Annotated in this window: 111 protein-coding genes (1 of these 111 running past the window's edge); 43 read left to right on the top strand and 68 right to left on the bottom strand. The window is 33.0% G+C overall.

Annotated features, from left to right (window positions below):
• From ACQY44_RS02160 to ACQY44_RS02150, 3 genes are all read right to left on the bottom strand, one after another.
• Positions 1-308 (bottom strand): maltose acetyltransferase domain-containing protein (locus ACQY44_RS02160; RefSeq protein WP_428228782.1); only part of this gene is annotated, 308 nt, incomplete at its 3' end.
• Positions 309-424: 116 nt separating this feature from the next.
• Positions 425-1039, bottom strand: coding sequence for a hypothetical protein (locus ACQY44_RS02155; protein ID WP_428228781.1), 615 nt, complete (start codon positions 1037-1039; stop codon positions 425-427).
• A gap of 35 nt (positions 1040-1074) precedes the next feature.
• A complete protein-coding gene (locus tag ACQY44_RS02150) occupies positions 1075-1533 on the bottom strand; it encodes a DinB family protein (RefSeq protein ID WP_428228780.1) in 459 nt (152 codons plus the stop codon).
• Positions 1534-1687: 154 nt separating this feature from the next.
• On the opposite strand from ACQY44_RS02150, the gene ACQY44_RS02145 reads away from it, so the two are divergent.
• The 9 genes from ACQY44_RS02145 to ACQY44_RS02105 all read left to right on the top strand — a co-directional run bounded on the left by ACQY44_RS02145 (position 1688) and on the right by ACQY44_RS02105 (position 8894).
• Complete coding sequence (locus ACQY44_RS02145) at positions 1688-3853, top strand: TonB-dependent receptor (protein ID WP_428228779.1); 2166 nt, start codon at positions 1688-1690, stop codon at positions 3851-3853.
• A 447-nt stretch (positions 3854-4300) separates the two neighbouring features.
• The gene (locus tag ACQY44_RS02140) at positions 4301-4708 is read left to right on the top strand and encodes a DUF2141 domain-containing protein (protein ID WP_428228778.1); all 408 of its coding nucleotides are present in this window, start codon (positions 4301-4303) and stop codon (positions 4706-4708) included.
• 47 nt (positions 4709-4755) lie between these two features.
• Positions 4756-5379, top strand: coding sequence for a hypothetical protein (locus ACQY44_RS02135; protein WP_428228777.1), 624 nt, complete (start codon positions 4756-4758; stop codon positions 5377-5379).
• A 21-nt stretch (positions 5380-5400) separates the two neighbouring features.
• Positions 5401-6759 (top strand): 2TM domain-containing protein, encoded by a 1359-nt coding sequence (locus tag ACQY44_RS02130; protein WP_428228776.1) that lies wholly within the window; start codon positions 5401-5403, stop codon positions 6757-6759.
• A gap of 2 nt (positions 6760-6761) precedes the next feature.
• Entirely contained in the window at positions 6762-7061 is a 300-nt protein-coding gene (locus ACQY44_RS02125) for a 2TM domain-containing protein (RefSeq protein WP_428228775.1), read from the top strand.
• Between the two features lie 2 nt (positions 7062-7063).
• Positions 7064-7393, top strand: a complete 330-nt coding sequence (locus tag ACQY44_RS02120) for a 2TM domain-containing protein (protein ID WP_428228774.1) — start codon at positions 7064-7066, stop codon at positions 7391-7393.
• Positions 7384-7701: a 2TM domain-containing protein gene (locus ACQY44_RS02115; protein ID WP_428228773.1), complete on the top strand. Its 318-nt coding sequence runs from the start codon at positions 7384-7386 to the stop codon at positions 7699-7701. The genes ACQY44_RS02120 and ACQY44_RS02115 overlap by 10 nt, the downstream gene beginning before the upstream one ends.
• A 17-nt stretch (positions 7702-7718) precedes the next feature.
• Positions 7719-8087, top strand: coding sequence for a 2TM domain-containing protein (locus ACQY44_RS02110; RefSeq protein WP_428228772.1), 369 nt, complete (start codon positions 7719-7721; stop codon positions 8085-8087).
• Positions 8088-8126: 39 nt separating this feature from the next.
• Positions 8127-8894 carry a LytR/AlgR family response regulator transcription factor gene (locus ACQY44_RS02105; RefSeq protein ID WP_428228771.1) on the top strand — a complete coding sequence of 256 codons (768 nt, stop codon included), beginning with the start codon at positions 8127-8129 and terminating at the stop codon, positions 8892-8894.
• 179 nt (positions 8895-9073) lie between these two features.
• On the opposite strand, the gene ACQY44_RS02100 is transcribed toward ACQY44_RS02105, so the two are convergent.
• Genes ACQY44_RS02100 through ACQY44_RS02090 form a run of 3 tightly spaced genes read right to left on the bottom strand, consistent with a single transcriptional unit; the run spans position 9074 to position 11937 of the window.
• Positions 9074-10099 (bottom strand): COX15/CtaA family protein, encoded by a 1026-nt coding sequence (locus tag ACQY44_RS02100; protein ID WP_428228770.1) that lies wholly within the window; start codon positions 10097-10099, stop codon positions 9074-9076.
• Positions 10100-10120: 21 nt separating this feature from the next.
• Positions 10121-11548 (bottom strand): CCA tRNA nucleotidyltransferase, encoded by a 1428-nt coding sequence (locus ACQY44_RS02095; protein ID WP_428228769.1) that lies wholly within the window; start codon positions 11546-11548, stop codon positions 10121-10123.
• Positions 11549-11562: 14 nt separating this feature from the next.
• Positions 11563-11937: a GxxExxY protein gene (locus ACQY44_RS02090; RefSeq protein WP_428228768.1), complete on the bottom strand. Its 375-nt coding sequence runs from the start codon at positions 11935-11937 to the stop codon at positions 11563-11565.
• Between the two features lie 397 nt (positions 11938-12334).
• Between ACQY44_RS02090 and yaaA the strand changes: the two genes are divergently transcribed.
• Positions 12335-13093 carry a peroxide stress protein YaaA gene (gene yaaA / locus ACQY44_RS02085; protein WP_428228767.1) on the top strand — a complete coding sequence of 253 codons (759 nt, stop codon included), beginning with the start codon at positions 12335-12337 and terminating at the stop codon, positions 13091-13093.
• 734 nt (positions 13094-13827) lie between these two features.
• On the opposite strand, the gene ACQY44_RS02080 is transcribed toward yaaA, so the two are convergent.
• From ACQY44_RS02080 to ACQY44_RS01950, 27 genes are all read right to left on the bottom strand, one after another.
• Positions 13828-15414 (bottom strand): MDR family MFS transporter, encoded by a 1587-nt coding sequence (locus tag ACQY44_RS02080; protein WP_428228766.1) that lies wholly within the window; start codon positions 15412-15414, stop codon positions 13828-13830.
• A 4-nt stretch (positions 15415-15418) separates the two neighbouring features.
• Complete coding sequence (locus ACQY44_RS02075) at positions 15419-16498, bottom strand: HlyD family secretion protein (protein ID WP_428228765.1); 1080 nt, start codon at positions 16496-16498, stop codon at positions 15419-15421.
• A 12-nt stretch (positions 16499-16510) separates the two neighbouring features.
• A complete protein-coding gene (locus ACQY44_RS02070; RefSeq protein WP_428228764.1) occupies positions 16511-17839 on the bottom strand; it encodes a TolC family protein in 1329 nt (442 codons plus the stop codon).
• Positions 17829-18458, bottom strand: a complete 630-nt coding sequence (locus tag ACQY44_RS02065) for a TetR/AcrR family transcriptional regulator (protein ID WP_428228763.1) — start codon at positions 18456-18458, stop codon at positions 17829-17831. Before ACQY44_RS02065 ends, ACQY44_RS02070 begins: the two co-directional genes overlap by 11 nt.
• A 224-nt stretch (positions 18459-18682) precedes the next feature.
• Positions 18683-19570 (bottom strand): hypothetical protein, encoded by an 888-nt coding sequence (locus ACQY44_RS02060; protein ID WP_428228762.1) that lies wholly within the window; start codon positions 19568-19570, stop codon positions 18683-18685.
• A gap of 26 nt (positions 19571-19596) precedes the next feature.
• Positions 19597-20358 (bottom strand): tryptophan synthase subunit alpha, encoded by a 762-nt coding sequence (trpA, locus tag ACQY44_RS02055; protein ID WP_428228761.1) that lies wholly within the window; start codon positions 20356-20358, stop codon positions 19597-19599.
• Between the two features lie 114 nt (positions 20359-20472).
• Entirely contained in the window at positions 20473-21210 is a 738-nt protein-coding gene (locus ACQY44_RS02050; protein ID WP_428228760.1) for a carbon-nitrogen hydrolase family protein, read from the bottom strand.
• A gap of 12 nt (positions 21211-21222) precedes the next feature.
• A complete protein-coding gene (locus ACQY44_RS02045) occupies positions 21223-21540 on the bottom strand; it encodes a gamma-glutamylcyclotransferase family protein (RefSeq protein WP_428228759.1) in 318 nt (105 codons plus the stop codon).
• Between the two features lie 206 nt (positions 21541-21746).
• Positions 21747-22928, bottom strand: a complete 1182-nt coding sequence (trpB, locus tag ACQY44_RS02040) for a tryptophan synthase subunit beta (RefSeq protein WP_428228758.1) — start codon at positions 22926-22928, stop codon at positions 21747-21749.
• 12 nt (positions 22929-22940) lie between these two features.
• On the bottom strand, positions 22941-23573 hold the full coding sequence (locus tag ACQY44_RS02035; protein ID WP_428228757.1) for a phosphoribosylanthranilate isomerase: 633 nt from the start codon (positions 23571-23573) through the stop codon (positions 22941-22943).
• 139 nt (positions 23574-23712) lie between these two features.
• Positions 23713-24498 (bottom strand): indole-3-glycerol phosphate synthase TrpC, encoded by a 786-nt coding sequence (gene trpC / locus ACQY44_RS02030; protein WP_428228756.1) that lies wholly within the window; start codon positions 24496-24498, stop codon positions 23713-23715.
• A 5-nt stretch (positions 24499-24503) separates the two neighbouring features.
• Positions 24504-25193 (bottom strand): hypothetical protein, encoded by a 690-nt coding sequence (locus tag ACQY44_RS02025; RefSeq protein ID WP_428228755.1) that lies wholly within the window; start codon positions 25191-25193, stop codon positions 24504-24506.
• Between the two features lie 4 nt (positions 25194-25197).
• Positions 25198-26193 (bottom strand): anthranilate phosphoribosyltransferase, encoded by a 996-nt coding sequence (gene trpD / locus ACQY44_RS02020; RefSeq protein ID WP_428228754.1) that lies wholly within the window; start codon positions 26191-26193, stop codon positions 25198-25200.
• Between the two features lie 85 nt (positions 26194-26278).
• Positions 26279-26845 (bottom strand): anthranilate synthase component II, encoded by a 567-nt coding sequence (locus ACQY44_RS02015; RefSeq protein ID WP_428228753.1) that lies wholly within the window; start codon positions 26843-26845, stop codon positions 26279-26281.
• Between the two features lie 87 nt (positions 26846-26932).
• Positions 26933-27376: a lipoprotein gene (locus ACQY44_RS02010; RefSeq protein ID WP_428228752.1), complete on the bottom strand. Its 444-nt coding sequence runs from the start codon at positions 27374-27376 to the stop codon at positions 26933-26935.
• Positions 27377-27472: 96 nt separating this feature from the next.
• On the bottom strand, positions 27473-28873 hold the full coding sequence (locus ACQY44_RS02005) for an anthranilate synthase component I family protein (protein ID WP_428228751.1): 1401 nt from the start codon (positions 28871-28873) through the stop codon (positions 27473-27475).
• A 298-nt stretch (positions 28874-29171) separates the two neighbouring features.
• Entirely contained in the window at positions 29172-30452 is a 1281-nt protein-coding gene (locus ACQY44_RS02000) for a hypothetical protein (RefSeq protein WP_428228750.1), read from the bottom strand.
• A gap of 209 nt (positions 30453-30661) precedes the next feature.
• Positions 30662-31228 carry a YceI family protein gene (locus ACQY44_RS01995; protein ID WP_428228749.1) on the bottom strand — a complete coding sequence of 189 codons (567 nt, stop codon included), beginning with the start codon at positions 31226-31228 and terminating at the stop codon, positions 30662-30664.
• A gap of 31 nt (positions 31229-31259) precedes the next feature.
• Positions 31260-31892: an NAD(P)H-dependent oxidoreductase gene (locus tag ACQY44_RS01990; protein WP_428228748.1), complete on the bottom strand. Its 633-nt coding sequence runs from the start codon at positions 31890-31892 to the stop codon at positions 31260-31262.
• 4 nt (positions 31893-31896) lie between these two features.
• The gene (locus ACQY44_RS01985) at positions 31897-32358 is read right to left on the bottom strand and encodes a MarR family winged helix-turn-helix transcriptional regulator (protein WP_428228787.1); all 462 of its coding nucleotides are present in this window, start codon (positions 32356-32358) and stop codon (positions 31897-31899) included.
• A 282-nt stretch (positions 32359-32640) separates the two neighbouring features.
• Positions 32641-34218 (bottom strand): FAD-dependent oxidoreductase, encoded by a 1578-nt coding sequence (locus ACQY44_RS01980; RefSeq protein WP_428228747.1) that lies wholly within the window; start codon positions 34216-34218, stop codon positions 32641-32643.
• A gap of 205 nt (positions 34219-34423) precedes the next feature.
• Entirely contained in the window at positions 34424-34945 is a 522-nt protein-coding gene (locus tag ACQY44_RS01975) for a GNAT family N-acetyltransferase (protein WP_428228746.1), read from the bottom strand.
• 42 nt (positions 34946-34987) lie between these two features.
• Positions 34988-35362, bottom strand: a complete 375-nt coding sequence (locus tag ACQY44_RS01970) for a hypothetical protein (protein WP_428228745.1) — start codon at positions 35360-35362, stop codon at positions 34988-34990.
• 75 nt (positions 35363-35437) lie between these two features.
• Complete coding sequence (locus ACQY44_RS01965) at positions 35438-36028, bottom strand: Crp/Fnr family transcriptional regulator (RefSeq protein WP_428228744.1); 591 nt, start codon at positions 36026-36028, stop codon at positions 35438-35440.
• 50 nt (positions 36029-36078) lie between these two features.
• Entirely contained in the window at positions 36079-36558 is a 480-nt protein-coding gene (locus ACQY44_RS01960; RefSeq protein ID WP_428228743.1) for a DUF6691 family protein, read from the bottom strand.
• Positions 36559-36568: 10 nt separating this feature from the next.
• Positions 36569-37132, bottom strand: coding sequence for a YeeE/YedE family protein (locus ACQY44_RS01955; RefSeq protein ID WP_428228742.1), 564 nt, complete (start codon positions 37130-37132; stop codon positions 36569-36571).
• A 102-nt stretch (positions 37133-37234) separates the two neighbouring features.
• On the bottom strand, positions 37235-38650 hold the full coding sequence (locus ACQY44_RS01950; protein ID WP_428228741.1) for an MBL fold metallo-hydrolase: 1416 nt from the start codon (positions 38648-38650) through the stop codon (positions 37235-37237).
• A 226-nt stretch (positions 38651-38876) separates the two neighbouring features.
• Between ACQY44_RS01950 and ACQY44_RS01945 the strand changes: the two genes are divergently transcribed.
• The 6 genes from ACQY44_RS01945 (at position 38877) to ACQY44_RS01920 (ending at position 44577) form a co-directional block, all read left to right on the top strand.
• Entirely contained in the window at positions 38877-39470 is a 594-nt protein-coding gene (locus ACQY44_RS01945) for an HD domain-containing protein (protein ID WP_428228740.1), read from the top strand.
• Positions 39471-39737: 267 nt separating this feature from the next.
• On the top strand, positions 39738-41084 hold the full coding sequence (locus ACQY44_RS01940; RefSeq protein ID WP_428228739.1) for a cytochrome ubiquinol oxidase subunit I: 1347 nt from the start codon (positions 39738-39740) through the stop codon (positions 41082-41084).
• Positions 41085-41086: 2 nt separating this feature from the next.
• Positions 41087-42163: a cytochrome d ubiquinol oxidase subunit II gene (gene cydB / locus ACQY44_RS01935; protein WP_428228738.1), complete on the top strand. Its 1077-nt coding sequence runs from the start codon at positions 41087-41089 to the stop codon at positions 42161-42163.
• A gap of 199 nt (positions 42164-42362) precedes the next feature.
• A complete protein-coding gene (locus ACQY44_RS01930; protein ID WP_428228737.1) occupies positions 42363-43070 on the top strand; it encodes a hypothetical protein in 708 nt (235 codons plus the stop codon).
• 71 nt (positions 43071-43141) lie between these two features.
• Positions 43142-44011, top strand: coding sequence for a hypothetical protein (locus ACQY44_RS01925; RefSeq protein ID WP_428228736.1), 870 nt, complete (start codon positions 43142-43144; stop codon positions 44009-44011).
• Between the two features lie 152 nt (positions 44012-44163).
• Positions 44164-44577, top strand: a complete 414-nt coding sequence (locus ACQY44_RS01920) for a helix-turn-helix domain-containing protein (RefSeq protein ID WP_428228735.1) — start codon at positions 44164-44166, stop codon at positions 44575-44577.
• 291 nt (positions 44578-44868) lie between these two features.
• Here the strand turns inward: ACQY44_RS01920 and ACQY44_RS01915 are convergent, their stop codons facing one another.
• Both ACQY44_RS01915 and ACQY44_RS01910 read right to left on the bottom strand, forming a co-directional pair.
• Positions 44869-45654, bottom strand: coding sequence for a sulfite exporter TauE/SafE family protein (locus ACQY44_RS01915; protein WP_428228734.1), 786 nt, complete (start codon positions 45652-45654; stop codon positions 44869-44871).
• 309 nt (positions 45655-45963) lie between these two features.
• Positions 45964-46605 (bottom strand): Crp/Fnr family transcriptional regulator, encoded by a 642-nt coding sequence (locus tag ACQY44_RS01910; RefSeq protein WP_428228733.1) that lies wholly within the window; start codon positions 46603-46605, stop codon positions 45964-45966.
• 443 nt (positions 46606-47048) lie between these two features.
• Between ACQY44_RS01910 and ACQY44_RS01905 the strand changes: the two genes are divergently transcribed.
• The 5 genes from ACQY44_RS01905 (at position 47049) to ACQY44_RS01885 (ending at position 52311) form a co-directional block, all read left to right on the top strand.
• Positions 47049-47360 (top strand): rhodanese-like domain-containing protein, encoded by a 312-nt coding sequence (locus tag ACQY44_RS01905; protein ID WP_428228732.1) that lies wholly within the window; start codon positions 47049-47051, stop codon positions 47358-47360.
• Between the two features lie 74 nt (positions 47361-47434).
• On the top strand, positions 47435-49015 hold the full coding sequence (locus ACQY44_RS01900; RefSeq protein ID WP_428228731.1) for an NADP-dependent glyceraldehyde-3-phosphate dehydrogenase: 1581 nt from the start codon (positions 47435-47437) through the stop codon (positions 49013-49015).
• A 213-nt stretch (positions 49016-49228) separates the two neighbouring features.
• Positions 49229-51100, top strand: a complete 1872-nt coding sequence (locus tag ACQY44_RS01895) for a M1 family metallopeptidase (protein ID WP_428228730.1) — start codon at positions 49229-49231, stop codon at positions 51098-51100.
• A gap of 21 nt (positions 51101-51121) precedes the next feature.
• Positions 51122-51514: an ACT domain-containing protein gene (locus ACQY44_RS01890; protein ID WP_428228729.1), complete on the top strand. Its 393-nt coding sequence runs from the start codon at positions 51122-51124 to the stop codon at positions 51512-51514.
• 182 nt (positions 51515-51696) lie between these two features.
• Positions 51697-52311, top strand: coding sequence for a tetratricopeptide repeat protein (locus ACQY44_RS01885; RefSeq protein ID WP_428228728.1), 615 nt, complete (start codon positions 51697-51699; stop codon positions 52309-52311).
• Positions 52312-52366: 55 nt separating this feature from the next.
• Here ACQY44_RS01885 and ACQY44_RS01880 read toward each other — a convergent pair whose 3' ends face one another.
• Positions 52367-52930: a hypothetical protein gene (locus ACQY44_RS01880; RefSeq protein WP_428228727.1), complete on the bottom strand. Its 564-nt coding sequence runs from the start codon at positions 52928-52930 to the stop codon at positions 52367-52369.
• Between the two features lie 179 nt (positions 52931-53109).
• On the opposite strand from ACQY44_RS01880, the gene ACQY44_RS01875 reads away from it, so the two are divergent.
• The 5 genes from ACQY44_RS01875 (at position 53110) to ACQY44_RS01855 (ending at position 60196) form a co-directional block, all read left to right on the top strand.
• The gene (locus ACQY44_RS01875; protein WP_428228726.1) at positions 53110-53514 is read left to right on the top strand and encodes a GNAT family N-acetyltransferase; all 405 of its coding nucleotides are present in this window, start codon (positions 53110-53112) and stop codon (positions 53512-53514) included.
• Positions 53515-53774: 260 nt separating this feature from the next.
• The gene (locus ACQY44_RS01870) at positions 53775-54158 is read left to right on the top strand and encodes a hypothetical protein (RefSeq protein WP_428228725.1); all 384 of its coding nucleotides are present in this window, start codon (positions 53775-53777) and stop codon (positions 54156-54158) included.
• Positions 54159-54334: 176 nt separating this feature from the next.
• Positions 54335-55417, top strand: coding sequence for an efflux RND transporter periplasmic adaptor subunit (locus tag ACQY44_RS01865; protein ID WP_428228724.1), 1083 nt, complete (start codon positions 54335-54337; stop codon positions 55415-55417).
• Between the two features lie 170 nt (positions 55418-55587).
• The gene (locus ACQY44_RS01860) at positions 55588-58755 is read left to right on the top strand and encodes an efflux RND transporter permease subunit (RefSeq protein WP_428228723.1); all 3168 of its coding nucleotides are present in this window, start codon (positions 55588-55590) and stop codon (positions 58753-58755) included.
• Entirely contained in the window at positions 58748-60196 is a 1449-nt protein-coding gene (locus tag ACQY44_RS01855; protein WP_428228722.1) for a TolC family protein, read from the top strand. Before ACQY44_RS01860 ends, ACQY44_RS01855 begins: the two co-directional genes overlap by 8 nt.
• Positions 60197-60292: 96 nt before the next feature.
• Here ACQY44_RS01855 and ACQY44_RS01850 read toward each other — a convergent pair whose 3' ends face one another.
• Together ACQY44_RS01850 and ACQY44_RS01845 are read right to left on the bottom strand one after the other, a co-directional pair.
• Positions 60293-61999, bottom strand: coding sequence for a tetratricopeptide repeat-containing sensor histidine kinase (locus ACQY44_RS01850; protein WP_428228721.1), 1707 nt, complete (start codon positions 61997-61999; stop codon positions 60293-60295).
• A gap of 53 nt (positions 62000-62052) precedes the next feature.
• On the bottom strand, positions 62053-62241 hold the full coding sequence (locus tag ACQY44_RS01845) for a hypothetical protein (protein ID WP_428228720.1): 189 nt from the start codon (positions 62239-62241) through the stop codon (positions 62053-62055).
• 517 nt (positions 62242-62758) lie between these two features.
• Here ACQY44_RS01845 and ACQY44_RS01840 point away from each other — a divergent pair.
• Together ACQY44_RS01840 and ACQY44_RS01835 are read left to right on the top strand one after the other, a co-directional pair.
• On the top strand, positions 62759-63439 hold the full coding sequence (locus ACQY44_RS01840; protein WP_428228719.1) for a hypothetical protein: 681 nt from the start codon (positions 62759-62761) through the stop codon (positions 63437-63439).
• A 369-nt stretch (positions 63440-63808) separates the two neighbouring features.
• Positions 63809-64177, top strand: a complete 369-nt coding sequence (locus ACQY44_RS01835; RefSeq protein WP_428228718.1) for a hypothetical protein — start codon at positions 63809-63811, stop codon at positions 64175-64177.
• 74 nt (positions 64178-64251) lie between these two features.
• Here ACQY44_RS01835 and ACQY44_RS01830 read toward each other — a convergent pair whose 3' ends face one another.
• From ACQY44_RS01830 to ACQY44_RS01770, 13 genes are all read right to left on the bottom strand, one after another.
• Positions 64252-65604 carry a GH1 family beta-glucosidase gene (locus tag ACQY44_RS01830; protein ID WP_428228717.1) on the bottom strand — a complete coding sequence of 451 codons (1353 nt, stop codon included), beginning with the start codon at positions 65602-65604 and terminating at the stop codon, positions 64252-64254.
• Between the two features lie 209 nt (positions 65605-65813).
• Positions 65814-66029 carry a hypothetical protein gene (locus tag ACQY44_RS01825; protein WP_428228716.1) on the bottom strand — a complete coding sequence of 72 codons (216 nt, stop codon included), beginning with the start codon at positions 66027-66029 and terminating at the stop codon, positions 65814-65816.
• A gap of 7 nt (positions 66030-66036) precedes the next feature.
• A complete protein-coding gene (locus ACQY44_RS01820; protein ID WP_428228715.1) occupies positions 66037-66447 on the bottom strand; it encodes a hypothetical protein in 411 nt (136 codons plus the stop codon).
• A 107-nt stretch (positions 66448-66554) separates the two neighbouring features.
• Entirely contained in the window at positions 66555-67622 is a 1068-nt protein-coding gene (locus tag ACQY44_RS01815; protein WP_428228714.1) for a type I restriction endonuclease, read from the bottom strand.
• Positions 67623-67775: 153 nt separating this feature from the next.
• Positions 67776-68684: a hypothetical protein gene (locus ACQY44_RS01810; protein ID WP_428228713.1), complete on the bottom strand. Its 909-nt coding sequence runs from the start codon at positions 68682-68684 to the stop codon at positions 67776-67778.
• Between the two features lie 4 nt (positions 68685-68688).
• The gene (locus ACQY44_RS01805; protein WP_428228712.1) at positions 68689-69957 is read right to left on the bottom strand and encodes an ABC transporter permease; all 1269 of its coding nucleotides are present in this window, start codon (positions 69955-69957) and stop codon (positions 68689-68691) included.
• 3 nt (positions 69958-69960) lie between these two features.
• Positions 69961-70356, bottom strand: coding sequence for a hypothetical protein (locus ACQY44_RS01800; protein ID WP_428228711.1), 396 nt, complete (start codon positions 70354-70356; stop codon positions 69961-69963).
• A 58-nt stretch (positions 70357-70414) separates the two neighbouring features.
• Complete coding sequence (locus ACQY44_RS01795; protein WP_428228710.1) at positions 70415-70648, bottom strand: hypothetical protein; 234 nt, start codon at positions 70646-70648, stop codon at positions 70415-70417.
• A 2-nt stretch (positions 70649-70650) separates the two neighbouring features.
• Positions 70651-70881: a DUF4236 domain-containing protein gene (locus ACQY44_RS01790; protein WP_428228709.1), complete on the bottom strand. Its 231-nt coding sequence runs from the start codon at positions 70879-70881 to the stop codon at positions 70651-70653.
• 6 nt (positions 70882-70887) lie between these two features.
• Positions 70888-71094 (bottom strand): hypothetical protein, encoded by a 207-nt coding sequence (locus ACQY44_RS01785; protein WP_428228708.1) that lies wholly within the window; start codon positions 71092-71094, stop codon positions 70888-70890.
• Positions 71095-71255: 161 nt separating this feature from the next.
• Positions 71256-71924 carry a response regulator gene (locus ACQY44_RS01780; protein ID WP_428228707.1) on the bottom strand — a complete coding sequence of 223 codons (669 nt, stop codon included), beginning with the start codon at positions 71922-71924 and terminating at the stop codon, positions 71256-71258.
• Positions 71925-71930: 6 nt separating this feature from the next.
• On the bottom strand, positions 71931-73640 hold the full coding sequence (locus ACQY44_RS01775) for an ATP-binding protein (RefSeq protein ID WP_428228706.1): 1710 nt from the start codon (positions 73638-73640) through the stop codon (positions 71931-71933).
• A 59-nt stretch (positions 73641-73699) separates the two neighbouring features.
• Positions 73700-73867, bottom strand: a complete 168-nt coding sequence (locus tag ACQY44_RS01770; protein ID WP_428228705.1) for a hypothetical protein — start codon at positions 73865-73867, stop codon at positions 73700-73702.
• Between the two features lie 337 nt (positions 73868-74204).
• On the opposite strand from ACQY44_RS01770, the gene ACQY44_RS01765 reads away from it, so the two are divergent.
• Positions 74205-75176, top strand: a complete 972-nt coding sequence (locus ACQY44_RS01765) for a hypothetical protein (protein ID WP_428228704.1) — start codon at positions 74205-74207, stop codon at positions 75174-75176.
• A 103-nt stretch (positions 75177-75279) separates the two neighbouring features.
• Here ACQY44_RS01765 and ACQY44_RS01760 read toward each other — a convergent pair whose 3' ends face one another.
• A complete protein-coding gene (locus ACQY44_RS01760; RefSeq protein WP_428228703.1) occupies positions 75280-75696 on the bottom strand; it encodes a helix-turn-helix domain-containing protein in 417 nt (138 codons plus the stop codon).
• A gap of 435 nt (positions 75697-76131) precedes the next feature.
• On the opposite strand from ACQY44_RS01760, the gene ACQY44_RS01755 reads away from it, so the two are divergent.
• On the top strand, positions 76132-76548 hold the full coding sequence (locus tag ACQY44_RS01755; RefSeq protein ID WP_428228702.1) for a lipocalin family protein: 417 nt from the start codon (positions 76132-76134) through the stop codon (positions 76546-76548).
• Positions 76549-76687: 139 nt separating this feature from the next.
• On the opposite strand, the gene ACQY44_RS01750 is transcribed toward ACQY44_RS01755, so the two are convergent.
• The 3 genes from ACQY44_RS01750 to ACQY44_RS01740 form a co-directional block, all read right to left on the bottom strand.
• Positions 76688-80671: a PAS domain-containing sensor histidine kinase gene (locus ACQY44_RS01750; RefSeq protein ID WP_428228701.1), complete on the bottom strand. Its 3984-nt coding sequence runs from the start codon at positions 80669-80671 to the stop codon at positions 76688-76690.
• Between the two features lie 12 nt (positions 80672-80683).
• The gene (locus ACQY44_RS01745) at positions 80684-81133 is read right to left on the bottom strand and encodes a response regulator (RefSeq protein WP_428228700.1); all 450 of its coding nucleotides are present in this window, start codon (positions 81131-81133) and stop codon (positions 80684-80686) included.
• A gap of 400 nt (positions 81134-81533) precedes the next feature.
• Complete coding sequence (locus tag ACQY44_RS01740) at positions 81534-83924, bottom strand: mechanosensitive ion channel family protein (protein WP_428228699.1); 2391 nt, start codon at positions 83922-83924, stop codon at positions 81534-81536.
• A gap of 775 nt (positions 83925-84699) precedes the next feature.
• Here ACQY44_RS01740 and ACQY44_RS01735 point away from each other — a divergent pair.
• On the top strand, positions 84700-86301 hold the full coding sequence (locus tag ACQY44_RS01735; protein ID WP_428228698.1) for a Na+/H+ antiporter: 1602 nt from the start codon (positions 84700-84702) through the stop codon (positions 86299-86301).
• A gap of 638 nt (positions 86302-86939) precedes the next feature.
• Here the strand turns inward: ACQY44_RS01735 and ACQY44_RS01730 are convergent.
• The 5 genes from ACQY44_RS01730 to ACQY44_RS01710 form a co-directional block, all read right to left on the bottom strand.
• Complete coding sequence (locus ACQY44_RS01730; protein WP_428228697.1) at positions 86940-87788, bottom strand: thiopeptide-type bacteriocin biosynthesis protein; 849 nt, start codon at positions 87786-87788, stop codon at positions 86940-86942.
• A gap of 4 nt (positions 87789-87792) precedes the next feature.
• The gene (locus ACQY44_RS01725) at positions 87793-89991 is read right to left on the bottom strand and encodes a lantibiotic dehydratase family protein (RefSeq protein WP_428228696.1); all 2199 of its coding nucleotides are present in this window, start codon (positions 89989-89991) and stop codon (positions 87793-87795) included.
• Positions 89988-91664, bottom strand: a complete 1677-nt coding sequence (locus tag ACQY44_RS01720; protein WP_428228695.1) for a S8 family serine peptidase — start codon at positions 91662-91664, stop codon at positions 89988-89990. Before ACQY44_RS01720 ends, ACQY44_RS01725 begins: the two co-directional genes overlap by 4 nt.
• Positions 91665-91673: 9 nt before the next feature.
• The gene (locus tag ACQY44_RS01715; RefSeq protein ID WP_428228694.1) at positions 91674-91853 is read right to left on the bottom strand and encodes a hypothetical protein; all 180 of its coding nucleotides are present in this window, start codon (positions 91851-91853) and stop codon (positions 91674-91676) included.
• A gap of 153 nt (positions 91854-92006) precedes the next feature.
• Entirely contained in the window at positions 92007-93725 is a 1719-nt protein-coding gene (locus ACQY44_RS01710) for a helix-turn-helix domain-containing protein (RefSeq protein WP_428228693.1), read from the bottom strand.
• Positions 93726-94097: 372 nt separating this feature from the next.
• Here ACQY44_RS01710 and ACQY44_RS01705 point away from each other — a divergent pair, with 372 nt between their 5' ends.
• From ACQY44_RS01705 to ACQY44_RS01685, 5 genes are all read left to right on the top strand, one after another.
• A complete protein-coding gene (locus tag ACQY44_RS01705) occupies positions 94098-94259 on the top strand; it encodes a hypothetical protein (RefSeq protein WP_428228692.1) in 162 nt (53 codons plus the stop codon).
• A 27-nt stretch (positions 94260-94286) separates the two neighbouring features.
• A complete protein-coding gene (locus tag ACQY44_RS01700; RefSeq protein ID WP_428228691.1) occupies positions 94287-94445 on the top strand; it encodes a hypothetical protein in 159 nt (52 codons plus the stop codon).
• Between the two features lie 73 nt (positions 94446-94518).
• Positions 94519-95313 carry a CPBP family glutamic-type intramembrane protease gene (locus ACQY44_RS01695; protein ID WP_428228690.1) on the top strand — a complete coding sequence of 265 codons (795 nt, stop codon included), beginning with the start codon at positions 94519-94521 and terminating at the stop codon, positions 95311-95313.
• A complete protein-coding gene (locus ACQY44_RS01690) occupies positions 95310-96461 on the top strand; it encodes an HlyD family secretion protein (protein ID WP_428228689.1) in 1152 nt (383 codons plus the stop codon). Before ACQY44_RS01695 ends, ACQY44_RS01690 begins: the two co-directional genes overlap by 4 nt.
• A gap of 2 nt (positions 96462-96463) precedes the next feature.
• On the top strand, positions 96464-98614 hold the full coding sequence (locus ACQY44_RS01685; protein WP_428228688.1) for a peptidase domain-containing ABC transporter: 2151 nt from the start codon (positions 96464-96466) through the stop codon (positions 98612-98614).
• Between the two features lie 570 nt (positions 98615-99184).
• Here the strand turns inward: ACQY44_RS01685 and ACQY44_RS01680 are convergent.
• The 6 genes from ACQY44_RS01680 to ACQY44_RS01655 form a co-directional block, all read right to left on the bottom strand.
• Positions 99185-99646 carry a GNAT family N-acetyltransferase gene (locus ACQY44_RS01680; RefSeq protein WP_428228687.1) on the bottom strand — a complete coding sequence of 154 codons (462 nt, stop codon included), beginning with the start codon at positions 99644-99646 and terminating at the stop codon, positions 99185-99187.
• Positions 99647-99766: 120 nt separating this feature from the next.
• Positions 99767-100192, bottom strand: coding sequence for a hypothetical protein (locus ACQY44_RS01675; RefSeq protein WP_428228686.1), 426 nt, complete (start codon positions 100190-100192; stop codon positions 99767-99769).
• A 2-nt stretch (positions 100193-100194) separates the two neighbouring features.
• Positions 100195-101358, bottom strand: a complete 1164-nt coding sequence (locus tag ACQY44_RS01670) for a TolC family protein (RefSeq protein WP_428228685.1) — start codon at positions 101356-101358, stop codon at positions 100195-100197.
• Positions 101339-101620, bottom strand: a complete 282-nt coding sequence (locus tag ACQY44_RS01665; protein WP_428228684.1) for a hypothetical protein — start codon at positions 101618-101620, stop codon at positions 101339-101341. The genes ACQY44_RS01670 and ACQY44_RS01665 overlap by 20 nt, the downstream gene beginning before the upstream one ends.
• A gap of 82 nt (positions 101621-101702) precedes the next feature.
• On the bottom strand, positions 101703-102113 hold the full coding sequence (locus ACQY44_RS01660; RefSeq protein ID WP_428228683.1) for a hypothetical protein: 411 nt from the start codon (positions 102111-102113) through the stop codon (positions 101703-101705).
• Positions 102114-102179: 66 nt separating this feature from the next.
• Positions 102180-102923 (bottom strand): hypothetical protein, encoded by a 744-nt coding sequence (locus ACQY44_RS01655; RefSeq protein ID WP_428228682.1) that lies wholly within the window; start codon positions 102921-102923, stop codon positions 102180-102182.
• A gap of 268 nt (positions 102924-103191) precedes the next feature.
• Between ACQY44_RS01655 and ACQY44_RS01650 the strand changes: the two genes are divergently transcribed.
• From ACQY44_RS01650 to ACQY44_RS01640, 3 genes are all read left to right on the top strand, one after another.
• Positions 103192-104784 (top strand): nucleotidyltransferase domain-containing protein, encoded by a 1593-nt coding sequence (locus ACQY44_RS01650; protein ID WP_428228681.1) that lies wholly within the window; start codon positions 103192-103194, stop codon positions 104782-104784.
• Between the two features lie 151 nt (positions 104785-104935).
• A complete protein-coding gene (locus ACQY44_RS01645) occupies positions 104936-106957 on the top strand; it encodes a peptidase domain-containing ABC transporter (protein ID WP_428228786.1) in 2022 nt (673 codons plus the stop codon).
• Positions 106950-108233, top strand: coding sequence for an HlyD family efflux transporter periplasmic adaptor subunit (locus ACQY44_RS01640; RefSeq protein WP_428228680.1), 1284 nt, complete (start codon positions 106950-106952; stop codon positions 108231-108233). Before ACQY44_RS01645 ends, ACQY44_RS01640 begins: the two co-directional genes overlap by 8 nt.
• Positions 108234-108535: 302 nt before the next feature.
• Here the strand turns inward: ACQY44_RS01640 and ACQY44_RS01635 are convergent, their stop codons facing one another.
• The gene (locus ACQY44_RS01635; protein ID WP_428228679.1) at positions 108536-108769 is read right to left on the bottom strand and encodes a hypothetical protein; all 234 of its coding nucleotides are present in this window, start codon (positions 108767-108769) and stop codon (positions 108536-108538) included.
• A gap of 788 nt (positions 108770-109557) precedes the next feature.
• Here ACQY44_RS01635 and ACQY44_RS01630 point away from each other — a divergent pair.
• The 4 genes from ACQY44_RS01630 (at position 109558) to ACQY44_RS01615 (ending at position 113921) form a co-directional block, all read left to right on the top strand.
• On the top strand, positions 109558-111012 hold the full coding sequence (locus ACQY44_RS01630; protein ID WP_428228678.1) for a glycosyltransferase family 2 protein: 1455 nt from the start codon (positions 109558-109560) through the stop codon (positions 111010-111012).
• Between the two features lie 803 nt (positions 111013-111815).
• Positions 111816-112412, top strand: coding sequence for a TetR/AcrR family transcriptional regulator (locus ACQY44_RS01625; protein WP_428228677.1), 597 nt, complete (start codon positions 111816-111818; stop codon positions 112410-112412).
• Between the two features lie 6 nt (positions 112413-112418).
• Positions 112419-112646, top strand: a complete 228-nt coding sequence (locus tag ACQY44_RS01620) for a hypothetical protein (protein WP_428228676.1) — start codon at positions 112419-112421, stop codon at positions 112644-112646.
• Between the two features lie 18 nt (positions 112647-112664).
• On the top strand, positions 112665-113921 hold the full coding sequence (locus tag ACQY44_RS01615) for an MFS transporter (protein ID WP_428228675.1): 1257 nt from the start codon (positions 112665-112667) through the stop codon (positions 113919-113921).
• 481 nt (positions 113922-114402) lie between these two features.
• Here the strand turns inward: ACQY44_RS01615 and ACQY44_RS01610 are convergent, their stop codons facing one another.
• A protein-coding gene (locus ACQY44_RS01610; protein WP_428228674.1) for an SDR family oxidoreductase crosses the window boundary here: on the bottom strand, positions 114403-114444 show its end. The gene runs 786 nt beyond the window's last position; 42 of the gene's 828 nt are visible here — the last part of the coding sequence; its start codon lies beyond the right edge, outside the window; the stop codon is at positions 114403-114405.

Genomic DNA, 114444 nt, shown 5'->3' with positions numbered 1-114444 from the left:
AAAAATACATTTGATCCAATATTTACCGGAGCACAATCCAGAACAACACAGTTTACATTAAAATAAACGTTATCACCGCAAAAGATATTGTAACCGTAATCACAATGAAAGGGAGGTTCGATATAAAAACTCTTTCCTGTATTCGGAATTAATTCTTCCAGAATCAGTTTGGCTTTTTTCGTTACTCTATATTCAGTTACGTTTAAGCGATGTAGCAAATTTTTAGCTTTTCGGCGTTCTTTTACTAAAACAGGGTCTCCTGCAAGGTAATATTCTCCCGAAATCATTTTTTCTTTTTCTGTTTTCATAAAATAGGAATATATTTTTTTCCTGGTATTTTTTTAGCTATTTTTCAGGCTTCCTGTAAAGTGAAGCCGGAATACCAGGATGTTAATTTGGATTTGAGTAAATAGCTTTTATATTATTATTTATCCAACATCCTGTTTTTTACTAATTCCAAGTTCTTAATCGAACTTACAGGGGCAATTTTTATAATTTGGTCTCCTTTTGATAAATAGAAATAATACGCCGTATTGGATCCTATTATGTAAACGCTTTCAGATTTTTCATCATTAAAGTTCAACTTGTAATCATAATGCAATTGGTTGTTTTTTATTTTTTTAGAAACAAATCTACCATCTGCAAATCCATATCCCAGAAAAAAAGAGATTAAAAAAATACCAAGAAATTTTAGAGAAAGCGTATCGCAATATTCTTTTTTTTCCTCTTGGGATAATGTAAACAGATTATTGTCGCTCTCTATACCAACCATTTTGTATAGCCATTTTCTCTTTTCGTTTTTAAGCAATATTTGCGGCAGATTATAAAAGAAAACAAACAATACCGATATTGTTATAAAAAAGACAGGATGCGAAGTCATTGCTGCTATTGGACTAATTAAAATGTCCATGATAGAAGAATATCTAATAATGTTTATTCCAATCTGATAATAAAATATAGCTTCTTTTGCTATTCCTAAAAGTATAAGAAAAAGATATCCTAAAGGAAGTAAATTTTGTAATTTCTCAAAGTTTTTCATTTTATATTCCGGGTTGTTGCAGCTGTTGTTTAGTTTTACAAAAGTTTCTTTAAAATAACAATTTGTCCTAAATGATAAACATCATGCTGAATAATTCCATGAATATGTTCGTAATACGTATGATCATTATTAACGTAAATTTTTTCTAAATCGGCATCATCAAAATCATCAAAAAAAGTATTCCATAACTCTTGTGATTTTCCCAGGTTTTGAAGAGATTGTTCCCAGGCAGCCTCAGATGAATCTAAAACGGGAACAAAATAATTGTGGTCGGGTGCCGTAAGTATTTCGCCCTGAACACGTCTTAAAATGTTTCTTCTCCATTGTATCAAATGATTGACAATTTCCCAAATCGTGTTTAAATTGGGATTTATTTTTCTGTAAGCCTGTTCCGCAGTTACATTTTCTAAAGTATTTGCCAAATTAACCTCCAGCCATGGATTTCCATTATAAATGGATTGATATAGATTCGAAATTCTTTTGCTTTCTGACATGATAGATCGTTTTTAAAACTTAAAAGCTAAGATACAAATAAGTATTTTACAACTCATCCTCGAAATTCTACAATTGGGTTATTTAATATTTTTTAACAAAAACTGTTAAAATATATTTGCATCACCAAAAACCATAATACATAAATCAACAGGTATGAAAACCAAATTACTTTTTACCACTACCTTTTTACTTTTTACAGCTTTGCTTTTTGCTCAAAATACCATTTCGGGTAAAGTAACAGATCAAAAAGGGAAACCGGTTCCGGGTGCCAATATTTATTTAGACGGAACTTATGACGGAGCTACCAGTTCTGAGACAGGAGATTTTTCTTTTGAAACAACTGCAACAGGAAATCAGAATATAATAATAAGTTTTTTACTTTTCGAAACTTTCAAAAAAGAAATTGATGTTACCAATTTTAAAGATCAAACTGTAAAATTAAGAGAAAATGTAAATGCCCTTGATGCTGTTGTAATTACCGCCGGAACATTAGAATCTGGTGATAAAGCGAGGGTTTCAGTTCTAAAACCTTTAGATATTGTGACCACGGCGGGATCCGCTGGAAATATTATAGCGGCTTTGCAAACCTTGCCAGGAACTCAAACTGTTGGCGAGGACGGACGTTTGTTTGTTCGTGGAGGTGAAGCCAGCGAAACACAAACTTTTGTAGACGGACTTCGTGTCGCACAACCCTACGGCGCAACAACGAATAATTTGCCAACCAGAAGCAGATTTTCGCCTTTTTTATTTAGCGGAATTGCTTTTTCTACCGGAGGATATTCTGCTGAATATGGCGAAGCTTTGTCAAGTGTTTTGCTATTGAATACGCAAGATGAACCAGACCAGAATAAAACGGATATTTCTTTAATGACCGTGGGTTTAGGAATTGGAAACACGCAAAAATGGAAAAAAAGCTCGTTTAGTATCAATACCAGTTATATAAATTTGGCGCCTTACCAGGCGGTAATTCCTCAAAATGTAGACTGGAACAATCCGTATCAGTCTTTGGGTGGTGAAGCGGTTTACAGGTATCATTTTGAAAGAGGAATTTTGAAATTGTACGCTGCTTTTGATGCTGAAAAATTCGATTTAAACCAAAAAAACGTAAATTTTGTAAATCCGGTCAGAACAGATTTAAACAATAATAATCTTTATTTTAATGCTTCCTATAAAGGAGATTTTGGAACCGGATGGCAAATTACTACAGGAGTTAGTTACGGTTATAGCAACAACAAAATCAAATATGATATCAATGATGTCGATAGCAACGAAAATGCTGCACAATTGAAATTGAAGTTGAGAAAAAATATCTCGAACTATTTTAAACTGTCTTTTGGAGCTGATTATTTTATAACCAAATACAATGAAAATTTTAATGATAATATTTCGATAAAGGCGACAAACGGTTACGACTCCAATATTGCAGCTTTTTATACCGAAGGCGATATTTTGTTCTCGAAAAAGCTGGCAATGAAAGTAGGTTTTCGTCTTTCGAATAATAGTTTACTGGATGAAACTAATATTGCACCAAGAGCTTCAATGGCTTATAAAGTGTCTAAAAGTAGTCAGTTTTCATTTGCTTACGGTGATTTTTCTCAGACTCCGGTGGTTGATTATATTAAATATTCTAAATACCATCAGTTCGAAAGTGAGAAAGCAAGACATTATATTTTAAATTATCAATTTACCAGACCTGGTCAGACTTTTAGAGCCGAAGCTTATTATAAAGATTATAGTAACTTGGTTCAATATGATACAAAAGATATTCAGTACAATTCGGTTTTCAATAATAAGGGATCAGGATATGCAAAAGGACTGGATTTGTTTTGGAGAGACAGCAATTTATATAAAAACCTTGAATATTGGATTTCTTATTCTTACATAGATTCAGAAAGACAATACAAAAATTTCCCAACAATGGCCACTCCTAATTTTATTGCCAATCACAGTTTGTCCATTGTAACCAAATATTTTATTACTGATTGGAAATCGCAAATAGGGTTCACCAACAGTTATAGTTCAGGACGCCCATATAATGATCCAAACCAAACGCAATTCATGAACGGAAAAACAAAATCCTACAATAGTTTGAGTTTCAACTGGGCATATTTGTTAACCACACAAAAAATTCTATACTTTTCTGTTTCGAATGTATTGGGAACTCAAAATGTATATGGATACGATTATGCTAAATTACCGGACGCAAACGGAGTTTACAACAGACAACCTGTTGTGCCAACCGCAGATCGATTTTTCTTCGTAGGTTTCTTCTGGACAATCAGTGACAATAAGAATGAGAATCAATTGAAAAACTTATAGGAGGAAGGTTCAAAGTTACAAAAGTTCAGAGGAACAAAGGCTTTCCAATATTGTGTTTAAAAAAATCTAACTAAATAAGTACTTAACAAAGCTTTAGAATTAAATAACTTGTTTGTATACTTTGAACTTTTGTCGCTTTGAGCCTTTGAAGTTAAAGAATAAAACCTTTAAACCTTTGTAACTCTGAACCTCTGTTCCTCAAAAAAAACAATTCAGTCATCAAAATCAACAACTCAGTATTATTTAATTTTAAAAGAATAAAAAGGAACCTACTTTTGAAGTATAAATAATAAGAAAATAAGTTACTAATACACTAAGAAAAAAACTTAGATAATTAGCTCCTTAAAAACTTAGAGACTCAAAATTATAATCAGAGTTTTAATCATCAAAAAAAAAAACTTAGACACTCAGAACCTTAGTAACTCAGAACCTTAAAAAAAAGAACTCATGACCAAAATTATTACAATAATCACATTATTTATCTGCAGTTTAATCTCTGCTCAAAATGTAAATCTTACTGTTTCAGTTTCAGGCGTAAAAAACAATACAGGAGTCGTTAAAGTAGGTTTGTACAATTCAGATGAAACATTTCTTAAAACGACTTATAAAAGCATGGTTTCAGAAATTAAAAATAATCAGGCTACCGTAACATTTATTGGTATTCCTGCCGGAGAATATGCCATTTCAACGTATCACGATGAAAACAAAAACGGAAAACTGGATAAAAACGCAATGGGAATACCTTCTGAAGATTATGCGGCTTCAAACAATGCAAAAGGATTTATGGGACCTCCTGCTTATAAAGATGCTAAATTTGTTGTTAATAAAGATTCAAAAATTGAAATTGCATTATAAATAATAACTAAACACTTTAAAAATAACCATTTAAATTACTTAAAATAATGAAAAAAATTATCACTTTGGCGACATTACTTGTAGTAGTAATAAGTTCTGCACAAACTCAATTTGAACAAGGAATGGGAAAAGCTTTTGGGCTTTGGAAAGAAGGAAAAAACACAGAAGCTTCGGCCTTGTTCGAAAGAATTGCCGCAGCAGAAAAAACAAGTTATTTGCCTAACTATTATGTAGCTTTAATCAATACTACGTCGGCTTTTAGTGAAAAAGACAAAACAAAAATTGATTTGTTATTGACCAAAGCACAAGACGCATTGGATGTTGAACTAATAAAAGATCAAAACAATGCTGAGTTGTATGCCTTGCAGGCTTTGATTTATACGGCCTGGGTAGTAGCAGATCCAATGACCAACGGAATGAAATATTCGGCTAAAGTAATGGAAGCTTACGCAAAAGGAAAAGCAATAGACCCAAATAATCCAAGAATTGTTTTTGGTGAAGCTGATTATCAGATTGGTGGGGCAAAATGGTCCGGTGTTGACACAAAACCACTTTGTGCTCAAGTTGATAAAGCTGTTGAACTTTTCGCTACTTTTAAACCGGCAACGCCTTTTTCTCCAAAATGGGGTTTAGACAGAGCTTTGGAAACTCAAAAAAATTGTAAAAAATAAAATTAATATAAGCTGATTGTAATGAAGGATCATAAAAGTACATATTCAGATTTGAAAAGTGGAACAATTGTCTCATTCAAAATTTCTGTGATCTTTACCATCATATTTTCAGCTTGTTTAGGAAAAGATTTAAATATTCAAAATGTTCTTATCACTTTTTTTATCAGCAGTTTGTATTCTTTTCTGGTAGGTTTTGGAAATGGATATATCAATGTTTTGCTGGATAAAAAATGGGATTGGTTAGAGCAGACCAACTTAAGGGTATATTACGGAATTTTGGTGACAGTTTTCTACACGGTTCCGGTAGTTTTAGGAATCAATTATTACATTTTTGTTTATCTCCAGAACCTGCCTTTAGATAAATTCTTTAGCGAAAGAATGATCTGGATACATTTGTTTTATATCATGCTGGCTCTGGGAGTTTCGACTTTCATGCAAGCCAGAAGTTTTATGGTGCAATGGAAAAGGGCTTCAAAATTTGAGATCACACAACAAAAGATAATTGCAGGAACAGCAAATGCTAAATTCGAAAGTTTAAAAAATCAAATCGATCCGCATTTTCTTTTTAACAGCTTAAATGTTTTAAGTTCTCTGATCGAAGAAAATCCGGATAATGCGCAGCGCTTCACTACTTCATTGTCTAAGATTTACCGCTATGTTCTGGAACAAAAAGACAAAGAACTGGTTTCGGTAGAAGATGAATTATCATTTGCAAAAACGTATATGAATTTGTTGAAGATGCGTTTCGAAAATAGTTTGTTTTACGAACTGCCAACAGCAAATATAAATCCGGATGCAAAAGTAGTTCCGTTATCATTGCAGCTTTTGTTGGAAAATACGGTTAAACACAATGTAGTAAGCGAACAAAAACCATTGCATATCAGGATTTTTGTTGATGGAGATTATTTAGCTATACAAAACGATTTTCAAAAGAAAGAAGTTTTGCAGGACAGGCAAGGAGTAGGATTGCAAAATATTGTAAATCGATACGGAATTATTACGAATAGAAAAGTATTGATAGAGCAGAATGAGCAAAATTTCACAGTTAAAATCCCAATCTTAACCAAACAAATTGCAGTTATGGAAGCAAGTGCAGAATATAGCGATGAAAATAAAGCGTATTTCAGAGCTAAAAAAAGAGTAGAAGAATTAAAAGGTTTTTACGGTAATGTTATTTCATATTGTTGTGTAATTCCATTTTTAGTTTTTATAAATTTGAGATATTCTCCTGGATTTCAGTGGTTTTGGTTTTCGGCTTTAGGTTGGGGATTCGGAGTTGTAATGCATGCTTTTAAAGTTTTTGGTTACAGCTCAGACTGGGAAGAACGAAAAATAAGAGAGATTTTACAGAAAGAAAATAATAAGCAAACCTGGAAGTAGTTATGGAAACAAATTATACTGATGCGGAACGTTATTATCAGGCCCAAAAAAAAGTAGAAGAAATTAAGAAGTTTTACCAGCATTTGACGGTTTATCTTCTTTGTAATCCTATTGTAATAGTGGTAAATATTATGACTTCACCTGGTTATTTGTGGTTTATATGGTCGCTGATGGGTTGGGGGATAGCAATCGTTTTACACGGATTTAAAGCTTTTGAGTACTCACCGTTTTTTAATAAAGAATGGGAAGAACGAAAGATTAGAGAAATTTTAGAAAAGGAAAACAAACCAACGTGGAAATAGGTATGAAGACCAATTTTAATAACGATCCGGAAGAATTCGAACTTCAGAAAATGGCAAGTAAAAAAGTGGTAAAACTGAAAGCTTTTTATTCGCACATGTTTGTTTATGCTATAGGAGTGATATTTTTTATTCTGAAGGAATATTTCGGAGTTCCGTTTAATTTCTTCCCTTTAAAACATATCAATCTGTTTGTAATGGGAGTCTGGACTGTTTTCTTCTTAGTTTCTGCAATTGACATATTGGTATCATTCAGGATTTTTGGAGAAGAATGGGAAGAACGTAAGATGAAAAGTATTTTAGAGAAAAAAACAAAAAAACAAAAATGGGAGTAATCATGGAAGTAAATTATAATGAAGAGGATAAATACTACCTGGCTAAAAAGAAAGTGGAAAGAATTAAAGGATTTTATGGAAATCTTACTTCTTTTTTAATGGTAAACACGGTTTTGATTTTTATCAATTTATATACTTCGCCAGAACATTTATGGTTTTACTGGCCGCTAATGTGGTGGGGATTTGGAGTTGTTTTTCACGGATTGAAGGTTTTTGAAGTATTTCCGGTTCTTGGAAAAGATTGGGAAGAACGAAAAATTAAAGAACTGATGGAAAAAGAAAGAGAAGGTAAAAATAAATGGCAATAATTTAAACGAAAATAAAAATGGGACGATTTAGACAACGAATGTATGAGGATTACAGACATGAATTTAGTACAGACGAAAGTTATAATATAGCGTATAGAAAAGTAAAAAGAATTAAAGGCTTTTATTCACATTTGAAAGTATATATTATAGTAAATGCTTTTATTATTATTTCTAGTTTGAATAAAGGTTATGTAGGAAACCATTTTGAAATAAGAGGTTTTAGAGATTGGGAAATTTATTCGACAGCATTTTATTGGGGAATAGCGTTGCTGATGCATGCGTTCAGTGTATTTGGATCTGATATTTTCTTTAGTAAAGACTGGGAGCAAAAAAAAATCCAGAAATACATGGAGAAAGAAGCTCAGAATAAGAATAAATGGGAGTAATTTTAAATTAAATTTTTTCAATTTTTTGCATCGAATTAAATGACCACATTAATTATAGAAGACGAAAAACCGGCAGCGAGATTACTGCAACGTAAACTCGAAAAGCTTGATATTGCTGTAGAAACCATGTTGCACTCTGTCGAAGAATCAGTTCACTGGTTCAGTAATAACGAACATCCGGATTTAATTTTTCTTGATATTCAGTTATCAGATGGTTTGTCGTTTGAAATTTTCGAAAAGATAAACATTCAAAGTGCTATTATTTTTACAACAGCTTATGATGAATATGCTCTAAAAGCGTTTAAATTAAATAGTATCGATTATCTTCTAAAACCTATTGACCAAGATGATCTGGAAGTAGCGGTTACTAAATTTAAAACCCGAATTCCGAAAGTAAATCCAGGTAATCAAAATCTTCAGCTTGATTTTGAGCAAATTCGGCAAATGTTATCAAATCCTTTTGAAAAGATTTACAAGAAACGATTTACCGTTAAAATTGGGCAACATCTAAAAGTAATCAATACAGATGAAATCGAATGTTTCTTTAGTGAAAACAAGGGAACCTATATTCATACTTTCGATAATAGAAATTATTTAATTGATTCTACTTTAGAAATTCTGGAACAGGAGTTAGATAAGAAAGATTTCTTTCGCGTAAGCAGAAAATTTATTGTTCCGCTTACGGCGATAAAAGAAATTCAGGTCTATACCAACTCTCGTCTCAAAGTTATTCTGCCAACTTATAAAGAAGATGAGGTTGTTGTAAGTCGCGAAAAGGTACAGGATTTTAAAAATTGGTTGGGATAGATTTATTCATCCAGAATTCATCAAAAGATTAAAGAGCCACCGGCTCGATTCATATTGTAGGGCTGTCCCGATAGCCATCGGGATTAATGAGGTTTAAGAAACGAATATCAAAATTTTGAAAATATATTAAAAACAAAAATATCCTTCGAATGAAGGATATTTTTGTTTTTAATGTTTATCTATTTGCTCAATCTGTGCAAAGTAAAAGTCATGGCACTCAAAAGGAAAAAAGCCATAATCTGGTGAATTAATCCTAAAGCCAATGGAACACTATATAAAAGGGTAAAAACGCCTAATGCAAATTGAATAAATACAAAAACGACTAAAGTTTTTACTCCATTTGATTGTGTTCTTGTAAGCGAAAATTTAGCGCTTTTATAATATAAAAACAAAATAAAAGCGACAACAACATAGGCAAAAGTTCTATGAACAAACTGAACACCACTTTTTCCTTCGATTAAGTTTTTTACTAAAGTAGGCTGTTCAATAAAAACAGAGTCATGAATAAATTGCCCGTCACTCATCAAAGGCCAGTGATTATGAATTAATCCGGCATTTAAACCCGCTACAAAACCACCATAAATAATTTGAATTAATAGTGCTACTAAGGCAAATCGTGCGATATTACGAAGCGGAATCACTTTGGTAATCGTTCTTTCCGGATAGATTAAATCTAATGCAACCCATAACGTATAAGCGAAAGTGATAAACGCAAAAGTAAGGTGTAATGATAGTCTAAAATGGCTGACATCCGGATTGTCAATTAATCCGCTTCGAACCATAAACCAACCTAAAAATCCCTGAAATCCTCCCATTGCCAGAAGAACGATGCATTTTTTGATGGTAGATTTATCTAATTTCTTTCTGATTAAGAAATAAACAAAAGGAACAAAGAAAACCAAACCAATGATACGACCAATAAAACGGTGGAACCATTCCCAGAAGTAAATAAATTTATAATCTGCTAACTGAAAATCATTGTGAATATTAATTTTTTGATACTCAGGAAACTTCTTGTATTGTTCAAAAGCTTCATTCCATTTTGCATCCGTCAAAGGAGGGAAGGTATCCGTTACCAAATGCCAATCCGTCATTGATAATCCTGAATTTGTCAAACGGGTAATTCCGCCAACAACGACCATTAAAAACAATAAAACACAACCGGATAGTAACCAAATGATTACTGATTTATTCTCTTTTTTCATTTTATTAAATACTTCTTATTCTTACACTTTTTTTAATCCAAGTTTTTCTGCTCTTTTAATTATAAAATCATAAGCAGCCTGATATTCATTAGGGATATCACCTTCTAAAATAGCTTCTTTAACCGCTTCTTTCAAAACACCAATTTCACGCGAAGGTTTTAAATCAAAGATTTCCATAATTTCTTCACCGGAAATTGGCGGTTGAAAATTACGAACATGATCTCGTTCTTCTACTTCAACAATTTTCTTGCGAACGATGTCAAAATTCTTATGGTATTTTTTAAATTTTGCAGGGTTCTTAGTTGTAATATCTGCTTCGCACAACGTCATTAAATCTTCGACATCTTCACCTGCATCAAAAACCAAACGACGCACCGCGCTATCCGTTACAATATCCTGAGCCAAAACAATTGGGCGCGAACTCATGATCACCATTTTTTGTACAAATTTCATTTTATGATTTAATGGCATGTGCAAGCGTTCGAATATTTTCTTTGCCATTTTACCACCTAAAAACTCATGTCCGTGAAAAGTCCAGCCTTGCTTTTTGTTGAAACGTTTTGTTGGTGCTTTTCCAATATCATGTAACAATGCCGACCAACGCAACCAGACATCATCTGTATTGGGGCAAATATTATCAACTACCTCAAGTGTATGGTAAAAATTGTTTTTATGAGTATGACCTTCAATTTCCTCCACCTGATTTAAAGCTGTTAATTCAGGAAGAATAATATCTAAAAGTCCGGTTTGATATAAAAGTAAAAATCCAACAGAAGGTTTATCTGTAGAAAGAATTTTATTCAATTCGTCAACAATGCGCTCTCCAGAAATAATATTGATTCTCTCTGCATTTTTTGTAATCGCATCAAGAGAGTTTTTTTCGATTTCAAAACCCAGCTGATTAGCAAAGCGAATCGCACGAAGCATTCGCAAAGGATCATCAGAATATGTAATACTTGGATCTAAAGGTGTTTTGATCGTTTTATTTTCTAAATCGGCCAATCCATTAAAAGGATCGGAAAGATCACCAAATGTTTTTTCATTTAAGGATAAAGCCAAAGCATTGATGGTGAAATCACGACGATTTTGATCGTCTTCGAGAGTTCCGTTTTCAACAATAGGATTTCTGCTGTCAAAATTATAAGATTCTTTTCTTGCACCAACAAACTCAATGTCCGTATCTTCAAAACGCAACATTGCTGTTCCGTAAGTTTTAAATACCTGCACTTTTGGTTTTTTAGGAAGAAGTTCAGAAACTTTCAAAGCCAATTCGATCCCGCTACCAACAGCAACAACATCAATGTCTTTTTTAGAACCCCGGTTTAAAAGCAAATCCCGAACAAAACCGCCAATAACGTAAGTGTCGACATTAAGTTCCTGAGATGCTTTCGAAATAACTCCGAAGATTTTATGTTGTAAAGCTGTTTTATAGTTTGTTTGTATAGCCACGAATTCACTAATTTTTATAAAATAATACGTTTATATTCAAGTGAAACAGAATTAAAGTTTGCTAAAATTGCCAAATTGGTTTTAGAAACTTTTAGATAATTTAGACATTGTGAAATGTGTTTGGGATGCAGAAAATCACTTGATTTTATTTCAAGTATAATTTTATCAAACAAAACAAAATCAGCATAAAATCTTTGATTCAATATAATGTCTTTATAATTTACTAAATATTCTTTTTCTCTTTCAAATGGAATATTTGCTTTTCTAAATTCATATTCTAAAGCGTCTTTATAAACGATTTCAGAAAAACATCCATCTAAATTTCTATGAACATCAAATAAAATTCCCATTATTTGATAACTTTCCAGTTGATATAATATTTTTGTCATGATCTAAATTTTTCGCCACGAATTCACGAATTTTTATAATTAATTTAAAAAAAGTTAATTCGTGAATTCGTGGCTAATATTTAGAATACAACTTTCAATTTTATATTGAAATGTTATTTGGAATTTTATAGCTGCAAATTTACAACATAGAAAATGCCTATTATAATCTATCGTTCACTTTTTTGAATAAATTCACAGTTTCAGGTATCAAATTTTATTAAAACAAAATAAGATTGCGTCGAATTTCACGAATCATAGTCAATTTAAAAAAGAAATTCGTGAATTCGTGGCAAAAAAAAGTAGCAAAAAACATTTATAGCATCATAAAACAAATCAATTACGATCTCTTATTTTTAGCAATTCAATTTGTATTTTTGAATTCTATAAAAACGCACACATGAAAATTGTTATATCGCCGGCGAAGTCCTTAAATTTCGAAAAAGAATTACCAACACCCCAATATACAGAACCTGCTTTTTTGAAAGAAGCACGTCAGGTTCATAAAGTTTTAAAAGAAAAAAAGCCCGCTGAGTTATCTGAACTAATGTCAATTTCAGATAAATTATCAGATTTAAACTGGAAACGCAACCAGGATTGGAAAACACCTTTTACTCCGGAAAATGCCCGGCCGGCAATTTATACTTTTGACGGAGATGTATATACCGGTTTAGATGCCTATACAATTCCGCTTGAGAAATTAGAAGTTTTACAAAGTAAACTTAGAATTTTATCCGGACTTTACGGAATTTTAAAACCGCTTGATTTAATGCAGGCTTATCGTCTCGAAATGGGAACAAAATTGCCAATTGGTGAATACAAAAATCTACATGAATTTTGGAAACCAACCGTTACTAAAGCCCTAAATAAAGAACTTGAAAAAGGGGAGTTGTTTGTGAATTTAGCGAGTAATGAATATTTTTCGGCTGTAGACGTAAAAGCTTTAAAAGTCCCTGTGATCACTCCTGATTTTAAAGATTACAAAGACGGAAAACTTAAGATCATAAGTTTCTTTGCGAAAAAGGCAAGAGGTATGATGGTTCGTTATATTATCGATACCAATGCAGAAACTATTGATGACTTAAAAGGTTTCAATTATGAAGGATATCAGTTTGATGCTAATCTTTCAAAAGATAATCATTTGGTGTTTACAAGATAATTTTTTAGGGAGGGACAAAGGTTCAAAGTGACAAAGGTGCAGAGTTTTTTTTTGAAGCTGCTAAGAGTCTGAGTTGCTAAGTTTCTAAGTTTCCACTAGAGAGTTGTTTTTCATCAGAGAGTCGGAGACTCAGTCCATATTGTAGGGAGGGATTTTAATCCCTTCTTTTGATGTACAAAGGTTCAAAGTGACAAAGGTGCAGAGTTTTTTTTGAAGCTGCTAAGAGTCTGAGTTGCTAAGTTTCTAAGTTTCCACTAGAGAGTTGTTTTTCAGTAGAGAGTCGGAGACTCAGTCCATAATGTAGGGAGGGATTTTAATCCCTTCTTTTTGAGGGACAAAGGTTCAAAGTGACAAAGGTGCAGAGTTTTTTTTGAAGTTGCTAAGAGTCTGAGTTGCTAAGTTTCTAAGTTTCTACTAGAGAGTTGTTTTTGTAGAGAGTCGGAGACTCGGGCCATATTGTAGGGAGGGATTTCAATCCCTTCTTTTGATGTACAAAGGTGCGGGTTTTTTTTTGAAGCTGCTAAGAGTCTGAGTTTCTAAGTTTCCACTAGAGAGTTGTTTTTGTAGAGAGTCGGAGACTCGGGCCATATTGTAGGAAGGGATTTCAATCCCTTCAGATTTAGAACATATCGTACGTAGACATTTTAATCCTTTCAAATTATGTTCCATATCATATAAAATAAAAAAGCCGGGCTATTTTTAGCCCGGCTTTTTCGTATTATAAACAATTATTATTAATGCATTGCATCAGCAGGATTAATTTTGTTTTTTCCTTTTTTAATGAAAAATATAATCGGAATGCAACATAAGAACATGATTCCCAGGTACATGAAAATATCAATGTATGACATTACGGTACTTTGTTTCATTACTGAATATTCTATTGCCTGATAGGCTTTTTTAAGGGCAACATCAGCACTATATCCTTTAGCTTCAAATGCTTTTTGCATTCCCAATATGCGTTGTTGAACCTGATAATTTGCAGGGTCTAAATTTGTTAATAAATTAACTCTGTGTTCCTGGCTTAGACGAGTGATAAATGTCGTAATAATTGCAATACCAAATGAACCTCCTAATTGTCTCATCATACCTGTAAAAGCAGCACCTTCACCAATATGTTTTCCTTTTAAGGTAGAAAGAGAAAGTGTAGTAATAGGTACGAAAAGCAATCCTAACCCAATTCCTCTTAGAATTAAAGGCCAGTACATGTGTTCAACACCTGTATCCGGTGTCATGCGCGTCTGCATCATAAAGGTAAAAAAGAAGAATACTAAAAATCCAACTCCAACCATATAACCTTGCGGAACTCCTTTTTGAATCATATTACCAACAAATGGCATCATGATCGCCGTTGTAATGGAACCCGGAATCAGTAATAATCCGGCATCAGTTGCTGTCCATCCTAAAACAGATTGCGTATAAATTGGGATAATTAAAGTTGAGCCATATAAACCGAAACCAAGAATAAAACACATTACGGTTCCAATTCTTAAATTTCCATCTTTTAAAACACTAAGATTTACAATTGGAAATTCATAGGTTAGCTCTCTCCAGATGAACAATACCAATCCCAGAACAGTAACAACACTTAAGGTTACGATTGTAGAATCGTTAAACCAATCGTCTTGTTGACCATGTTCTAAAACGAATTGTAGTGATCCGATAAAAGCGGCTAATAATATAATTCCCCACCAGTCAACCTGATTGGCTTTTAATTTTTCTCCGTATTTAGGGCTTCTTACGAAAGTAAGTGCCAAAATAGTCGCAATAATTCCTAACGGGATATTGATATAGAATATATAAGGCCAGGAATAATTATCTACTAAATACCCTCCTAAAGGCGGACCTAAAGTTGGACCAACAATTACACCCATCCCGTAAATAGCCTGTGCCATTCCACGTTTTGCTATAGGATAACTTTCGGTTATAATAGTCTGGGCTGTTACAAGCAAGGCACCACCACCCATACCTTGTACAAACCTAAAAGCTACTAATTCCCAAATATTAGTGGCGTTACCGCATAAAAAGGAACAGACTGTAAATAGTATGATAGAGGCCACAAAATAATTACGTCTTCCAAATTGTTGGGATAGCCAACTCGTCATCGGAATTACAATAACATTCGCAATTGCGTATGCTGTAATTACCCAAGCCACATCAGTCAAAGTAGCACCAAGGCTACCGCGCATGTCTGTTAGAGCTACGTTTACGATCGTGGTATCTACAATTTCCAACAGTGCACAAAGTACTGCGGTAATCGTAATAATCACACGTCTGTAACCGTATTCTACTAAATCGTCATCTCCTTGTACTGCTGTCATTATATTATTTTAAATGTACATCTACGTCAACATTCATTCCCGGTCTTAGTAATTTTATTTTTTCAGGATCATTTGATTGATCTAAACTAATTTTTACCGGTAGTCTCTGAATTGTTTTTACGAAGTTACCTGTTGCATTATCAGGTGGTAATAATGAAAAACGAGATCCTGTGGCAGGAGAGAATGAAGTTACAGTTCCTTTGAATTCATAGTTAGGGTAAGCATCAACTTTTAAACTTACTTTTTGTCCTATAATCATTTTGTTTAATTGCGTTTCCTTAAAGTTCGCTACAACCCACGCTTCATTGTTGTTGATGATGTAAAATAAAGATTGTCCAGGTTGAACCAATTGTCCAGGCTGAATATCAACTTTAGATACCTGACCATCAATTGCAGCTGTTACAACTGTGTAACTAAGATTTAAATGTGCCACATCAAGCATTGTTTTTGCTTTTTTGATGTTAGCAGCAGCAACTTCAGTCTGTTTGTCAGAAACTTTAGATTTCGACTGAATTACTGATTTTTGATAAGAACTTGCTCTTTGTTGTTGCTCTAAAACGCGAACTTGATTCTCAGCCTCTTCTTTTGCAGATAAAGCCTGCTCATATTGTTGTTTTGTAATCGTATGTGTTTTGTACAAATTATTGTAACGGTTGTAATCGTTTGTAATTTGTCTTAATCTAATTTTTGCACTTTCAATAGATCCGCTTGCAGATCTCATGTTAGCATCAGAAACTGAGATGTTTGCATTTGCACTTCCAATGTCAGCTCTTGCGGCTTCGTATTGCGCTTCAGCAGCTAGTAAAGCAGCGTTCGCTTCGTCAATTTTTAACTGATAATCTCTTTTATCGATAGTAAATAAAGTATCTCCTTTTTTTACAAAGTCATTATCTTTTACATACACTTTACTAATATATCCGGATACTCGAGGAATAATTGGATTCATTTTTTTCTCGATCTGAGCATCATCTGTTTCTTCGTGAGCCTGGGAGTGTAAGTACTTTGTTATTCCGTATGTTCCGCCCACTAAAACCAACACGGTTAGTATAATGATGAATTTAGTATTTGTTTTTTTCTTTTCCATGAGAGCTATCGATTATATTTTAGAAAGATTGAATGATTGTGATAATTGTCCTGATACTGAAAGTAATTCGTAATATTTTTGAATAATAGTTGCTTTAGACACAGCTGTATTTATTTTAGCGCTTAAGTGTTCAACGTCAGCTTCAACTAAGTCATTAGTGTCTGATAAGCCATTATCAAATTTATCTTTTACAAGTCTGTAATTTTCAGAAGCTTGCTGAAGCGCTTCGTCATAAACCACACTTTGATTGATGGCTAAGTCATAATCTTCAATAGATTTTTGAACTTCAACTTTAATACGGTCCGTCATTACCGCTTCTGAGTTTTTAACTTCTAATGCTCTGCTTTCAGCAGCTTTTACATTAGCACTATTTTTAAGGATTCCTGATAAATCATAAGATAAACCAACCCCAAAATTCATCGCATATTTTACAGTAATAAAATCTTTAAGATCTAAAGCAGTATAACCGCCTAATAGTGAAAGCGAAGGATAATAAGCTGCTTTTGCTATTTTAACATTGGCTTCACTTGCTTTTTGTTGAAAACGCAGCGCCTCTAAATCTTTTCTGTTCTCTAATGCCAATACATCCGATGTTGGTGCATTGCTTGTTTTGAGATTGAAAAAATCAGCTTCATTAACCTCAAGTTTTACACTAGGCTCTAATTTTAGTAAAGTCGTTAGATAAAAGTTAATGTTATTGATGTTGTTATTAGCTTCATCAATAGATAGTTGTGTTTTGGAAACAAGCAATTGAGCTTTCAATAAATCATTTCTCGGGATGATTCCGTTTTTTTCTAATTCTGTAAAATCAGTAACACGTTGTTTGGCTTGTTTCTGATTTTCGTTTAGAAGATCTAAAGTTTTTTGCGCTTTGTATAAAGCCGTATAATAAGTGATTACACGTAATGTAACATCTTCTTTTGTTTTAGCTGCATAAGCAGTTTCTGCTTCGTATAAATTATCAGATGCTTTAATGCTGTTCTGAATTTTAAATCCTGCAAATATTGGCAAACTAAGATTAGCCATACCAAGCATTGCCTGATCTGGAGATGGCATTGGGTCAGAACTGGCCTGATCACCACTATTATGCATATCGATTGAGGCTTTTGTCAATCGCTGGTATTGTCCGGAAATTTTTAAATCCGGGTATTGGTTATTCCTAACCTCTTTTAATTCATATTTTTTTGTGTTTACCTTAGTATTGGCAAGCGTAACTTCGTTACTTTTTTCCCAGGCCATTTTTACGGCTTCGTCTAAGGTTAAACTTGTTTTTTCTTGTGCTTCTATTGATGAAATTCCGATGAAGAAAATACCAAAGAGCATTAATTGATTAATTTTCATAAACAAGTAGAGCTTTTATAGTTTGTTGAATGTGCTTTGTAAGACTGGTTTTAATATAATCATTGTATAATGCTTCTGTATTTAATTGAAGCAAATCCTGAAAGAATAATTTATTCATATGAAAATGAAAAAAAGTACCCATTATGGTCGGTGTGATAAGCGGAATGATAACATCCTTTCTAAAAACACCTTTTGTCTGGCCTTCCTGAATAATTTTTTCAAGTGATTTTAGATTTCCTTTTTTGAGTTCTGTAAATGCCATGAGGTTCTGTTCTTTCTTTCTGGAAGTAAATTCAAAATGTAAGATTCTGAAAATCCCCCTGTTACAGTTAATTCTGTTAATGTAAATTTCGATTAATTTATTTACTTTATCAAGAGGTTCGAGATTTTCTTGAAATAAATTTTCGAGTTGTAATTTTAAATCAGAAGTTTTGTAAAGAATTAGAGCCTCGAGCAAGCGTTCTTTAGAACCAAAATAATAGGAAACCATGGCAATGTTAATTTTTGCCTCTTTTGAGATATCCCGTATCGATGTTCCTTCAAATCCTTTTTCAGAAAATAGCTTTTCAGCAACTTCCAGAATCTGAATTTTTTTATCGTTTAATTCAACGTTTGACATGCTGTTTTTTCTAATCGGGTACAAAATTAAACAAGCGTTTAAATTAAACAGCTGTTTAATTTTATTTTAACAAAATATTAACAGAAAACCATGTAGTAAATTGGCTGTAGTATTTATCGTTTAAAAGAAGTTTTTCAATGATGAAAAAAGCTGAAAAAGCCCTTTGATAGTGACTTTTTCAGCTCTGTTATTTTTTGAATAAGATTGTGTATTAGTAAAAACTCCTATTCTTGATCTATAAATTTCTTTTCATATAAAGTGAGGATTTTATCCATAGAAGTCAAAAATTTGGGTTTGTTAAAGTCTTTTGGTTTTTTATCTAATAGGTCAACATCATTAATTGCTTCTATAATAGCATCTTTTAAAATTTTAAATTGTTGCCCGGCTACTAAATCTTTCAGTTGATTGTAGTCAAATTTCTTTGCCATTAATAGGTAATTTAACTTTTTTCCAAATCTTTTTAAATTCATTATTGCGGCCATAAAATTGGCATGATCACGAGTAAAATCAAAAATTTCATAACCCAGGTAAAAGTATTTTATAGAGGTTCCAAACGTCTGTCCGGATAATTTACTATTGATAAAGCGTTGAATTTCATTCAAATTATAATAAATATTGTCTTCTCGGACTCCTAAACTACTAGTTATTAAAAATTTAAATTCTGTAGGATCAAATTGTTTGAGAATAGTTTTGTCATCCTGTTTAAGGAAGAAATTGTTTTGTGCTAAATAGTTTCTGTAATCATTGAATAAATCTTTAGACTGAAAGGTTTTGGGCAAAGTCATCTTTTTGGCTAAATATTTTATCATTAACGATGATGCATTCAGCAGTAACTTGATTTTTCCGGTTTCATCTGCTTCCTCAAAGATTTTTTTATCAATATGAGCAGATAAATGTGCCAAACCCATAAATAGTGAATCCCTCTGTAATTCATAATTTACTTTGTTCTCGATGGTAATATCAAATCGAAAAGAATTAATTTCTATGCCATAGTTCTTGTCTTCAATAAAATTAAGAAAGATATCCGAGGCTTGTTTTTCAAGCTCTTCAACTTTGCTTTTTCCTTTATGCGGGTTAATTAAAAACCAACATTTATACTTTTGATTGTTCATTTATATGCTTTACAAATCGGATTTAATTATCTAATGGCTCCAACAAATTCATTAATTTTTCCTGAGCCGTTTTCGCTTAAATGTTTAATAAAAGCACTTCCGATAATTGCACCTTTTGCAAATTTAATTGCCTGATTAAAAGTTTCTTTATTCGAAATTCCAAAACCTATTATCTGTGGGTTTTTAAGATTCATGTTTGAAATTCTCTCAAAATAACTTTCCTGTGTATTTCCAAAACCGGATTGAGAACCCGTAACACTCGCGGAACTTACCATATAAATAAATCCGTTTGAGACACTGTCTATAAAACGAATACGATCGTCAGAAGTTTGTGGCGTAATCAGGAATACATTGATCAAACCGTATTTTTCGAAAATAGCTTTGTATTCATCTGCGTAAACGTCAACAGGTAAATCCGGAATAATAAGTCCGTCGATGCCAATTTCTGCACATGTTGCACAAAAAGCTTCAACTCCATATTGCAACATAGGATTAAAATATCCCATAATAATCAGCGGAATTTTTACGCTTTCCCGAATGTTTTTCAGCTGATCAAAAAGAATTTGAGTTGTCATTCCGTTATGAAGTGCCTGAGTCGAACTTGCCTGAATTGTAGGTCCATCAGCCAAAGGATCACTAAATGGCAAACCAATTTCGATTAAGTCGACGCCATTCTTTTCTAAATCCTGAATAATTTGTACGGTATCATTTAAATTAGGATATCCCGCTGAAAAATAGATAGAAAGTATCTTTTTATCTTCTTGTAATTTTTGAGTTATTCTGTTCATTGTTTTTATTTTTTTCTCCTGACAGGTTTCCAAAACCTGTTAGGTATTATTAAGTTTTTTTGCCACAGATTAGAGGATTAAAAGTGATTTTTTTAAATTAATCTGTTTAATTTTTTAATCGGTAATAATGGTACTTATCCAATTATTATTTTGATTTTCTACAATTAACAATCCGGAATCTGAATCATTCATTTGTACAATCAATTCACCTTTATTATTCCAAAATGCACTTTGTCCTGCTGAAGGAGATCTCCAGGATTCTTCGGCAAAATTAGACATCAATACACTCATTTGATGTTTTTGAGCATAGTTTTGCAAATCCCTGTAAGCATTCGGAATGCCGTTTGGCGAAAAGAAAATACTGGCAACATAAATATCAGTTTCTTTCTTACGGGCATTTTCCGGATGAAGCGGATTGTCAATATCAGCACAAATGGCAAACGAAATCTGTTTATTTTCAATCGTAATCATAGGATTATAATCGAAAGAAGACTGGAAAAATTCATCTTCTCCTTCATGCAAAAATTGCTTCGTATATATAGCTACCGAATTATCCGGAGCAATAATAAATTCTCCAATAAACAATTCCGATTCAATTTGAATTGGTGCTCCGGCAATAATTATGATATTATTTTCGACAGCCAATTTTTTCAAATGATTCAGTCTTGAATCGTCTTTTTTGAAAGCTAATTGTTGGGCATTTTCTCTTTCGTAACCTGTAATCGACATTTCTGGAAAAGCAATTAACCGGGCTCCATTTTGCACCGCCAGTTCAATAAGACGATAGTGATCTAATAAATTAGCCTCAATATCTCCACGAGTTGGTTTTGTTTGTCCGGCTGCTAAAATCATATCGACTTTTTATTAGTTTTCTATATAAACCCAGGCAACTGCTCCGGAATTCAACGTGACCTTAACTCTTTTATAGGCATTCGATTCGAATATATCCACTTTAGCTAAATCTGAAGCCGAAATATTAAAAGCAACTCCATGTATGGGATCTGAAGAATCTGCGCTGGGTACAGCTACAACATAGTCTGCCATTCCAAATTCTTCTTCAATTTGCAGGCTTTTTAGTTTATAACCTAGCAGCTGGTCACGAGTTCCGGTCAGCACTTTATTAAAAAGCTGCATTTGAATTTGTTTCGAGCGTAATGTTCCGTAAGAGAATAACTTTTCCATAATTACTATTTTTCTCGTTAGTTGTTTTTTAGCGTTAGGGATTACTTCACTTTGTATTATTTTTAGTTGAGTTCAGTGAACTTCCTTTGAGGCGGTATCTGCCGATTTAGAAAAACAAGGCTTTTTAGCCGTAGTTTGTGTTAATCGGGAATATAGCCGAAAGCCTCCCAATAGCTATCGGCATTGGGAACACCAAATTACTCTTTTTATAATTTAAAATATTCGATATAATTATCTAAGTCTTTATCGCCACGACCTGAAAGACTGATCACCACAATATCTGTTGGTTTAAATTTCTTTTGATCTAAAACCGCAAAAGCATGTGCGCTTTCGATTGCCGGAATAATTCCTTCTAGTTTTGTCAATTGTAAACCGGCATTCATAGCATCATCATCAGTCACCGAGAAAAATTCGCCACGACCTGTTTGTGCCAAATGCGCGTGCATAGGGCCAACTCCTGGATAATCCAAACCTGCAGAAATAGAATAAGGCTCTGTAATTTGTCCGTCAGGAGTTTGCATCAAAAGGGTTTTGCAACCGTGAATAACGCCTACTTTTCCTAACTTACTAGTCGCCGCGCTATGACCGCTATCAACACCTTTTCCGGCTGCTTCAACGGCAATAATCCCAACTTCGGGCTCGTGTAAAAAATGATAGTAAGTTCCTGCCGCATTACTTCCGCCACCAATACAAGCGACTACATAGTCAGGATTTTCACGTCCTTCTTTTTCTTTTAACTGCCATTTGATTTCTTCTGAAATTACACTCTGAAAACGTGTCACCATATCCGGATAAGGATGTGGTCCAATCGCAGATCCAATGATGTAATGCGTGTCAACCGGATTATTAATCCAGTCACGAATAGCTTCATTAGTAGCATCTTTTAAGGTTCTTGAGCCTGAAAGTGCAGGACGGACCTCAGCACCTAACATTTTCATTCGTGCCACGTTTGGTGCCTGACGCGCAATGTCGATTTCGCCCATGTAAACGATACATTGCAATCCCATAAGAGCACAAACCGTTGCAGTTGCAACCCCATGCTGACCAGCTCCGGTTTCTGCAATAATTCGTTTTTTACCCAAACGTTTTGCAACTAATATTTGTCCAATCGTATTGTTTACTTTATGGGCACCGGTGTGGTTTAAGTCTTCTCTTTTGAGATAAACTTTGGTATTGTATTTTTCAGATAAACGCTTGGCAAAATAAAGCGGACTTGGGCGCCCAACATAATCTTTTAGCAGTTGATCAAACTCGGCTTTAAAATCTGGTTCGCTTGTTATTTTTAAATAATTTTGGCGTAATTCTTCTACATTTGGATACAACATTTCAGGAATGTAAGCTCCTCCAAATTCTCCGTAACATCCTTTTTCGTTGACGTTAAAATTCATTTTATTCCAATTTTAAAAGTTGGCAACATCAAATTTTCGTTTGAAATTGCTAAATAGATTTTTGTTTTTTAGCCCGGGTTCGATTTCAAATTTACTATTTATATCAACAGCATAAATAGGAAGATTTGTTTTTGAAATTTCTTCTATGGCTTTTAATTCATTGATTCCGATTCCGCCACTCAAAAAGAATGGTTTTTCAGACTTGTATTTTTTTAATATCTTCCAGTCGAAAGAGGTTCCGTTTCCGCCGGGTAATTTTCCTTTGGTGTCAAACATAAAATAATCACAAACGGGTTCGAATGGTTTTATAATTTCAAAATCAAAATTTTCATCGGCCGAAAAAACTTTAATAATTTCGATTTTTTTTGGCAATTGTTTTTTTAATTCCGATAAAAATTCAACAGATTCATTTCCGTGTAATTGAATGGCTTGTAAATTGTATTTGGCTACTTTTTCCAGAATTTCTTCCTGACTCTGATTGACAAAAACACCGACTTTTTTTATTGTTCCTATCAGTTCCGGAATGGTTCCGTTAAAATATCGAGCGGATTTTTCATAGAAAATAAATCCCATATAATCGGGTAGGAGTGAACCTATTTCGATTATGTTTTCGGGATATTTCATGCCGCATATTTTGAGTTTCATTGTATTGTGTTTTTTTACCGCAAAAGCGCTAAGTTTTTTATTTTGATTGTGCTTAAAAACGCTAAGTTCGCAAAGCTTTGTGTTTTTTCGCCACGAATTCACGAATGATAATAAATAAATTCGTGAATTCGTGGCTATTTTAAACGCTCAAATTTTTAATAAATTCTGTTGCTGCTTTTCCGGCATTATCGGTTTTCATGAAGTTTTCTCCAATTAAAAATCCTTTATAACCGTAAGGTTTAAGTTCAGAAATGGCTTCGATTGAAGAAATACCACTTTCAGAGACTTTTACAAAATCATTTGGAATTTGTGATGCTAGTTCTTTACTGAAATCAAGGCTAACCTCGAAGGTTTTTAGATTTCTGTTATTTACGCCAATCATGTCTAAACTTGGCATAATCGATTTTTCTAATTCTTCCTGATTGTGAACTTCAAGTAAAACTTCTAAACCGAGTTTCTTGGCAAATTGGGATAATGATTTGATTTCTTCGCGAGTTAAAACAGCAGCGATTAATAAAATCAAATCGGCTCCATAGGCTTTTGCTTCTAAAATCTGATATTCATCAACAATAAATTCTTTTCGCAAAAGCGGAATGTTCACACTCGCTCTGGCCAAAAGCAAATCGTCAAGAGAACCTCCAAAATACTTTCCATCTGTTAAAACAGAAATTCCGCAAGCGCCTGCATTTTCATAACCTTTAACCACTTCTTCAACCGTAAAACTATGATTGATAACTGATTTTGAAGGAGAACGACGTTTGTGTTCTGCGATAATTCCGGTTGAACTTGCTTTTAGTTTTTGACTTAAAGAAATGGTTGTTCTTTCAAAAAAGACAGAACTTTCCAATTGCGACACCGGAATGATTGATTTTTTGAGAACAACTTCTCTTTTTTTGTCAACTATAATTTTATCTAAAATATTCATATTCTTTAATTGATCTTTTTTCGTTTAATTACCAATGTTTCGTTTCCGTTTTTCTGAAATTCATAATCTGAGGATTCAATAGTTACGATGAAATCAGAATTAAAATGGTTAATGATGTCTTCTAAAATTTCAGATTTTACTGCATTTAAATTTAATAACGGAAATATTCTTATTTCTTTACATATTCGTAACATCTCACTAATTGATTGAATGTGAAAATCCAATCCTAGTTGCGAATATAGAATCAAAAAATGGGAGCTTAAGCCCAAATCGAATTCCAATGCTTCGTATTTTGTTGGCGTTGGCAACTGATGATAAATATATCTTTGTTGTTCTTTTCCTATTTCAAAATCGACAATAAAATTGGCCATTGCGCTCATGCGAATTTGCTCCAATTCATCTACGTTTTTAATGTTTTTCCAAACGAAATTGTCCTGATTAGCTCTCGTTTGTTTTATAACGGTTTCTTTGGTTTCGTCGATTCTTTGTTCTAATTGAGCTTTTGTAAATTGATAAATAGGGTCTAATGAAACCACCTTTTTATCAAGTTTTGTCATTTCTGAATTGAAACTTGCAGGTCCATCTCCAAAACTGATAATACTACTATTCAAATCGGAATCAGTTAATTTAAAAATTTTGATATATTCCTCTAAACTTCGACCCCATGGAACTACACTTTTTAATTCAAAAGCCATGACTTTAATTTTTACTTAATTTTTGTAATGTCTTCAAAGCTATTAACCCTTTTCCGGAGAATAAACTTTCTTTTGCTAGTTCAAATCCTTCAAGCGGAGAACATTTTGTAACCGTTGCAATGGCCATTGCGGCATTGGCTAAAACTACATTATTCTGTGCTTCAGTTCCTTTTCCGGAGAGGATGTTGATAAACATATCAGCCGATTCTTCGATAGTTTTTCCGCCTTCGATTTCGCTTTGTAATAGAAGTCTAACGCCAAAATCTTCCGGTTTCAGCATTCCTTCCATGTGCGATGTTATTGTTTTGGTTGGACCAGTTAAAGATATTTCGTCATATCCGTCAAGCGAATGTAAAATCGTGAAATTGATATCGGTATTTTGGTATAAATAGGCATACATTCTAGCCAATTCAAGATTGAAAACTCCAACCAATTGATTTTTTGGGAATGACGGATTTACCATGGGCCCCAGCATATTAAAGAACGTTTTTACCGCTAATTCTTTACGAATAGGCCCAACGTTTTTCATCGCCGGATGAAATAGGGGAGCGTGTAAAACACAAATTCCCGCTTTATCAATACATTTTTCTAAAAACGAAGGATCATTGCTAAATTTGATTCCCATTTTTTCCATTACGTTGCTTGAGCCTGAAATCGATGAAACTCCGTAATTTCCGTGTTTGGCGACTTTTATTCCGGCTCCCGCTGATATAAAGGAAGCCAAAGTCGAGATGTTGAAAGTGTCTTTTCCGTCACCGCCCGTTCCACATAAATCGATCGTATTGTACGCTGATAAATCAGCGCGAACGCATAATTCTAATAAGGCTTCACGAAACCCCGAAAGTTCATCGATCGTAATGCTTCGCATCATAAATACGGTCAGGAATGCTGAAATCTGACTTGGATTATAGCTTCCGCTAGAGATATTAATCAATACGTTTTTGGCTTCTTCTTTTGAAAGCACTTCGTGATTGATTAGTTTATTTAATATTGTTTTCATTTTTTTTGAGGTTCTAAGTTGCTAAGGTTCTAAGCGACTAAGTTTTTAAACTGTGACTGAATACTAAAATTCTAAATACTGAACACTAACTTTTTATCCAGTTCTCTAAAATCCTTTTTCCTTTTGGTGTAAGCACACTTTCCGGGTGAAACTGAACGCCTCTTACGTCAAAAGTTTTGTGTCTTAATGACATAATTTGTCCGTTTTCGTCGATTGAAGTTGCTTCTAAAACATCAGGTAAATTTGCGTCAACAACCCACGAATGATAGCGTCCTACTTCAAATTCATTTCCTAAACCTTCGAACAAAATTTCGTCTGAAACTACTGTTTTTACATTTGTGGCAACACCATGATATACTTTATCAAGGTTTGAAAGTGTTCCGCCAAAAACTTCTCCAATCGCTTGCTGACCCAAACAAACGCCTAAGATACTTTTTGTTGGAGCATATTTCTGAATTACTGCTTTTAATAAACCTGCTTCATCCGGAATTCCAGGGCCCGGAGAAAGTAAAATTTTATCAAAAGAAGCGATTTCATCAATATCAAATTCATCATTTCTGTAAACGGTTACTTCGCAGTTCAAATCTTCTAAATAGTGCACTAAATTGTAAGTGAAACTATCGTAATTGTCTATAACTAATATTTTTTTCATTTTCATTTTTTGTTTCAGGTTTCAAGTTTCAAGTTTCACGTTCCAATAACTTGAAACTTGAAACAATGAAAACTTGAAACTAAATTTTTACTTTTCTCGAACGTATTTTTCAGTGATAATTCGGTCGATTCCTAATTTTTCTACTTTTTCGATTCCTTTTTGAATCAGTGTATCATTTTTAATTTTTACTGTGAATTCAAATTTGCCATTTTCCCATTGACGGTTATTAAAATATTCAAGGTTTTCGGTATAAATACTATCTTTCAAAGTATATTTTCCACCTCCGCCAAAGAATACTGCTGCTGTACTGTCTTTTCCATTGTTTAAATCGTGATTGAAAAAAGCAAAATGAGTATCATTTATAATTTTAATCATTTTTGTTTTTGGATTGAAAGTCGAGAACGTTGAATCTTTTTCAGTGGTTTCTGCTGATATAAGACGCCAGGTTCCTTGAATTTGATTCTCTTTTTTTTCCGAATTACAAGAGGTTAGGGTAATGATTAAAACTAGAATTGATAATGTTCTTTTCATAATTTATAGTTTTTTTGTGGTTTGTTTTTTAATTGTTTCAGGTTTTAAGTTCCACGTTTCAACAACTTGAAACCTGAAACAAAGAAAACGTGAAACTTATATTTTCTCCGCCATTTCCAGCGCTGTATTCAATGCTCTTAATTTGTTGTACACTTCCTGCATTTCGCTTTCTTCATCAGAACTGGCTACGATTCCGGCACCGGCCTGACAATGCAATTGATGGTTTTTACTCAGGAAAGTTCGAATCATAATCGCATGATTAAAGTTTCCATTAAAGTCCATAAAACCAATTGCACCTCCATAAAAATTACGATTTGTTTTTTCGTAATCTTCAATCAATTGCATGGCTCTGTGTTTTGGCGCGCCGCTTAGAGTTCCTGCCGGAAAAGTATCAGCAACGACTTGCATTGTTGTCGCTTTTTCGTGTAAATGTCCTGTAACTTTAGAAACCAGGTGAATCACGTGTGAGAAAAACTGAACTTCTCTATATTTCTCCACATTTACATCATGTCCGTTTCTGCTTAAATCATTTCTGGCTAAATCGACTAACATAACGTGTTCGCTATTTTCTTTTTTATCTTCAGAAAGTTCTTTGGCTAAAAGTGCATCACGTTCATCATTTCCGGTTCTTTTGAAAGTTCCTGCGATTGGATGAATTTCGGCTTTTCTGTTTTTTACGATAATTTGCGCTTCGGGCGAAGACCCAAATATTTTGAAATCTCCATAATCAAAAAAGAACAAATAAGGAGATGGATTAATACTTCTTAAAGCTCTGTAAACATTGAATTCGTCACCTTTAAATCCTTGTGTAAAACGGCGTGATAAAACCAATTGAAAGACGTCTCCGCGGAAACAATGTTTTTTGGCTAAAGCCACATTGTGTTTGAATTCTTCATCGGTTAAGTTTGAGAAACCTTCACCTTCTTTGGAGAATTTATAAGATGCAATATTTCTGGATTGAAGTAATTGTTCGATTTCTGAAATGTTGTTTCTTCCATCAACACTATGACAAAAAATATATGCTTCGTTTTTGAAGTGATTAATGGCAATGATGTTTTGATATACTGCGTAAAACACATCCGGAATTAAAGTAGCAGTATCTTTTTTTGCAATTGAAACTTTCTCGAAATACCGAACGGCATCATAAGAAATGTATCCGAATAAGCCATTATTGATGAATTTAAAATCATTTTTTTCAGATTTGAACTGACCTGAAAATTCCTGGATTATCTGAGGAATATTAGTCGAAGCATCAATTGTAATTTGCTCTGTTGTTCCGTCAGGAAAAGTTTTAGAAATAATTTCGTTTTCGATTTTAATCGTTGCAATCGGGTTGCAGCAGATGTACGAGAAACTATTGTCATTTCCGTGATAATCACTACTTTCCAATAATAAACTATTTGGAAATTTATCCCTGATTTTAAAATAAATACTTACCGGCGTAATTGTATCTGCCAGAATTTGTTTGTAATGTGTGTTGAGTATAAAAGGTTTCAAAGTATGTTGTTTTTTAGTTTTTAATATATTTTTTACTTAATTTTTGACCAAAAAAAAAGGCTTGTCGTGATGACAAGCCTTTTATATTTATAGTTTTTCAATACCATAGGAAGCTTAGTTCACGACGTTTGACGTAAATTCTTCCACCACCAAGTATTGTTCATTATTGTTCTCATATCTTATTTTGATGTCACAAATATATAAATGTAATTTGAATTACGGTACATAAATTTTCAAAAAAATCTTTTGTAAATATTAAAATTTGTTAAATTTCGCTGTTGTTGATTGTTTTAATTGCTTAATTTCCAATCGCAATGGTGTTGTTTTGGTTCAGTCTAAAGTCTGGATTTCCTTTGATATTTGGCATTGTAAACAATTCATTGTTTTTGATTTTTGTAAATCCAATTTGGAAATCAGGATTACTGTAAAATCTTTCAATTGATTCGTTAGCGCCTCCTGCTTCACTTGTAATTCCGCCATTACAATTATTAACAATTAGGTTTTTGAATGTAATCTTCGCCAGATTAACGTCGCCATTTCCAATATTTCCTTCAAGTAAGGCAAAAGGAGTAAAGCCGGAAATGATGCTGTTAGTCAAATTAAAAAAAGTATTTTCCCTTACATAAACGGATTCTCTAACAAGTCCTTGGTTGTTCTCTTCTAAATTGACGAGGGTGATGTTATTGGCATTTATTTTAGTTAATTTTTTACTCATATCTGTATTGGCTATCTTGTCATAAGAATCTACCTCAAAACATCTTGATCCCGAAACGTCTGACGAAAACGGATGACGAATCGCGATACTGTTGCTGATGTTGATTTGAGCTCCCTGTGTAAAATCAAAATCATCATCAGTAGTTCTGTATGAAACAAGATTGTTCATGTTTAAATCTCCTCCGTAACATTCAAAAGAATCATCATTTGAAAAACTAATCTGAATATTGCTTAAAACTGTTTTTCTGCCCACTCCGGCTAATGAAAGACCATTAAGTTCTTTGGCAGCGCTTAATTTTCTGCCGGAATATTCGATTCGCACGTATTTTAAAATTCCTGAATTGTCTTCAGCATCCTGCCCCCCGTAATGGTTTAACATAGGTTCAAGGTCAAATGGTAATACATGAATACCGCCAATGGTATTTATAGGAGCTTTTCCAAGAATAATAATTCCGCCCCAATCGCCGGGTTTTCTTTCTGTAATTTCTTTATTTGAAGTAAATACAATGGGATCTGTTTCTAAACCTTCGGCTATAATTTTTGACCCATTGGTAACAACCAGAGTTCCACAGGTCTTGTCATCTCCACGAATTACTGTGCCTGGCTCTATGGTCAAAACTGCATTTTTGGTTACATATACAACCCCAACTAATTGATAAGTATTGCGTTTGAATAGTTTTGTGTCTTTGTCAATAGTCCCCGCAATAATATTGGTAGCTTCGTTATATTCTGTATTGGCAGGTTTAAAATTGGTCCAGTTGCTCATCCAGTTTGTACTGCCAATAATTCCTTTAGGTTGTTGTTGAGCTTGTATAAAAAAAGTGCTTAGAAGTGTTATAATGGCAATGCCTACTTTTGTTTTCATAGCTATGATTTTGATTTCTAAATTTTGTTTTTTTGATAAGCCAAAATTAAAAGCCAAATGTTAATCAAAGTCCTGTATGTTGTTACGAAAGTGTTAGGGGGGTGTTAAGGAGGTTATCTTTTTGAAAATACATATAAAAAGAAACCCCAATAGTTACCTGACTATTGGGGTTTTACTTATAATATAAGAATTAAATAAGTTTTAAAATATTAGAATTTTAAAGCTACAGTTAATTCGAAATCATCATTGATAGTTTTGTCTCCTAAGTTTTCGAAGAAGTTACCAGAGTTGTATTTGATGTCGTATTTAGTTCTGTCAACTTTGAAAGCAGTTGTAGCAGTGTTTCCAGCTACAGTAATATCAAAAGTCACCGGTTTAGTGATTCCTTTGATAGTTAAATCAGCAGTAACAGTATAAACGTCAGTTGCTTTAGCTCCGATAGTTTTGAAAACTAATTTTGCAGTTGGAAATTTTTCAGTACCAAAGAAATCTGCTGATTTCAGGTGACCGTTTAATTTTCCTTGGTATTCTCCTGTTAAATCTGTAGAAGTTAATGAAGTCATATCAACAGTGAAAGTACCACCAGTTAATTTTTTTCCTTTAAAAACTAAAGATCCGTCTTTAAAGTTTACAGTTCCAGAGTGTTCTCCTGTTACTTTTTTTCCTACCCATTTGATAGTACTTGCTTTTACGTCGATTTTTTTAGTTTGAGCATTTACTGAAATACTAGCCGCTGCTACGAATAATGCTATTGCAATTGTTTTTAAATTTTTCATGTTGTTTAAATTGATTTTGGATTAATAATAATTATATAGTGATAAATAATTCTTCGTTTGATTTTCTAACTTTTTTGTAGTGTTGTGTGTCATCTTCACCATGTCTGTAACCTACAGTAGCAATAACTGACGCGTTTAAACCTAACTTGTCTAAACCTAAAATTTCATTGAATGCAGCAGCATTAAATCCTTCCATTGGCGTTGCATCGATTTTTAATTCAGACGCTGCACTTAATAAAGTTCCTAAAGCGATATAAGTTTGTTTTGCTGTCCAGATATTTTTAGCCTCTTGTGATAAATTGGCAATTGTACCCTTCATCATATCAGCAAATCCAGATAAGGCATCAGCAGGAACACCTCTTGTTTCGCTAATATTTTTGATATAAGCATCTACAGATTCTGCTCCGGCATTTAAGTCGTTTGCAAAGATAAATAATTGAGAAGCATCTGTAATTTGAGTTTGTCCGTAAGCAGCAGCTTTTAGTTTTTCTCTAATTTCCGGATTTTCTACGATAACAACTTTATAAGGTTGTAATCCGTATGAAGAAGCGCTTAGTCTCACAGCTTCTTTTAAAGTATTTAAATCTTCTGAAGATATTTTTTTTGTTGCATCAAACTTTTTTGTTGCATATCTCCAGTTCAGATTGTCTAATAATGTGCTCATAAAATTAATTTTGTTGGGTTCTGTATTTTTCTAATAATTTGTTTAATAATTCTAATTCTTCAGGACTTATATTCTCAGCAAACACACGTTCGTGTTCGTCTACCTTTGGATCTAATTCTTTTAATACATCTAATCCCTTTTGAGTGATTAAAACTTCAATTTTACGTCGATTGCCGGGGCAAACATTTCGTGTAACAAAATCCTTCAGTAATAATTTGTCTACCAATCGGGTTGTATTACTTGTTTTGGCCAGCATACGTTCCTGTATTACACACATATTAGCAGTATTTCCTTTTTGTCCTCTTAATATACGTAACACATTGTATTGCTCTCCGGATAAATCATACGGTTTTATCAACTCGTTGAAATGATCCTGAATTACGTTTTGCGTGTACATGATATTCAGAATAACTTTTTTCGCATTATCCATCTTAACTGTACTTTTTATAACCTCTTCAATTGTCATAGTCGTAAGTGTATAATTTGTATATACAAATGTATATCTTTTAATATTTGTATATACAAATGTCATGTTAATTTTTTGTTAATTCAGATAAGGCGAAATTACTATCTAGATAAACTCTATATAATTAGTATAAAAATACTATAATTTTATTTTTAAAATAAGTGGTTGATTGATATTTAACGATTGTTTAAAGTTGAAGCTGTCTTTTTTGAATTTTAAACTAAACCCGGGAAGTTTCAGGAATCTGTTAGATTTGACTCTTTAATAATTGTTCAAACAAGATTATTGAAATTCAGGCAACAAAAATCCCTTAGCTATTTTTCTGAAATTTAAAATTTCTTTATTGACCCATGCTTCATTATGTCCGAGTTCTTTAGCAAGTAGTCTGGCTACTTTTTCTGAAGACTGAATAGCGGCTCTGGCATCCAGGAATAACAAACGAACGCGTCTGGCTAAAATATCGTCTACCGTTCTGGCCATTTCATATCGAATGGCCCAAATTACTTCTGCCATGGTAAACTCGTGGTCCGGATGTACTTTTTCTTTTAATTCAGCATTGTTTTCTTGTAGTTCTGTTATATTATGAATATCTGAACCATAGATATACAAGTGGTTTTCTCTGTCTAAAGTAGTAGTAGCTTTATTTCCATGTATAGCGAGATGTTCTGTAACACATGGTTTTTTAGGTAATTTTCCTGTATGGATAGCTTTATTGATAATGTCTTCGGCAATTTTTCTGTAAGTGGTCCATTTTCCTCCGGTAATGGTAATTAAACCGGTTTCTGAAACAATAATTTTATGACTTCTTGAGACTTCTTTGGTGCTTTTTCCTTCTTCTTTAGGTGCTGCCAAAGGTCGTAAACCGGCGAAAACAGATAAAACATCGGCTCTTGTTGGTTTTTTTGCCAAGAAACGTTGCGCAGTTTCGAGTACAAATGCAATTTCGCTTTCTAAAGCAACAGGTTCTAAACTTTGTTTTTTGATTAAAGTGTCTGTTGTGCCTACAACGATTCGGTTATGCCAGGGTACGGCAAACAAAACCCGTCCGTCACTTGTTTTGGGAATCATTAAGGCGTGATCTCCGGGTAAAAATGATCTATCAAATACCAGATGAATTCCCTGGCTTGGGACAATATATTTTTTATAAACAGTATCATTGAGTTTCATGATGGCATTTGTAAAAACACCTGTAGCATTAATTATCGCTGCACCTTTTAAAATATATTTGTCTCCTTTTTCGTGATCTTGTACCTCAACGCCAATAATCTGATTGTTGTCGTCTTTCAACAAGTGAACAACTTTCATGTAATTTAAAAGACAAGCTCCTTTTTCTACCGCTGTCTGAGCAATATTAATAGCCAAACGCGAATCATCAAATTGCCCGTCATGATATATAACACCACTTACCAAACCATTTTCTTCGACGTTAGGAAGCATTTCGATTGTTTTTTTCTTCGAAATATATTTTGAAGCTCCCAAACTTAATCTACCGGCCAGTATATCATAGATTTTTAATCCGATGGTGTAAAAAGAACCTCCCCACCAAGTGTAATTAGGGATTACAAAAGATTGATTTTTGATTAAATGACCTGCATTTTTTGACATTAATCCTCTTTCTTTCAGTGCTTCTCTTACCAGATGTATGTCGCCTTGTTCTAAATAGCGTACACCACCATGAACTAGTTTTGTACTTCTGCTAGAAGTCCCTTTTGCAAAGTCTACAGCTTCAACCAGGATTGTTTTGTAGCCTCGGCTTGCCGCATCGAGGGCAGTTCCCAAGCCGCTTGCTCCGCCACCTATTATGATAACATCCCACTTTTCAGTGCTTTTTAATTTTAATAATTGTTCTGAATGTTTCATATCGTATTGCTTAGGTTTCTTTTTACAGGCGTTTATTTTAATAACAAACTTAATGAAACAAAACGTAATTGTGTGAAATAGAAGCGAAGGTTATACTTGTATTTTAAAAAGAAATATAACATTTTACTGGAATGTCTCATGTAAGCAAATGAAATGAAAAACCCGACATATTTTTTAAATGTCGGGTTTGATTATGAACTCCTAATTACGCTAGCTTTTTTTCGAACGCTTTTCGGGCTGATCCTCTAAAATAAACTTCGCCACAATAAGTATAATCTAATTTGTCTAAAATTTTCAACATCGGAATATTGTCAAAGTTAGTATCTACTTTTATACTGTATATATTGTTTGTGAGGCAGATCTCTTCTATGTTTTTGAAAAGTTTAGTAGCAATACCTTTGCCTTTTGCTAATTTTGATGCCGCTACACGATGCACAACAGCATAATTACCATCAGTGAGCCATTTACCCTCTATATCTTCATAGGCAGGTTCTTTATCAAAAATAATGGCGGCATAACATAAAATAGTTCCGTTTTCTGTAAGTACGTATCCGTAACCCTTATTTATGTCGTTGATAATACTAAGTTCATTAGGATAACCATCTTGCCATTGTGAACTTCCGTCCAGACGTCTTTGCTCAATTGCATCTTGCAGGATATTCCATATTTGAGATACTTCAGAAATATCAGCTTTTCTCAATTGAAATTGTTCTACTGTGTTGTTCATTTTTTTGTCTGTTTTAGATTTCATGGAAGTTAAAAAGGTTTTTTAAGATATGAATATATAATCTCTAAAAATTTTACCTGAGTTTTCAAGTTGTAAAAAATTCATTCCCTTAATGACAATATCACCATTTGATGTTTTCATTTGCCAAGCTACTTTAAGAGTATCGTGGTTTTCTGAATAACTAGAACATTCGGTTACTAGTTTGTTTTCAATAACCAAACGTTCATTTACCTGCGTGATATTTTTTAAGATTGCTTCTTGCCCAAAGTGCTTTACAGCATTATCTCCAGGTTCATTTGCATAAAACTCAGCCGAAGTTGAATATACTTTTTCAATTAATTCTTTTCTTAAGTCTGGGTTTGTTGTATTCCAAGTTTCAATGTAATCATTAACGAATTGATCTAAACTTTTTTTCATCATCATTTGTATTTTTATTTCTTGCAAGATTCAAAAAATGATGCTCTTTTTCTTTGACACATTTGTGTCAATTTTTTAAGATTGAGATATTTTTTTTCTAATTCTAGTTAGTGTCTGTCTTTCGACACCTAAATAACTACAAAGTTCTGATACAGTTATTCGATTAAAGAGTTGAGGAAATTCATTAATAAAATCAATATAACGTTGTTCAGCATTTTTATAAAGCAAACTTTCAAGTCTTTGCTGTTGATTTCTAAGTTTAACTTCAAGAATCAATCTTCCATATTTTTCAAATTTTGGAAGCGTTTCATAAGCGTTGGATAACTGATCAAGAGAAAAGTTAACAATTGTAGAATTTTCTAAACATTGAAAAGTAAGAGGACATGGCTCTTGGCTAATAATTGAAGCATAATGAAAAGTATACTCATTTTCGGGTATAAAATATATGTTTTTTTCATTCCCAAAATTGTCTGTATGAAAAGCCCTTATAAGTCCTTTTACTAAAAAGCCACCTTGTTTTTGCATTTGGCCTTCATCAATGTACAAATCATTTTTCTTAAGTTCAGTTATTGTTAGTCCTTCACCAAATTTCAAAAGCTCTTTTTCTGATAACTCTGCACAAGTCTCCTTTATGTGATTTAAATATTTTTTAATTTCTTCTCTCATTTTCTTAAACGAAATTTTGTTTTCGATTAAAATAAAGTAGTTACTAAAAGTTAATGAGGTAATTTATCTTTAATTAAACCATAAACCCAGGTTCCGAAAATGGCACTTACCAAAGTCACAACAATGACCGTAACTCCGGTTCCAATCTGAGCGAAAAGAGGCCCGGGACAAGCTCCGGTAATTGCCCATCCAAAACCAAATAATAATCCGCCGTAAATTTGCCCTTTGCTAAAAGTTTTGGGCTGAATTTCTATTTTTTCTCCCTGAATGGTTTTGATGTTGAATTTTTTAATGATTTGAACCGATATAAGTCCAACCACAACCGCGCTTCCAATTACGCCATACATAAAGAACGATTGTAAGTGAAACATTTCCTGAATACGAAACCAACTGATGATTTCGGCTTTTACGAATACAATCCCAAAAAAGATCCCAACGATAAGATATTTTAAGTTTGAGAATCCGGAATCTTTGATTTGGATTCCGTTGATTCCTTCAGTGTCTGTATTTTTATTTTCTACATTACTCATTTTTGAAATTTTAAAGTGAAAGAATATAAGGTAAAATCAAAAGAGACATTACAAAACCGCCAATCATAAAACAGATTGTGGCTACCAATGAAGGCCATTGCAAATTTGAAATTCCCATAATCGCATGTCCGCTTGTACATCCTCCTGCATAACGCGTCCCGAAACCTACTAAAAATCCACCCACTACAATCATAATAAAACCACGAACTGTGAAAAGGCTTTCCCAAGAGAAAAGTTCTTTTGGCAATAATCCGGAATGATCCGTGATTCCGTAAGTAGCTAATTGTTCTGAAAGTTGTGGCGTAATTTCAACCGGATTTGGATTGGCTAAAAAATAAGCGGCGATAGCTCCGCCAAGGAAAATTCCGAAAACGAAGAATAAATTCCAACTTTCTTTTTTCCAATCATATTTAAAAAACGAAATATTTGCCGGAATACAAGCCGCACAAATATGACGAAGCGACGAACTAATCCCGAAAGATTTGTTTCCGATAATTAATAAAATAGGAACTGTTAATCCAATTAACGGACCTGCAACATACCAAGGCCAAGGTTCTTTTAAAATTTCTAGCATATTTTTTAGGTTCAAAGGTTCAAAGGTGCATAGGTTCAAAGGCTAAGATTCAAAAGGGAAAAACTTTGTTCCTTTGCACCTTTGCCTCTCTGTACCTTAAATTTATTTTAATACTTTACTTTGACAAACAAAATCTGATTTTGGGATATTCGTTTTTGCGATTGCTCCAAAACCACCTTCGATTTCGGTAAAATTTCTAAAACCGCGGGCTTGCAGGATAGAAGCGGCGATCATACTGCGATATCCACCGGCACAATGCAAATAAAAATGTTCATTTGGGTTAATATCTTTTACCCAGTCATTAATATAAGCTAAAGGCTTACTGTAAGCATCCTGGATATGTTCTGCTTCGTATTCCGTTTCTTTGCGAATGTCGATTATTTTATCTTTTTCAATTTTAAATTCATTTGCAAATTGTTCTGCCGAAATTCTATTTACCGTATCGATTTCAAAACCGGCTTTTTCCCAGGCTTCAAAACCACCGTCTAAATGTCCGATGATCGAATCGAAACCTACACGGCTTAAACGTGTTACCGTTTCTTCTTCAAGACCAACTTCGGTAACCAATATAATAGGTTGTTTTACATCGGCAACTAAAGTTCCTACCCACGGCGCAAAATCACCGTTGATTCCGATATTGATAGATTGCGGAATAAATCCTTTATAGAAATCAGTACTTTTTCGGGTATCCAAAATCAATGCTCCGGTTTCTTCGGCTACAGCCTCAAATTCTTTTACATCAATTGCTTTCATTCCGTTATGCAAAACCGACTCAAAGCTTTCGTATCCTTGTTTATTCATCGCCACATTCATACTAAAATAGGCTGGAGGAGGCAATAATCCATCGGTAACTTCGGTAATAAATTCAGCTTCGGTCATATTGGCGCGTAAAGCATAATTCGTAGCTTTTTGATTTCCAATTGTTGAAACTGTTTCTTTACTCATGTTTTTTCCGCACGCACTTCCTGCTCCATGTGCAGGATAAACGATCACATCATCAGCCAAAGTCATGATTTTATCTCTTAGCGAATGAAATAAAATTCCCGCCAGTTGATCCTGTGTCATTCCCGCCGCTTTTTGAGCCAAATCGGGACGGCCTACATCGCCAATAAATAAAGTATCTCCGGAGAAAATTGCGTGATCTTTTCCGTTTTCGTCAATCAGTAAATAAGTCGTGCTTTCCATAGTATGACCTGGAGTATGTAACGCCTTAATTGTAATTTTTCCAACTTTGAATTCTTGTCCGTCTTTGGCAGAGATACAATCGAATTCGCAAGCGGCATTTGGTCCGTAAACAATTGGCGCCTGGGTTTCTTTGCTTAAATCGATATGTCCGGAAACAAAATCAGCGTGAAAATGCGTTTCAAAAATATATTTCAGTTTCACCTGATCGCGCTCTAAACGATCTAAATAAGGCTGAATTTCTCTAAGTGGGTCAATAATGGCAGCTTCGCCGTTTGAAGTTATATAGTAAGCACCTTGTGCTAAACATCCGGTGTAAATTTGTTCAATTTTCATGATACGTGTTCTAAAAATATGGGAATACAAAGGTAACCTACTTTTTACTTAAAACGAGTGACTAATGTTACACAAATTTGATTTTTGTATAAAAAAAGGAATTTCACGATATAAGTGATATAAGTTCATTTTAGCTTCAGAAAAATTACGCAATACTTAAATTTAATTATCTCACTTATATGGTTAAAAAACTGCGTAATTTTACAACTTTACAAAAATTATTGATATGAACACAGAAGATTTATTGAATCAGATTGCTTTTATTAAAGAAATTGATAAAGTAAAATATATTCAGCGCAAAACAAAGCTGTTTAATAGTGACCGAAACGAAAATGATGCAGAACACAGTTGGCATTTGGCCTTAATGGCAATTGTTCTGGCACAACATTCAAATGAACCGGTTGATGTTTTGAAAGTTGTAAAAATGGTTTTGATACATGATATTGTAGAGATTGATGCCGGAGATGTTTTTTTATACGATTTACAAAAAAATCACGATAATAGCGATGAAGAACGATTGGCCGCCAATCGTATTTTTGGTTTACTTCCTAAAAAGCAAGCAGATGAAATGATTGCCATCTGGGAAGAATTTGAAGCCGGTGAAACCAATGAAGCAAAATTTGCAAAATCAATGGACAGACTTGAGCCTTTATTACAAAATACATCTAATGATGGAGGAACCTGGAAAGAATTTGACGTGCGTTATAATAAGGTTTATGAAAAAAAGAGCGTCATAAAAGAAGGTTCAAAAACGTTGTGGAACTACGCCGAAGGTTTAATAAACGAAAGCGTAGAAAAAGGAATTTTGAAGAAAGACTAAATTTTTAAACATATAGATTTTTGAAGTAAAGATCAATTTTGCGATAAAGTGATACAAGTATATTTTAGGTTTTGCGAATTTTGAATTTATATTAAATGTATTAAATGAAATTTTTTATTGCAATATGTTTAACCTTTTCTGATTAAGCTAAGCTTATATTTTTTTATATAACTTATATGGTTTAAAAAAGAAAAAACTTTTTTTAGAGGCAGGGAATTCAGGTTTTAATGGGTAAATTTGATGAGACATCATAAATAAAATACCACTATGGAAGAAATGCTTTTTTATGACCGAATGCAATTTGCCTTCACCATTACCTTTCACTATCTTTTTCCGCAACTTACAATGGGTCTTTCGTTGATCATTGTTTATTTTAAATGGAAATACCTGCGAACCAAAGACGATCAATACAATCACGCCACGCATTTCTGGATGAAAATCTTCGCTCTGAATTTTGCGATGGGTGTTGTAACCGGAATTCCAATGGAGTTTCAGTTTGGAACCAATTGGGCAAAATTCTCTGAATTAACCGGTGGAATCATCGGTCAGACTTTGGCAATGGAAGGCATGTTCTCGTTTTTCTTAGAATCCTCCTTTCTTGGGATCTTTTTATTCGGGGAAAAAATACTGGGACATAAATGGCATTTTGTAACGGGATTATTAATTATGATTGGTTCCTGGGCAAGCGGATATCTTATTATAGCTACACATTCCTGGATGCAAAATCCCGTAGGTTATGAAATATTAGAAAACGGAAAATTTGTTCTCACGAATTTCAAAGCTCTATTCCTGAATCCGTGGTTGTGGCCTTCGTATTTACACAATCAGGCAGCTTCTTTGGTAACAAGTTCATTTGTTGTAGCCGGAATTGGTGCTTTTTATATTTTAAGTAAAAAGAATGTTGCTTTCGGGAGAATGTTCGTGAAAACAGGCGTAATCTTCGGATTGATTTCTAGTGTTATAGTTGCGGTGCCAACGGGAGATTTATTGGCTAAAAACGTCGTAAAATACCAACCCGTAACGTTTGCGGCAATGGAAGGAATTTTTCATACCGAAAAGAAAGGTTCTGAAATTGTTTTAATAGGTCAGCCTGATGTAAAAGACAAAAAACTGGACAATAAAATCGCCGTTCCTAATATCCTGAGTTTCCTGACTTACGGAAGCTGGCATCAGGAAATCAAAGGTTTAGACCAGTTCGAAGAAGATCTTCATCCAACCAATATTTCCGGATTGTATTATGCGTATCATATTATGGTAGGACTTGGAACCATATTTATAGGTTTGATGGCTTTTGCGCTTTTTCAATTAATAAGAAAGAAATTATTCGAGACCAAATGGATTTTGTGGTCGTTGATGTTTATGATGCCATTTCCGTATATCGCCAATACCACAGGCTGGTACACTGCAGAATTGGGAAGACAACCCTGGCTGGTTTATAATTTAATGAGAACTGCAGCAGGTGCTTCGCCAACCGTTTCATCCGGAAATACCTTGTTTACCTTGTTAGGTTTTATTGGATTATACCTTTTATTGGGCATGTTATTTTTGCTTTTGGTTGGAAAAATTATCAATAAAGGACCTCATCATGTGGAACTTTCAACAGAAAAAATATAAATATGGAATTTTTTTGGTACGTAGTTTTAATGGGAATTCTGGCCGTTTATATTGTTTTAGACGGTTACGATTTTGGAGCAGGAATTATTCATTTATTTTTTGCTAAAGAAGAGAAAGATAAAAAAGCAATTACAAGCGCCATTGGTCCTTTTTGGGATGCCAATGAAGTTTGGATCATTGCTGCGGGAGGTGTTTTGTTTTTTGCTTTCCCTACTTTATATGCTTCATCTTTTAGCGGATTTTATTTGCCGTTAATCATGATTTTATGGTTGTTGATTTTTCGTGCAATTGGTTTAGAAATGCGCGGACAAGTGCATCACCCCATGTGGGAAGCCATTTGGGACAAAGCTTTCGGGATTGCGAGTTTGCTTTTGGCCTTGTTTTTTGGGATTGCTTTGGGTAATATCGTTCGTGGTGTAAACTTAGGAATGGTAACCAACGGAGTTTCGACGCAAGAAGCACATTTTTTCTTTTTGCCTTTATGGAATCCTACTTTTAGTCCGCAAGCGAATGAATTGGGAATTATCGATTGGTTTACGATCTTTTTAGGAATTGTAAGTGTTGTGGCTTTAACGATTCATGGCGCGAACTGGATTATTTTTAAAACCAATTCGTCTTTGAATACAAAACTTAAAAATATCGTTTTTAAGCTCAATATTGTTTTATTAGTGTTGGTTTTTATCTCACTACAGATCTGGCATTTTATTGAACCGGAGCCATTTCATAATTTTATAGAAAATCCAATTCTTTGGTTTTTTCCTGTCATGACTTTTGTTGGAATTTTAGGATTATTTAAAGTGCGTACCTATGAAAAAGACGGAATGGGATTTTTGTTCTCGTCTTTATTTTTGGTTGGAGGTTTTGCTTCGACAGCCGTTTCGATTTTCCCAAATGTTTTGCCTTCCACAAATAATGTAAATCCTTCACTAACAATTTATAATACTGCCGCCGGAGAATACGGTCTAAACGCCGGTCTGAGTTGGTTTTTTATTGCTTTGTTTCTGGTGATTGTTTATTTTATTATTCAGTACAGGGTTTTTAGCGGGAAAATGGATGATGTTGGGTATGGGGAGCATTAAAAAAAGACTGATTTTTTGAATAATGAATATTTTTTTTAAATTTTTAAAAATCATTAAATCAAAAAAGAGCCACTATTAGTGGCTCTTTTGCATTTCTTAAACTTAATTACGTTACCAAATGGTAAGAGGCTTTATCAAGTATCATAGTGCAAATATACAAACTTTTTTTTATGTTTACAAATAATCTTAATTCTTACAAATGCGATTTCAAAAAGTTCAATTACATCTCTCTTCTTCACGAATGGATAGATACCAAATAGCTACTGGGAATAGATCAACGAAATCAGTTAAGTTATATAAAGCAAATTTAAAAATATCTCAATCCTTTCATCCAATTTTAGGGATATTAGAAGTGGTATTGAGAAATAAAATAAATATAATTTTGTCTGGATATTTTGTAGATCCTGATTGGATAATTAATCAAAAAACTGGATTTATGATTGATCCCTCGCTCACATATAGAGATAATCGTACAAGAAGAATGATAACAAATGATTATTTAAGAACATCTGTTGAGAAATCTGAGAATAGATTTAGAAGAATTAGAATTCCTATAACCAGTGGTAAAATAATTGCTGACCAAACGTTAGGATTTTGGACAAATTTATTTGAATTGTCGCATTATAGAATTTTACTTGGTAGACCAATCCAAATTTTTAACCATCTACCTTCTGGTATTGGTAGGATTCAGGTATGTGAGAGATTGAATAAAATTAGAGAATTCAGAAATAGAATTAATCATAATGAACCAATTTGTTTTAATGGGAATAATATTGACTTCAATTATGTTGAGGATGTTTATAACTCTATTATTGAAATAATAAATTGGATAGATCCTGAATTAATAAATTGGATTAGAGATATGGATTCTGTAATGATTAAAATTAATAATGCAAAAAAAATATAATTAATATTACAGATAAACATTTCTTTGTTCTTTGGAATTTTAAAATAATGATTAGTTGTAACAATTAAATTATGAAATATAAAAAATCTAATACTTTAGTTTGTATAGCAGACTCTAAGAATGCTTGTTTATATTTTGATGAAATTATTCCTTTAAACTTAGGAGAATTGATTCCATGGGAAAATAACGGCGACATAGAAGCACATGAAATCTTAAAAAAAGTTCTTCCTCCAAGTTTATTAGATTCTTCAAATATTCAAGGAATAGGATCTTTATTCAATAAATATATAGAAACTTATGCAAATGTTTTTCCTGCCTCGATTGGAATTGATATATCTAAAAATAAAGAATATTTTGACAATAGAACCCATGCTCTTTTTCCTTTATTAATTAAAGAAAAAGAAAAGCTTCTTAATTCATTATCTCAACCAATTAATAAAATTTTTGGTGAGGATGATTTTTCAAATGGATCCATACAAAATGAAGATCCAGCTTTTGTGTTAAATGGTCTCAGTTTAATTGATACTTCGCAAATCAGTTGGAAACATATTATAGAGTTAAGAGAAGATAAAGAGGCGCTGCAAAAACTAAGAAGATTACGTACATTTATTTTTGAAAATTATGAGAATAAATCATTGAATTTTATAAATGATGATTTGTTAAATCGCATTGAGAATTACGAAAACACTACTAAAAAATGGGGGTTGAAGACAAAAGATTCTGTTTTTAAAATTATATTTAATGAAAAAACTGCAATTGCTGGAACAGCCGCAACTATTATGTCAGCATTTTCGGGGGTTCCGATTAGTGCTTCATTAGGTTCAGTGTGTTTAATTGGAAATATTATTTTGGAAATCCGATCACATAAGCGAGATCTACATCAATTCAAACAAGATAATCCAATAACCTATTTAATAGATATAAAAAAAATAGCTGAATAATATTTAAAATATAGTTTTAATCATTTTGATCTTCGTTCCTCAGAATGACGTGGGGCTTTGAGGAATTTAATCATATAGAATTTATCTTACAAAACAAATCTGTGTTTTACCATATCTATATTTTTTTAAAGAATTTTAAATATCTTTGAACTATGAGCACAGCAACAAAACCAAAACATATCGGACGCAACATAAGCCGAATCAGAGAGCTTAAAGGAATGAAACAGGAAGCGCTTGCGCAGGCAATTGGTTCAAACCAACAGGCTATTTCGATTATTGAATCAAATGAATCAATTGATAAGGTAAAACTTGAACAAATTGCAAAAGCACTTGGAGTTACGGTAGAAGCAATTGAAAATTTTTCGGAAGAATCAGTTTTTAATTTTTTCAATAATTTTTACGACAATAGCGCAAGTAATGGTCAAGGTGCATCTGGACCTATTTTTACTTTTAATCCTTTGGATAAAATGGTTGAACTTTACGAACGTTTGGTTTTGGCTGAAAAAGAATTAGTTCAGGCTGAAAAAGCAAAAGTAGAATATCTTGAAAAGCTTTTGAATAAATAGAAAGACACCAATTTGCGTTAGGGATAGAAGCGGTATCTCCCGTTTTAGAAAAACAAGGCTTTTTAGCCGTAGTTTTTGTTAATCGGGAATTTAGCGGATAGCCCGACCGAAGGGAACGCCCAAAAAATACAAATCCTTTTACTCTTAGGAATAAACGGATTTTTTAGTTTTCATCTTTGCCAGAGTTTAAAACCCTGACAAAGATTACTCTACAATTAAAAAACTAAAATTATATAATAATAAAATAAAAATCTGCTCCCGATAGCTATCTGGACTGCGAGAGAAAAAAAATTAAAATAAAACTTCCTTCGTAATAATATAAAATCCCATTACGAGTACAAACCATCCAAAAAGGGGTTTTAATTTAGCTCCGTCTATTTTTTTTGAAAGCTGACTTCCTATAATCATTCCTAAAAGTGCCATTGCCGAAACGCTTAATAAAAAAGGATAATTTATGGGTGTGCCAATGTATAAATCGCCTCCAAAACCTATTGAAGAATTGATTGTAATAATCAATAAAGATGTTCCTACGGCTTGTTTCATAGGTAAATTGGCGAAAAAAAGAAGGGCGGGAATAATCAGAAATCCTCCGCCAGCGCCCAGAAATCCGGTTATGATTCCCACTACAAAACCTATTATGCCTAGTTGGGTATAATTAGTTTCTGTGACTTTTATTTCGGGTTTGTTTTTTCGGATCATCGAAATCGCTGCGGTAATCATCAATACCGAAAAGATAATCATAATCAGAAAATCTTTTGAAACGGAATAAGAAGCGATAGAAAATAAGGTCGAAGCAATTTGAGGAAAAATAACTTCGCGAATAATCAGAATTGAAATTACGGAAGGAATGGCAAAATACAATGCCGATTTCAGTTTTAAATTTCCCATTTTGTAATGGCTGTAACTTCCGGACAAAGCAGTTAATCCTACTATAAATAAAGAATACGATGTGGCTTGCTCCGGATTTACTTTGAATAAATACACTAAAATCGGAATCGTAAGTATCGAACCGCCTCCGCCAATTAGGCCCAGCGAAATCCCGATGATGATCGAAGCAAAATAACCTAAATATTCCATTGCAATTGTTTTGATGCAAAGGTGCTTCGTTAAAAAGAAACGTACAGTAACATTTATCACATAAGGTTTTTTGTTTGCCACGAATTACACAAATTATCACGAATTGATTTGTCGGTTCGAGCGAAGTCGAGAACCCGCAAAGCATTTCGACTTCTTTCAATATGACAATCTTTGTCTTTAAAAAGTGTTTTTTTACCATTAAGATATTAAGAAAGTTAAGTTTAGCTTCTTTGTATCTTAATGAGTGAATTAAGTATTAAATCTTAATTTAACTTAATATCTTAATGGTGGAAAAATAAACACTTTGTGTTAATTCGTGAACTTTGTGTTTAACAATTCAATTTGATTGCGGTTGAGTTTGACCAAACCTCTTTGTTCCATTTTTTTGAGTAATCTGGATACAACTTCTCGTGAAGTATTCAATTCGGTTGCGATCTCCTGATGCGAAAGATTGACTTCGGAGCAGCCGCAGGCATCAGAATGTCTTTTTAAGTAAAATTCTAAACGTTCGTCCATAGAACGAAAAGCGATGTTGTCTACGACTTCCAGGACTTCTTCAAAACGGCTTCTATAGGTTTCGATGACAAATTCGTACCAGGTTCTGTGTTCCATCATCCATTTGTCCATCATTTGCAACGGAATCATCATGACGGAAACATCTTCGACAACTTTTGCCATAATCTGGCTTTTCTCACTTCTTGCGGTGCAAATCATCGATATGGCACAGGCTTGTCCGGGTTGTAGATAATACATTAAAAATTCTCCGCCGTCTTCGCCTTCGCGATAGATTTTGATTTTTCCTTTGGTGATTAAAACTGTGTTTTTAATATATTGCCCGGTTCGCATTAAAATAGTTCCGGCTTCAAAACTTTGTAAACTTCCGTTTTCCTCGATAGTTGAGATAAGTTCGTCAGAGAAATTAGGAAATATATTTTTAAGTGAATTTTGCATTGGATAGAGTTTGTTTTTTGCCACGAATTACACAAATTTTCACTAATTAAAGTGTGTTCATTCCGTTATGAATTTTTCAAATATAAAAATCCTTACAATCATTTAATCTGTGGCAGTAAAAAAAATAATTCGTGAAAATTTGTGAAATTCGTGGCGAACATTTTTTTATCAAATAAAGATTAAAATATATAATTTTATACAAAGATAGCAGATTGAAATGGTATTAATTGTCAGAAAACTATTTTTAAGATGCATTTTGCCAAAATGAAAAAATCCTATTTTCCATCGATTTTATAGACTGTATTTTTAAAAATAGTAAGTAAATTTGTAATTCACTGATTATAATACTTTCTCTAAAACGTTTTCTGAGAATAATAATCGAAATCGCATTTGGTACGTTTTTAATTAATAGAAACGTCGTAATTTTACAAAAAACAGATACTATGAATTTATCACAAGAAGATTGGGTGAATCAGCTTGCTGCTGACGAGAATGCAGTTATACTGGACGTAAGAACTCAGGACGAATTTAATGACGGCTACATCGAGAATGCTGTAAACATTGATATCAATAAAGGTCAGGGTTTTATTTATGAAATCGAAGAATTGGATAAAAATAAAAATTATTATGTGTATTGCCGTTCTGGAGCCAGAAGTGCTAAAGCATGTCAGATTATGAACGAGTTAGGTATTAATAATGCCTACAATTTGCTTGGCGGAATCCTCGACTGGGAAGGTGAAACCATCAATCCGTAAAAACAATTAAGAGGCATAAAAAGCCTCTTTTTTCTTTAATATGCTATTAATAACCAAATATAAATTACCAAATTATGAGTTTAATACCCGAAGAATATCAGATTAAAACCCTTATAAATCAAGATACTTATCTTGTAAATGGCGAATTGAAACAATGGACAGGGCAAACCACACCGGTATTTTCGACCATTTCATCTTCAGAAAAATATACGCCTACTTTATTAGGATCGATTCCGTTTATGGCAGAGAAAGAAGCTGCCGAAGTGGTTGAAGCTGCTAATGCGGCTTATAATAAAGGACAGGGATTATGGCCAACCATGAAAGTGGTAGACCGTATTAAATGCATGGAAAATTTCGTAAAACAAATGAAGGAAACCCGCGAAGAAGTGGTGAAACTTTTGATGTGGGAAATTGGAAAAAACCTTGGCGATTCGCAAAAAGAATTTGACAGAACCGTAGAATACATTCACGATACGATTGATAGTTATAAAGAATTAAATGGACGCAGTGCACATTTTGAAAAAGTACAGGGTGTAAATGCTATGATTCGTCGTGGACCACTTGGAGTTGTTTTGTGTCTTGGGCCTTACAATTATCCTTTAAACGAAACTTTCTCCTTGTTGATTCCGGCTTTAATCATGGGAAATACAGTTATTTTTAAACCGGCCAAACATGGTGTTTTATGTATTTCGCCATTGTTGGAAGCATTTAGAAGCAGTTTCCCAAAAGGAGTTATCAATATCGTATACGGAAGAGGCCGTGAAGTAGCTTCGCCAATTATGAAATCAGGAAAAATTGATGTACTGGCATTAATTGGAAACAGTAAATCTGCGATTGCATTACAGGATCAGCACCCAAATAAAAACAGACTGCGTTTGATTTTAGGTTTAGAAGCTAAAAACCCGGCGATTATTTTACCGGATGCCGATTTAGATCTGGCTATTCAGGAATGTATTGCAGGAACTTTATCGTTTAATGGGCAACGTTGTACAGCTTTAAAAGTTTTATATGTACACGAATCTATTGCAGAGGAATTCAACAAACGTTTTTCTGAAAAAGTAGACGGTTTAATATTTGGAAATCCATGGGAAAAAGGAGCTTCATTAACACCACTTCCCGAAACGGATAAACCAGCTTATATTCAGGGACTCATTGACGATGCTACGAGTAAAGGCGCAAAAATCCTGAACGAAAAAGGAGGAAAACATACTGAGAATTATATTTTTCCGGCTGTTTTATATCCTGTCGATAAAAATATGCGTGTGTATCATGAAGAACAATTTGGTCCTGTAGTGCCGGTTATTTCTTTTAAACATATCGACGAGCCTCTTGATGATATGGCCGAATCAAATTACGGTCAACAGGTAAGTTTGTTCGGAAAAGATATTAAAACTCTGGCACCGCTTATTGATGCTTTGGTTAATTTAGTGTGCAGAGTAAACCTCAACAGTTCTTGCCAGAGAGGTCCGGATGCCTTTCCGTTTACAGGACGTAAAGATTCTGCTGTAGGAACCCTGAGTATTCCTGATGCTTTGCGTTCATTTTCCATTCGTACGTTTGTTGCTTCAAAAGATATCGATTACAACAATGAAATTTTGCAGGAATTGCTAAACAGCAAAGAATCGAATTTTATTAATACCGATTATATTTTGTAGTGATCAAGGTTATATATTAATTGTAGATGCCGTCTTTTTCTTTTAGAATTAGACGGTTTTTCTTTTTAAAAGTTTCTAAGGTTCTGAGTGTTTAAGATTTTAATTTTTTTTTTGAAAATGGCGTAATAAATTTTTTGGTCGTTATTGTAACAAAAAGTTAAAAAAATCACTAATATTATAACTGATATTCAATCACCAAAATATAATCACTTTATGGAAAAAAAATCGATACAATTTGTACTTATTGCATTTTTGTTTTTGGCACAAAATGGTTTTTCGCAGGAACTTTATATGCCCAGAAATATAAAGGAAGCTTACACCAAAGGGACACGTTCTAAAGACGGAAAACCGGGTAAAAACTACTGGCAAAACCATGGAAAATACAACATGGATATTGCTGTAGATGCAAAGACTAAAATAGTTAGCGGAACAGAAACTATTGTTTACGAGAATAATAGTAATGATACTTTAAGAAATCTGGCTGTTCGATTTGTAAACAATCTTCATAAACCATCTTCGCCCAGAAGCGGAACTGTAAGTGATGATTTTTTGAGTAACGGATTAACGATTACTTCTTTAAAAATTGAAGGTGAAATTTATAAGGAAGATGCAAGGAGCTGGGGAACGGTTGGGAATGTAAAAGTGAATAAGCCAATTCTGCCACATTCTAAAACCACAATTAATATAGACTGGAATTATCCTTTGTCTAAAGAGAGTGGAAGGGAAGGGCAAATCGATGAAACCACTTTTTTTGTAGCGTATAGCTATCCTCGTGTGAGTGTTTTTGATGATTATAATAGCTGGGACAGATTACCACATACAGATCGTCAGGAATTTTATAATGACTTTAATGATTATAGTTTTACGGTAAAAGCACCTAAAAATTATGTGGTTTATGCAACGGGAGATTTATTAAATCCTGATGACGTTTTACAACCGGAATTTTCAGCCCGTTTGAAAAAGTCTTATACAACAGATGAGATTTTGCATATTGCAAATGAACAAGAACTAAAAAACGGTTTGGTGACCAAACAAAATGACTGGAACGTCTGGAAATTCGAAGCCAAAAACATTTCAGATGTTTGTTTTGGATTAAGCGATCATTATTTATGGGATGCCAGTAGTGTTTTGGTAGATAAAAAAACAAATCGTCGTGCGAGTGTTCAGGCAGCTTATGATATAAAAGGTACTGACTTTGTAAATTCCGTAAAAAACAATCAATATGCCTTAGATTTCTTTTCGAACAGCTGGCCGGGAGTTCCTTATCCGTTTTCTAAAATGACCGCCTTTCAGGGTTTTGCAGACATGGAATATCCAATGATGTGTAACGATTCGCAAATGGGTGATCCTGTTTTTGCACAATTGGTTCAGGATCATGAGGTAGCACATACTTATTTTCCTTTTTACATGGGAATCAACGAAACGCGTTATGCTTTTATGGATGAAGGATGGGCCACTACTTTTGAGTACTTAATTGGAATTGCAGAACATGGTAAAGAAGCTGCAGATAAATTCTATAAAGATTTTAGGGTAAAAGATTATATCAATGATAAATCAACAGAAGAAGATCAGCCCATAATTTCGATGTCAACACAGGTTTCAGCTCAGGGATATGGAAACAATTCATACGGGAAAGCTTCTCTTTCTTATCTGGCATTAAAAGATTTACTTGGCGATGATTTGTTCAAAAAATCGTTGCATGCCTATATGGACAATTGGAATGGTAAACATCCAATTCCTTGGGATTATTTTAATTCCATCAATACGGCTTCCGGAAAAGATCTGAACTGGTTCTTTAATAATTGGTTTTTTACCAATAATTATATCGATCTTTCGATTAAAAATGTTAACAAAGATATTGTTTCGGTAGAGAATGTTGGAGGTTTCGTGATTCCGTTTGATATCATTGTTACTTATGCAGATAACACAACAGAAACAGTGCATCAAACACCAGCAGTTTGGCAGGCAAATCAAAAACGTGCCACAATCGCTTTAAAAAATAAAAAAGTAATTAAACAAGTAACACTTGATGGCGGTATTTTTATGGATGCAACCCCAAAAGACAATATTTGGTCCTCTAAATAATTGATTGAATAAATTTGTATTATGTCAGGAGAGAAAGATTTACAGCAGTTGCTTAAAAGTATGAAACCGGAACATATTTCGGGAGATTACGTTTTTTGTAATGTTGAAACTTTAGAAAGTATACCTCTAAATGAGATAGTAATGTTGTTCAGAGAAAAAGAAGCAATTACGTTAATTCTTAAAAAAGAAATTGCCGATAAATTGAAACTGGAGTATTCAGTTGTGATGTCCTGGATCACACTTACGGTACATTCTTCCTTAGAAGCTGTTGGCTTAACAGCCGCATTTTCGAAAGCACTCTCTGATAAAAATATTAGCTGCAATGTTGTAGCTGCATTTTATCACGATCATATTTTTGTAAATAAAAAAGAAGTCGATAAGGCCCTGCAGATCTTGAATTCATTTTCAAATTAAATTAAGGATTTGAATTCTATTTGTAGTTAAGTATCATAAAAAGGAAAGTCTTTTAATTAAGATTTTCCTTTTTTTTTGGTTTTTATAAACAAGTTTTTTCTTTAAAAATAAATATAGAAAATTATAATAATTATAGAATAAAAAACTACGTTTGCAAATAAAATGAATAAACTACTATATTAATGAAAAAGACTCTTCTTTTTATTGTTTTACTAATTGTTTCTAGAAATTTTGCTCAAAATAATTCGAAAATCGCATTTCAAAAGAGCAGATACGAATTAGCTGTTTCTTATTATAAAAAAGCCGACTTTAAAAAAGCTATTGATTTATTTTACATTGCTTCTAAGATTAAACCAGAAAATGAAATTGGTCAGGAATCAGTAAAAAGAGTAGATACTTTAAAAGATCTTTTAAGAGGAAATATAATGACTCAGGTATTGGGCACTTGGAAAATGATGGGAGATAAACCAATTTGGGCAGTGAAGCAATCGAATACTGACTCCCAAAAAGATTTTGATGAACTAGTTGAGGTCAATCAAAATGAGATTTTATTTTTTGAAAAAAATAAAAAAACACAAGAAAAGAAACTGGTTAAATCTGAAAAACTGGTCTTTTATAATGAAAATTCAGATGCTTTATTTTCAGCTATTATTTTATCAGATGGTAGTATTTGGAATTGTATAGTTAATGAAAATTCAGATGAATTACATGTGATTAATATTGGTAAAAAAGGTGAAAATGGCGTCGAGACAATAGATAGCAATAATATCGAACTATTTTATGCCAGAGTAAAATAATAAAAAAAGGGAATCTATTTGATTCCCTTTTTTTATACATTAAAAACAGGTTGGTTTATAAAAATTTATAACCAAGGGAGATATTAGAAACGGCCGTTTTTACCTTTCTATTCGATGGGTCAAGATCTGAAACTCCAGCCAGGTATCTGTAATCAAGAGTCAATTTCCATAAATCTACACCAACTCCGCCAAGAACGCTGCTGTTGTTTTTTTCAATATTGATAGGATTCAGGCTATTGTTTGCTTTTATGTCAGAATAGTTTTTCCAGTTGTATCCGGCAAAAATACGGACATTCCCAAGTTTTCCTAAAGGAACTATTTTAAAACCAACAAGTAAGGTTGCATCAGTTCCTGATAATTTATACTCAGTTTCTCCAATTCCCGCTTGCGCAACGTTAAATTTTGATTGCGCATAACCAAACTCTCCCTGACCGTAAAACATTAATAAATTTACTCTTGCAAATCCAGCAACACCATAACCAGTTCCGGCACTTTTTGAGTTAAAATCACTGGTAATAGGAGAAGTAATGTTGTAAGAAAATTGAGGGCCAAATTGTATCAATTGTGCAAAACCATTTGCACTAATACATAATAATGCTGCTAAAATGAACTTTTTCATAACGGAATTTATTTTTTTAGATAGTATAAAATTAAATATTATTAATTGAAAAAAGAATGATTTATCTTATTTATTTTATGTATGTTTTTGATAATGAATAAAATGAGATTTAAGTGGCTCAATTAGACATGATTATCAAAATACCTTAAATTTGAGATTCTTAAAAAAATAATATTGTAATGGAAATTAAACCAATTGAAGCTTCACAAACCTGGCCAGTAAGGCATGAAGTAATGTGGCCTGATCGGCCTTTTGAGTTTGTTCAGTTAGAAGAAGATAATTTAGGTTTGCATTTTGGAGTTTTCGAGAAAGAAAAATTAGTTTCGATAGTTTCCTGTTTTATTATTGAAGATGAAATGCAGTTTAGAAAATTAGCCACTTTAGAAGAATTTCAGGGAAAAGGATTTGCTTCGGTTTTACTGCAATATATTCTGGATCTTGCAAAAGAAAAAAAATTAAGCAAAGTTTGGTGTAATGCCCGAACCCATAAAAAGTCATTTTATGAGAAATTTGGAATGATAGAGACACAACAAAATTTCACAAAAGCAGGACAGGAATTTACCATAATGGAAGTTTTGCTGTGAAAAAAGTGTATGAAATTTACAGATTAAAACCTTAAGAGTCTAATATTTGCGATTTTGTCTGTTTTTTGTTTATTTATTTACTTTTGTCGATCTGATTCTAATACTAAGCTGTTTTTTTGTGATTTTTCAGCAAAAAACGATACTATTTTATAATAATTTATATTTAATAAAATAATGAAAACGTTTTCGTCTTTACTAAATGTTAAAGCTTATAAAAAAATCTTTTTTTGTTTCGATACTTTCCTTACTTTCGCACCCAAATGAGAAAGTTAATAGTATTTTTAGTATTCATGAATTTGCTTCTGTTCGGCGGAGGTCAATATCTTAATGCTGGTACTCCTCAAAACTTTCATCAGCATACTCTTGAGAAAAAGCACCGAGTGAAATTCACCAATCAGGATCAGGGCAGTTCGATAATCGAAGATGCCGATGTAGATCTTGAAGAAGAATATCTTGGAAGTGATGATCTTAAAGATGGACTTACGAATAAGTTTTTTGCAACAAACTACAGTTTACTTGACAATTGGTACCTTTCCTTTTCAAGCCAGACTATTGTAAATGATTATAATCGTTTTAAAATCTTCGTGCCATTTTGTGGCCAGTCAAATCCTATTTACATTACCCAACAGGTTCTAAGAATTTGATTCAACAGTATACATCGGTTACCTAAGTTGTGATCCTGCATATCTTGTTGATGTATATTTTTTCTACTTCATCTTATATGAAAGTTAAGTTCTGACTAAGGCTACCTGATGCATTTTTTCATCTAAAGGAATCTCTGTATTCCAAGCATTCAATCGCTTAATTTCCAAACTAAATCATGAAAAGAATTATCTTGTTCACAGGCTTAATTGCCCTAGTGTGCCTTACTAGTTGTTCAACTAAAAAAGAAGAAAAAGAAGAAGCGGAAAAATTTACCGCAACAAATCCGGTATTAATGGATACTTCATTTGTAAAAGAGTATGTTTCTCAGATTAAATCTGTGCGTAACATCGAAATTCGTGCCCAGGAAAAAGGGTTTCTACAAAATATTTATGTTGATGAGGGTCAGTTTGTAAAAGCTGGACAGCTGTTGTTTAGAATTATGCCCAACATGTATCAGGCTGAATTGCTTAAAGCACAAGCTGAACAAAAATCAGTAGAAATCGAATTACAAAATTCAAAATTATTAGCAGATAAAAATATCGTTTCTAAAAACGAATTAAGTGTTGCTCAGGCAAAACTACAATCAGCAAAAGCCGAGGTTGCATTAGCAAAACTGCATTTATCATTTACTGAAATCCGAGCTCCGTTTGACGGAACGATTGACCGTATTCCGTTAAAACTTGGAAGTCTTATCGACGAAGGTGAATTATTGACCAGTCTTTCAGACAACAGTCAGATGTTTGCTTACTTCAATGTTTCGGAACCGGAATATTTACAATATCAGACCAACGTAAAAGACCGTGCTGATAATAAAGTGAGTTTGGTTTTGGCCAATGGTGATACTTTCAAAGAAAAAGGAAAAGTAGAACTTATCGAAAGTGAATTTAACAACGAAACCGGAAATATTGCCTTTAGAGCAAGATTTCCTAATTCAGGAAAATTACTGAGAAATGGTGAAACCGGACAAGTTCAAATGCTTGTACCGCTTAAAAATGCTGTTATAATTCCGCAAAAAGCGACTTACGAAATCCAGGATAAAAAATATGTTTTTGTTATTGATAAAAACAATAAAGTAAATTCAAGAGAAATTACCATTACAGGTGAAATTCCTGATTTATATGTGATTAAAACCGGACTTACTCAAAATGAGAAGATTTTACTTGAAGGAGTTCAGAAAGTAAAAGAGAATGACAAAATTAAATATGAATTCCAGTCTCCAAAAGAGGTAATGAATCATTTGCGCGTAAAAGCAGAGTAAGTAGCAGTATTCAAGTATTCAGTGTCAGTATTCAGTAACAGTTTATAGTGTTAAGTAGTATATAATTAGATAGTATTCAATAATAGTTTGCTTTTCACATTTTACATATTACAGTTTACATTTCACAGTGTTTTTACTCCTATTTGGTTTAATCATTAAAAAAATATAAAATGTTTAATAAATTTATTCAAAGACCTGTACTGTCGATAGTAATATCGCTTATAATTGTCTTTTTAGGGATATTGTCGGTATTAAGTTTACCTATTACGCAGTTCCCTACAATCTCACCACCAATGGTGAATGTTACCGCAGATTATCCTGGATCTAACGGTGAATTGATGATCAAGGCCGTTGTAATTCCTTTGGAAAGAGCCTTAAATGGAGTTCCCGGAATGAAATATATGGCTTCTGATGCCGGAAATGATGGTGAAGCGACTATAAAAGTAGTGTTTAACTTAGGAACAGATCCTAATCAGGCTGCAATTAACGTTCAGAACCGTGTAGCTTCGGTTACCAATAAATTACCTCCATTAGTAATTAGAGAAGGTATCAAAATTACCCGAGAAGTGCCGAGTATGTTGATGTACGTGAATCTTTACAGTACAGACAAAAATACCGACATGAAGTTCTTGTATAACTATGCTGATATCAACGTACTTTCAGAATTGAAAAGGGTAAATGGTATTGGTTCCGGAGATATCTTAGGAACACGTGAATATGCGATGCGTATCTGGTTGAAACCTGATCGTATGCTGGCTTATAAAATTTCTGCTGATGAAATAATGGAAGCATTATCCAGTCAGAGTTTGGAGGCTTCTCCTGGTAAAACAGGTGAAAGTTCCGGTAAGCGTTCTCAGGCATTTGAATATGTATTAAAATATTCAGGACGTTTTACAACCAAAGAGCAATACGAGAATATCGTTGTAAAATCAAACGCTAACGGGGAACTTTTACGTTTGAAAGATGTTGCGAAAGTAGAATTTGGTAGTTCGATGTATGATATTTATTCGAATTTAAATGGTAGACCATCTGCGGCTATTGTCTTGAAACAATCTTTTGGTAGTAATGCGAATCAGGTTATTGAAGAGGTAAAGGCTAAATTGGAAAAAATCAAGAAAAGATTCCCTAAAGGAATGGATTATGAAATTTCTTATGACGTTTCTAAATTCCTTGATGCCTCTATCGAAAAAGTAATTCATACCCTTGTTGAAGCTTTTATTCTGGTAGGTATAGTAGTATTCCTTTTCTTAGGAGACTGGCGTTCGACGGTTATTCCGGCAATTGCGGTTCCCGTATCCCTGATCGGTACGTTTGTGTTCATGACATTCTTTGATATTTCATTGAACTTAATTACATTATTTGCTTTAGTTCTGGCAATTGGGGTCGTCGTCGATGATGCCATTGTGGTAATCGAGGCCGTTCACGCCAAGATGGAAGAGGAGCATCTCTCGCCACTAAAAGCGACTAAAAAAGCGATGCACGAAATTGCAGGAGCGATTATAGCGATTACATTCTTAATGGCAGCGGTATTTATTCCGGTTGCATTTATGTCTGGTCCTGTTGGGGTATTTTACAGACAATTTTCTGTAACGATGGCAACGGCTATTATCCTTTCCGGTATTGTTGCTTTAACTTTGACACCGGCACTTTGTGCAATGATGTTAAAAAACAATCATGGTGAGGTTAAAAAGAAAACGCCTGTAAATGTATTTATAGACGGGTTTAATAATAAATTCAATTTAGCGCAAGGAAAATACCAAAATCTATTGGCTAAAATTGTAAACAGAAGAGCAGTTACTATTATTGCACTTCTTGGTTTTTGTGCCGGAACATGGTTGATTAGTAGTTCTGTTCCTTCCGGGTTTATCCCGAATGAGGATCAGGGTATGTTTTATGCTGTAATTCAAACACCACCAGGTTCATCATTAGAAAGAACCAATAATATTGCCGAAAGACTGCAAAAAATAGCTGAAAAAATTGATGGGGTAAAATCTGTTTCTTCATTAGCTGGTTATGAAATTTTGTCTGAAGGTACAGGTTCAAACTCAGGAACTTGTTTGGTGAACCTTAAAGACTGGAGTGACAGAAAACATTCTGTTCTTGAGATTATGGCCGAAATGGAAGAAAAATCGAAAGATATTGCAGGTGCCAATATTGAGTTTTTTCAACCGCCTGCTGTACCGGGATATGGTGCTGCCGGAGGATTTGAACTTCGTTTGTTAGATAAGACAGGTTCTAATGATTACAAAAAAATGGAGCAGGTAAATAACGATTTTGTTAAGGAGTTAAATACTCATCCGGAATTATCTAACGTGTTCAGTTTTTATAGCTCTAGTTTCCCTCAATACATGATGAAGGTAGACAACGATATGGCTCAACAAAAAGGAGTTTCTATCGAAAACGCCATGAATACTTTGTCAACTCTTGTGGGAAGTAACTACGAAATTAGTTTTATTAAATACGGAATCAACTATAAAGTAATTGTTCAGGCTTCTCCGGAGTACCGTGCTCAGCCGGATGATATTTTAAAGTTGTATGTAAAAAACAATCGTGATGAAATGGTTCCTTTTTCTGCTTTTATGAGATTAGAAAAAGTGTATGGACTTTCTGAAATTACGAGACATAACATGTACACTTCGACACAAATTAGTGGTTCTGCTGCACCGGGCTATAGTTCTGGTACAGCGATTAAAGTAATTCAGGAAGTTGCGGCTAAAAAATTGCCTAGAGGATATGATATTGACTGGGCAGGTATTTCTGCCGATGAGGTTGCTCAGGGTAATCAGGCTATTTGGGTATTCTTAATCTGTTTAGGATTTGTTTACCTGGTATTAGCAGCTCAATACGAAAGTTTTATTTTGCCATTATCTGTAATCCTTTCTTTACCAGCTGGTATTTTTGGAGCTTTCTTATTATTGAAGTTAACAGGATTAGAGAATAATATTTATGCTCAGGTAGCGATGGTAATGCTTATTGGTTTACTGGGTAAAAATGCCGTACTGATTGTAGAGTTTGCGATACAGCGACATGCAGCAGGAAGATCAGTACTTGAAGCCGCAATGGAGGGAGCGAAAGCGAGGTTCCGTCCTATTTTGATGACTTCATTTGCTTTTATTGCGGGATTATTGCCACTTGCTTTTGCTACTGGTCCTGGTAAAATTGGTAACAGAACTATTGGTACTGCCGCAGCCGGAGGGATGCTTATAGGAACTATTTGTGGGGTATTTGTAATACCGGGCTTATATTTCATTTTTGCCAAAATTGCAGAGAAACATAAATTGGTAAAACATGAAGAAGAAAATCCATTAACAGAAGAAATTGATAACAATCATGTATAAATTTAAATCATATCAATATGGTATTGCATTAGGTATATGTCTTACGGTTGCAGGGTGTAAAGCTCCTGCGCCTGAGGCAGCACCTACTACAAGTGCGCCAGTTCCCGAGTCGTTTGGTACAACAGCTCAAACCCAGGATTCGAACAACACCTCAGCTTTACAATGGAAAGATTACTTTAAGGATCAAAACCTTGTAGATTTGATTGATGTTGCTTTAAAAAACAATCAGGAATTAAACATCACTTTACAGGAAATCGAAATCGCAAAGAATGATATCCGTGTAAAAAAAGGACTTTTATTACCAACAGTTGGTGTTCGCGCAGGAGCGGGAGTAGAAAAAGTGGGTAGATATACCAGCCAGGGTGCCGGTGATGCTACTACAGAAATCAAACCGGGTGTAGAGACACCTGATCCGTTAGGTGATTTTACCATATCGGCTTACGCAAACTGGGAAGTTGATATCTGGAAAAAATTACGCAATTCTAAAAAAGCGGCATTAAACAGGTATTTAGCGACTGTTGAGGGTAAAAATTTCGTGATTACCAATCTTATTGCTGAAGTAGCAGATTCATATTATGAATTAATGGCTTTAGACACTCAGTTGGATATTGTGAAACAAACCATCAAATTGCAAAGTAACGCTTTAGAAATTGTAAAAATTCAGAAGCAGGCTGCAAGAGCAACAGAGCTAGGGGTTAAAAAGTTTGAGGCAGAGGTTTTAACTTCAAAAAGTCTGGAGTTTGATATTCTGCAACAAATAAAAGAAGCCGAGAATAAAATCAACTTTTTGTTGGGTAGATATCCACAGGAAATTAAGAGAACAACCAGCACCAACTTCTTAAGTTTATTGCCTGCTGCTGTGAGTTCAGGAATTCCGTCTCAATTATTATCAAATCGTCCGGACGTTAAACAAGCAGAACTAGAATTGGTAGCGGCAAAATTAGACGTAAAAGTAGCTCATGCAGAGTTTTATCCTTCATTGGATATTTCTGCTGCGGTAGGGGTAAATGCTTTCAAGCCTTCTTATCTGTTTACTTTTCCGGAATCTATTTTATATTCATTAGCAGGAGATCTTGCCGCACCATTGATCAACAGAAATGCGATCAAAGCAGAATTTGCAAGTGCCAATGCAAGACAGCTTCAGGCGTTGTACAATTACGATCGTACGGTTTTGAATGCTTATTTAGAAGTATCAAACCAACTTTCTAAGATCGAAAATCTTCAAAAAGGATATGATCTTAAATCGCAACAAGTAGATGCCTTAAATACTTCTATTGATGTTTCTAACGATTTGTTTAAATCAGCCAGAGTAGATTATTTCGAAGTGTTAATGACACAACGTGATGCATTAGAAGCAAAATTAGAATTGGTTGATACTAAAAAAGAACAATTGAATGCTGCAGTCCATGTTTATAGAGACTTAGGCGGCGGTTGGAAATAATATTGCCCGTTAATTTGTAGATAAAAAGCCTTTCGAGATTTAAACCTTGAAAGGCTTTTTTGTGTTCTCTTATGAAGAAGAGTTAATCTTTATAATTTATTTAGGCACCGATATTTTTACTTTAAATCCTTTATCAGGTGCTGTATCAAAATCAATAGTTCCTTTAACAGCCTCAATACGGCTTTCCATATTTTGGAGGCCATTTTTTACCATCTTAGTTTTTTCGCAGCCTTTACCATTATCAGTATAATTTATTAAGATTGATTTTTGATCATTTTCAAATTTTATAACAACCAGATTTGCCTCACTGTGCTTTTTCATATTCACCATTAATTCCTGTAAAATGCGGCTAATGGTAATCTTTTTTATAGCATCAATAATTTCCCAGTCTATATCTTCTAAATTAGTTACGATTATATTTCTTTCGCTTGTATTAAAAGCCGAAAGCATTTCTTTTATGCTGTTGGTAAAATCTATGCCGGTATCAATTCTATTGTTTTCTCTTGAAATTCCTCTCACACGGCTGTAGATATCATCTAATTTTTGAAGTAAATTCTCTTTGCTACTTTCCTTAGATAAGGACTGAGATTCTGCAAAAGCAATCACGTGATATACATCGTTTGCCAGTTCATCGTGGATTTTTTTAGCAATTCGGGTTTCAGTGTTGTACGAAGTCCTGAATTCTATAGCCCTGTTTTTATTTCGATAATACCGTATTAAAATTGCAATTAAAATGACTAAAAAGATAAAAGCAATGACAAATACAATCCGCAGGTATTTGGCTTTTTGAAGGGATAAGAGGTTTTCTGCTTTTTCTAAACGAAGTTTTGCATTTTCATCCTTTTCTTTTTTAGAATCATATTTAATTTTGGCAAATTTATTTTTAAAGTTATTTCGAACCTTAATAATACTGTCGTTTAAAGAAAAGTACCTCTGCACATATTGGCTGTTTTGCGCACTGTGATCATTTGAAATTAAAATTTGCAGCGCTTCTAATCTTTCGTCAACACTATTTAGTTTTGTAGCTGCATGGTAAGCTGCAAAAGCATTTTTATTTGATTTTTGAATGTCTTTTTTAGCGTAATAATCGGCAAGGTGTAAATAACTTTCAATACTTCCATAAGTATCTTTAAATTCATTTCTGGTCTGGAGCGCTTGATTCATTAAAGAGAATCCCTTTTCATCTCTACCATTCTTAAAATAGGCATACCCCAGGTTATCTAGAATTAGGGATTTCTTAGTTGATAGAGCTTTTTCCTCTAATAATTTTTTGCTTAAAAGAGATTCTAAAAGATCAATTGCCTCCCCGTATTTTTTTTGCTGTATGTAAACAGCTGCAATATTGTTTAGAGGGTATAGATTATCAAGATTTTTATTATCATTAACAGCTTCTTTATAATAAAAAATGGCATCATCATACAGAGAAAGTTCTTTGTCAGCAATGCCTAATCTAGTATTTATGTCAGCTGTATATATATTCTTTTTTCTAAAATAAGATAACGCTTCGGTTGCAGTTTCCTTACTGCCATAATAGTCCCCATTGACTTGTTGAATTGCTGCTATTTGAGTAAGTATCCACCCTATATTAGCGCTGTCTTTTAAAGTTTCATAAAGTATTTTTGACTCATTAAACTTGTAAAAAGCAATATTAAAGTTTTGTTTCTTAAAGTGTTCAATCCCCTTATTTCGTAGACTAAGTGCCTCTTTTCGTATAGGTTCTGTATTAATATTGATGACCTTTTTTTCTTTACAGGAAAAGAGAAAAAGAAGAATGATAAAATAAAAAAACGGGGACCGTAACATATAAATTTACTTTCCCCGAAAATAGTAATTAATTAGATACTAAAAACATATATTTAGTGATCAGTTTCCGGTGTCGGAGGTGGTGCTCCGGAACCATCACCAGGACCATCAGCGTAAGTCGCTTTTAATGGATTAACAGTTTTTTGTATATCCTGTTTTGTTTGTGTTTCATACTCATCAGGAGTACAAGAAAATATGGTAAATAATAACGCAAAAGCGATAAAAATAGATAGTGTTTTCATTTTGATTTAATTTAGAAATTAGACATAAGTATTGCTGTCCGGCTTTATCCAGAGCTTGTATATGGCAATACCAATTGATTTTTGAGAAGTAAAGCTTGTAGAACTGTAAGACCTTATTTTATACTTCTCGAATAAATTCAGTCTTACGATTTTCTACATTGCTAATTTGAACTAGTTTTACGTTTTGTTTAATCTGCAGATATAAACTTGAACTAATTTCTATGGCAAAGGAAAGGCGCTTTGAGCCCTTTAGACATAAGGGATTCCCAGAATTCCCGCGTTTTCCTGAGATTCCCATGAATTCCCAATACTATAAAAATGCAAAGCCTGTTTTTGTATTAATTGTTAATTATTACTAAATAAATCCCTATTAGAATAGATGCAATAAGCCAGAAAAAAGTTGGCTGAACTGTTAAAAAAAAATGTAGAAATAATATGTAATTGGAATAAAAATTGAATGTGCTGGTATAGATTTGAATTGTAGAAGTCAAAAAATAAAAGCATAGAAAATTTTGAGGTGAAAAATAAAAATAACGGGGACAAAGAGGTTCTTAAAAAAGGCAAGATGAATAATACATTAGAGGAATTTAAAAAAGAGATTAAAATTAAATATGAACTCGAAAAAGATGGCGAACACTTTGATTATTTGTATAGTCCTTCTCGCGGAAAACTCCGGGATTTGTGTTGGCTTATTTTCGAGAATAATCCCACTCAGGATGATCTAAATGTTTTTAGGAATTTATTATGCTTAGATTTTGACCATACCAAAAAGAATAAGTTCAAGGAACAAAAAGATAAGTTCCGTCCTATTGAAACCTTTTTTAAAGGTGAAACAGATCCATTGAATATTGATGCCATAAATCTTGCAGCAGTTTTAGTTGATTTTCAACCGCGCCCTTTTAAAAAGTTTAATAATAAATGTAGAATTGACGAAGCAAAACGGATTGAAAGCGCTGATAAAGTTATATCAGTCGTTGAAATAGAGAAAGAAGTCATAGCGGTAAGGAGTTTGGTTGAAAATGAACATGGAGAGTCGAAAGAGAATCCTGAAAAAGGAAATCTTTTTTTAAATTTTGCAGCTATATTTTCTAAAAAAATTGGTCAGAAGATATATCCAAGAAAAATAATTACGGTTGCAATTGGAGCGGCTGCCCTGGTGTCTTCTGCATGTTTATACTTTGTGCAGAAAAAAGATTAGATAGAAGAATTTCTAAATGAAGAGGGAAAGCACTTTTGAAAATAAAATGCAGAGAGAGGTAAAAAAAATAATTTTTTGAGGAGTAATTTAAGGGCTTGAATAGTTTGTTTTTTGGCATATAGTATCTGTTATTTATACTATAAAGATAAGTAAAAATAACCAATAAACCTACTGATTATCAGTAAAATTATCGTTTTTTTTTGCTTTTAAGTGCATGTTTTTTTTGAATTTATTCACTGTTTTAGCATTAATTTTGGAGGCAATAAAACTTGTTTTTCCCAGCCGCGGGATTGTAATAAAATTATTTATATTTATAAACTATTAGAATAGATTTTGATTCTGGTAACGATCCGTTAAAAAAACATCTTTATGAAAAAGCTTCTTATACTATTAATTGTTGTATGCACTTTTGGTTGTAAAAAATATGTAGTCTCATTTGAGCAGCCAACCAATATGAAACTTGACAACTTAAAACTGGAAGTACTTCTGGATAAAAAGAAAGTTCAGGAAATGAGCTTAAAAGCAACAAATGCATTGCCAGGTTATGAAACAGCAGAACTGCCAGTATCAGATGAAGGAAAGCACCTGCTTCAGGTTAAAGTAAAAGATACAACCTTTAGTTATACTATAAATTATCCGGAGGAAAGATATATTCTTGTGACCGCTCACTTAAAAAAGAATGGTAAGATTAATATCGGAATCTTAAAACAGCAATATTCGTTTAGATTTCAGAGATAAATGGTTTTATTTCAAATACAAAAGCCTTTCACAATTGAGTAGCGAAAGGCTTTTTATATTTTTAAGGATTAGTTTTAAGATAAAAAATCTTTAAACCACAATCCGGAATGTTTGATGGTTCTTTGTTGTGTTTCGAAGTCCACATGAATTAATCCGAATCTGGCATTGTAACCTTCTGCCCATTCGAAGTTATCAGTCAGGCTCCAGACAAAATAACCTTCGACATTCAGACCGTCTTTTTTAGCTTTTAGAATTTGTTCTAAATGATCCTGGATATAATGGGTGCGTTTGATGTCGTATACTTTTCCATTGCTTAGAGTATCGGGAAAAGCAGCACCATTTTCGGTAATAATTATTTTTTTTATGCCTTTGTAGTCGTTGAATTTTTTAAGTACGTGATAAAGCGCGGGAGGGTAGACTTCCCATCCCATGTCGGTTGAAATCACATTTCTTTTTTCGGCACTGATTAGTTCGGCACCAATATACGGAATCAACATAGCTGCTTTTACGACTTCGCGCGTGTAACATTGCAGGCCTATAAAATCGAAATCAAAAGATAAATTGTTGAGATCGTCTCCTAAAATATAGTTGTTGAGTTTTTTTAGCACCGGCAAATCGGCTTGAGGATACCCCAGTCCTAAAATAGGTTCTATAAAAGTTCTGTTCAGTAAGGTATCAACCCGCTTTGCAGCTTCGACATCTTTTGGGTTTTGTGTTGCGGGCTCGATATGGGTACAGGAAAAAGTAGTACCAATATTAGCCTCAGGAATGAGTTCCCGCAGTGTTTTTGCACCGGCTGCCGTAGCCAGCGTTACATGATGCATGGCTTTAAGATAATTACTAATTCCTTTTTTGCCCGGAGCGTGAACACCCAGAAAATAGCCTGCTCCTGTAAAAACCGAAGGTTCATTGATCACCATCCAGTTTTTGACACGATCGCCAAAATGTTGCGCACACACTTCAACATATTCAGCAAACCAGGAAACTGAGCTTCGATTGGTCCAGCCGCCTTTTGTTTCTAAAGCATGTGGTAAATCCCAGTGATAAAGTGTAATCCAGGGCTCTATTCCGGATGCCAGTAAAGAATCGATGATTTTGTTGTAGTAATCGATACCGGATTGATTTACAGGATGAACTCCTGTTGGCATAATTCTGGGCCAACTGATCGAAAACCTAAAATTAGGAATGTTTAATTCCCGAATTAAGTCGATATCAGTTTGGTATGAATTATAGAAATCGCAGGCAGTCAGGGCATGATGTCCGTTTTTTATTTTTCCTTTTTGAGTGGTAAAAACATCCCAGATCGAAGAACCTTTTCCGTCCGAATCATGTGCGCCCTCAATTTGGAAAGCAGCGGTTGAAACACCCCACAAGAAATCATCTCCAAATTGGCCTTTGTTTAAAAATGAGTTCTCAATTTTATTCATTCAAATAGTATTTCCTTTATTTATATTGTTTTATATTAATGAAGGAAAGACGATTGCATAGCTCTTAAAAACAGCCATTCTTTGAAGGAAACCAGAAAATTTAGGTTGAAGAATTTCATAACGTTTAGTTTTAATCAAATTAATAAAACTAATATGAATTCAGTGTAAATGTTTTATTATCAAATTGTTAAATGTAAATGGGAAGATGATTAATCTTCCCATCCGCAAATTGTTAAACCTAAACCCTGAGCTCTTTTGAGTGATGTTTTTGCAATTTCACTGCGACAACTCGATAAACCGCGGCAGGTTTGTTTATAATGGTATTTTTTGGCTCCGGCAGATCCGCAAATAAATACACTTGTTTCAGGAGGACAAAAAGAGGTCGAAAAAATAAAAAGCAGTAATACGGGTAAATTATATTTCATAGGTGGGTTATTTAACGATTAAATGGTATTCATTACCCTTTTTGTCTAAGGCTTTTAGTTTTCCGTACGAAATCCATTCGGTGTTGATTTCAATTTCGGCCAGGGTATCACAAATTAAAATTCCGGCACCGTATTTCTTTTGAACATTAATATTTCCAAAAACAGAATCTCCTTTTGAATTCACGCCTTTTATATCATAATTGTATTTATAATGGCCTGAATTTCCGGTTCTGTATTTGTATTGATAGTGGGTATCAACATGATAAGTTTTAGCTTCTTCCGGTGTAATAATTTTACGATCGTCTGATGTAATAACCTCCTGGTAAAATGTTTTTATTTGTAGTGGAGGCGGAGCAGAAGCTTTCTTGCAGGAAAGCATTGTAAAGAGTAAAAAAAATAGTTTGTAATTTTTTTGCATAGGCATTTTTGGGTAGAAGATGTTGAATATAAAATCAGTTTTTTACGGGATCAATAATCAAAGAATAGTAAGAGACTTTGGCAGAAATAAGTTCTTTAGGAGGCGTGTTAATTTGAATTTTTATCGGTTTCGTAAAGTGCAACAGTCTCTAATAATTCTTTTTCAAATTGGTAAATATCATCAATAGTTGCAATTGGTAATTTGGTTTCGATTTTATTTTCATGAAATAAGCTTATGTATTTTTTTCCTCCGTTTAGATGTAATCTGCATAAAGGTTTACGATTATTGTCGTCTAGCAAAATCCCGAAATACGATTGTGTATCGCGATGTACGATTCGGCTGGTTGGTAGTTTTCTGCGTAAAATAGCAACGACTATACGATGACCGTCTAATTCTTCTTCGGTTGTAATAGTTTTAGTATCATCCTCAACGATTACAGTTTCTTCGTCTTGCTGTTTAATGGTTTCTTTAGTTAAAGCAGCATTTAGACGATCATTAATTTTATCATTAATGTATTGACTTACTGATTTCTGAACTAAATCTTTAAACTCATCTAAAACTTTTTCAGTAAGTCTGCCTGTATAAACTTTATTGGCAAAAAGTTTTGTGAATTCGTTGGAAGGATTTTCTAATTCTGCATTGATTTGCTTCTTAATTTCTTTGATATATTTTAAAGAACTTGCATTACTTACTATATTATTGACATCGAAATTAGCTTTATGAAATTTTGTAATTTCGTTGATCGTGTTTTCTTTAAGATTTGTAATATCAAATTCCAGAAATGGTTTTTCGTCCATTTTATTCTGATCATCCAGGTCAGTAAAAAACTGATACGTGATACCATTGGTTAAAAGTGCAAATCGGGTTTTGGTCACATGAAAGTAGCGAAATAATTGTGAATTATGAACCGTAAGTTTTTCTTTCCAGCTTTTGCATTCGACTATAATAATAGGTTCTCCGTTCTGAAAAATGGCATAATCTACTTTCTCTCCTTTTTTTAATCCCAGATCTGCGGTAAATTCAGGAACTACTTCAAGCGGATTAAAAGCATCGTAACCCAAAATGTGTATAAAAGGCAGTACGAAAGCATGTTTGGTAGATTCTTCAGTTTCGATTTTATTTTTTAGCTGATTGATTTTATCCGCTAATGATTTTAATTGAATATTAATTTCCATTGTTTTTAAGTTTAGATTATAATTCAAATGTAAAACCAATAAAAATCAGTATTTTATGGAAATCCGTAAATAAGAAATAATTTCTCTGGATTTTATAAATAGAAAAAAGAGGACAAATAAATTTCCTCTTTAATTGATACGTTTTGGTAGTGCTTATTCTTTGTTTAGAATAAAATTTTTAATAATCGTTTCCATATTTGATGGCAGATCAGCATTCTTGATTTCAAAATGACTAATTTTCATTTCAGTAAACCATTTTGTCCAATAGGCTTTAATTACTTTTTCTTCGTATGGATTATTTTTATTAGGATTGATCCCTATTACTAAAACTTCGAGATTTGATAAATCATCATTTGCTTTAATGAACCCGAAATCATCTTCATGCATTTTTTTATCCCAATCTTTGGTGTTCAAACCATTTTTTCTGATCAGTTCAGGAGTAATATAAGTTGTTCTGTTTCCCTCCTTTATTACCGTACTTTCATAAAACATGTAGCCGTCAGTTAAAACAACAAGTATATTTCTATAGTTGTTTTCGATGCATTGATCTTTTACTCTACTATCAAAAAAACTCCAAATATCTGAACCAACATATTTATTATCTTTTATAGCCGACTCATATATTTTGGATGTTTGCGAAGCATAGTTTGAGTTTATCGAATTCAGTAAATTTTTTGAAGCATTGTTTTTATCAATAGTAATTCTCAAATTTCTGGCAATTGTATTGATTGTTGGATCCAGAGGTTCCGGATTAAAAAACAATTGCATTTTATCATCAATTTGCCTTATCCTTTTCGATTTTAAATGTTGTGTAAAAGCTTCAGATATTGATTTAATGTATCCCAAATCTCGTTGGTAATATTCCATCGTTGGATTTGGATTTTTTTGAAGGCTAATTCTATCCGATAAATCCAGCAGTATACTGATGTTGTAATTTTCTGAAGCAGGGGTTTTTGTCGAGTTTTCTTTTTCTTCTTTAATTTCTTTTTCAGAGTCCTGCTTGCACGAAAATGCCAAAACAAGTAATAGTGACATTGCTGCTATTCTCAAAATATTTTTCATGTGATTAGTTTTTAGAATAGATCAAATGTTGAAAATCAGGATCAACCAGGTTTAATTTGCTTAAATGTTCTTCTGAGAAAAGTTCACAGTTTTGCAATAATTCTGTTTTTTCAGTATGTGGCAGAGCTATTTCAGTGCTGATAGCCTGAAACCAGCCTTCTTTATATTGATGGTGATAATGCAGGTATTCTTTTACAGGAAATACAAAACCATCAATCTTAGATTGAAGCTCAGCTATTTTCCCGGTTATTGTTACTATCTGTTGTTTAAATTCATTGACTTTGTTGCTATAATCTGCTTTTAGTTTATCCAGATCCAGTAAATTTTCTCTTTTACCTCTTATAAAAGCCCTGATTTTATCGATGTTTTCAAACTCTTTCATTACAAAATCAAATACAAGTCCCCAGATAATGTAAACGACAAATCCGGCAAAAATGATCATCCAAAACTCAGCTTCACCTAAGGCAATGTTCAGGTTGTAAGGAGCAGAATCTGTAGTCTTATTGAATTCATATATCTTCTTTTCTATTTGATACGCTAAAAGGGCATCGAATAAGAATGTTGTAATAAAAAGCGCAATCATTCTAAACACGTTTTTGATTCCTTTTCCTTTTTGCACCATATGAATTACATAACCTAAACCCATAAATACAAACGGAATGGTTGTAACCAAAATACCTTCGAGCCAACTGGCTTTAAAAGAATTGGTTAATGCATTTGCATCAAATATTGCTGCGGTTAAACTATCGTTTGCAAATTCTTTGAAAAATGCAGAGTACGATGCTGAAATGTAAAATACCAGTACATAAAGTGTTATAGGGAGTAACAAAAATAAGCCGATATAAAATTGTGCTTTCAGGCCTTTACCATCTTCAATGCCATATTTGTCGGGATTGCGTTTTACTTCGATGATTTCGTTTTTTATCTGATCGATTTCATCATTAACATCCTGTTCTTTTTTTTCGTAGATGCCAATTGCGGCTTCAGATTTTTTAAGTTCAGTTCTGTTTTTTTCCTGCTCTTCTTTGTAAGGTTGTTTGAGTCTGTCTTGTTCGAGTTTTTGTTTTCGGCATTGATCTTCGAAACTCATATATAAATTTTGTAAACAAGCTTTTAGTACAATCGGTTTTCCGGTAGCTTTTACAGATGCGGCAAATCCGCTTTGATAATAGGTTATTCTGATTTGTTCCTTATTTTCTTCGTTTTCGTCTAACGTTTTAATAGAAGAATCATCGGTTCTTTTTAAACTGAATAGTTGTGTTAGTGGTTTCATAACTTAGGAATTTAATTGACTAATAATTTCTTCTTTTTGAACATTTTTTTGAACACAATCAATAAGATAATTCGATAAATCATTGATGTTCTCATCCAGAAAATTAAATTTCCGGCAATACTTTTTTAGCATATTTTCTTCATCATCTGTAATTTTTCCATCTGCCCAAATGATTCTTGTAAAATCATACAGGTATTCGATTTTGGTATTTAGGTTTTCCGGTATGATGAGTTCTGTGCTAACTGGATTTAAGAAAAGTTTATCCAGTTCTTCTTTAGGAATTCCGCGTTCATCTGCAAAGTGATAGAGCATTTGAAGTTCTAAAACATCAAATAGATCGTCCGCTAATGCCATTTGATATAATCTTAGAAAATGGCTTTGTAATTCTACTGTTATCATGTTTTTCTATTTTATTTTTTAGGTAAGCTTTCGCATGCACGTCCGTTTCCGTCACCGTCTAAATTTTTGTAACAGCTTCTGTTGCTTTCAAAAGTTGCTTGTGCTTCAGGCTGAGTTTTAAAATCCCGCAAGTTTTAGTTGGGCAATTGGAGTTTGATGAATTTGATGAATTTCCTGTTGAACCTGATATAGCATTTGTATCTAATGCATCTGATGATTCTGAACAAGAAATAATTAAACCTAGTACTATTGAGGCTATAAATATTGCAGTATATTTTATTCTATTATTCATGGTTATAAATATTTTATGGTAAAAATTAATAATGTTATGATTCCTGTAAATGCAAATAAAACCATGCATCCGCTATTTTGATATCGTAATCCTGATATACCGGTTTTTGTAGAATAACCGCTTTTGCTAAATGTTCCCATTTTTGTTCTTAAACTTGGAGAAATACCGGATTTGCTTAAGTTTAAGCCAAATCCTCCTCCAAGTTTTATCCTTTTTTGAAATCGAAAGGCCATGATACATTAAGTGGTATGACAGGCATTGCAGCACGTTTTGCAACCATTCGATTTAGAGTAAGTTTTTTTTGCTTCAACAATCGCGGGTTTGCAATCTGAAAATTCTCCAAGATATTTTTTACTTACAATACTTTTAAAATATTGACACTCATCTGTATGAACTTCATGATCTTTATTTGATTGTTCGGTGTTGTTTACATAATACTTTTTCATGTTTTAGGTTTTAAATTATTATTTGAATTTTTAATTATCCAAATGTAAAACCAATAAAAACCGGTATTTTACGGAAATCCATAATCCCCATTTTTTTATTTCAGGAATAAAAAAAGCTCCCGAAGGAGCTTAAAGAATTAATAATAGTACTTTATGGGGTTTTAAATAATCCCCATATCTTTTGTAATCGAAACCAAATGCACAGTGTTATTTGCTTTAAAAAAATCCTTCAATTTAGAAAGTCTTTTTTCCATTGCACTTTTACTGTTTGGTTTTACACCTAAATATTTAAAGATCTGTATAATCTCATCTTGCGGAGTTCCGGAGGCTAAATGTTTTAAGATTTGAATGTCTAAATCGTCTATTTCGAAATTGTTTTTTTCCTGAAGGGCAGAAGCAACTTCAGGAGAGATAAATCTTTGATCTGAAGTCGAAATAATATGGATTGCTTTTTTTAGTTCTTCAATACTGTTTAAGCCTTTGAGCACAAAACCATCAATTTCGGCATTGTCGAACAGCGATTTTATACGATAACTTTTGTCTTCGACCGAATAGGCTATGATTTTAATGTTGGGTTGCAATTCCCGAACTTTTTGAACCAGTTCGTCACCATTGGCAATTTTTACATCACGATGATCTGTTTTGAAGGAAAGGTCACTAATCAATAAATCATAAGGTTCATTTTGTGTAATCGCAGCACGTATTTTAAGAAAAGCTTCGTCGCAATATTTTGAATGTTGAAAATCGACAATATTTAAATCTTTTAAGACTTGCTGGATTCCCAAATTCATTGCATCCAGATCTTCGGCAATTATTACTTTTTTAAACATATAAAATTATTTAGGCATGGATATTTTTACTTTAAAACCTTTATCTGGTTCAGTTTCAAAAGTAATAGTTCCTTTTATAGATAAAATACGGTTTTCCATATTTTGCAAACCATTTTTTACAATTTGATCTTTTTCACATCCTTTTCCGTTGTCAGAATAATTGATTATAATAGTATTTGTGGTGCTTTCAAACTTTAAAACAACTACAGGCGCATTGCTGTGTTTCTTCATATTGACCATTAATTCCTGTAAAACTCTCTGAATGGTTACTTTTTTAATTTCATCGATGCTTTCCCAGTTTACTTTCTCTATACTATTAATAAGAACATTTGTTTTGTCACTATTATAGGTAGAAAGCATTTCTTTGAGATTAACCGCATAATTTATCCCCGTATCGATACTATTATTTTCTCGTGAAATTCCGCGAACGCGCGTATAAATATGATTCAGTTTTTGTAGTAAAGTTTCTTTTACCTCATCTTTAGTCAAAGATTGCGTTTGTGTGTAGGTAATGGCATGAAAAACGTCATTTGCCAGTTCGTCATGAATATCTTTGGCAATTCTGGTCTCAGTGTCATAAGCGGTTTCTAATTTTTCGATCCTGTTTCTGTTTTGATAAAATTTTCTCAAATACAACAATAAAAGAAACAATGAAACAATACCCATTATAAAAAATATCCTTTGGTAGTTTGCTGCCTGTAGCGATAATTCATTCTCTGCTTTTTGTAAACGTAGTTTCTGATTTTCGTCTTTTTCTTTTTTAGAATCGTATTTAATCCTGGCAAACTTGTTTTTAAAGTTGTTCCTGATTTTAATAATACTATCATTTATAATAATATACTTTTGGGCATATTGTGCGTGTTTATTTCCGGTATCATTAGAGATTAAAAACGACAAAGCTTTCAACCTTTCATCGACACTATTAAATTTTGTTGCGATTTCATATGCTGATTGCGCATATTGGTTTGATTTTTTAGAATCTGTTTTAGAATAAAATTCGGCTAAGTGTAAATTGCTTTCAATACTTCCGTAAAAATCATCAACCTGTTTTCTTAATTGATAACCTTCAGTCATAAATGAAAGCCCTTTTTCATCTAATCCTTTTTTAAAATAAGCATAACCTAAATTGTCTAAAACTCTGGCTTTGTTTGCAAAAAGAGGTTCAGTATTTAATAGTTTTTGGTTTAAGCTAGATTCTAAAACTTTAATGGCTTCATCATATTTCTTTTGTTGGACATAGACAACAGCAATATTGTTTAACGGAGGTTGTTTACATTCAAAATCAGCACAATCTTTTAAAGCTTCCTGATAGTAATAAATAGCATCAATATATAAGGAGAGTTCTTTATCAGCAATCCCGAAGAAGTTATTAATTGCAGCACTGTAAACATCTTTGTTTTTAATATAGGGTAAAGCTTCTGTCAGGGTTTCTTTGCTACCGTAATAGTCGCCGTTTACTTGCTGAATCTGAGCCATCTGAATCAGGTTGAAAACAATATTGGCACTATCATTTACGGCCTCAAAAGCTATTTTAGATTTATTGAAATTATAGAAAGCACTATTGAAATTTTTATTATCGAAGTTCTCTATTCCTTTTTTTCTAAAATTTAAACCTTCTGTTTTTATAGATTTAGAATCGACAGGTTTGATGTTTTCTTCTTTGCAGGATAGAAAAAGAAGGAAAAAAAGAAAACAAAAAAACGGGGATCGTAGCATAATAGTTACTTTCCCCGAATGTAATAATTTATTGTAAATTAACTACTTTAATTGTTTTATTATTTTGTTGGTGGTGGCGGAACTTTTATTGGTTGGTCGCCAGGTCCATCAGCATACGCCGGTACTTCGGGTTTAATATTCGCTTTAGTATCTTCGAAATCGTCAGAAGTACAAGAAATCATAGTTGTCAATAGAGCGCACGCTCCCAATAATATTAGCTTTTTCATTTTTTTTATGTTTATGGATTAAGCATGAGTATTGCCGTTCGGAACTTTTCCGAAATTTTTAATGCAACATCATTTTGTGTTGGGAAGTGAAGCACGTAGAACTGTAAGATTTATTTATACTTCCCGGATAAATTGGTCTTACGGTTTTCCGTACTTTTAATTGAACTAGTTTTGTATTTTTGTTTTAATACGATATCGAATCAGAACTAATTCTGAGGCAAAGTAACAACGCTTGTAAACCTTTATCGATACGGAATTCCGGGATGTCCGAACTTTCCTGAGATCTCCTAAAAAACCTGAAAAGTCCTAGAAAAAATCCTGAAAATCCTGAAAGCTTATGGAAAAAATTACTCGAGAAAATATTGAAAATCTTTATAAGGATGCTATTAGAGCAAAATATCAGAAAGAAAAAGAGGGAGGAGAATATTATAACTTTTTAGCGATTCCAGGACAAGCTAGTCTAAGGGATTTATGTTGGAAAATTTTTAAATCTAATCCTAAAGCTGATGATTTAAAGGTATATTTTGATTTTTTTAAGTTTGAATTTGATCCAAAAGAAGAAAATACTTCAACACAGTATACAGACAAATTTAAAAAAGTAGGCACTTTTTATAAAGAAGGAAAGAAACCAGCAAAAAGTAGTACCATAGAGTTAGCTGCAATTTTAGTTGATTTTAAAGCAAGACCTTTTAATAAATTTAGAATTCAAAATTTATATGGAGATGAAAATCAAAGTGAGAATGAAAACCACTCAGAAGTATCAAATCCAGAAAAGGAACAAAGTGAAAGTTCCGGAGATCTGGAATTATTTCTTGATAAAAAAGAGAGAGAAAAAGGAATTGGTCTTGAAGTAATACAACCAACATCAACGCAAATAAATTCATTTGCGGGTGTAGAGAAGAAACCTAAGGAACCATGGAAAATTCCACCAATAAATTGGAAATACACTACTACGGTAGCTTCAATATTTTTATTTGTAGGATTTGTAGTGGTCTTTTTTGCTTTTCCAAATAAGGAATGCATGCAATGGTCTGGCGATCATTATGAAATTGTAGATTGTGAATTGAAAATACAAGGCGTTGGAAGCTTTACTAACATTGAAATTTTAGATCCAACTCTTGTTAATCTTAAAAAAGTAAAAGTGTGCGATACTACAACTTGTTTTGATAAAAACGGAGTTGCTATTATATGGTATGCAAAAACGGCAAATGGAGTTGATTTTTTTAATATTCATGGCAGACATCCCGAAAATAATAGTCCGTTGCGGCCTGTAACGCATTATATATTGAATAAGTATGTAAAAAAATAAGCACCGCAAGTCATTTTATATTCCTTTTTTTTCGTGATGCAACTAAATAAAAAAGGACGCGGCTTCGTATGAAACCTCGTCCCTTTTTGTATGTTACAACGGATTATTTTCCGTTTAATAATTTCTCTACATATTCGAGTTTGTCTTTTTCAGCCTGTAATAAACGTTCGTAAAGTTTTTTATTTTCTTCATAAGCTTCAATCAATTTGTCTAATGGATTGAAAGTACAATTATTTGCAAATGCACCTTGACTGCCATTGTTGCTGTTATCATATAAAGTATTAAAATAATTGATTGCGGCTTCGTCTGAAAAGTTTTTAATGGCTTCTACACTTACTCCCAGGGCTTTTGCTACTTCGGTAAGTTTTTCATCATCTATAGTTTCACTATTTTCTATTGCAGATATCGTTTGTTGGCTTATGCCCATTGCATACGCCAAAGCTTCCTGCTTCATATCCCGAAGTTCACGAATACGGCTGATTTTTCGCCCTATATGATTTTGTTTTGTAAGTGTGCTCATAATTCAAAGATAATAATTAAGTATAATCTGGCAATATGTAAAAAAACTATCAGGCGCTGTATATACCATTAAAAGAATTGGATACAGTTCGAATCGATTACCTGCCTGCCTTTATAAAGTAAAAATACAATTTTTCAGAGACGTAATTATTAAATACGCCAACTTGTTGCAATAAAAACTTAGTAGCTAGTATAGGATCTGCTAAAACAGCAAATAAGTAGATTTTTTTGATGCACATGGCATACATCCTGATTGGCAATTATTGCACATTGTATTTTTTTGAGATAAATACTACTGCATTTGTTGCAGTAATGTTATTTAGTAAAGCAATTCTTTAAACTTAAATGAAATTATGTAAATCAAACTGAAAATTATGGAACATTGTTAAACGACTTTAAATATAATTTAGCATAAATAATTTTAAACAAATCAAACATGAAAACGAAAAGAATATTATTCGCAGTATTATTAAGCATTGGTTTATTCGCAGCATCTTGTAGTAGTGATGACAATGACGGGGAAACAATTGTACCAATTCAGGGAAAATACAACCTAAGCCAAACTGGAACAATTATTAACGGACAAGAAGTCTTAATTGATGCTCCACAAAACGCAAGCGGATGTAATAGAGACTATTTAGATCTAAGATTGAGTAATGCAGCGGTTATAGGGGATTATAATGGTTCTGATTGTGCCTTAACAGAAACTACAGGAACTTATGCAAGATCTCATAATGATTTAACAATTAGTGTTGGTAACGTAAGTACAACGAGCGACATCATGAATCTAACGAATAAAGAATTAAAAATTAAAGATAAAACTACTGGTATTATTACTGTTTATACAAGATAATCTGCTATAAGTAAGATCTTTAATTCTTTAAAGAACAAAAAAAAACGGAAATAACTTTTTAAAAGTTATTTCCGTTTTTTGTATAAATTGTTGTGATATTGAATTGCTTCCCTAAATCCCGGTTGGTTTGCTGCAGGACCTAAACGACCGGAATATAAATATCAAAAGTAGCTCCGTTATTTTTTTCTCCCGTTGCCGTAATGATTCCGTTATGATTGTCGACGATTTTTTTCACAATAGCCAATCCTATTCCGGTTCCGGTGTATTCCATTTTTCCGTGCAGGCGCTGAAAAACTTCGAATATTTTCTGACTGTACTGTTGTTCGAAACCTATACCATTATCTGCTATTCTGATATGGCAATAGTTTGTATCGTTGTGTAAAATAGTATTGTTGAGGTGTACACCTTTGCTTATTTCGCTTTTGATTTTTATAACCAGTGGTACATCAGGTTTAGAAAATTTAAGAGAGTTGCTCACTAAATTGTATAAAAGCTGCCTGAACTGAAACGGAATAATATTTACTTCACAAGTTTCGTTGCTTTCGATATGGGCGTCTTTTTGTTCAAGTTCTTCTTTCAGGTCTTCTTTTACCTCATCAATAATTTTATAAAGGTCAACCTTTTCAAATTTTCGTTCCTGTATGTTGGTTCTGGAATACGAAAGCAAATCATTGATTAAGGTTTGCATGCGTTGTGCCGCATTTTGCATGCGTTGAAATTTATCTTTTCCGGAATCTGATAAATTTTCAGATTCTTTCTCCATAATCTGAGTAGCAAAAGTTTGAATTTTACGCAGCGGTTCCTGCAAATCATGACTCGAAATATACGCAAAAGACTGAAGCTCTTTATTCATTTGCTCCAGCTCTATGTTTTTTTCCTCGAGTTCTTTTGTACGTGCTGTTACTTGTTTTTCTAATTCATGCGTAAAAGCTTTTTCAGTATGAATATCAGTAAAGGCACCCACCCATTTGATGATCTTATTATCTTTATTTAGAACAGGTTCGCCAATTACGGCGTGCCATCTATAGGTACCGTCTTTCCTTAAAACGCGGACATCAGCTCTATATACTTCACCCGTTGCCAGACTGTGGCCCCATATTCTGTTGTTTTCTTTATAATCGGCCGGATGAATCATCGCTTTCCATAAGGATTGGCCGGATGGTATTATGCCTGTGTATTCCAGCCATTTACCTGAGGTAAATAAGGCATTTCCTTTTTCGTCTGTTTCCCAAATAAGCTGCGGAATGCTTTCGGTTAAGGATCGGAAGCGTTTTTCGCTTTCTTCTATTTTTTTTCGTGCTTCGACCTTTTCAGTTACATCAATAAGTGTAATTTTTATTCCTGAAATCGTATCGTCTAATTCGCGTTGCGGTGCATATTCAAAGTCGATATACATTTTATGTTCAGTGTTGTCCTGAATTAAATAAAACAATGACTCTGACTCCGAATGTACATTTCCGGTGGTATAGACTTCTTTTAGAAGTCTGGCGTATTTTTGCTTTTTGAGTTCCGGGAACACCTCTAATATATTTTTTCCCTGAACATCACTTTCTTTTTTTCTCCAGATGTTTTTCAAAAGGGCAGCGTTGACCATTTCGATAGTCATGTCTTTTCCTTTCAGAATCGCTTTTGGAACAGGGGATTCCATCACCAGTTTGCGGAATCTTTTTTCGCTCGCTTCCAATTCTTGCTGATGATTTTTTTCATCGGTAATATCTCTTACGGTGCCTAACAACTTTTCAGGATTATTATCGCTGCTGTAAAATACTTTTCCTTTGGCTTCGACCCAATGTATCGATTGATCTTCCCAGATCAGTCGTACTTCATACTGAAGGTATCCGGATGCAATAGCGTCTTTAAATGCTTTTGCCCTGATGTTTAAATCGTCTGGATGAACATGATTCAGTAATTGGTCGTGGCTTAAGTTTACCTCATCTTTATATCCTGTAATAATCTCCACATATCTTTGAGAATATTGCAGGTCTTTTGTTTTTACATTCAGTTCCCAGGTTCCTAGCTCGCTTGCATCAACAATGATATTAAGTCTTTCTTCATTGAGTTCTATTTTCTTTCTGGCTTCTACTTTTTCAGTCACCTCAGTTACCGTAACAATAATGCCTGTAATTTCATCATTTTGTTCTTTTAAAGGATGGTAAAGAAAATCAAAAAAGAAAATTTCCTGCTTTCCATCTCGATTCAACGGAATGGGCACTTCATTTCCGTGAAAAGGGATTCCTGTTTTTAAAACATTATCCAAAAGACTGCTTACACTTTCTTTGACCTCGGGTAAAGAGTCAAATAAAGGTCTGCCTACAAAGGTACTTTCTTCTCTTCCAACGAGTTTCAGATAAGCTTCATTGGCCATCTCGACGATATGCTCTGGGCCACGCAAAATAGTAATTCCAACGGGAGCCTGTTTAACTGTATTTCGGAAACGTTTATCGGCTTCTTCAATTTTTTGCCTTGCGATAACCTGAGGCGTATTGTCAAGTACCCAAATGGCAATTTTGGTTACTTCTCCTTCTATATTTTTTAGCGGTGCATATACGAAAGTCACATACACAGTTTCCTTATTTCCGTGTCTGATGAGCATCATTTCTACTTCATTAGCATAATAAGGAACACCTTCTTCTATTACTTTTTTAAGCGGAACTTCATAACAGGATTTTACTTCAGCAAAAGTCTCCCAATAATGTTTTCCGGCAATTTGTTCGTATGTTTTTCCGGCTACCTCAATAAAACTATCGTTTACAATTTCGCTTATTAAGGTTTTGGCATCCAGTACACAAATTCCAATAGGAGATTGCGATACCATACTGCGTAAATTTTGCTCGCTTTCTTCTATTTTTTTCTTGGCTAAATTCAGGTCAGTTAAGTCGACTCCTGTATTCATTACACCGTATATATTACCGTTTATGTCATATATTGGCGTTAAACTATAATTAAAATAATAGGTATGTAATTTTCCATCGACAGTAAGATCAAGTGGGGTATTTTGTGTGTGAAAAGATTTTCCGGTGGTTAAGACTTCACTAATCTGCTCAAAAACCAGTTGGTTATCCAGTTCCGGAACGACATCTTTAAAAGACTTTCCGATAACGTCATTGCCTTTTCCCCATATTTTTATAATAGAGTCATTGGCCAGTTCGACGATCATTTCCTTTCCGGTATACAAAGCAATGGGAAAAGGGGCATTTTCGACCAGTTCTCTTACTTTTTGTTCACTTTCTACAACCTTAGATCGCGAAACTACCTGTGCAGTAACTTCTATCGCAATTCCTACAACTCCGGAAATAGTGCCGTCAGCTTCTCTAAGGGCTTCATAGACAAAATTTAGGTAAGTATCTTCTATTTTACCATTACGGGGCAGCTTAACGAGTTGTTCATTAGCAATAAATTTGTTACCGGTTTTGTACACATCGTTCAGTACCGTTTCAAGATATTGATTCCTTGTTTCCGGTAAAGCGTCAAAAACGGGTTTGTTAAGGATTTCGCTGGCCTCGACTCCCCACAACTGAATCATTTGATCGTTTGCAATTTCTACAACCTGATCTTTTCCTCTCATCACACACATGGCAACAGGAGCCTGCATAATGTTGTTCCTGAATCTGGCATTACTTTCTTTAAGCGCTTCTGTTGCTCTTACTTTCTCTGTAGTTTCGATAACCGTAACCAAAACGCCGCCTACTTCGCCATCATCTTTTTTAATCGGACTATAAGAGAAATTAAAATAGCATTCCTCATCATAACCATTTCTGTTTAATATTAGTTTTAAATCAGGAAAACTAACAGCATTGGCTTTCATTACATCATGAAACAGGGGAGCTATAGTATCCCAGATTTCTGAAAAGGTGATCTTTGAATTAATTCCTAAAGCTTCAGGGTGTTTTATTGAACCAAGAATTGGGCGAAATCCATCGTTATAAAGTTGAGTATATTCAGCTCCCCAGGCAATATACATTCCAAAAGGGTTATTGAGCATTACAGCTACCATGGTTTTAAGGCTTTGAGGCCAGGTATCAGGATCGCCTATAGGGGTATTATTCCAATCTTTAGCGCGTATCAATTTACCCATTTCTCCACCATCGGCCAGAAAATAATGTTTTTCATTTGTAAAGCTCATTCCGGAAATGAATTAGGGTTGAAGTATAAAGTCTTCTCTGACGGGTTGCTTAAAATTGTTTTCGGATGCTGTAGTTAGCGCATTTTCGATTACCTTTTTTAATTTAGAAAATTCAGCAGGTTTACGGATGTAATAAGTGGCTCCTCTTTTATACATCAGATCGACGATTTCATTGTCAAGCGAAGTCGAAAAAATAATGACAGGAAGATCTTTGAGTTCTTCTTTTGCCCTTATTTCATTCAGACATTCGTGTCCGCTTTTGCGAGGCATATTAAGATCCAGAAAAAGAATATCGGGTAAGTTATTTGTAGCGTTATGAGCTAAAAAATCCATAAGCTGAACACCATCATTAACAGTCACAAGGGATACTGGAAGCAATAATTCATCTAGTGCTTCTTTAAAAAAAGCACAATCATCTTCATCATCATCGGCTAATAATAGATTGTAATTCTGTTTGCTCATTTTGAGTATTATAAAATTTAATATGTCGATCAGATTCGGGTAACTTTCTGTAATTTTTAGAAAATATCCGTTCTATCCGTTTTTATTTATTTGGAATTCAGCTCTTTATTAATTTCCTCTAACCTCTCAATTGAAGCCTTCTTTCCTTCTGCACAGCATGAATTTAAAACCCCAAAGGGCTATTATTCTGCTAAGATAAGATTAATTGTATTACAAATAATCATGAATATTTCAATAAATTTAACGCTTTTAGGTCTAATTATGTAATGGCTTTATTTTAAAATTAACATCTTTAAATTATGAAGTTAAGGTTTTTGAATGTTTATTTCTAAAATCTGCTTCAAAAAAAATCCGTCAAACATTTCATTTGACGGATTTTGTATAGTAAAACGAATCGGTTTTAGGTAGACAGGGTCAAACCTTTTGCTTTAAAATTACTAAAAAGTACCTGACGGGCTGTACTTATTGTTTCTTCAGTGCGGTAAATGCTGCACCAGAATTTTATTTGCAATTTGAATTTTCCGTCAGCAATTGCTATGTAATAAATTTGAGGAGCTTTAGTATTATTTACTAAAACCATGCTTTCGAGAGATTCTAATATTAGCGTATTAATTTCTTCCGGCATGATATCACCGCTCACTTCTGCAGCAATTTCTACCAGTTTAAAGTTATCGGTATAGGTCCAGTTGGTGATGTTTTGGGACAATAAATTACCATTCGGAATGATGATTTCGGCTCCGTTTGCTGAATTGATTTTGGTAGTACGCAATCCCATCGATTTTACACGACCGGATTCAGTACTAATATTGATGACATCTCCAATTTGTATCGGTTTATCAAAAATCAGGATAATACCCGAAACAAAATTATTAACCACACTCTGAAGTCCAAGTCCCACACCTACACCCAGGGCTCCCAATAAAATACTTAGTTTGTCTAATGGCATTCCGGATGCGGCAACAGCCAGAAGATAACCACAAATTAACACAACAAGTCTTGTAATCAATAATTTAGAATGTTGTTTTTTATTGATGTTTTCTTCGTTTTCATCATCAACTTCCCCAAAAAAGTAGGCTACATAATTTTGCAATAAATGAGCAACCCAAATAATGATAAAAAACAAGACGATGTTTCCCAACGTAAAAGTGATGCTTCCGATGGTATTGGGGTGGCTTAACAGTGAGCTTAAACCGGCGCGTAAGGATTCCCAAATGTTTAAATTAGCAGCGATTACGACAATCCACATATAACTGATAACGATGATAAAAGGTTTTTTGAGCGTCTCAGACAAGCTTTCGAAATCAAAAATCTTTTCGATACCACGTTTCACTCTGGTCGTATAAATTTGTAAAAGAATAATCTCTAATACCATTTTTAAAAGAACGCTTAAGGCTACAATCTGCGTAAGAGATATAAAAGCCGTAATACTTAACATGTTGGCCAGAGAGACCCTTCCAAAAAGGTTATTGAGCAGTGCTAAAGCATTTAAACCTATAAAAATGATCGTTGCCCATTTAAAAAAACCTTTAATATACAATTGATTCTTAAGGGTTTTAATCTGAACGAAGCCATAACGTATTCCTAAAATGTTGATGACAATAAAGGCGCAACGTTGTATAAATCCTACTGCGATAAACAAGTCAAGGAAACAAAGTACAAAAAATAGCACTAAAAGCAGTAGCCAATTGCGCATAGAAGTGGACGACCAGTCTTTCTTAAAAAGAAACGTAAGAAGCCCCAGAAGAACAAGCTGAATGAGTTCTATAAACATAGCCGGTGCGTACAGATTGCTCACCACTGCAATGTTTAAACCCACCACTGCTACCGGAAGAATAATACCGCGATTGAGGTATTTAAAATGAAACTGAGACAGATTCTCAGTATGTCCGTTACTCTTGAGGTATCTTAAGTTACGGGCAATATACCAACCCAGCAATCCCATTAAAAATACTAAAAAGATTAATGCGCCTGCTTTATAACTTAAATAATAAGAAGCGACATTTTGCTCGATGATGATTTTAGCCTTGATGTTTTGTCCTACTATTTTTTTTGAGGTAGAATCGCTCGTACTCCATAAAGCGGGATATTCCCTTTTAAGCATGCTAATTCCGGACTGTTCCAGTTTACTGTCGACTGTAATCAAGGCATTCGAAACGGCAATTTTTCTTTCGACGGTTAGTCTTTTATTTTCGTTTAAGATCCCTTGGTTTTTGGTCATTAAGCTGTCTGTGCTCAGGTATCTGTTTTTAAGATTGGCAAATTCGTTTTTAAATTGCTTGCGTTTAATGGTGTCTGTTAAGAGTCCCATTAAGGTTTTGTCTTTGCGCAAATCAATTACCCTGGATTTGATTTTTTCAAGAGCGAGGTTGCGGGAATTGATAGCTGTGTTTTGTTCGTCAAGTTCCTGTTCGATTTCTTTCAGGACAATACGATACATTTGCTGGTTGCGCACATTAGGATTTGCTCCTTTTAGACTGGCGAGAATAAGGTCGAGTTTGCTTTGTGTATTTTTGATTTCTCCAAACAAACGGAAGCTTTTCCCGTCAAATTCAGTATCATTATGTGCAGATTCTAAAACTTCTCCCGCTTTTTCTATAGCTACCAGATAATCACTATCAGTGGCGCTTTCTTCAAATAGTTTTGATTTGTTTTCTGTTTTAGCTGGTGTTGTTTCGGTTTTGACTGTTGTAGCTTCAGTTTTGGCCGGTACGGTTTGAGAGTAGGTTAGCGGCGCATAAAAAAAGACGGCTAATAAGGTCAGTAAACCAATAAAATTTCTTTTCTGAATCATAATGTAAGGCAATGAATTTAAGATTCAAATGTAATTTTTTTTAGGGTATTTATGATGGAAAGTATAATAAAATTTGGTTAAAAGCGATTTTGTTGGCTTGTGTATAATCTTGCTGTGTGTCATTTTTTTGCCACTGATTAAAAGGATTAAAAGGATTATGATTTTTGGTCGAAATATTTAAATACCAAAAAGATTATCTGGAGATATTTGTTCAAAGTTAATTGGCGCATTTTTCCCGAGGTATAATTTTATTCTCAAAAAATGAATATAAAATGACATTTACCGCAAAGTGCACAATCCCGATAGCTATCGGGATACGCAGAGTTCGTTAAGCTTAGTCTTTATTTCGTTTTGATTTGAGATCGCTAAGGGATTGTAAGAAATTATAAACGTCAATGGTAGGCACGAGGGATCACACTAGAAACTCCGTAAAGAATATCGACAATTATTGTCGAGCTCCGCGTGCAATCCCTCGTGCCTCTGGATGACAAGATTGTGGTAAAAAAATCTGTATAAATCCGTGTTTTCGCAAAGGCGAATCAGCGTCATCCGTATTTTTTTTTTGACGATTTACTTTGTAGAGTTTCTTGCAGATATCCCTCGTTCCTGGGGATGACAATTATCTTGGTTGCTTTATGCTAAGACATTTAATTCAAATCTTTTTTAATCCTTTAATCAGTGGTAAAAAAAAGAACCCCTACAATCAAAGCCACAACAAAGTTTAAAAAATATTATATTCGTACTCTCATATCAGAATTACCAAAACAATCAAAAAATGGAAAATATTACTGTAATCATCATGTTACTTTTTGGGGTCGCTTTCTTAAGCCTTATTAGTAAAAAGTACAATTTTCCCATTCCGATTGTGTTGGTACTTTGCGGTGTTATTATCAGTATAATTCCGGGACTTCCGGCGATTGCTTTAAGTCCTGAGATTGTTTTTATTGTCTTTTTACCCCCACTTTTATATCATGCTGCGTGGTACACCAGCTGGTCAGATTTTAAACAAACCATCCGGCCAATTACGTTAGCTGCTGTTGGCCTGGTACTTTTTACAACTGTTGCCGTGGCTATAGCGGCCCACATGCTGATAGATGATATTTCCTGGCCGTTGGCTTTTTTGTTAGGGGCAATAGTTTCGCCGCCTGATGCTGTTTCTGCCACTTCTATTACAAAAGGTTTGGGTTTGCACCCGAGGCTAATTGCGATTATAGAAGGAGAAAGTCTGGTGAATGATGCCAGTGGTCTTGTTGCTTACAAATATGCCTTGACCGCCATAACCGCAGGGAATTTTGTACTCTGGCAAGCGGGACTGAATTTTGTGATCATGTCGGTTTTAGGAATTGGCATTGGTTTAGGGGTAGGGTATGTGATGAGTTTTATTCATAAAAAGTTTGTGTGCGATGAGGTTATCGAGGCGACTTTGACTTTGCTGACGCCTTTTGCTTCTTATCTAATTGCAGAACATTTTGAAGCTTCGGGAGTTTTGGCCGTTGTGGCAACAGGACTTTTTCTTTCGGCCAGATCAGGAACGATTTTCACGCACGAAAGCCGAATCATGACGGGAACAATTTGGAGTGTTCTAACGAACATCCTAAACGGATTGATTTTTATTTTAATAGGATTGCAATTGCGCCAAATTATTGAAGGAATCGGGGATTACTCCGGTTGGTCTTTGTTTGTTTGGGGCGCTTCGGTGAGTTTGGTCGTGATTTTGGTGCGCTTTTTATGGGTGATTCCGGCCACATTGCTGCCCAGATACATCAGTAAGAAGATCCGTTTGCAGGAAGAATTCGATTTCAGGAATATGATTGTTTTTGGCTGGTCCGGAATGCGTGGCGTCGTATCGATGGCGGCTGCACTGGCACTTCCGTTAATGCTGAACGAAACGCAAGAATTCCCTTTGCGAAACCTTATCATTTTTCTGGTGTTTTGTGTGATTCTTTCTACTCTGGTCATTCAGGGATTGACTTTGCCGTGGCTGATCAAAAAATTAAAAATCGAAAAATATTCGATCATCGCCGAAGAATATGAAATTCGAAATATCATCGTTTCGCAAACCATTACGCACATCGAAGATAATTTTTCGTTACTCAACGATGACTTGCTGCACAACATCAAAAGTAAATACGAAGTAAAATTCAACCGTCTTCAAAAAACGGAACTCCCGGCTAATTTCTTCGGAAAAGGAAATGTAATGGGAGGAGAGATCTTCAACGATTTTACCAAAATACAAATTGATTTACTTAATGTGGAGCGCAACAAACTAGAATCGATGCACAAATCCGGTTCTGTCAATGAAGAGATTTTTAGGAAAATTGAGAAGGAACTGGATTTGGAGGAGACAAGGTTGTGGATGGAGATGTATGAGGAGTAATTAGAAATGTTGGCCACCTATTGGGATATTGGTCGAATGATTCATAACCAGCAACAACAAAAAGGCTGGGGGAAAAGGGGTTATCCCAAAATTAGCGAATAATTTAAAGAATGAACTTGCTGAAGTGAAAGGATTTTCCGAAAGGATTTAAAATGTATGGTTCAATTTTTTAATGAATATCAAGAAGTAATTTCAATTGGGAAACTATCCGTTTCCCAATTAGAAATCAAACAATTTCGCCACTACTCGTGTCGGAATTAGAAAATGATGCAATTGCGAAACTACCCGTTGCGCAATTAGAAGTTATTAATCAACAACTAATTACAGAAACTGGCTGGGCACATCACATCATATTAATTCGAAAAATAAAAGACCTGTCCATACGTTATTGGTATATGCAACAAATTTTAGAGCATGGCTAAACGAGTATTGAGATATTGAAAAAGAATTTTTTGAACTCAACAACAATCCTGAAAATGAAAACTAGCCTGTAAAAATACAACACCTGCAAACCAGGCGGTGTAGAAATAATGCATAAATCCGGTTGGTCAATGAAACGATTTTCAGGAAGATTTGGAAGAGACGAGGTTGTGCATGGGAGTTATCAGGATTGATAAATAATCAAATATTTCTGAATGCTATCTTTTGTAGTTTAAAGTTTTATAATATCGATACATATGGTCATAAATAATAAGTTCATACATTCTTTGTTTTGATGTATATTGTCTATTAATCATCATATGAATGTGACTTGATAGAAAATCATTCAGCGGAATTTCTATTTTCTTTATTATTTTTAAAGCTATCTCTTTGATTTGATTTGACCTTTCGTTTACAATATAAAAGATTTCCGGAATAGCGTTTTGATCTGAAGGTTCTAAAAAACGTTCTAATTGCGGATATAATGATCGATAATGGATGTCTATTTTCTTTTTTTGAATTTTATCTGTTTCAAATTCTTTTTTAAAAGCAATCTGAAGTTCATTCATCAAAGTCAGCTTCTCTAAAGTTGACAGCATAAACAAATTTAAAAAAGAGTCAATGGCCAAAAAACTAAAAAAAAGTGGCATTTCTTTCTCCAAAAAAGAAGGTTTCAGGTTCAAATATTTTAAAATCATCTTACTGTCTTTCCAAAAAAGAAATTCAGAATAATACATCGTTTCTTTCCCATATCTTTCGATTTCTCTTTGATAGGTATCAGTCTGTATTTTCCAAATCAAATTTTCATCCATAAGTTCTTTAAAAACAGAATGAAGTGCCTTGATAATTAGAGCTAAGTTATCAGTATCATCGACCAAAAAACGAAGTCTTATATGGTTTTCAGGATCTTTATATCGTATAAAAAACCATTTTTGTATCTTTTTCTTTCCTTCTAAATAAGATATAACAGGGTTTAGTTTTTCTAATAAGACAGAATCGGCTGTCATGATACCAGTATAAATTTTATAGTACAACCATTGACTGCCTAAACAAAAATCTCTTTGCATTTTTTTATTCTTTGTAAAATGATAGTATCAACTGATTGCAAAAAACATCGTTATTTTTATTTTGCACAACAGATTCTTTTGTAAATAAAAATTCTTCCAAAGTAATTTTTTCGCGGTTTTGAACTGATTTTAAAAATAATTCCATTCCAATCTGAGTTTCAAAATCAAATAATAATGTATTGTCGCCGTTAGTCCAGTTTGTATATTGAGGAATATTTCGGGAGGACCTCCAGATTAAAAATTCTTCATAAGCTTGTTTGTCATTCATTTTATAAAAAGCTGTTATCTCTTCTTTTTTTATAATCCATTTAGCCTTTGATAAAATAATATCCCGGTACATTACTCTCGGAAAAAAATTATAATGTTTTTTTAGCACACCCCAGTCAAAAGAATCAATTGGCTTTGATTGCTGTGCCTGTAAGTCGCATAAAAAATGGTAAACAGGCAAAGCATCTTTAGCAAAATTATGGGCATTTGATAAGCACGGAATCACTTCTTTATGGTGCTTTTTTGAGTACAGTATTATGGTGTCATTTTTAACAGAAACCAATAAATCCTTGAGATCAATTGTTTGATTTTCAGAGACACCGGATTTTGCTAAGTAGCTTATTTCATGATTTCGTAAAACAGGCCGGCGTAATATGTTTCCTGTCCTTGATTCCGGAATATGAACCACTTCCGCCATTATTTTATCGGAATAATAAGCTTCTTCTTTTTGGATTATTTTTTTAGTTAAAGTATGAATAGCCGGATTTCCATTGCAAAATCGGCCTAATAACTTAGCAGCACTAACATTTCCTGAAGATTCGATTATGATTTTATCCTGATCAAGAATTTCAATCATGACAGAGAATGTGGCTGGCAGATCTTTACAATCAGTATTAAAATCGATAAAATCATGCTCACTTATTGCTATTACTTTTTCATCTTTTAAGATGCATTCCTGCATTTTTTTCTGCAAAATAAAATCATAAGAAGTCCAAAGCTGATTTTCCCCTTTTGATTTTTTAGACTTAAGCTCAAGAAATTCAAGGATCTCATGAGTATCATTCATATCCTGATTTTGAAGATAACCAATTCCGATCTCTGTATCTAAAACTGTTGTGAGCGGCATCACTGCAGACTCGTATCTTTGAATAAATGCTTTCTTAAAATTTTCCTGATCCTGAAACTTTTTTTTAGTCTGAATTCCATTCAAAAAATGAAGTGCCTGTACTACTTTTTTGGAAACATTTACATTTAAAGTATTTACAGCGGCAATTGAATTTAAATCGGTCTGAAAAAGGTATTTGTCTTCAAACTCAATTCCTGTTTTTTTGATATCGTATTTGATTTCATCGTATTCTTTTTCAGAAGGGATAAGAACTTTATCTAAACCGGAAAGTTTTTTTTTGATTTGTTCTAAAATTTCATACTCTTTATCCAGGGCCGGGATTTTCTTAATAAGCGATAAAACCCTGTTCCATTCATTATCTCCCGTAACGATCACATCCAGCTCACTTACTAAAAATTGAAAATCGATAAGTTTTGAAATAAATTCATGGGCTTCTCGTTTTTCGCTTTCATTATCTGACAAAAGGGCAATCATTTCTTCAATAGACATTCCTGATTGTGCACTATGAAGTAGTTTAGTTAGCGCAACAGATCTTCGTAAGGCTGTGATACTGTGTTCTCTTTTTGTCTTTACATATTTATACTCTACATATCTATAGAATTCCCCAATTTTATAGATACTGGTATTGGGATAAAATTTTAAATGTGGCTTTACTTCTTTTTTATTGGCAATTTCTTGCAGCAACATACTCCAAAATTGCATGTCAAATTGCGTAACACGTTGAAATTTGTCAGAATCCTCCAGAATAATTTTAGTTTCAGTGGCTATTCTCCCCATTGAACAACCTGCAAACAGACCGAAAGGTGTACATCTGGAGGACATTCTGGCTAAGTATTTTAAAAAAGTAATCTCTAATTTTTTTGCTTTTCCATCAGATAAATGTGAGTCGTTTTTTACCCATTTATCAAGTTCTTTTATCAAATCCGGAGAAGCCAGGTGAATAGCTTCTCTGATTAAAGGGGTTTGATACATTTCTTTTGCTTTTGTTTCTGAATAGTTTTCGATAGTGTCAAGATACAAAGACAAAGGCAATAGGGGAGTTCTTAGTACATATTCATCAAAAGGCAGAATTTTGTAGTCTAATGTCATTTTTTCTTGTTGTTCACTTCTTTAGCTAATTTCATGGCGTTGTATACGTTTAAAACTTTACCTGATTTGGATAGTTCTGAAAAGGGAACTTTTTTATCTTTTGTTCCCGGTACAATCACCTCTAAATTATAGGGGGTTCCAGAATCTATAATGATTTGTTTTATCTGTACGGCTGTAAGATTTGGATAATAGGACCAGATTAATGCTGCTGTGCCTGAAACCATTGGAGCTGCTAGCGAAGTACCAGAATCAAATTTATAAGTATTACCGGCAGCAGTCGTGTAGATTTCTTCTCCCGGAGCAAATAAATCAACATTTTCCTTGCCATAATTTGAAAAATCAGAAACAAAAGTATTATTTAGTCGAGTTGATATTGACCCAACATTAATAAAATTATTGCAGATCTCTCCACCTCCGTCAAAATTATTATCACTAGGATAGGTAGGATTTTTATCAATGTCAAAACTTTCATTTCCAGCAGCATGTACCAATAAAACATTGTGCTTTTCTGCATATTTAAAAGCTTCTGAAACCCATTGCTGGCGTAATGAAAATTCTTTGATAAATGACATATTAATCACTTTTGCTCCATTATCAACCGCATAGTAAACGGCCATTGCAATATCTTTGTCATGTTCGTCTCCCGAAAAAGAAATAGTAAGTGGCATAATTTTGACATTTTCAGCAATTCCTTTAATTCCCAGATTATTATTTCTGTTGGCGGCAATAATGCCTGATACTTTTGTATTATGATCCTGAAAAGATCTATGTCCTTCTTTAGAAATAGTTATATTCTTGCTGCCGTACCCTTTTTCTAAAATGTTAGGATTATCTCCTATAAATTTTCTTTCATCAAAATTTATGTTCAGATTTTTATTTACGATAGAATCTGTTTGAATTTTACTTTCAATAACTTCTGACAATGTCTGTTCATTAGACTCTAGTCTAAACATCAAAAAGCCAATCATTGCTCCCAGGTCTCTATCATTATTTTCTCTTCGCTGACGAAAAGTTTTATCATTTATTTTGTGAATTTTGTACAAACTATCCAGTTGTTCGTAAGTGTAATCTTCTTTAGGAAAATAATGTCTCAAGCTATCTTTGGCAATAGGGAAAATATTAATACTATACTCGAGAGATTTTAACCTGGTTTTATAATAGCTTGATTCTTCCTCCAGCTTTTTTTTCGCACGTAGATACTCCTTATAATAAAATAGGGCGTCTTTAGTAACCGTAGTTTCTGTTTGATTCTCAAACTTGTTTTGAAACTCCCTTACTAATCTTACATATTCAAAATTCCCCCAGACAATATAGCTATCCTTTTTTGCAGTAAAATTCCATCCCTGTATATCATCTACATATCCATTTTGGTCATCATCAAGATTATTATTTTCAATTTCTTTTGTGTTTAACCAAATTTCATCCTGTAGATCTTGATGATTTTTATCAATTTGCGTATCAATTACAGCAATGATAATAGTTTTTTTTGCCTTCTTTTTATTTTGTCTGTACCATTTATCTAAAGATATTCCTGGTAAACTATCCATCTTATAGTCTTTACAGTACCAGGTTTCTTTAAAATCTTTTCCTGTTTTTAAATTAATAGTTTCTTTTGAAGATTTACAACCAAATAAAAGAAGACAAGCAAAACAAATCACGTATATTATTTTCATTCTGCGGTTTTATTGTTCCTGATCCTTTTTTCTATTACAACGATTACTAGTTGCTGTACCTGTATCTGGATCAGGATCTTCAAGATCAATTTGTCCACCATTAATCAGATGCATATTTTTTAGTTTTGCAAATTCCATTTTTTCTAAATCAAACTTCTTGCTTTCTTTTTTAGAGTTAGTAGTCTTCATATTTGTTTTTTATAATGTTACCGCACAAATATAAATTTTGTTTAATATGAAATACTAAATTCTAATTTCTATTTATCGAAATTCAGGAATTTCGGTATGGAAGAAAACATTATTAAAAATTTAAAGTGTTTAAAAATATTGATTATTAAGTCTTTATGTTTTGTTTAGTTTTTCCAATTGCTTAATGAAATAAACAGGTTTAATACCTGATTTTTTATAAAAAGCAGTTGAAAATGATTCTGCATTATTAAAACCAAACTCAATTGCCAGGGCCTGAATGGTATATTTTTGCAATTTAGGATCTTTTTTTAAAGACTGTAAAGCATATTCAATTCTTAAATCATTAATGTATTGTATAAAAGTTTTTTCTTTATAAGTATTAACCACTTTAGAAACATATTTACTATTTGTTTCAAAAGTATCTGATAGTGACTGAACGGTAATATTTGATAATAAATACCCTTTTGTTATTTCAAACTGATTTAACTTTTTTAATATCTGTTCGACAAGTTCTTCGTTGATGCCAATGTTTTCTATTCCAGATTTGATAGTTTTAAATTCTTTTTTACCTGTTTTGATCGTTTCTGGTTCACTAATATTTGTTGAGGTATGCATTACTTTTTCGAATTGAACATACTGTCTTTTTTTTGTTTGATATTGATAAAATCCGAAACTTGTGGTGGCTATTACTAATAAAAATAATAAACCAATACCCCAATATGATTTGGTCTTATCATTTGTAAGTGCTTGTATCAAATTTTCTTTTTCTAAGATTAAATTGGGAGTGTCATATTCTTTTTGCAGTTTTTTAGTTAGTTCTTTATAATTATTCTGCAAAATACTATCAATATTCATGTATTGAGAAAGGTATTTTAGCTGGTTTTCTTTGTCTTTTTTATTTTTAAAATAAGAAATTAAATAGAGGTACCCACTTGTGAATTCAGGAGTTATTCTTTTTGTTTTATTATAAATAGAATCTACTTTCATAAAGTTTTCGACAGCTTTATTCTTTTGTCCTAAACCATCATACGCTTTTCCTAAATAATAATAAGAGGCTAAAATATTTTCCGAATTGTTATAGAGAATCATTTTCGGCAAGGCTTTCTTAATACTGTCTATAGCAGTATTATATATTTTCTTTTCTACCAGATTAGCTCCTTCATTTAACACAAAAAGGGCATTGTATTCATAATCTTTGGTAAGTTTTGATTCATTATACCCCAATCTATTGTAGTAAGTTGCTGAGTCAGATTGTTTCAATGCCTTGTATGCATCTGCTAACCCAAATACAACATCTTGATAATTGTAAGAATATTTATCATCTTCTACATTTTTTTCTTTATAATAATTAAAACACTCTTTGTATAATTTTAGTGCTTCGTTTATTTCTCCTAATTCTTCGGATCTTAAAACTGCTATAGAATATTTTACATCATAATAAAAATCAGGATTGTTTTTTCTAGCAATACTTTCTGCAATTAAAAAATTATCTATAGCTTCTTTGTACTTAGACTGATATTTTAATTCATAAGCTTTTCTGGAATAAGCATAAGCAGGATACTTTACATCATTCAAATTTTTAGAATAATGGATTGTACTGTCTAAATAACGAATAGCTTTATCTCCTTTACATAATAAAGAAAGCAAATACCATCCTGCTGCCTTTTGAATTGAGTTGTTTTCTTTGTTTGCCTTAGCTAAATAAGCATTAGCATAGACCAACTGTTTATTTTCATCTTTCTCATTCTTTTTAAAAAACTCTTTTAATTCCTGATATGAAAGATTTGTAAGTTTCTTTTTTGGAGGTTGAGCTAATATAAAAATAGGAAATACTATAAAAAAAAAGATTTTTAGAAACCTAAAGTGAGTCATAGTTTTTTAATTTCTGACAAAAATATAGTATCGGTACAGAATTTAAGGTATAAAATCTTAAAAATAATAAATTAATAAGTTGTTGATAATTAATTGTTTGCGTTTTATTTTGTCTGAAATTCAGGAATTACGTATCGGGATTCCTGAATTTCGCTATGTAACAATTGTAGAGATTATGATGTTTCTCTAGTTTTGACATCAGGAAATTGAGATACATTTTTCAGTTTGATATCGCTGCAAGAATTTAGATCAGTTTCTTAAATGTAATTGGCCAATTACAAAGGATGTATTCAGCTTTAAATACTTCTTAAAAATACTTAGCAATTTGGTAAATAAGTTACCATAAAATGTTTAACCATTAAACCATACATTATGAATTTAGAAAAATTAAATTTAGTAGAGCTTAATGCTCAGGAAGCACAAGAAATTCAGGGAGGTTACTGGTGGGTTCTGGCAGAAGTTGCATATGAACTTATATATGCGCAAGACGATGTCAAAAAAGGCTACAATGCCGCAAAAAACCTTATGAAATAAATATAAATAATTAAATAAAAAATAAATATGGAAAATTTAACAGCCCTAACGAACGAAGAGATGAACCAAATTGATGGAGGTTCACTTATTGGATTTGTAATTGGATTTGCAGGATATTTTGTAGAACAAGCAGCAGATGTTATTGCAGCTCATCCAGTAGGAGGTCCTAGACATTATGAAATTTAATCTGGTATAGACTAAATAACAGTATTATCCTTTTAGTAATAACTTTAAGGATAATACTATTTTAATTTACAATATGAAAAAAATATTTAACTTTTACGTTAGAGCCTTTTTAATTATATCTTTTATATCCATACCTTTTATTTTTGTTGCTTTTGAAGATTTACATACAAAAACATTCAGTTATAAAATATGGATCGCTACATTTTGTCCTCAATTGATATACATATTATATCTAATCAGGAAAGAAAAATTATATGATAATTTTAAAATTAATTTTTTCCGTAGAGGTTTCTATAGTACTACAATTTTGCTTACCTGTTTGATACCATTTATTGTCTATTTTTTTCTTATTGGATTTAAATTAATCAAAGTCTACAACTATAATAACTGGGATATTGAAATTATTATTTATTTTATTTTAATATTTCTTTCAGCATTGTTAGAGGAGATACTATTCAGATTTATTCCTTATAAAATGTTGGTTAACGATATTTCAATAAAAAATATAATATTAGTTTCTCTATTTTTTAGCTTTTTTCATTTATTCAATCCGAATACCAATATAGTAGGTTTGGTAAATGTTGCGATAGCAGGTGTTTTTTTTAGTTTGATTTACTTAAAAAGTAATTCAATTCTATTGACTAGCTTCATACATGCATTTTGGAATTTCTCAATAGGTTGTTTATTGGGGAGTAATATTAGTGGTATAAAGGTAATAAGCATTTTAGAATATATTCCTGAAAAACCATTTTTTTTAAGTGGAGGAGATTTTGGATTTGAAGGATCTATTATAACTACTATAGTTTTTTCAACTTCCTGTTTCTTTTTATATAATTTAAAGCCAAACGAATTTTTCAAAAATATATGAAACAAATGAACTTCAGTTCAGACCCGGTAAATACACTTGAAAATCTTATAGCAAAAAACAAATCAAAAAGCTTTTCACTTTACTTTATCATCCTTCTGGCGATTATAGTTTTGTTAGTATTATTGCCAATTGTTAAATTTGATATCAGCAGTCAAAGCCGTGGTATAATTCGCAGTGTAACCGATAATGTTCCGGTTTCAACTATTGTAAGTGGCAGAGTTAATTGGGTTCATTTAAAAAATAATGCTTTTGTAAAAAAAGGAGATACACTTTTAAAAATTTCAAAAGAAAATCTGGAGAGTGATAAAAAAATGCAGGATACATTATCAGGATCTGTTTCAGCATTATTACATGATATTTCAGCTCTTTTGCAAAATAAAACATCTCATTTATTAACCACTGCAGCGCGGGAAGATGTATTCAAATTTGAGTCAGGAAAAAATGAATTGCAAAGCAAAATCTCACAAGCACAAATCAATCACGACCGTAATAAAATTCTTTACGATAAAGAAATTATTGCCAAAGCCGATTTTGAGAAACTAGAATACGAATTACGCTTAAGCAAACAGTCATTGCAGAGTTTTGTAAGCCAACAAAAATTAACCTGGGAAAATCAAAAAAGAGATTTAGAAGATCGTTTGAAAAATCTTAACGGAACTGTTGCCAAAATAAAGGCAGAATCGAACAATTATGATGTTTTGGCTCCTGTTTCAGGCACCATAGAAAACTATTCAGGAGTTCAGAAAGGTTCTTTCATAAATGCGTCACAGCCTATTGCCACAATTTCATCAGCAGATCAGCTTCTTGTGGAATGTAATGTGTCTCCAAATGACATTGGGCTTATTCGGAAAAATCAAAAAGTAAAATTTCAGTTAGATGCTTTCAACTACAATCAATGGGGATTGCTGGAAGGAAAAGTAATCGATATTGACCATAATATAACCTTACAGAACGATCAGGCTTTTTTTAAAGTACGCTGTGCCTTAAATTCAAAAGCCTTACAGTTAAAATCAGGATATCAGGCCAATGTTTCTAAAGGAATGACTTTAACGACAAGATATATAATAACGAGAAGAAGTTTATTCGATTTGTTATTTGACAAAATAGACGATTGGCTGAACCCCAAACAAATATCAAATAATCAATAAAAATGGCTTCAATAAAAATAAAACAACATGATATTAAAGATTGTGGTGCTGCTTGTCTGGCATCTATTGGAAACCATTTCAAAGTTAATCTGCCTATAGCCAGAATACGCCAGTTTGCCAATACCGATACACGCGGTACAAATGTTTTGGGGATCATAGAAGGAGCCGAAAAAATGGGTTTTACTGCAAAAGGCGTAAAAGGTGGGGTAGATGCATTGGATAAAATTCCGGTTCCTGCAATTGCCCATATTGTGATTAAAGAACAATTACAACATTACGTAGTAATTTATAAAGTAGAGAAATCTAAAATTACGGTCATGGATCCTGGTTTAGGCAAAATGGAACTTTATACTTTCGAAGAATTTCAAAAAATATGGTCAGGTATACTCGTTCTCTTTGCTCCAAACGATAATCTTAAAACAATAAACGAAAAAACCTCGCCACTAAAAAGATTCTGGAACCTGATTCAGCCCCATAAAACGATTTTACTTCAGGCTTTGGTTGGGGCAATACTATTTACTGTTTTAGGATTGGCAATGTCTGTTTACATACAAAAAATAACAGACTATGTTTTGGTAGACGGCAATAGAAATCTGCTTAATTTACTAAGCTTTTCTATGATCGCTATTATTTTGCTACAGGGGTATTTAGGTTCTAAAAAGAGCATTTTTGTGATGAAAACCGGACAGTTAATCGATGCTAAACTGATTCTTGGATATTACAAACATTTACTGCATTTGCCACAACGTTTTTTTGATACGATGCAAATAGGAGAAATTACTTCGCGAATAAATGATGCGGTAAAAATTCGTTCGTTTATCAATGAAGTAGCAATCGAAATGATTGTCAATATATTCATTGTTGTTTTTTCGTTTGTATTAATGTTTACCTATTACTGGAAACTGGCCCTGGTTATTCTTCTTGTAATTCCATTCTATGCAGCGATATATTTTATTTTAAATAAATTCAATAAAAAAGTCGAACGAAATATTATGGAGAATGCAGCCGAACTGCAAACGCAATTGGTTGAAAGTATTACCCATGTCAGAACGGTGAAAGAATTTGGAATAGAAGAATTTTCGAATTTAAAAACAGAAAACAAATTTGTAAAACTCTTATTTACCACTTATAAATCAGGCTTGAACGGAATCTTTGCCGGCACATCTACACAGTTTTTGGCTTCTGCCTTTACAGTAGTATTAATGTGGATTGGATCCGGTTATGTAATCGACAGGGCGATTACTCCCGGAGAATTGTTTTCGTTCTATGCTTTGATTGGTTATTTTACTTCGCCTGTAGCTTCTTTGATAAGCATGAATAAAACAGCCCAAAATGCATTAATTGCGGCAGACCGGCTTTTTGAAATTATGGATTTAGAAAGAGAAGAAACAGAAAATAAGGTCGAATTGCAGAGAGAAAATTTAGGAGATATCAAGTTCGAAAATGTCTCTTTTAGATATGGATCGCGCCTGGAAGTTTTTAAAAATTTCAATGCGATATTCAAAAAGAATGAAACTACCGCAGTTGTAGGAGAGAGTGGGAGCGGAAAAACAACTTTAATCTCATTACTGCAAAATTTATATCCAATAAAAGAGGGCAAAATATATATTGGCGAATATGATACAAACTTTGTTCATTACCAAAGTTTAAGAAATATGGTAGGGGTTATTCCGCAACAACTTAATTTGTTTTCCGGCAATATTATTGAAAATATTGCTTTAGGTGATTCATTTCCTAATATTCAGAGAATTTTAGACTTGTCAAAACAATTAGGAATTACAGAATTTGTAGAAAAGTTACCAAATGGTTTTGAAACGCAGATTGGTGAAAATGGGGCGATGTTATCTGGCGGGCAAAAACAAAGAATTGCAATTGCAAGGGCGCTATACAAGAATCCTGAAATTTTATTAATGGATGAAGCAACATCTTCATTAGATACAAGTTCTGAGATGATCGTTAAACAAACGATTGATAACTTCAAAAAAGAAGGAAAAACTATAATTATTATTGCCCATAGACTCAGCACAATTGCCAATGCAGATAAAATTATGGTCATGCACAACGGAGAAATTATAGAGACCGGTAACCATCATGATTTATTAGAAAAAAAAGAAAAATACTTTGATCTCTGGAAAAAGCAAAGTTTGGTTTAAAAACTAAATCAAAGCTTTGATATTGTATCTAATAATAATTGGATAGTTGATCTTTACCTTTTAAATTAATTAACAAAATATATACCTCTATTTTCGGAAATTCTATTTACGTTTTAAAAGAAAGTACTGTAAATAAGGTTAATAATGATGGTCTCATTGACCTTTCTAAACCCATTTATCAAAGCTTACCTGCCAAAACTATTGCAAATACGAACTCAATACTTTGAATAAGGCAGAAAGTGATTTTATAGCAAACAAATAAGATCAGGTTTCGGGATGATATCCACCATTTAAGTATTTAAGGGAATTTTTTATAGACCTTGCTTCTTACGAATTTAGCCAACCAGAATCGATGCATACATCCGGTTGTGTGAATGAATATATTTTTTAGGAGGATTGAGAAGGAACTGGGTTTGGAGGATACGAGGTTGTGGATGGAGATGTATGAGGAGTAAGGGGGATTCTTATTTAATACTTATTTTAACAATCGATTAGTCTCTTGATAAGCTTGAGTAAAATGGCACAAAAATAAATTACCATTCTTTAATTTACAGATAATTTGATAGAATATTAATATTTTTCATATACCGTATACTTGGGCTTATAGTTAATTTTTTCCGGCAATGGTTCTTCGTTAAAGCTAAATATACGGAGCTCTATTTTATCAGCACCATTACTTTTTAGTTTTTCTTCGATTTCATGCATAAGAATTCTTGCTATCCCTTTTCTCTGGAAATTAACCTCAACTGCAAAGTAAAGAATTTCCCCTACTGTTTGATCCTTTAAAAGCAAATTATTTTTAATCTCTACTATTTTACCTAAAGCAAATGCAACTATTTTTTCTTCAATTTCAACAACTAATAATATTAGATTACTATTACTTTTAAAAACATCCCGAAAAATATTTTCATAACGTTCTTTGGGAATAGAAGTTCTTATGTCTTTATTGTTATTGCTGTGTTTAATGTCTAGTTCTGTAAAAAGAATTAAGATTTGTTTGATATCCTTTGTTTCGGCAATTCTAATTTTCATTTTTTATAATTTTTTATTAATATTATTTTCATTGAATCATATAATATTGTTTCCTGATGTAAAAAGGCAAGATTTATAACATGCTATTATACTATCGAAATCAATTCTTATGGCTATAAATTATTTCCATTTTGAATTTTCAATATATTTACAAGTTACTCCGACATCATATATGTAATATTTAATTTTAGTAAAACCTGCTTTTACTAATGTGATTGAATCAGGTTGTAATTCTTCATTTAAAATAATAGCATGGCCTTTTTCGGGATTATTCGGATCATATTTTACTCTATAAAACTTATTTACAAGATCAGGATTAGTTAAAGAAGCGCTGCCTAAAATTCTTTTTTTATCATAATAAAAATAATATCTTAAAGTACTTTGTCTGCCTTGTTTAATTCTAGTTGCAAGTCCAATGGTTTCCCCTTTTAATGGCTTTTTATATTCGCCTTCATAATATAAAGAAAATATAAGTAAAATTATTAAACCAAAAAAAAGGCTTACCATGATATTTATTAAGTGATTATTATTTTGTCCATCTCTCATTTTTAGTCATTTTTTATAATTTCTATTAAAGTTATTTCTTCTAACTCAGTCATTTTATTGTAAATGTTCTGAATGATATTTATTTTTGCATTCAGGGATTCAAATAATAAATTTTCTGTTTCAGAATAATCCTGGAATAGAATTTTTTGCGCATAAAGTAATGTTCTCATTCTACTTAATTTAATTTTCAAAAGATCGGTTCTCGATTTTTCAATTTGCAGATTATCTAACAAATCATTTATTTCTTCATACAAAAACGAAATGCGTTCTATATTAAAAATCTTTTCTTGTTCTAAATTTAAGATTTCGACATCATATTGAGTCCTAAGAATTTCTAGCTCAATGCGTTTTTTTGAAAAATCTAACAAGGGCACATTTAATGAGATAGAAAAATTTTGACTTTCGTTAGGATTTTTGAAAATACCACTATATTCTGCGGCTGAATTGTTAAACCCAGCTCCAACAGATAGACTAGCTGCATAAAACTTATTTCGCTCCAGTTGTTTTATATTTTTTTGAAAACTTAATAAATTATTTTTTTCAGTTATATAATAGGCATCCATATATTTATTAATATAAAAGTCTTTCTCTTTAAGATTTGTATTTATAACAGGAATTGTCAAAGAGTCTGAATTCCTGAAAAGTTCCTTTTTAAAGAAAGTATTAATATTCTCTATTTTTAAATTTTCTACTTTATTCAGAAAGCTTAAATTCTTTTGCTCGTTTAGTAATCTCAGCTCGACATCGATAGAATCATATACAATAACTTTTCCAGCTTTAATAAGATTTATAATGTATTTTTTATATCTATCTGTTGCTTCTAATCTTTTGATTAATATATCCTTTTCGTTTTTTATTTTGAGTAACTCAAAGTAATTTTTGACAGCTTTTTTTTTAATCCCAACACCATTTTTGATGTTGATGATATTATTATATTCAAACTTTGCGTCTTGAATTTTTTTATCCCATTTCATGGCATTAAAAAAGTTCAATGGCTGGGACAAATTGATGCCAAACCAAGAGGCTGAATAAGAGGTTGAATGTTGAGTATCTCCAAATAAGTCCAGTCGATTTAAAGAGTTAGAAACGGTTACTTTTCCTCCGGTAAAAGGAATCTTTTGTGATATTGACAGATTGACTCTGGAATTAGCAGAGTTTGATTCCAAAAGCAAAAGTCCCATCAGGCTGAGCAACCTCTGAGATTGATCGGTTATAAGCAGGAAATGTAAAATTTAAACCAACATCTGGTAAAAAACTTTTATAGAATAAGTCATCTTCATTTTTATTAATTTTGATGTACTTGGCTTTTTTTGAGCTTTCTATGGAGTTCTCTGAGTGTTTAATGAAATCATCTACCTTAAATACTTTTTGAGAAAATACATTATAACTTAATAAACATAATAAATTAGTAAGAAGTATTTTGTACATAAATAAATATTAAAAAAAACAGGATATTATTATTATCCTGTTTTAAATTTTAGAATTGTATTAATTATAGATTTAGAATGAATTAGCCACACAAATAAATATTTAATATTCTTGGAATAGCATACACAGCTCCTCCAAATAATCCAACTATAATAAGTAGACCAATAAAAAAAAATTTAGAAGCTTTTTCCTTTTTCAATTCTATACCGTTAAATATGGGGCTTAAATACTTTTTGGTGAGCGAAATATAAGAGAAACCAACTACAATCATAAAAAAATATCCTGCTAATCTATTTCCTTTTAAATCTATAGTTATATTATATAAACATGTAATAACCACAAAAATCACTAAAGAAAACATAAAAATTAGAACTCCAATTAAATTTCTTATAGCATAGTAAGCGTATCTTCTTGATTTTTCTTCATCGTACTTAATACTATAAAAATAGGTACTAAGTAATATTTGGTAAAACGCAATCAATTTTGATTTCATATTTTTTTTTTTTAATCCCAATCATAACTTAATTCTTGTGCATGTTTTTTAGAAGAATTATTATAATTATTGAGAATATGCTGTACTTACAAGTCCTATTGCAATTGATAGCCCACCACATATAATAGAATGTGGTCCAGGAACTAAAGCGGCTACACCTAAAGCTGTTGCCATAGCATTCAGTGTATCAGCGTCAGTCCAAGGATCTATACCGCCAACCGCTTCTGCTACTGCGACATATGTTTCAACACCTCCAATCATTACCCCTGCAACACCTATTTTACTTCCAACAGCACTAAATGTTTTTGCAGTAAAACCAATTTCTTTAGTTATAGCAGAAATTGCATCAATTGATGTGCCTGTAAATCCTGCGGCAAGTCCCGTAACACCCACAGCGCTCCTAATTCTATCTTCAACCTCGTGAGACTGTTGGGTGTTAGCATGACCTTGAGCAAAAACTAACATATTATTAGCTTCAATGAAATTATCACCAAGTTCATAGCCAGCTCCTCCTCCACTGCCACCACTATCGCCCCAATAACCTCCGTTGTCATATGATCCATTGTTGCCATAATCCCAACCTCCGTTAGAACCACTACCGCCACCGGAGCCACCTCCGCCTACAATTACTTCGTCTAGGGGTATATAATAATCTATACCGCCTCCACCACCGGAACCGCCTCCACCTATAATTATCTCGTCGAGATCTATATAACCTCCATTAGGATCGTTAGAATTAGAGCTTCCCCATGCTCCATAAATACTTTGTTGTACTTTTTTTTCAATCTCTGGGAATTTTAAATTTCTCATAATTAAACTGGTTTTTAAATTAATATTGCTTTTTATTTCTTATAAATCTTCTGCTAAAAACATTGAAGATTTTGCTCTCTTCCTTCCAAAAAAATGTGACAGTTTTCTATTATCTTTTTAACCTTAAAAAAACACATCAGAATATTATTAGTTGTTTTTATTACAGATAATTGTTTTTTAATATTAAATTTTTACATTTGCTAATGTAGGAAAAATATTTAAAAATAAAATAATTATAGTAGAAAAAACTTATAAAAAGTAAAATAGAATGAAATTAAATAAGAATATTCTTCAAGAAATTGAAATGTTTGTAAATGAGTATTATTCTAACCAATACGCATGCCTGATATCGGGAAGTTATGTTGATGGTACCAATACTGAATTCTCTGATATTGATGTTGTTGTTTTTGTACAGGATAGAAATACAGTTTTTAATGAAATGCTGTCCTACAAAAAATTAAAAATTCAGGCAATGATTATTCCTGTACAGAATATTCAGGAGACTTTATGGATGGATTATATAACTGCCAAAGGTGCCTTTATAGGTATGCTTGCCAAAGGTGTAATTGTTTTTGATCACTCAGATTTTTTAAAACATTTAATTCCTCATGCAAAAGAATTAAAGCAAATAGGCTGCAGGCCCCTAACAGATCACGAAGTATATATGATGCGGGTAAAAATAACTTCGCTACTGTATGATCTAATAGATGGAGAAAATCTTGATGAATTATTATTTGCAATAACTCAACTTATTGATTTTATTACTGAATTTAAACTTAAACTCGCAAGAATATGGTGTGGTAAATACAAAATAAGAAGTCTTGGAGAATTAGATCAAGAGCTTCAGTCTAAATTATTAGAATCGGTAAAAGAGATTTTTGGCAAAAAAAACAAAACTCCATTGATTGATTTAACTACAAAACTTCTAAATCAGCATGGTGGTTTATTGCCCTATTATTCTAAAGCAAATTCTCTTTCAAAAGTGTATGATGATTATTTGGTTATCGAAATAGATAATAATTCTAATTCAGAGATAGTAAAAAACACTATTGCAGTTTTAAATGATTTTGGAAAACAAATTGTTGTGCCTAAGCTTAATTATTATTTCTTTTTAGCAAAACCCGTACATGCAAATAAAGTTGAACAAAATGTTTACATGATTATAGAAGCTGATAAAGATTTTATAAATGACTATTTACTCGATCGGTTGGATTTTTTAGTTAGAAATAATCAGGGTATTAATAAGTTATTATTCCCTTTTCAATTTGATCCAGTGTATAAATTTTCAACAAAAAATATTTATGCATCTGTAACTCCATTGTTCCGGCACGTTTCTAAATTAATGGTAGAAAAAACAAATAGAATATTTAATAGTTCTTTTCAAATTGAATGGTCAATTGCATTAATGAGAGAAATAAAAAGAGTCTGGTTTAAAAATGATTCAAATAGTTTTATCGCTTTTAACGAATATTTAGTGAATTGTTTTTTGCCAACAACATATGATAATGGGATAAACTTTAAAACTACAGATTTATTAAAAGATAAAGAGAATACCTTAAAGAACTTTGAGGATATGTATTATAGTCAAAAAAGAAAATTAGTAGAGAATTACAATTCTTCGGAGGCGTTAGACAAATTGATTGTCAAGTATTTAAAAAATAGTACGGTAATTTCAGATATTGATGCTATTCCGCTATATAAAACATATTTGATTAGTAGTAATAATCTAAAGAGAGTAAATGTAAGGAAATGGAGTTTGTACAGAGAAATTTTATTTACACTATTCTCAATAGCATTTATTGATAATAGATTAGTTTCATTCATCCCATTTGTTACACAAAAAATAGAGTTAAATGATTAAATCTTTCCCTCATTATCCTCAACAAAACAAACTTATTTGTGGGCTTACGTGCATAAAAATTATTGCTAAATATCATAAAAAAATTATAGATGTTTCATCCTATTATAAAAGTTTAGGCCCAAAGGGACTTTCTATATATGATTTATGAAAAATTGCAGAAGATATAGGCTTTAGAGCGCATGCATATAATATTGGTGTGGATGATTTAGAGTTAATTAAAAAGCCTCTAGTAATTCATTGGAACGAGAACCATTATGTTGTGCTTTATAAGATAAAAAAAGGAGTTTTTTATATCTCTGATCCAGCAAAGGGACTTTTAAAATACAATCAGGAAGATTTTATTAAAAATTGGATTAGCGCAGAAAATATTGGTAAAGTGATCGTTCTTGAAGTTTCAGAAAAATTTTCCGAACAAAAAAACAGCAAGGGAAATTATATATCAGCACTTGAATTTTTATCAAGGCATTTGTCTCCTTACAAAAGAAAGTTGGTTCAGTTATTAATGGTTATGATAATCATTTCCCTGGTTTATGCTTGTCTTCCATTTATAACAAGATCAATAATTGATGTAGGGATTGAGGGAAATGATTTTAACTTTATTACTATTGTTCTGACAGCTAATATTTGCCTTTTATTATTTAAAAGTATTGGAGAGTGGATTAGAGCATCTATATCCTTACAAATAGCAAGCAGGATAAAAATATCGATAGTTACTGATTATCTTATTAAAGTTTTTTCATTACCCGTTAGTTTTATTGATAGCATGTTAATGGGGGATATAATGCAAAGATCAAAGGATCAGGAACGAATTCAACAATTTGTTTCTACTTCAGCTGTTTCTGTTGTAATGTCTGTTTTTATTATTACAATCTACAGTGTAATTCTTTTTGTGTTTAATAAATTTTTGTTTTTAATTTTTCTCATTTCAACAATACTCTATATTTTATGGGTTATGTTTTTCTATGAAATTAGAAAAAAGATGGACATCAAATATTTTCAGCTTATGGGTGAAAATCAAAGTTCCTGGATTGAAATTCTGAAAAACTTTGAAGATACAAAACTCAATAACTATTCTTTAAATCGAAGATGGAAATGGGAAAAAATACAAGGGTTATTGTATAAAATTGAAATTAAATTGTTGAATGTTGACAGGACACAGCAACTAGGAGCTGATTTTATTAACGGTATTAAAGATATCTGTTTAACTTTTTATGGAGCTTATTTAGTAGTTCAGGGAGATTTAACTTTAGGAACTTTTATTTCAATTCAGTTTATTATTAGCCAATTAGGCACGCCTGTTTCAGAATTAATATCATTTATAAGAATGGCACAATCTGCCTTTATAAGTTTTTTGCGAGTTAATGATATTAATAACATGCAGGAAGAACAAGTTAAATCTAAATCTTTAGTCACTGAGTTTGATAAGGGTAATAATGATATTATTTTGAGAAATGTGTCTTTTCGATATAAAGGAGCAATTAAGACTACATTAAATAATATGACTTTTAATATTCCGGATAAAAAAATAACAGCAATTGTGGGTGTAAGTGGTTGTGGGAAAAGTACATTACTTAAGCTAATTACAAAGGTATATGATGAATATTATGGAGAGATTTATATTGGACAGAATAATTTAAGAAATTTTGATAATGATTTTTTAAGAAAACAGACTGGTGTCGTTTTTCAAGAAAGTACATTGTACAAGGACACTATTTTAAACAATATTATCTTATCAGATGAACAGGATTATGATCCTAAATTAGTTGAAGAAATATTACCCTCGGTAAATTTAAAAAATGAAATTTATGCATTGCCTGATGCATTGAATACACAATTAAGCGAAGGTGGTAAGGGACTAAGTCAGGGACAAAAACAAAGAGTCTTATTAGCTAGGGCATTATATAAAAGACCCAAACTCTTAATTTTAGATGAAGCAACAAATGCGTTGGATTCTATTAGTGAAAATAAATTTATAGAAACTCTCACCAATGACCTGAAAGGTCAAACAACTATTTTGGTTTCTCATAAGCTTTCAACCATAAAATGTGCTGATTTAATAATTGTGATTGATAAAGGCTACATTGTTGATGCAGGGACTTATGAAGAATTAATAGAGAAAAAAACATTTTTTTACCATCTTTTTAAAGATCAAATGCCTAATCAAAATGGATAAACATATAGAAAAATATCAATCAGAAGAACTTAAAGAAATATCTTTAGCCGGGAATATTAATGGTTATAAAAACAGTATTATTTTTATTTTCTCTTTTCTTATTCTTGCAGTTTTATTGGGTAGTTTTATAAAGTATCCTGAGAAAATTATAGGTAAAGCTTTTATAGTTTCCGAAAATCAAATTAATAATATTTATTCACCCAATAGCGGAGAAGTAATTCTGATTATAAAAGAAAACACAGATGTAGAAAAAGGTGATCTTTTAGCTTTAATTAATAGCCCCACAAATTATCAAGATTTAATTAAATTAAAAGATCAATTGAGTATTATAAATATTAATAGCATTGAAAATTCATTACATGATTTTAAATTTGATAAATCATTAAAACTGGGAGAAATAGAAAAGTACTATTATAATTTTTTACTTTCAATGATAGAGTGTGATAACACATTTAGAATTGATTTAACAAAACAAAAAATTGCTAACATAAAGGAGAAGGCAAAACGTAATAATGAAAAATTAAAAATAGTTATAGAGGGAAAAACTTTGTTTGACGAAAAATCTGAGATTTTGGCAAAGGCTTTTGAAGCTGATTCAACTTTGTTCACACTTAATGCAATCATAAAAGATAAAATCGATGATTCTAAATTAAACATACTAAATTCTAAAGAAAAAAAACTCTCAATTGATAAAAGTAGTCAGGATTTAATGCATTATAACGAAGAATTGAAAGATGAAACTTTTATATTAGAAAAAGAAAAAGAAAAAAGCATAGCTTCAACCTTATTTAATTTGAAAAAAGCCTTCTTTGAACTTAAAACAGCTATAGATTTTTGGGAGCATAATTATACAATTAAAGCTCCAGTTTCTGGCAAAATTGAATTTTATCAGCCTTTCTTTAATTCTACCCAATTTGTAAAAAAGGATAGTCCTTTATTTATTTTATTACCAAAAGCTAATAATTTATATGCTAGAGGGATTATGTCAGCAAATGGTTATGGAAAAATTAAAACAAAAGACACAGTATTTATTAAACTTAAAGATTATCCCTATAAAGAGTATGGAGAATTGAAAGGAATAGTATTTAATAAATCAAAGGTTTATCATGATACTATTTATTATGTAGACATTAAACTTCCAAAAGGGTTAAAAACGAATCATGACAAAATTATCGATTTTTCCTATAATATGCCAGGTCAAGTAGAATATTACACGAATAAAAGAAGCATTTTACAACGAATATTTAGTGAAGTACAAAATTCACTTGAAAAGTAAATTCAAAAATGTTTTTATAAATGATTGGAATCTATTAATTATCTCGCTGCTTGGCCTAATATGAATTTATGCTCCTTGTTGTAATTTTATTTTGTAACAACCAGAAACGATTATTAATATTTTAAAATTACGTAGTTGTTACTGAAATTAGGAAATTCCGAATTTGTGTATAAACAGTTACTTTTAAATTTACAACTGATAATCATTCCACTCCGAATCACAAAGGATTTCCTTTCTAACTCAATAAACCAAAAAAAACCTCGACTTTCTAAAAATCGAGGCTTTTTAATTATAAAAATTTATTACTCCACATCCAAATAAGGATTTAAAACTTCAGCTAATTCATTCAGCCAGTAAAAGCTATTTTCTAAGTTAGCTATTTCATTTTGAAGCGTTTCATGTTGCCTCAAAGCTCCTAAAGCAAGTACGTAATTAACTTGCCTTAAAGATTTAGCCATTTCTTGCGGATCGATTGTGTTGTTGAAAAAATTCATCAGCCTGATTTCGGCTTCTTTTGAAAGTGTGTTGGTACTCATACTCTTTGTGTTTAGGAAAAAAAGAACCCGCACAGCTAAGGTGTCCTACGCCACAAAGTGCGTTGCAGTTGTTTCCAATACCGCCACCATACCGCACGGGCAAAAGTTTTTTTTGATGTCATTTTCTTTGTGTTTAGGACTGCAAATGTATCAAAAAAAACACAGGTTTAATAGTGAGAAAAATAATATATTATTACGTTTTACTGGTATCGGGTTTCACTACATTATCTTATGAAAACAGTTGCCCTAGCCCTGATAGAAGCGGTATCCTTTTTCTTGCTCCTTTAGCAAGGAAAAGATACAAGCGGATAGCAGGATAAAGCTCCTGATTAAATTCCAAACTATACTTGATACAACTTTTTAAGTGTTTTCCTCTTCATAGCACCATGTAAAAGGTTAGTCGGAAATCCCGACATACCATTTCTTCGTCCAGTTCACCTTTTTCTCAAAAAAAACCTTCCGCAAAAACTTGGAGACGCTCAGCATAACAATAATAAATTACGAAAAGCGTTATACTGAAACTAAGCCCTTCGGGCATAACAAAACCGCAACCCCAAAACCCCTCAAAACACCAACAAAACTGTAACCTGTATACCCAAAACGTATAATAATTACACACATCAAAAACTCCTTAAATACCTAAACTGTTAGAAACCAGTAAAAACTGATAATGGCACAAGCATTGCAAATTGGGAATATGTAAATTCCTTTTCGATAAATGAAAATAAAGAGTCGAAGGGAAAGCAAATTAAATAAAAGCCATACAAAGCAATCTAAAGTAGTGTCATATGAAAAGTGAAACCTTAACATCAGAGCAATTTTATACATCGAATCCGGATCTTAATAACGAACAAGCCTTAAACAGTTCCATTTTTCGTATTAACAATTCAAATGCAGCAACAAAAAAAGTAAGTGAGCAAACCAAAAGTAAGTTTGGGTTATTTGTGCTCATAAGCACTTTTGTCCTAATGTTTGTTGGTGCTTATGCTGTATATCATTTGCAGGACGATTTCGATCAGTTTCAGATTGACAGAATGAATTCTTCCTGGGGACTTCCGTTCCTGATTATTGCGGGATTATTATTTTTCTTTCAGACAGGGGTTTTCCTGTACAATGCATACTTATATATCAAATACAAGCCAATCGAATCTGTATCAGACGAAATGCTGCCAACTGTTACCGTAATTGTTCCGGCATATAATGAAGGAAAACTGGTTTGGGATACTTTATTGAGTCTGGCAGAAAGTGATTTCCCTGCACATAAATTAGAAATATTAGCCGTTGACGACGGAAGTAAAGATGATACCTGGTACTGGATGCAACAAGCCAAAATAAAATTAGGAGATCGTCTGACTATTTTTCAACAACCTGTAAACGCAGGAAAACGTCACGCCCTATACCGTGGATTCGAATTAGGAACGGGAGAGATCTTTGTAACGGTAGATAGTGATTCGATCGTGAAAAAAGATACGTTAAGAAACTTAGTAAGTCCGTTTGTAGTAAACGAAAAATGTGGTGCAGTAGCCGGAAATGTTCAGGTGTTGAACAATAAAAAAGCAATCCTGCCAAAAATGCTTAACGTGAGTTTTGTAATGAGTTTTGAATTTATGCGTTCTGCCGAAAGTAAATTGGGTTCTGTACTTTGTACTCCGGGAGCAGCGGCAGCATACCGTAAAACGGCTGTGTTTGCTTGCCTTGACGAATGGATCAACCAAACTTTTATGGGACAACCATCTGACATTGGTGAAGATCGTGCCATGACCAATATGATTTTGAAACAAGGACAACACGTATTGTTTCAGAGAAATGCTTATGTATTGACAAATGTTCCTGAAGAATACACCGGATTGTACAAAATGTTTATCAGATGGAGCAGAAGTAATGTGCGTGAGAATATAGCAATGGCAAAATATGTTTTTACAGATTTTAGAAAAGAATCTAAATTTGGTTCCCGACTATTATGGTTAAACCAAGCTACAAAAATCGTTATGGCCTATCCGTTCATGCTTTTTATGTTCTTTTTTATCATCATGCATCCCTTATTGTTTTTAAGTTCTACATTATTAGGAATATTGATTGTATCGAGTTTTCCGGTTTTATTTTATGCCAAAAGATACAATTTGTCTGATTCGCTTTGGGCGTATTCCTACAGTGTTTTTTATACATTCAGTTTATTCTGGATCACACCATACGCTATCGTTACGGCCAACAAAAGAGGTTGGCTGACACGTGGTTTAGTTTAAAAATTAATACCAGAATTAGATTAGAAATTGAAATTAGATTTGTTTTTGAAACTCCTGTTCCTTTTTGGGCAGGAGTTTTTTTATGGAATAAAGTGTCATAGCTATGTGAAAGCAATTTATTTCTTTATTTCGTTCTTTTTTAGCTATATAACCTATGTTCCTATGTGTTCAATTTTTTATAGCCACTCCCGATAGCTATCGGGATAAAGGATTAAAAAGGATTTTTTACAAATAGCAGATTTTAAATTACATGTGTTTCTAACTTATATCTTTAAAAAAGGAATTTGATTTATAATTTTTTTTCAGGAGCTAATCCCGCTATACGTTTCAATCTTTTGCGGCGAACGCCGCCGCAAAAGGATTTCCACTTCTATCGGGGCTAGGGCACCCATTTTCAAAAGAATATTTTCGTTAGGTTTTTCATTTCACAGAAGTAATCACATGTGTTCAATGTTGATATGCGCATTTTTGTCATTTCGACGGAGGAGAAATCCCCGCAAGTAACTCCACAACGAGAATCCAATCTTTGTCGATCAACTAGTATGATTTGCTTCGCCTATTGCTATGGCTCGGGTCTCCTCCGTCGAAATGACAAACTTTGGCGATTTACGTTATAAAGTTTAGAATTTTGATAAAGTTCTAAAAGTTTTTGTTTAAATATCAGAATCAATTTAATCCTTTATCCCGATAGCTATCGGGAGTGGCAAAAAAATCTCTTTGTAGTTTATAAATTAATTTCGAAAAAAATAATTAATAAAAGAATGTTCATTCATTTATTATTTTATCTTTGTCAAAAAAATGACATGAGAATACGTGATGTTGATAAAGAGAAACTGGTAATTGCCACTGCCATTGATCAAATCGTACGCGACGGATTTCAGGGTTTCAGCATGAATAAGCTGGCGAAGGCCTGTTCGATTTCTGTTGGGACTTTATACATTTACTACAAAGACAAAGATGATTTAATACAAAAAATAGGTGCTATAACGGCACTTGAATATTTTACCAATACGGTAAAGAATTTTTCACCTGAAATGTCGTTTGAAGAAGGATTATGGAAGCAATGGGAAAACCGCGCGGCGTTTACCATGAAATACCCGAAGGAAGTTGCTTTTTTTGAAATCATTAAACATTCGCCACACTCAGAAATCATTCTGGATTCTATTAAAGAGTTTGCAGATTTCAGAAAGACGATGACTGAATTTATGGATAACGGACTGCGTAATAAAGAACTGGTCCCGATGACATTTGAAGCCTTTTGGTCTGTAGCTTACGGACCCTTATACACGCTGTTGAACTTGCATACTGAGGGTAAGAGTATGGGAGGGAAGCCATTTAAGCTTACCAAAGAAATTATGAAAGAAGCTTTTAGCCGAACCATAAAAGCGCTAAAACCATGAAAAATTATGGAAACAGATTTAAACACCATACATATTTTTAAAACAAATATTACTACTGCAGATCCGGCTTGCCCGATGCGTAAAACGCTCGATGACCATCAGGATATACAAGAATGGAGTATCGATCATGAAGATGTAGATTGCGTACTTCGCGTTGTTTCGAATGTCCTGAAACCTGAAACAATTATGGGTATGATCACTGAATTTGGTCACGAATGCCAGGAATTAAATTAATACAAAATAACCATCTATATGGAAAAAACAATAGGGGACAGCCCGGCTTTTACTACTAACCAAAAAATCATTATTGCAATTTTAGCACTTTTACAATTTACTGTAATCCTTGATTTTATGGTTATTTCTCCCTTAGGAGATATCTTAATGAAAACCCTTGACATGACAACAGCGAACTTTGGTTTCGCCGTTTCAGCTTATGCCTTTAGTGCCGGAATTTCGGGATTGCTGGCAGCAGGTTTCGCAGACCGCTTTGACCGAAAAAAACTGTTGATCTTCTTTTATACCGGATTTATCATTGGTACCGTTTTCTGTGCGTTGTCATCGAGTTATATGATGTTGCTGATGGCCAGAATTGTTACCGGACTTTTTGGCGGCGTAATTGGTTCTGTTTCGTTAGCCATCGTAACCGATTTATTCGTCATTCACCAAAGAGGCCGCGTGATGGGATTCATACAAATGGCCTTTGCATCCAGCCAGATTTTAGGAATTCCGCTTGGGTTGTATTTTGCGAATCACTGGGGCTGGCACTCGGCTTTTATCATGATAGCTGTTTTAGGTTTGTTGATCCTTATTGCTATAATCACCCAAATGAAACCTATTACCAAACACCTGGAATTGCAATCAGACAAAAGTCCTTTTCTGCACCTTTGGCATACCCTGAGCAATAAACATTATCAGGTAGGTTTTACCGCCATTGCCTTTTTATCCGTTGGTGGATTTATGTTACAGCCTTTCGGAACTGCTTTTTTAGTCAACAACATTCATATCAGCCAGCTCGAATTGCCCATGGTATTTTTCTTTACTGGACTTTCGGTATTGTTTATCATGCCATTAGTAGGTAAGCTGAGTGATAAAGTAAGCAAGTTTAAATTGTTTACGGCAGGATCCGTGATCTCCGTAATTATGATTCTGATTTATACGAATCTGAATCCTATTCCGCTATGGGAAATCGTAGTGATCAATATGATTTTGTTTATGGGAATCATGAGTCGTATGATTCCGGCCACTACTTTGAATACTGCTATTCCGGAAATGAAAGACCGTGGTGCTTATATGTCGATCACCTCATCATTACAACAAATTGCAGGTGGAATTGCAGCTGTTTGTGCCGGGTTTATTGTACATCAAAAAACGAAATCCTCACCCCTGGAAAATTACGATATTCTGGGATATGTAATTGCTGTAATTACACTCTCGACAATATTGTTGATGTGGAGAGTAAATCAGTTAGCAAAAAAGAGAGACGCTGCTGCGAAAGAAATAAAGATATAATACAATTATTATTTTAAGAATATAAAAGACTGTCTGAAGGCAGTCTTTTTTCGTTTTATGATGTAAATGAAAATATCGTGGTGACTTAGTTTTTGATGACCCGCGGATTGTACGGATCGACTTCGCTCTGGATGACAATATTGGGTTTACTTTGCGTGAAACTTTGTCAAAGTTTTGAACTTTGACAAAGTTGCTAGAGATGTTTTTATTTAAAATTTAGAATTTATTCGCATTGTCAGGATGATCGAAGTCCTTTGCGTAGGCTTCGACTTCGCTCTGGGTGACAATATTGGGTTTACTTTGCGTGGAAACTTTGACAAAGTTGCTTGAGATGTTTTTATTTAAAATTTATTCGCATTGTCAGGCTGAGGAGTCGAAGCCCTTTGTGTGCCTTCGACCTCGCTCTGGGTGATAATCCGTATTATCCGCGTTAAACAGACAAGCGCTTCATCAATGAAAAAAACGAAAATACGGACCAATCTCAAACATTCCAAATTCCGGTCTTCGCTGTTTCTTTTGCGTA

It is taken from the genome of Flavobacterium sp. (genome assembly GCF_965277525.1).
GTDB lineage: Bacteria > Bacteroidota > Bacteroidia > Flavobacteriales > Flavobacteriaceae > Flavobacterium.
The sequence above is the reverse complement of the archived record's forward strand: the minus strand, read 5'-3'. Positions and strand labels throughout refer to the sequence as shown.

Excerpts from the sequence above, each read along its gene's own strand:
- ACQY44_RS02155 (WP_428228781.1), bottom strand. The coding sequence starts at position 1,039 with ATGAAAAACTTTGAGAAATTACAAAATTTACTTCCTTTAGGATATCTT.
- ACQY44_RS02150 (WP_428228780.1), bottom strand. The coding sequence starts at position 1,533 with ATGTCAGAAAGCAAAAGAATTTCGAATCTATATCAATCCATTTATAAT.
- ACQY44_RS02145 (WP_428228779.1), top strand. The coding sequence starts at position 1,688 with ATGAAAACCAAATTACTTTTTACCACTACCTTTTTACTTTTTACAGCT.
- ACQY44_RS02140 (WP_428228778.1), top strand. The coding sequence starts at position 4,301 with ATGACCAAAATTATTACAATAATCACATTATTTATCTGCAGTTTAATC.
- ACQY44_RS02135 (WP_428228777.1), top strand. The coding sequence starts at position 4,756 with ATGAAAAAAATTATCACTTTGGCGACATTACTTGTAGTAGTAATAAGT.
- ACQY44_RS02130 (WP_428228776.1), top strand. The coding sequence starts at position 5,401 with ATGAAGGATCATAAAAGTACATATTCAGATTTGAAAAGTGGAACAATT.
- ACQY44_RS02125 (WP_428228775.1), top strand. The coding sequence starts at position 6,762 with ATGGAAACAAATTATACTGATGCGGAACGTTATTATCAGGCCCAAAAA.
- ACQY44_RS02120 (WP_428228774.1), top strand. The coding sequence starts at position 7,064 with ATGAAGACCAATTTTAATAACGATCCGGAAGAATTCGAACTTCAGAAA.
- ACQY44_RS02115 (WP_428228773.1), top strand. The coding sequence starts at position 7,384 with ATGGGAGTAATCATGGAAGTAAATTATAATGAAGAGGATAAATACTAC.
- ACQY44_RS02110 (WP_428228772.1), top strand. The coding sequence starts at position 7,719 with ATGGGACGATTTAGACAACGAATGTATGAGGATTACAGACATGAATTT.
- ACQY44_RS02105 (WP_428228771.1), top strand. The coding sequence starts at position 8,127 with ATGACCACATTAATTATAGAAGACGAAAAACCGGCAGCGAGATTACTG.
- ACQY44_RS02100 (WP_428228770.1), bottom strand. The coding sequence starts at position 10,099 with ATGAAAAAAGAGAATAAATCAGTAATCATTTGGTTACTATCCGGTTGT.
- ACQY44_RS02090 (WP_428228768.1), bottom strand. The coding sequence starts at position 11,937 with ATGACAAAAATATTATATCAACTGGAAAGTTATCAAATAATGGGAATT.
- yaaA (WP_428228767.1), top strand. The coding sequence starts at position 12,335 with ATGAAAATTGTTATATCGCCGGCGAAGTCCTTAAATTTCGAAAAAGAA.
- ACQY44_RS02080 (WP_428228766.1), bottom strand. The coding sequence starts at position 15,414 with ATGACAGCAGTACAAGGAGATGACGATTTAGTAGAATACGGTTACAGA.
- ACQY44_RS02075 (WP_428228765.1), bottom strand. The coding sequence starts at position 16,498 with ATGGAAAAGAAAAAAACAAATACTAAATTCATCATTATACTAACCGTG.
- ACQY44_RS02070 (WP_428228764.1), bottom strand. The coding sequence starts at position 17,839 with ATGAAAATTAATCAATTAATGCTCTTTGGTATTTTCTTCATCGGAATT.
- ACQY44_RS02065 (WP_428228763.1), bottom strand. The coding sequence starts at position 18,458 with ATGTCAAACGTTGAATTAAACGATAAAAAAATTCAGATTCTGGAAGTT.
- ACQY44_RS02060 (WP_428228762.1), bottom strand. The coding sequence starts at position 19,570 with ATGAACAATCAAAAGTATAAATGTTGGTTTTTAATTAACCCGCATAAA.
- trpA (WP_428228761.1), bottom strand. The coding sequence starts at position 20,358 with ATGAACAGAATAACTCAAAAATTACAAGAAGATAAAAAGATACTTTCT.
- ACQY44_RS02050 (WP_428228760.1), bottom strand. The coding sequence starts at position 21,210 with ATGATTTTAGCAGCCGGACAAACAAAACCAACTCGTGGAGATATTGAG.
- ACQY44_RS02045 (WP_428228759.1), bottom strand. The coding sequence starts at position 21,540 with ATGGAAAAGTTATTCTCTTACGGAACATTACGCTCGAAACAAATTCAA.
- trpB (WP_428228758.1), bottom strand. The coding sequence starts at position 22,928 with ATGAATTTTAACGTCAACGAAAAAGGATGTTACGGAGAATTTGGAGGA.
- ACQY44_RS02035 (WP_428228757.1), bottom strand. The coding sequence starts at position 23,573 with ATGAAACTCAAAATATGCGGCATGAAATATCCCGAAAACATAATCGAA.
- trpC (WP_428228756.1), bottom strand. The coding sequence starts at position 24,498 with ATGAATATTTTAGATAAAATTATAGTTGACAAAAAAAGAGAAGTTGTT.
- ACQY44_RS02025 (WP_428228755.1), bottom strand. The coding sequence starts at position 25,193 with ATGGCTTTTGAATTAAAAAGTGTAGTTCCATGGGGTCGAAGTTTAGAG.
- trpD (WP_428228754.1), bottom strand. The coding sequence starts at position 26,193 with ATGAAAACAATATTAAATAAACTAATCAATCACGAAGTGCTTTCAAAA.
- ACQY44_RS02015 (WP_428228753.1), bottom strand. The coding sequence starts at position 26,845 with ATGAAAAAAATATTAGTTATAGACAATTACGATAGTTTCACTTACAAT.
- ACQY44_RS02010 (WP_428228752.1), bottom strand. The coding sequence starts at position 27,376 with ATGAAAAGAACATTATCAATTCTAGTTTTAATCATTACCCTAACCTCT.
- ACQY44_RS02000 (WP_428228750.1), bottom strand. The coding sequence starts at position 30,452 with ATGAAAACAAAAGTAGGCATTGCCATTATAACACTTCTAAGCACTTTT.
- ACQY44_RS01995 (WP_428228749.1), bottom strand. The coding sequence starts at position 31,228 with ATGAAAAATTTAAAAACAATTGCAATAGCATTATTCGTAGCAGCGGCT.
- ACQY44_RS01990 (WP_428228748.1), bottom strand. The coding sequence starts at position 31,892 with ATGAGCACATTATTAGACAATCTGAACTGGAGATATGCAACAAAAAAG.
- ACQY44_RS01985 (WP_428228787.1), bottom strand. The coding sequence starts at position 32,358 with ATGACAATTGAAGAGGTTATAAAAAGTACAGTTAAGATGGATAATGCG.
- ACQY44_RS01980 (WP_428228747.1), bottom strand. The coding sequence starts at position 34,218 with ATGAAACATTCAGAACAATTATTAAAATTAAAAAGCACTGAAAAGTGG.
- ACQY44_RS01975 (WP_428228746.1), bottom strand. The coding sequence starts at position 34,945 with ATGAACAACACAGTAGAACAATTTCAATTGAGAAAAGCTGATATTTCT.
- ACQY44_RS01970 (WP_428228745.1), bottom strand. The coding sequence starts at position 35,362 with ATGAAAAAAAGTTTAGATCAATTCGTTAATGATTACATTGAAACTTGG.
- ACQY44_RS01965 (WP_428228744.1), bottom strand. The coding sequence starts at position 36,028 with ATGAGAGAAGAAATTAAAAAATATTTAAATCACATAAAGGAGACTTGT.
- ACQY44_RS01960 (WP_428228743.1), bottom strand. The coding sequence starts at position 36,558 with ATGAGTAATGTAGAAAATAAAAATACAGACACTGAAGGAATCAACGGA.
- ACQY44_RS01955 (WP_428228742.1), bottom strand. The coding sequence starts at position 37,132 with ATGCTAGAAATTTTAAAAGAACCTTGGCCTTGGTATGTTGCAGGTCCG.
- ACQY44_RS01950 (WP_428228741.1), bottom strand. The coding sequence starts at position 38,650 with ATGAAAATTGAACAAATTTACACCGGATGTTTAGCACAAGGTGCTTAC.
- ACQY44_RS01945 (WP_428228740.1), top strand. The coding sequence starts at position 38,877 with ATGAACACAGAAGATTTATTGAATCAGATTGCTTTTATTAAAGAAATT.
- ACQY44_RS01940 (WP_428228739.1), top strand. The coding sequence starts at position 39,738 with ATGGAAGAAATGCTTTTTTATGACCGAATGCAATTTGCCTTCACCATT.
- cydB (WP_428228738.1), top strand. The coding sequence starts at position 41,087 with ATGGAATTTTTTTGGTACGTAGTTTTAATGGGAATTCTGGCCGTTTAT.
- ACQY44_RS01930 (WP_428228737.1), top strand. The coding sequence starts at position 42,363 with ATGCGATTTCAAAAAGTTCAATTACATCTCTCTTCTTCACGAATGGAT.
- ACQY44_RS01925 (WP_428228736.1), top strand. The coding sequence starts at position 43,142 with ATGAAATATAAAAAATCTAATACTTTAGTTTGTATAGCAGACTCTAAG.
- ACQY44_RS01920 (WP_428228735.1), top strand. The coding sequence starts at position 44,164 with ATGAGCACAGCAACAAAACCAAAACATATCGGACGCAACATAAGCCGA.
- ACQY44_RS01915 (WP_428228734.1), bottom strand. The coding sequence starts at position 45,654 with ATGGAATATTTAGGTTATTTTGCTTCGATCATCATCGGGATTTCGCTG.
- ACQY44_RS01910 (WP_428228733.1), bottom strand. The coding sequence starts at position 46,605 with ATGCAAAATTCACTTAAAAATATATTTCCTAATTTCTCTGACGAACTT.
- ACQY44_RS01905 (WP_428228732.1), top strand. The coding sequence starts at position 47,049 with ATGAATTTATCACAAGAAGATTGGGTGAATCAGCTTGCTGCTGACGAG.
- ACQY44_RS01900 (WP_428228731.1), top strand. The coding sequence starts at position 47,435 with ATGAGTTTAATACCCGAAGAATATCAGATTAAAACCCTTATAAATCAA.
- ACQY44_RS01895 (WP_428228730.1), top strand. The coding sequence starts at position 49,229 with ATGGAAAAAAAATCGATACAATTTGTACTTATTGCATTTTTGTTTTTG.
- ACQY44_RS01890 (WP_428228729.1), top strand. The coding sequence starts at position 51,122 with ATGTCAGGAGAGAAAGATTTACAGCAGTTGCTTAAAAGTATGAAACCG.
- ACQY44_RS01885 (WP_428228728.1), top strand. The coding sequence starts at position 51,697 with ATGAAAAAGACTCTTCTTTTTATTGTTTTACTAATTGTTTCTAGAAAT.
- ACQY44_RS01880 (WP_428228727.1), bottom strand. The coding sequence starts at position 52,930 with ATGAAAAAGTTCATTTTAGCAGCATTATTATGTATTAGTGCAAATGGT.
- ACQY44_RS01875 (WP_428228726.1), top strand. The coding sequence starts at position 53,110 with ATGGAAATTAAACCAATTGAAGCTTCACAAACCTGGCCAGTAAGGCAT.
- ACQY44_RS01870 (WP_428228725.1), top strand. The coding sequence starts at position 53,775 with ATGAGAAAGTTAATAGTATTTTTAGTATTCATGAATTTGCTTCTGTTC.
- ACQY44_RS01865 (WP_428228724.1), top strand. The coding sequence starts at position 54,335 with ATGAAAAGAATTATCTTGTTCACAGGCTTAATTGCCCTAGTGTGCCTT.
- ACQY44_RS01860 (WP_428228723.1), top strand. The coding sequence starts at position 55,588 with ATGTTTAATAAATTTATTCAAAGACCTGTACTGTCGATAGTAATATCG.
- ACQY44_RS01855 (WP_428228722.1), top strand. The coding sequence starts at position 58,748 with ATGTATAAATTTAAATCATATCAATATGGTATTGCATTAGGTATATGT.
- ACQY44_RS01850 (WP_428228721.1), bottom strand. The coding sequence starts at position 61,999 with ATGTTACGGTCCCCGTTTTTTTATTTTATCATTCTTCTTTTTCTCTTT.
- ACQY44_RS01845 (WP_428228720.1), bottom strand. The coding sequence starts at position 62,241 with ATGAAAACACTATCTATTTTTATCGCTTTTGCGTTATTATTTACCATA.
- ACQY44_RS01835 (WP_428228718.1), top strand. The coding sequence starts at position 63,809 with ATGAAAAAGCTTCTTATACTATTAATTGTTGTATGCACTTTTGGTTGT.
- ACQY44_RS01830 (WP_428228717.1), bottom strand. The coding sequence starts at position 65,604 with ATGAATAAAATTGAGAACTCATTTTTAAACAAAGGCCAATTTGGAGAT.
- ACQY44_RS01825 (WP_428228716.1), bottom strand. The coding sequence starts at position 66,029 with ATGAAATATAATTTACCCGTATTACTGCTTTTTATTTTTTCGACCTCT.
- ACQY44_RS01820 (WP_428228715.1), bottom strand. The coding sequence starts at position 66,447 with ATGCAAAAAAATTACAAACTATTTTTTTTACTCTTTACAATGCTTTCC.
- ACQY44_RS01815 (WP_428228714.1), bottom strand. The coding sequence starts at position 67,622 with ATGGAAATTAATATTCAATTAAAATCATTAGCGGATAAAATCAATCAG.
- ACQY44_RS01810 (WP_428228713.1), bottom strand. The coding sequence starts at position 68,684 with ATGAAAAATATTTTGAGAATAGCAGCAATGTCACTATTACTTGTTTTG.
- ACQY44_RS01805 (WP_428228712.1), bottom strand. The coding sequence starts at position 69,957 with ATGAAACCACTAACACAACTATTCAGTTTAAAAAGAACCGATGATTCT.
- ACQY44_RS01800 (WP_428228711.1), bottom strand. The coding sequence starts at position 70,356 with ATGATAACAGTAGAATTACAAAGCCATTTTCTAAGATTATATCAAATG.
- ACQY44_RS01795 (WP_428228710.1), bottom strand. The coding sequence starts at position 70,648 with ATGAATAATAGAATAAAATATACTGCAATATTTATAGCCTCAATAGTA.
- ACQY44_RS01790 (WP_428228709.1), bottom strand. The coding sequence starts at position 70,881 with ATGGCCTTTCGATTTCAAAAAAGGATAAAACTTGGAGGAGGATTTGGC.
- ACQY44_RS01785 (WP_428228708.1), bottom strand. The coding sequence starts at position 71,094 with ATGAAAAAGTATTATGTAAACAACACCGAACAATCAAATAAAGATCAT.
- ACQY44_RS01780 (WP_428228707.1), bottom strand. The coding sequence starts at position 71,924 with ATGTTTAAAAAAGTAATAATTGCCGAAGATCTGGATGCAATGAATTTG.
- ACQY44_RS01775 (WP_428228706.1), bottom strand. The coding sequence starts at position 73,640 with ATGCTACGATCCCCGTTTTTTTGTTTTCTTTTTTTCCTTCTTTTTCTA.
- ACQY44_RS01770 (WP_428228705.1), bottom strand. The coding sequence starts at position 73,867 with ATGAAAAAGCTAATATTATTGGGAGCGTGCGCTCTATTGACAACTATG.
- ACQY44_RS01765 (WP_428228704.1), top strand. The coding sequence starts at position 74,205 with ATGGAAAAAATTACTCGAGAAAATATTGAAAATCTTTATAAGGATGCT.
- ACQY44_RS01760 (WP_428228703.1), bottom strand. The coding sequence starts at position 75,696 with ATGAGCACACTTACAAAACAAAATCATATAGGGCGAAAAATCAGCCGT.
- ACQY44_RS01755 (WP_428228702.1), top strand. The coding sequence starts at position 76,132 with ATGAAAACGAAAAGAATATTATTCGCAGTATTATTAAGCATTGGTTTA.
- ACQY44_RS01750 (WP_428228701.1), bottom strand. The coding sequence starts at position 80,671 with ATGAGCTTTACAAATGAAAAACATTATTTTCTGGCCGATGGTGGAGAA.
- ACQY44_RS01745 (WP_428228700.1), bottom strand. The coding sequence starts at position 81,133 with ATGAGCAAACAGAATTACAATCTATTATTAGCCGATGATGATGAAGAT.
- ACQY44_RS01740 (WP_428228699.1), bottom strand. The coding sequence starts at position 83,924 with ATGATTCAGAAAAGAAATTTTATTGGTTTACTGACCTTATTAGCCGTC.
- ACQY44_RS01735 (WP_428228698.1), top strand. The coding sequence starts at position 84,700 with ATGGAAAATATTACTGTAATCATCATGTTACTTTTTGGGGTCGCTTTC.
- ACQY44_RS01730 (WP_428228697.1), bottom strand. The coding sequence starts at position 87,788 with ATGCAAAGAGATTTTTGTTTAGGCAGTCAATGGTTGTACTATAAAATT.
- ACQY44_RS01725 (WP_428228696.1), bottom strand. The coding sequence starts at position 89,991 with ATGACATTAGACTACAAAATTCTGCCTTTTGATGAATATGTACTAAGA.
- ACQY44_RS01720 (WP_428228695.1), bottom strand. The coding sequence starts at position 91,664 with ATGAAAATAATATACGTGATTTGTTTTGCTTGTCTTCTTTTATTTGGT.
- ACQY44_RS01715 (WP_428228694.1), bottom strand. The coding sequence starts at position 91,853 with ATGAAGACTACTAACTCTAAAAAAGAAAGCAAGAAGTTTGATTTAGAA.
- ACQY44_RS01710 (WP_428228693.1), bottom strand. The coding sequence starts at position 93,725 with ATGACTCACTTTAGGTTTCTAAAAATCTTTTTTTTTATAGTATTTCCT.
- ACQY44_RS01705 (WP_428228692.1), top strand. The coding sequence starts at position 94,098 with ATGAATTTAGAAAAATTAAATTTAGTAGAGCTTAATGCTCAGGAAGCA.
- ACQY44_RS01700 (WP_428228691.1), top strand. The coding sequence starts at position 94,287 with ATGGAAAATTTAACAGCCCTAACGAACGAAGAGATGAACCAAATTGAT.
- ACQY44_RS01695 (WP_428228690.1), top strand. The coding sequence starts at position 94,519 with ATGAAAAAAATATTTAACTTTTACGTTAGAGCCTTTTTAATTATATCT.
- ACQY44_RS01690 (WP_428228689.1), top strand. The coding sequence starts at position 95,310 with ATGAAACAAATGAACTTCAGTTCAGACCCGGTAAATACACTTGAAAAT.
- ACQY44_RS01685 (WP_428228688.1), top strand. The coding sequence starts at position 96,464 with ATGGCTTCAATAAAAATAAAACAACATGATATTAAAGATTGTGGTGCT.
- ACQY44_RS01680 (WP_428228687.1), bottom strand. The coding sequence starts at position 99,646 with ATGAAAATTAGAATTGCCGAAACAAAGGATATCAAACAAATCTTAATT.
- ACQY44_RS01675 (WP_428228686.1), bottom strand. The coding sequence starts at position 100,192 with ATGAGAGATGGACAAAATAATAATCACTTAATAAATATCATGGTAAGC.
- ACQY44_RS01665 (WP_428228684.1), bottom strand. The coding sequence starts at position 101,620 with ATGTACAAAATACTTCTTACTAATTTATTATGTTTATTAAGTTATAAT.
- ACQY44_RS01660 (WP_428228683.1), bottom strand. The coding sequence starts at position 102,113 with ATGAAATCAAAATTGATTGCGTTTTACCAAATATTACTTAGTACCTAT.
- ACQY44_RS01655 (WP_428228682.1), bottom strand. The coding sequence starts at position 102,923 with ATGAGAAATTTAAAATTCCCAGAGATTGAAAAAAAAGTACAACAAAGT.
- ACQY44_RS01650 (WP_428228681.1), top strand. The coding sequence starts at position 103,192 with ATGAAATTAAATAAGAATATTCTTCAAGAAATTGAAATGTTTGTAAAT.
- ACQY44_RS01640 (WP_428228680.1), top strand. The coding sequence starts at position 106,950 with ATGGATAAACATATAGAAAAATATCAATCAGAAGAACTTAAAGAAATA.
- ACQY44_RS01635 (WP_428228679.1), bottom strand. The coding sequence starts at position 108,769 with ATGAGTACCAACACACTTTCAAAAGAAGCCGAAATCAGGCTGATGAAT.
- ACQY44_RS01630 (WP_428228678.1), top strand. The coding sequence starts at position 109,558 with ATGAAAAGTGAAACCTTAACATCAGAGCAATTTTATACATCGAATCCG.
- ACQY44_RS01625 (WP_428228677.1), top strand. The coding sequence starts at position 111,816 with ATGAGAATACGTGATGTTGATAAAGAGAAACTGGTAATTGCCACTGCC.
- ACQY44_RS01620 (WP_428228676.1), top strand. The coding sequence starts at position 112,419 with ATGGAAACAGATTTAAACACCATACATATTTTTAAAACAAATATTACT.
- ACQY44_RS01615 (WP_428228675.1), top strand. The coding sequence starts at position 112,665 with ATGGAAAAAACAATAGGGGACAGCCCGGCTTTTACTACTAACCAAAAA.